Source organism: Mesorhizobium sp. P3_B5, from assembly GCF_056402815.1.
In genome coordinates this window covers 1-114,161 of sequence record NZ_JBFUGR010000006.1, presented here as the reverse complement: position 1 = coordinate 114,161, position 114,161 = coordinate 1, and the positions used below count along the sequence as shown (strand labels likewise).

General features: G+C 62.0%; 100 protein-coding genes, 1 tRNA gene, 3 pseudogenes and 1 riboswitch (1 of these 105 running past the window's edge). Of the genes and pseudogenes, 57 read left to right on the top strand and 47 right to left on the bottom strand.

Features of this window, described 5'->3' with window-relative positions; translation table 11 throughout:
- The 3 genes from AC1DVW_RS17110 to AC1DVW_RS17100 all read right to left on the bottom strand — a co-directional run.
- Window positions 1-35, bottom strand: the 5' portion of a protein-coding gene (locus AC1DVW_RS17110; RefSeq protein WP_477324537.1) for a hypothetical protein. 247 nt of this gene lie to the left of the window's left edge; 35 of the gene's 282 nt are visible here — the first part of the coding sequence; its start codon is at window positions 33-35; its stop codon lies beyond the left edge, outside the window.
- Between the two features lie 265 nt (window positions 36-300).
- Window positions 301-2,601, bottom strand: a complete 2,301-nt coding sequence (locus AC1DVW_RS17105; RefSeq protein WP_477324535.1) for an AGE family epimerase/isomerase — start codon at window positions 2,599-2,601, stop codon at window positions 301-303.
- Between the two features lie 13 nt (window positions 2,602-2,614).
- Window positions 2,615-4,129 (bottom strand): phosphomannomutase/phosphoglucomutase, encoded by a 1,515-nt coding sequence (locus tag AC1DVW_RS17100; protein ID WP_477324969.1) that lies wholly within the window; start codon window positions 4,127-4,129, stop codon window positions 2,615-2,617.
- 225 nt (window positions 4,130-4,354) lie between these two features.
- Here AC1DVW_RS17100 and AC1DVW_RS17095 point away from each other — a divergent pair, with 225 nt between their 5' ends.
- The 3 genes from AC1DVW_RS17095 (at window position 4,355) to AC1DVW_RS17085 (ending at window position 7,678) form a co-directional block, all read left to right on the top strand.
- The gene (locus AC1DVW_RS17095; protein WP_477324533.1) at window positions 4,355-4,690 is read left to right on the top strand and encodes a hypothetical protein; all 336 of its coding nucleotides are present in this window, start codon (window positions 4,355-4,357) and stop codon (window positions 4,688-4,690) included.
- 175 nt (window positions 4,691-4,865) lie between these two features.
- Complete coding sequence (locus AC1DVW_RS17090; RefSeq protein WP_477324531.1) at window positions 4,866-6,704, top strand: GumC family protein; 1,839 nt, start codon at window positions 4,866-4,868, stop codon at window positions 6,702-6,704.
- 386 nt (window positions 6,705-7,090) lie between these two features.
- Window positions 7,091-7,678 (top strand): sugar transferase, encoded by a 588-nt coding sequence (locus tag AC1DVW_RS17085; RefSeq protein ID WP_477247509.1) that lies wholly within the window; start codon window positions 7,091-7,093, stop codon window positions 7,676-7,678.
- A gap of 116 nt (window positions 7,679-7,794) precedes the next feature.
- Here AC1DVW_RS17085 and AC1DVW_RS17080 read toward each other — a convergent pair whose 3' ends face one another.
- The 3 genes from AC1DVW_RS17080 to AC1DVW_RS17070 form a co-directional block, all read right to left on the bottom strand.
- Window positions 7,795-8,025: a hypothetical protein gene (locus AC1DVW_RS17080; protein WP_477324529.1), complete on the bottom strand. Its 231-nt coding sequence runs from the start codon at window positions 8,023-8,025 to the stop codon at window positions 7,795-7,797.
- 242 nt (window positions 8,026-8,267) lie between these two features.
- Window positions 8,268-9,560, bottom strand: coding sequence for a polysaccharide biosynthesis/export family protein (locus tag AC1DVW_RS17075; protein ID WP_477247505.1), 1,293 nt, complete (start codon window positions 9,558-9,560; stop codon window positions 8,268-8,270).
- Window positions 9,561-9,588: 28 nt separating this feature from the next.
- Window positions 9,589-10,461, bottom strand: a complete 873-nt coding sequence (locus AC1DVW_RS17070; RefSeq protein ID WP_477324967.1) for a glycosyltransferase family 2 protein — start codon at window positions 10,459-10,461, stop codon at window positions 9,589-9,591.
- A 245-nt stretch (window positions 10,462-10,706) separates the two neighbouring features.
- Here AC1DVW_RS17070 and AC1DVW_RS17065 point away from each other — a divergent pair, with 245 nt between their 5' ends.
- Window positions 10,707-11,939 carry a glycosyltransferase gene (locus AC1DVW_RS17065; RefSeq protein WP_477324527.1) on the top strand — a complete coding sequence of 411 codons (1,233 nt, stop codon included), beginning with the start codon at window positions 10,707-10,709 and terminating at the stop codon, window positions 11,937-11,939.
- Here the strand turns inward: AC1DVW_RS17065 and AC1DVW_RS17060 are convergent.
- Window positions 11,932-13,062 (bottom strand): glycosyltransferase family 4 protein, encoded by a 1,131-nt coding sequence (locus AC1DVW_RS17060; protein WP_477324525.1) that lies wholly within the window; start codon window positions 13,060-13,062, stop codon window positions 11,932-11,934. The two genes, AC1DVW_RS17065 and AC1DVW_RS17060, sit on opposite strands and share 8 nt — an antisense overlap.
- A gap of 196 nt (window positions 13,063-13,258) precedes the next feature.
- Here AC1DVW_RS17060 and AC1DVW_RS17055 point away from each other — a divergent pair, with 196 nt between their 5' ends.
- The 3 genes from AC1DVW_RS17055 to AC1DVW_RS17045 all read left to right on the top strand — a co-directional run bounded on the left by AC1DVW_RS17055 (window position 13,259) and on the right by AC1DVW_RS17045 (window position 16,865).
- Complete coding sequence (locus tag AC1DVW_RS17055; protein ID WP_477324523.1) at window positions 13,259-14,536, top strand: glycosyltransferase family 4 protein; 1,278 nt, start codon at window positions 13,259-13,261, stop codon at window positions 14,534-14,536.
- 39 nt (window positions 14,537-14,575) lie between these two features.
- Window positions 14,576-15,751: a glycosyltransferase gene (locus tag AC1DVW_RS17050; RefSeq protein ID WP_477324521.1), complete on the top strand. Its 1,176-nt coding sequence runs from the start codon at window positions 14,576-14,578 to the stop codon at window positions 15,749-15,751.
- A 145-nt stretch (window positions 15,752-15,896) separates the two neighbouring features.
- A complete protein-coding gene (locus AC1DVW_RS17045; protein WP_477269894.1) occupies window positions 15,897-16,865 on the top strand; it encodes a glycosyltransferase family 2 protein in 969 nt (322 codons plus the stop codon).
- A gap of 91 nt (window positions 16,866-16,956) precedes the next feature.
- Here the strand turns inward: AC1DVW_RS17045 and AC1DVW_RS17040 are convergent, their stop codons facing one another.
- Window positions 16,957-18,420 carry an oligosaccharide flippase family protein gene (locus tag AC1DVW_RS17040; protein WP_477324519.1) on the bottom strand — a complete coding sequence of 488 codons (1,464 nt, stop codon included), beginning with the start codon at window positions 18,418-18,420 and terminating at the stop codon, window positions 16,957-16,959.
- 403 nt (window positions 18,421-18,823) lie between these two features.
- Here AC1DVW_RS17040 and AC1DVW_RS17035 point away from each other — a divergent pair, with 403 nt between their 5' ends.
- The 5 genes from AC1DVW_RS17035 (at window position 18,824) to AC1DVW_RS17015 (ending at window position 26,757) form a co-directional block, all read left to right on the top strand.
- Window positions 18,824-19,882, top strand: a complete 1,059-nt coding sequence (locus AC1DVW_RS17035; protein WP_477324517.1) for an acyltransferase family protein — start codon at window positions 18,824-18,826, stop codon at window positions 19,880-19,882.
- A 168-nt stretch (window positions 19,883-20,050) separates the two neighbouring features.
- Window positions 20,051-21,484 carry a DUF4214 domain-containing protein gene (locus AC1DVW_RS17030; protein ID WP_477324515.1) on the top strand — a complete coding sequence of 478 codons (1,434 nt, stop codon included), beginning with the start codon at window positions 20,051-20,053 and terminating at the stop codon, window positions 21,482-21,484.
- Between the two features lie 27 nt (window positions 21,485-21,511).
- Complete coding sequence (locus tag AC1DVW_RS17025; protein WP_477324513.1) at window positions 21,512-22,858, top strand: glycoside hydrolase family 140 protein; 1,347 nt, start codon at window positions 21,512-21,514, stop codon at window positions 22,856-22,858.
- Entirely contained in the window at window positions 22,855-24,150 is a 1,296-nt protein-coding gene (locus AC1DVW_RS17020) for a polysaccharide pyruvyl transferase family protein (RefSeq protein ID WP_477269885.1), read from the top strand. Before AC1DVW_RS17025 ends, AC1DVW_RS17020 begins: the two co-directional genes overlap by 4 nt.
- Window positions 24,151-24,864: 714 nt before the next feature.
- Entirely contained in the window at window positions 24,865-26,757 is a 1,893-nt protein-coding gene (locus tag AC1DVW_RS17015; protein WP_477269884.1) for an outer membrane protein assembly factor BamB family protein, read from the top strand.
- An 84-nt stretch (window positions 26,758-26,841) separates the two neighbouring features.
- Here AC1DVW_RS17015 and AC1DVW_RS17010 read toward each other — a convergent pair whose 3' ends face one another.
- Window positions 26,842-28,047, bottom strand: a complete 1,206-nt coding sequence (locus AC1DVW_RS17010; protein WP_477324511.1) for an acyltransferase family protein — start codon at window positions 28,045-28,047, stop codon at window positions 26,842-26,844.
- Window positions 28,048-28,495: 448 nt separating this feature from the next.
- Here AC1DVW_RS17010 and AC1DVW_RS17005 point away from each other — a divergent pair, with 448 nt between their 5' ends.
- Entirely contained in the window at window positions 28,496-29,554 is a 1,059-nt protein-coding gene (locus AC1DVW_RS17005; RefSeq protein ID WP_477324509.1) for an NAD-dependent epimerase/dehydratase family protein, read from the top strand.
- Window positions 29,555-29,559: 5 nt separating this feature from the next.
- On the top strand, window positions 29,560-30,879 hold the full coding sequence (locus AC1DVW_RS17000) for a DUF4910 domain-containing protein (protein ID WP_477324507.1): 1,320 nt from the start codon (window positions 29,560-29,562) through the stop codon (window positions 30,877-30,879).
- On the opposite strand, the gene rfbC is transcribed toward AC1DVW_RS17000, so the two are convergent.
- Complete coding sequence (gene rfbC / locus AC1DVW_RS16995; RefSeq protein ID WP_477324506.1) at window positions 30,874-31,425, bottom strand: dTDP-4-dehydrorhamnose 3,5-epimerase; 552 nt, start codon at window positions 31,423-31,425, stop codon at window positions 30,874-30,876. The genes AC1DVW_RS17000 and rfbC overlap by 6 nt on opposite strands.
- A gap of 367 nt (window positions 31,426-31,792) precedes the next feature.
- Between rfbC and AC1DVW_RS16990 the strand changes: the two genes are divergently transcribed.
- From AC1DVW_RS16990 to AC1DVW_RS16975, 4 genes are all read left to right on the top strand, one after another.
- The gene (locus tag AC1DVW_RS16990) at window positions 31,793-33,088 is read left to right on the top strand and encodes a methyltransferase domain-containing protein (RefSeq protein ID WP_477324965.1); all 1,296 of its coding nucleotides are present in this window, start codon (window positions 31,793-31,795) and stop codon (window positions 33,086-33,088) included.
- Window positions 33,085-33,900, top strand: a complete 816-nt coding sequence (locus tag AC1DVW_RS16985; protein ID WP_477247476.1) for a sugar phosphate nucleotidyltransferase — start codon at window positions 33,085-33,087, stop codon at window positions 33,898-33,900. The genes AC1DVW_RS16990 and AC1DVW_RS16985 overlap by 4 nt, the downstream gene beginning before the upstream one ends.
- Entirely contained in the window at window positions 33,897-34,550 is a 654-nt protein-coding gene (locus AC1DVW_RS16980; protein ID WP_477269877.1) for a PIG-L deacetylase family protein, read from the top strand. The genes AC1DVW_RS16985 and AC1DVW_RS16980 overlap by 4 nt, the downstream gene beginning before the upstream one ends.
- Window positions 34,551-34,751: 201 nt before the next feature.
- Complete coding sequence (locus AC1DVW_RS16975) at window positions 34,752-35,030, top strand: hypothetical protein (RefSeq protein ID WP_477247473.1); 279 nt, start codon at window positions 34,752-34,754, stop codon at window positions 35,028-35,030.
- Between the two features lie 196 nt (window positions 35,031-35,226).
- Here the strand turns inward: AC1DVW_RS16975 and AC1DVW_RS16970 are convergent, their stop codons facing one another.
- From AC1DVW_RS16970 to AC1DVW_RS16960, 3 genes are all read right to left on the bottom strand, one after another.
- Window positions 35,227-36,645, bottom strand: a complete 1,419-nt coding sequence (locus AC1DVW_RS16970) for a glutamate-1-semialdehyde 2,1-aminomutase (RefSeq protein ID WP_477324504.1) — start codon at window positions 36,643-36,645, stop codon at window positions 35,227-35,229.
- A gap of 388 nt (window positions 36,646-37,033) precedes the next feature.
- Entirely contained in the window at window positions 37,034-37,792 is a 759-nt protein-coding gene (locus tag AC1DVW_RS16965; RefSeq protein WP_477324502.1) for a LuxR C-terminal-related transcriptional regulator, read from the bottom strand.
- A gap of 744 nt (window positions 37,793-38,536) precedes the next feature.
- Entirely contained in the window at window positions 38,537-38,761 is a 225-nt protein-coding gene (locus AC1DVW_RS16960) for a hypothetical protein (RefSeq protein WP_477247467.1), read from the bottom strand.
- A gap of 448 nt (window positions 38,762-39,209) precedes the next feature.
- On the opposite strand from AC1DVW_RS16960, the gene AC1DVW_RS16955 reads away from it, so the two are divergent.
- Window positions 39,210-40,709, top strand: coding sequence for a hypothetical protein (locus AC1DVW_RS16955; protein WP_477324500.1), 1,500 nt, complete (start codon window positions 39,210-39,212; stop codon window positions 40,707-40,709).
- Window positions 40,710-40,753: 44 nt separating this feature from the next.
- On the opposite strand, the gene radC is transcribed toward AC1DVW_RS16955, so the two are convergent.
- On the bottom strand, window positions 40,754-41,521 hold the full coding sequence (gene radC / locus AC1DVW_RS16950) for a RadC family protein (RefSeq protein WP_477324498.1): 768 nt from the start codon (window positions 41,519-41,521) through the stop codon (window positions 40,754-40,756).
- Between the two features lie 159 nt (window positions 41,522-41,680).
- Window positions 41,681-42,583 carry a LysR family transcriptional regulator gene (locus tag AC1DVW_RS16945; protein WP_477324496.1) on the bottom strand — a complete coding sequence of 301 codons (903 nt, stop codon included), beginning with the start codon at window positions 42,581-42,583 and terminating at the stop codon, window positions 41,681-41,683.
- Window positions 42,584-42,705: 122 nt separating this feature from the next.
- On the opposite strand from AC1DVW_RS16945, the gene AC1DVW_RS16940 reads away from it, so the two are divergent.
- On the top strand, window positions 42,706-43,446 hold the full coding sequence (locus AC1DVW_RS16940; protein WP_477247699.1) for an SDR family oxidoreductase: 741 nt from the start codon (window positions 42,706-42,708) through the stop codon (window positions 43,444-43,446).
- Window positions 43,447-43,507: 61 nt separating this feature from the next.
- A complete protein-coding gene (locus AC1DVW_RS16935; RefSeq protein WP_477324494.1) occupies window positions 43,508-44,425 on the top strand; it encodes an SDR family oxidoreductase in 918 nt (305 codons plus the stop codon).
- A 40-nt stretch (window positions 44,426-44,465) separates the two neighbouring features.
- Here the strand turns inward: AC1DVW_RS16935 and map are convergent, their stop codons facing one another.
- The gene (gene map / locus AC1DVW_RS16930; protein ID WP_477324492.1) at window positions 44,466-45,293 is read right to left on the bottom strand and encodes a type I methionyl aminopeptidase; all 828 of its coding nucleotides are present in this window, start codon (window positions 45,291-45,293) and stop codon (window positions 44,466-44,468) included.
- Window positions 45,294-45,505: 212 nt separating this feature from the next.
- Here map and AC1DVW_RS16925 point away from each other — a divergent pair, with 212 nt between their 5' ends.
- From AC1DVW_RS16925 to AC1DVW_RS16910, 4 genes are all read left to right on the top strand, one after another.
- Window positions 45,506-45,898, top strand: coding sequence for a hypothetical protein (locus tag AC1DVW_RS16925; RefSeq protein ID WP_477324490.1), 393 nt, complete (start codon window positions 45,506-45,508; stop codon window positions 45,896-45,898).
- Window positions 45,899-46,014: 116 nt separating this feature from the next.
- Window positions 46,015-46,251, top strand: coding sequence for a hypothetical protein (locus AC1DVW_RS16920; protein ID WP_477324488.1), 237 nt, complete (start codon window positions 46,015-46,017; stop codon window positions 46,249-46,251).
- 134 nt (window positions 46,252-46,385) lie between these two features.
- Window positions 46,386-46,682, top strand: coding sequence for a DUF982 domain-containing protein (locus tag AC1DVW_RS16915; RefSeq protein ID WP_477269857.1), 297 nt, complete (start codon window positions 46,386-46,388; stop codon window positions 46,680-46,682).
- 177 nt (window positions 46,683-46,859) lie between these two features.
- A complete protein-coding gene (locus AC1DVW_RS16910) occupies window positions 46,860-47,084 on the top strand; it encodes a DUF6074 family protein (RefSeq protein ID WP_477247450.1) in 225 nt (74 codons plus the stop codon).
- Window positions 47,085-47,141: 57 nt separating this feature from the next.
- Here AC1DVW_RS16910 and AC1DVW_RS16905 read toward each other — a convergent pair whose 3' ends face one another.
- The 5 genes from AC1DVW_RS16905 to AC1DVW_RS16885 all read right to left on the bottom strand — a co-directional run bounded on the left by AC1DVW_RS16905 (window position 47,142) and on the right by AC1DVW_RS16885 (window position 54,035).
- A complete protein-coding gene (locus tag AC1DVW_RS16905; protein WP_477324486.1) occupies window positions 47,142-48,596 on the bottom strand; it encodes an efflux transporter outer membrane subunit in 1,455 nt (484 codons plus the stop codon).
- 193 nt (window positions 48,597-48,789) lie between these two features.
- Window positions 48,790-51,909, bottom strand: coding sequence for an efflux RND transporter permease subunit (locus tag AC1DVW_RS16900; protein WP_477324485.1), 3,120 nt, complete (start codon window positions 51,907-51,909; stop codon window positions 48,790-48,792).
- On the bottom strand, window positions 51,906-53,057 hold the full coding sequence (locus AC1DVW_RS16895; protein ID WP_477324483.1) for an efflux RND transporter periplasmic adaptor subunit: 1,152 nt from the start codon (window positions 53,055-53,057) through the stop codon (window positions 51,906-51,908). The genes AC1DVW_RS16900 and AC1DVW_RS16895 overlap by 4 nt, the downstream gene beginning before the upstream one ends.
- Window positions 53,038-53,229 (bottom strand): hypothetical protein, encoded by a 192-nt coding sequence (locus AC1DVW_RS16890; RefSeq protein WP_477324481.1) that lies wholly within the window; start codon window positions 53,227-53,229, stop codon window positions 53,038-53,040. Before AC1DVW_RS16890 ends, AC1DVW_RS16895 begins: the two co-directional genes overlap by 20 nt.
- 125 nt (window positions 53,230-53,354) lie before the next feature.
- The gene (locus AC1DVW_RS16885) at window positions 53,355-54,035 is read right to left on the bottom strand and encodes a hypothetical protein (protein WP_477324479.1); all 681 of its coding nucleotides are present in this window, start codon (window positions 54,033-54,035) and stop codon (window positions 53,355-53,357) included.
- Window positions 54,036-54,245: 210 nt separating this feature from the next.
- Between AC1DVW_RS16885 and AC1DVW_RS16880 the strand changes: the two genes are divergently transcribed.
- From AC1DVW_RS16880 to AC1DVW_RS16865, 4 genes are all read left to right on the top strand, one after another.
- The gene (locus AC1DVW_RS16880) at window positions 54,246-54,971 is read left to right on the top strand and encodes a response regulator (protein ID WP_477324477.1); all 726 of its coding nucleotides are present in this window, start codon (window positions 54,246-54,248) and stop codon (window positions 54,969-54,971) included.
- The gene (locus tag AC1DVW_RS16875; RefSeq protein WP_477324475.1) at window positions 54,968-56,215 is read left to right on the top strand and encodes an ATP-binding protein; all 1,248 of its coding nucleotides are present in this window, start codon (window positions 54,968-54,970) and stop codon (window positions 56,213-56,215) included. Before AC1DVW_RS16880 ends, AC1DVW_RS16875 begins: the two co-directional genes overlap by 4 nt.
- Window positions 56,216-56,300: 85 nt before the next feature.
- Window positions 56,301-56,963: a DUF2161 family putative PD-(D/E)XK-type phosphodiesterase gene (locus AC1DVW_RS16870; protein WP_477324473.1), complete on the top strand. Its 663-nt coding sequence runs from the start codon at window positions 56,301-56,303 to the stop codon at window positions 56,961-56,963.
- Window positions 56,964-57,237: 274 nt separating this feature from the next.
- The gene (locus AC1DVW_RS16865; RefSeq protein WP_477324471.1) at window positions 57,238-57,762 is read left to right on the top strand and encodes an OmpA family protein; all 525 of its coding nucleotides are present in this window, start codon (window positions 57,238-57,240) and stop codon (window positions 57,760-57,762) included.
- 92 nt (window positions 57,763-57,854) lie between these two features.
- Here AC1DVW_RS16865 and AC1DVW_RS16860 read toward each other — a convergent pair whose 3' ends face one another.
- Entirely contained in the window at window positions 57,855-59,297 is a 1,443-nt protein-coding gene (locus AC1DVW_RS16860; RefSeq protein ID WP_477324469.1) for a caspase family protein, read from the bottom strand.
- Between the two features lie 419 nt (window positions 59,298-59,716).
- On the opposite strand from AC1DVW_RS16860, the gene AC1DVW_RS16855 reads away from it, so the two are divergent.
- The gene (locus tag AC1DVW_RS16855) at window positions 59,717-60,793 is read left to right on the top strand and encodes an autotransporter outer membrane beta-barrel domain-containing protein (protein WP_477324467.1); all 1,077 of its coding nucleotides are present in this window, start codon (window positions 59,717-59,719) and stop codon (window positions 60,791-60,793) included.
- A gap of 523 nt (window positions 60,794-61,316) precedes the next feature.
- On the opposite strand, the gene AC1DVW_RS16850 is transcribed toward AC1DVW_RS16855, so the two are convergent.
- The 3 genes from AC1DVW_RS16850 to AC1DVW_RS16840 form a co-directional block, all read right to left on the bottom strand.
- Entirely contained in the window at window positions 61,317-61,787 is a 471-nt protein-coding gene (locus AC1DVW_RS16850; RefSeq protein ID WP_477324465.1) for a nucleoside deaminase, read from the bottom strand.
- Between the two features lie 61 nt (window positions 61,788-61,848).
- Entirely contained in the window at window positions 61,849-62,004 is a 156-nt protein-coding gene (locus tag AC1DVW_RS16845) for a hypothetical protein (RefSeq protein WP_477247426.1), read from the bottom strand.
- A gap of 116 nt (window positions 62,005-62,120) precedes the next feature.
- A complete protein-coding gene (locus AC1DVW_RS16840) occupies window positions 62,121-62,267 on the bottom strand; it encodes a hypothetical protein (protein ID WP_477324463.1) in 147 nt (48 codons plus the stop codon).
- Window positions 62,268-62,510: 243 nt separating this feature from the next.
- On the opposite strand from AC1DVW_RS16840, the gene AC1DVW_RS16835 reads away from it, so the two are divergent.
- Entirely contained in the window at window positions 62,511-62,846 is a 336-nt protein-coding gene (locus AC1DVW_RS16835) for a hypothetical protein (RefSeq protein WP_477324461.1), read from the top strand.
- Between the two features lie 66 nt (window positions 62,847-62,912).
- Here the strand turns inward: AC1DVW_RS16835 and AC1DVW_RS16830 are convergent.
- From AC1DVW_RS16830 to phaC, 3 genes are all read right to left on the bottom strand, one after another.
- Window positions 62,913-62,987, bottom strand: a tRNA-Glu gene (locus AC1DVW_RS16830).
- 397 nt (window positions 62,988-63,384) lie between these two features.
- On the bottom strand, window positions 63,385-64,530 hold the full coding sequence (locus AC1DVW_RS16825) for a YcbK family protein (RefSeq protein ID WP_477324459.1): 1,146 nt from the start codon (window positions 64,528-64,530) through the stop codon (window positions 63,385-63,387).
- Between the two features lie 326 nt (window positions 64,531-64,856).
- On the bottom strand, window positions 64,857-66,692 hold the full coding sequence (phaC, locus tag AC1DVW_RS16820; protein WP_477324457.1) for a class I poly(R)-hydroxyalkanoic acid synthase: 1,836 nt from the start codon (window positions 66,690-66,692) through the stop codon (window positions 64,857-64,859).
- 67 nt (window positions 66,693-66,759) lie between these two features.
- On the opposite strand from phaC, the gene AC1DVW_RS16815 reads away from it, so the two are divergent.
- From AC1DVW_RS16815 to recJ, 7 genes are all read left to right on the top strand, one after another.
- Entirely contained in the window at window positions 66,760-67,203 is a 444-nt protein-coding gene (locus AC1DVW_RS16815; protein ID WP_477324455.1) for a hypothetical protein, read from the top strand.
- A 54-nt stretch (window positions 67,204-67,257) separates the two neighbouring features.
- Window positions 67,258-68,475 (top strand): LL-diaminopimelate aminotransferase, encoded by a 1,218-nt coding sequence (locus tag AC1DVW_RS16810; RefSeq protein ID WP_477324453.1) that lies wholly within the window; start codon window positions 67,258-67,260, stop codon window positions 68,473-68,475.
- A gap of 47 nt (window positions 68,476-68,522) precedes the next feature.
- Window positions 68,523-69,836 (top strand): homoserine dehydrogenase, encoded by a 1,314-nt coding sequence (locus AC1DVW_RS16805; RefSeq protein ID WP_477324451.1) that lies wholly within the window; start codon window positions 68,523-68,525, stop codon window positions 69,834-69,836.
- A 144-nt stretch (window positions 69,837-69,980) separates the two neighbouring features.
- The gene (gene glpX / locus AC1DVW_RS16800; protein ID WP_477324449.1) at window positions 69,981-70,964 is read left to right on the top strand and encodes a class II fructose-bisphosphatase; all 984 of its coding nucleotides are present in this window, start codon (window positions 69,981-69,983) and stop codon (window positions 70,962-70,964) included.
- A 254-nt stretch (window positions 70,965-71,218) separates the two neighbouring features.
- Window positions 71,219-72,499 (top strand): family 8 glycosyl hydrolase, encoded by a 1,281-nt coding sequence (locus AC1DVW_RS16795; protein ID WP_477324447.1) that lies wholly within the window; start codon window positions 71,219-71,221, stop codon window positions 72,497-72,499.
- A 173-nt stretch (window positions 72,500-72,672) separates the two neighbouring features.
- Complete coding sequence (locus AC1DVW_RS16790) at window positions 72,673-72,897, top strand: DUF6434 domain-containing protein (RefSeq protein ID WP_477324445.1); 225 nt, start codon at window positions 72,673-72,675, stop codon at window positions 72,895-72,897.
- A 146-nt stretch (window positions 72,898-73,043) separates the two neighbouring features.
- Window positions 73,044-74,828, top strand: a complete 1,785-nt coding sequence (gene recJ, locus AC1DVW_RS16785) for a single-stranded-DNA-specific exonuclease RecJ (RefSeq protein ID WP_477324443.1) — start codon at window positions 73,044-73,046, stop codon at window positions 74,826-74,828.
- A 19-nt stretch (window positions 74,829-74,847) separates the two neighbouring features.
- Here recJ and AC1DVW_RS16780 read toward each other — a convergent pair whose 3' ends face one another.
- From AC1DVW_RS16780 to folE, 3 genes are all read right to left on the bottom strand, one after another.
- Window positions 74,848-75,819, bottom strand: a complete 972-nt coding sequence (locus AC1DVW_RS16780; RefSeq protein ID WP_477324441.1) for a patatin family protein — start codon at window positions 75,817-75,819, stop codon at window positions 74,848-74,850.
- A gap of 84 nt (window positions 75,820-75,903) precedes the next feature.
- Entirely contained in the window at window positions 75,904-76,362 is a 459-nt protein-coding gene (hisI, locus tag AC1DVW_RS16775; RefSeq protein WP_477324439.1) for a phosphoribosyl-AMP cyclohydrolase, read from the bottom strand.
- Between the two features lie 163 nt (window positions 76,363-76,525).
- On the bottom strand, window positions 76,526-77,152 hold the full coding sequence (gene folE / locus AC1DVW_RS16770) for a GTP cyclohydrolase I FolE (protein WP_455861560.1): 627 nt from the start codon (window positions 77,150-77,152) through the stop codon (window positions 76,526-76,528).
- Between the two features lie 243 nt (window positions 77,153-77,395).
- Here folE and AC1DVW_RS16765 point away from each other — a divergent pair, with 243 nt between their 5' ends.
- Window positions 77,396-77,842 (top strand): iron-sulfur cluster assembly scaffold protein, encoded by a 447-nt coding sequence (locus AC1DVW_RS16765; RefSeq protein ID WP_477324437.1) that lies wholly within the window; start codon window positions 77,396-77,398, stop codon window positions 77,840-77,842.
- On the opposite strand, the gene AC1DVW_RS16760 is transcribed toward AC1DVW_RS16765, so the two are convergent.
- Window positions 77,839-78,747 (bottom strand): LysR substrate-binding domain-containing protein, encoded by a 909-nt coding sequence (locus AC1DVW_RS16760; RefSeq protein WP_477324435.1) that lies wholly within the window; start codon window positions 78,745-78,747, stop codon window positions 77,839-77,841. The genes AC1DVW_RS16765 and AC1DVW_RS16760 overlap by 4 nt on opposite strands.
- Window positions 78,748-78,839: 92 nt before the next feature.
- Here AC1DVW_RS16760 and AC1DVW_RS16755 point away from each other — a divergent pair, with 92 nt between their 5' ends.
- The 5 genes and pseudogenes from AC1DVW_RS16755 (at window position 78,840) to AC1DVW_RS16735 (ending at window position 82,906) form a co-directional block, all read left to right on the top strand.
- Window positions 78,840-79,004 carry a hypothetical protein gene (locus tag AC1DVW_RS16755; protein WP_477247394.1) on the top strand — a complete coding sequence of 55 codons (165 nt, stop codon included), beginning with the start codon at window positions 78,840-78,842 and terminating at the stop codon, window positions 79,002-79,004.
- Between the two features lie 90 nt (window positions 79,005-79,094).
- Window positions 79,095-79,469, top strand: coding sequence for a membrane protein insertion efficiency factor YidD (gene yidD / locus AC1DVW_RS16750; protein ID WP_477324433.1), 375 nt, complete (start codon window positions 79,095-79,097; stop codon window positions 79,467-79,469).
- Window positions 79,470-79,613: 144 nt separating this feature from the next.
- Window positions 79,614-79,748 (top strand): annotated as a pseudogene (locus AC1DVW_RS16745) (class D beta-lactamase); the annotation flags it as partial.
- 156 nt (window positions 79,749-79,904) lie between these two features.
- Entirely contained in the window at window positions 79,905-81,881 is a 1,977-nt protein-coding gene (thrS, locus tag AC1DVW_RS16740) for a threonine--tRNA ligase (protein ID WP_477324431.1), read from the top strand.
- Window positions 81,882-81,965: 84 nt separating this feature from the next.
- A pseudogene (locus AC1DVW_RS16735) lies at window positions 81,966-82,906 on the top strand (lysophospholipid acyltransferase family protein).
- A gap of 84 nt (window positions 82,907-82,990) precedes the next feature.
- Here AC1DVW_RS16735 and AC1DVW_RS16730 read toward each other — a convergent pair.
- Together AC1DVW_RS16730 and AC1DVW_RS16725 are read right to left on the bottom strand one after the other, a co-directional pair.
- Entirely contained in the window at window positions 82,991-83,887 is an 897-nt protein-coding gene (locus AC1DVW_RS16730) for an ankyrin repeat domain-containing protein (RefSeq protein WP_477269809.1), read from the bottom strand.
- 215 nt (window positions 83,888-84,102) lie between these two features.
- On the bottom strand, window positions 84,103-85,068 hold the full coding sequence (locus tag AC1DVW_RS16725; protein ID WP_477324429.1) for a hypothetical protein: 966 nt from the start codon (window positions 85,066-85,068) through the stop codon (window positions 84,103-84,105).
- A 167-nt stretch (window positions 85,069-85,235) separates the two neighbouring features.
- On the opposite strand from AC1DVW_RS16725, the gene AC1DVW_RS16720 reads away from it, so the two are divergent.
- Window positions 85,236-85,820, top strand: a complete 585-nt coding sequence (locus AC1DVW_RS16720; protein ID WP_477324427.1) for a nitroreductase family protein — start codon at window positions 85,236-85,238, stop codon at window positions 85,818-85,820.
- Window positions 85,821-85,928: 108 nt separating this feature from the next.
- The gene (locus AC1DVW_RS16715; RefSeq protein ID WP_477324425.1) at window positions 85,929-87,830 is read left to right on the top strand and encodes a CASTOR/POLLUX-related putative ion channel; all 1,902 of its coding nucleotides are present in this window, start codon (window positions 85,929-85,931) and stop codon (window positions 87,828-87,830) included.
- Here AC1DVW_RS16715 and AC1DVW_RS16710 read toward each other — a convergent pair.
- Both AC1DVW_RS16710 and AC1DVW_RS16705 read right to left on the bottom strand, forming a co-directional pair.
- Window positions 87,827-88,708: an HpcH/HpaI aldolase/citrate lyase family protein gene (locus tag AC1DVW_RS16710; protein ID WP_477324423.1), complete on the bottom strand. Its 882-nt coding sequence runs from the start codon at window positions 88,706-88,708 to the stop codon at window positions 87,827-87,829. The two genes, AC1DVW_RS16715 and AC1DVW_RS16710, sit on opposite strands and share 4 nt — an antisense overlap.
- A 3-nt stretch (window positions 88,709-88,711) precedes the next feature.
- Window positions 88,712-89,203 (bottom strand): annotated as a pseudogene (locus AC1DVW_RS16705) (MaoC family dehydratase); the annotation flags it as partial.
- Window positions 89,204-89,315: 112 nt separating this feature from the next.
- On the opposite strand from AC1DVW_RS16705, the gene AC1DVW_RS16700 reads away from it, so the two are divergent.
- Window positions 89,316-90,437 carry a DUF2336 domain-containing protein gene (locus AC1DVW_RS16700; RefSeq protein WP_477324421.1) on the top strand — a complete coding sequence of 374 codons (1,122 nt, stop codon included), beginning with the start codon at window positions 89,316-89,318 and terminating at the stop codon, window positions 90,435-90,437.
- A 147-nt stretch (window positions 90,438-90,584) separates the two neighbouring features.
- Here AC1DVW_RS16700 and AC1DVW_RS16695 read toward each other — a convergent pair whose 3' ends face one another.
- Both AC1DVW_RS16695 and parE read right to left on the bottom strand, forming a co-directional pair.
- Window positions 90,585-92,645, bottom strand: a complete 2,061-nt coding sequence (locus tag AC1DVW_RS16695) for an FUSC family protein (RefSeq protein WP_477269801.1) — start codon at window positions 92,643-92,645, stop codon at window positions 90,585-90,587.
- Between the two features lie 40 nt (window positions 92,646-92,685).
- On the bottom strand, window positions 92,686-94,740 hold the full coding sequence (gene parE / locus AC1DVW_RS16690) for a DNA topoisomerase IV subunit B (protein WP_477324419.1): 2,055 nt from the start codon (window positions 94,738-94,740) through the stop codon (window positions 92,686-92,688).
- 254 nt (window positions 94,741-94,994) lie between these two features.
- Between parE and cpaB the strand changes: the two genes are divergently transcribed.
- The 9 genes from cpaB to AC1DVW_RS16645 all read left to right on the top strand — a co-directional run bounded on the left by cpaB (window position 94,995) and on the right by AC1DVW_RS16645 (window position 104,213).
- Complete coding sequence (cpaB, locus tag AC1DVW_RS16685) at window positions 94,995-95,900, top strand: Flp pilus assembly protein CpaB (RefSeq protein ID WP_477324417.1); 906 nt, start codon at window positions 94,995-94,997, stop codon at window positions 95,898-95,900.
- A 57-nt stretch (window positions 95,901-95,957) separates the two neighbouring features.
- Window positions 95,958-97,379 carry a type II and III secretion system protein family protein gene (locus tag AC1DVW_RS16680; protein WP_477269795.1) on the top strand — a complete coding sequence of 474 codons (1,422 nt, stop codon included), beginning with the start codon at window positions 95,958-95,960 and terminating at the stop codon, window positions 97,377-97,379.
- A gap of 4 nt (window positions 97,380-97,383) precedes the next feature.
- Window positions 97,384-97,653, top strand: a complete 270-nt coding sequence (locus tag AC1DVW_RS16675) for a hypothetical protein (protein WP_477324415.1) — start codon at window positions 97,384-97,386, stop codon at window positions 97,651-97,653.
- 48 nt (window positions 97,654-97,701) lie between these two features.
- On the top strand, window positions 97,702-98,916 hold the full coding sequence (locus tag AC1DVW_RS16670; protein WP_477324413.1) for a CpaE/TadZ family protein: 1,215 nt from the start codon (window positions 97,702-97,704) through the stop codon (window positions 98,914-98,916).
- The gene (locus AC1DVW_RS16665) at window positions 98,913-100,334 is read left to right on the top strand and encodes a CpaF family protein (protein WP_477324411.1); all 1,422 of its coding nucleotides are present in this window, start codon (window positions 98,913-98,915) and stop codon (window positions 100,332-100,334) included. Before AC1DVW_RS16670 ends, AC1DVW_RS16665 begins: the two co-directional genes overlap by 4 nt.
- Window positions 100,335-100,337: 3 nt before the next feature.
- Window positions 100,338-101,303 carry a type II secretion system F family protein gene (locus tag AC1DVW_RS16660; protein WP_477247365.1) on the top strand — a complete coding sequence of 322 codons (966 nt, stop codon included), beginning with the start codon at window positions 100,338-100,340 and terminating at the stop codon, window positions 101,301-101,303.
- 1 nt (window position 101,304) lies between these two features.
- Entirely contained in the window at window positions 101,305-102,267 is a 963-nt protein-coding gene (locus AC1DVW_RS16655; protein ID WP_477247363.1) for a type II secretion system F family protein, read from the top strand.
- Between the two features lie 133 nt (window positions 102,268-102,400).
- On the top strand, window positions 102,401-102,871 hold the full coding sequence (locus AC1DVW_RS16650) for a tetratricopeptide repeat protein (RefSeq protein ID WP_477269791.1): 471 nt from the start codon (window positions 102,401-102,403) through the stop codon (window positions 102,869-102,871).
- A 169-nt stretch (window positions 102,872-103,040) separates the two neighbouring features.
- Complete coding sequence (locus AC1DVW_RS16645; protein WP_477324409.1) at window positions 103,041-104,213, top strand: GGDEF domain-containing protein; 1,173 nt, start codon at window positions 103,041-103,043, stop codon at window positions 104,211-104,213.
- Window positions 104,214-104,229: 16 nt separating this feature from the next.
- Here AC1DVW_RS16645 and gcvP read toward each other — a convergent pair whose 3' ends face one another.
- From gcvP to gcvT, 3 genes are read right to left on the bottom strand one after another with little or no spacing between them, the layout of a single operon-like run.
- Entirely contained in the window at window positions 104,230-107,040 is a 2,811-nt protein-coding gene (gene gcvP, locus AC1DVW_RS16640; protein WP_477324407.1) for an aminomethyl-transferring glycine dehydrogenase, read from the bottom strand.
- Between the two features lie 19 nt (window positions 107,041-107,059).
- Window positions 107,060-107,428, bottom strand: a complete 369-nt coding sequence (gene gcvH / locus AC1DVW_RS16635; protein WP_477247355.1) for a glycine cleavage system protein GcvH — start codon at window positions 107,426-107,428, stop codon at window positions 107,060-107,062.
- Between the two features lie 5 nt (window positions 107,429-107,433).
- A complete protein-coding gene (gene gcvT / locus AC1DVW_RS16630) occupies window positions 107,434-108,528 on the bottom strand; it encodes a glycine cleavage system aminomethyltransferase GcvT (protein WP_477324405.1) in 1,095 nt (364 codons plus the stop codon).
- Between the two features lie 148 nt (window positions 108,529-108,676).
- A riboswitch (glycine riboswitch) is annotated at window positions 108,677-108,763 on the bottom strand.
- Window positions 108,764-109,020: 257 nt separating this feature from the next.
- Between gcvT and AC1DVW_RS16625 the strand changes: the two genes are divergently transcribed.
- Window positions 109,021-110,022: a hypothetical protein gene (locus tag AC1DVW_RS16625; protein ID WP_477324403.1), complete on the top strand. Its 1,002-nt coding sequence runs from the start codon at window positions 109,021-109,023 to the stop codon at window positions 110,020-110,022.
- Window positions 110,023-110,128: 106 nt separating this feature from the next.
- Here AC1DVW_RS16625 and AC1DVW_RS16620 read toward each other — a convergent pair whose 3' ends face one another.
- The 6 genes from AC1DVW_RS16620 to AC1DVW_RS16595 form a co-directional block, all read right to left on the bottom strand.
- Window positions 110,129-110,920: a molybdopterin-binding protein gene (locus AC1DVW_RS16620; protein WP_477324401.1), complete on the bottom strand. Its 792-nt coding sequence runs from the start codon at window positions 110,918-110,920 to the stop codon at window positions 110,129-110,131.
- 1 nt (window position 110,921) lies between these two features.
- Complete coding sequence (locus AC1DVW_RS16615; RefSeq protein WP_477324399.1) at window positions 110,922-111,803, bottom strand: cytochrome b/b6 domain-containing protein; 882 nt, start codon at window positions 111,801-111,803, stop codon at window positions 110,922-110,924.
- Between the two features lie 109 nt (window positions 111,804-111,912).
- Entirely contained in the window at window positions 111,913-112,593 is a 681-nt protein-coding gene (locus AC1DVW_RS16610; RefSeq protein WP_477269777.1) for a DUF1345 domain-containing protein, read from the bottom strand.
- Between the two features lie 22 nt (window positions 112,594-112,615).
- Window positions 112,616-113,083 (bottom strand): YaiI/YqxD family protein, encoded by a 468-nt coding sequence (locus AC1DVW_RS16605; RefSeq protein WP_477247344.1) that lies wholly within the window; start codon window positions 113,081-113,083, stop codon window positions 112,616-112,618.
- Between the two features lie 64 nt (window positions 113,084-113,147).
- Complete coding sequence (gene gfa, locus AC1DVW_RS16600; RefSeq protein ID WP_477324397.1) at window positions 113,148-113,717, bottom strand: S-(hydroxymethyl)glutathione synthase; 570 nt, start codon at window positions 113,715-113,717, stop codon at window positions 113,148-113,150.
- 68 nt (window positions 113,718-113,785) lie between these two features.
- Window positions 113,786-114,161 (bottom strand): zinc-binding dehydrogenase (locus tag AC1DVW_RS16595; RefSeq protein WP_477324395.1); only part of this gene is annotated, 376 nt, incomplete at its 5' end.

Below are 114,161 nucleotides of genomic sequence, written 5' to 3'. Positions count from 1 at the left end.
CCGCTGGGTCTCGTACGCGATTTTTTTTTTGCCATAGTTGCGTCTCAACCGTTCGGACAAGAAGGTTCACAGGCTCAAAATTACGACGCCTCGACGAGTTGACCAGAGTTCCAGGATTGGGGGCGTTCGATGCTCTCTTTTAGGCATTTCTTATAAGCATACTATCCCGGATTGCGGTCGCGACACAGGGGCAGGGGATACCGAATTCGCCGTAGCTACTACTTCCTTACCCCCTTGGAGCTTCACCGCGGTCACAGCCAGCGCGGGGTTCCGCCGTCGAGAAAAGCAGCCCAGTTCCAGTCAGCCGTAGATCTGCTTCGGAACCGTCTCGCCCTTGTCCAAAGCAGGCAGTGGGAAAGGTTCGACCTGTCCTCCAGTCTTGTCCAGATACTGCATCAACGCCGTCACCAGGTGGTAGAAGATGCTCGCGGGGACCTCCGTCGCCAGTGACCTTCCGCGCTCGTCAATCCTGTCGACCCACAAACCAAGCGGTGCCGGATCGATATGCCATCGGAAGAGGCGGGCGACACGAGCTTCAATCTCGGGTTTCAGATCCGGTCCACCAATGCCGTCCAGGGCGACGGCCGCCTTGATGGCCTCGCATTGCGGCCAGCTGCGGGAGAGCCGGTCGAGGGGCAATCCTTGCCGCGACACGGCCGCATATGCCAGACCGGTGGCCCGGTTCAATCCGCTGGCGACCGCCGACGAATAGAGCTTCCTTGCGTAGGCCGCCAAGTCCTTCTGCCCGCTCGCCCGCGCGAAATCGACGAGGAGCGAGGCCCATTCGAAATGGTGCCCCGGTTCGGTCCACTGTCCCTTGTCCCCCGGCAACGGCAGCCAATCGACATCGAAATGTTCCCCGAGCGTCCAGCTTTCCTGGTCGAAGAAATGGCACCGGAAGAGATCGATGACGCGTGCCGCTCGACGCAGATATGCACGGTCGCCGGTGACGCCATGCCAGGCAAGGAAGGATTCCAGCATATGCATGTGCGGGTTCGAGAACCGCACCCCCTTCCAGCCCGGGGTCTCGAGGAAACCGTTCAGGCTGTCGTCTTCAAGATGGGCGTCGATGAAATGGAATGTCTCTTGTGCAAGCCGCAGGGCTTCCTGATGGCCGCATCGGTGAGCATGGGCAAGCGCCAGGAGCACGCAGGAATGGTCGTAAGCGTCCTCCGCCGGGTCGGCCACGCTGCCGTTTGCATTCAGCGTGCGCACCCATCCGCCGCGGTCGGTCCGGCCGTATTTCGCGATGAAGTCGATGCCGTGGTCGATAAGCTTGTCGGCAGGTCCCTCCCAGCCGCGTTCCTTGGCCACCGCGAAAGCGTAGATCTGGCGAGCCATCGTCCGCATGCGCTTGGGTTTGCCCAACGGCCTTGCATCGAAACCGAGAGCCTCGTGGAAGCCACCGTACACATCGTCGACACCTGCGGTGGACCACAGCGGCAGGGTCTCCTCGAAGAGCCAGTGCTCGACGCGCTTGCGCCATGACCCGCTGACAATGACCCGGTCTTCCGACGCCGTGAACTTCGTCTCGAGGCGTCCGCTCTTCTCCAACTGTTCGACGACTTTCTTCACGTTCTGGCTGTGGCTGACGGGAGCGACGAACACCGCGTCCGGTGTCGCCACCACCGCCACATCCTTCATTCCGATAACGGTCAGCAGCCTGCCCTGGCTTCTGAGGTAGGAGCTGGCGCAATCCATGGCGACGACGTCGCCCATTACGACATTGCCGTCGCGGTCCGTCGGGCTGGCTTCGAGCAGCGATTGCCACGATCCGAGGTCGTTCCAGCGGAAGGAAGCCGTAACCATCGCGATACCGCGTGCATGCTCCATGACTGCGTAGTCGATCGATGTTGAAGGGACAGCCGAGTAGAAGCCCTGGGGCAGGTAAATACCTGAGACGTCGACCCGTGCGGTCTTGTAGGCCCGTTCCGCGCTTTCCCAGATGTCCGGTCGGAGGTCGAGGAATGCTTGCCGCATCGTGTCGGCGCGAAACAGGAAGATGCCGGCATTCCAGTAGAATCGTCCGGAATACACATATTGGCCGGCTGTCTCGGCATCGGGTTTTTCGACAAAACGCGAAACGGCGGCAACTCCACCACCATTCGCCGAAACCTCGATGTAACCGTACCCGGTCTCGGGATGTGTCGGCTTGATGCCGAACACGACAATGCTTCCTGAATCGGCGGCAGGCCTGCCAGCCTCGACGGTTTCCCAGAATTGCGTTTCGGTCGATATCTCATGGTCGGAGGGGACCACCAGCACAAGCGCGTCGCCGCCATGCTCGGAGATCGTCTGCAAGGTGGCAATGGCGACCGCGGCGGCGGTATTGCGGCCGACGGGCTCGAAAATCGGTTTGCCGCCGTGCAGGCCGAGCGGACCGATGTCCGAGACAACGCGGTCGGCGTGTCGTTCGGAAGCGATCAGGTAGATCGGCGTTTCACCTTCCGGCCGCGCCTTGAGGCGTCGGACAGTCTTCGCGAGCATGGAGCCGTCGCCCGAAAGGTCATGGAACTGCTTGGGATTGTCTTCGCGCGAGAGCGGCCACAGCCGTGAGCCGACGCCCCCGCTCATGACAAAACTTACGATCCGGCCCGGCATGGTCCAGTTCCTCTCAGAATGTCTGATTGTAGACTCCGACCTCCGGATTGTGGCGCAGCACGGCATCGAGAGCCTCGAACATCTCGCGACGTCGCTCCGACGAGACAGGGCTTTCCACCACGACGACAATTTCCGGCTTGTTCGACGAGGCCCTGACCAGACCCCAGGTGCCGTCCTGGGCAACGACACGCACTCCATTCACCGTGACGAGATTGGCCAGCGGCTGGCCGGCGAATTCGATCCCATCCCCCTTCATCTTTGTGAATTCCCCGACAACTTTCGCGACCACCCCGTATTTCACCTCGTCGGGGCAGTGGGGCGACATCGTTGGGGTGCCGAAGGTCAGCGGCAGATCGCGGTAAAGGTCGGCGAGTGTCTTGCCCAGGTTACGGTCGAGCATCTCGCAGACGGCGATCGCGGTGAGGAGCCCGTCGTCGTAGCCGCGTCCGATCGGCGGGTTGAAGAAGAAATGCCCCGATTTCTCGAAACCAGCTATGGCATTGAGTTCGGCAACGCGCCTCTTGATGTAGGAGTGTCCGGTCTTCCAGTAATCCGTCCTTGCACCGTTTTGCGCGAGAACGGGATCCGTCATGAAAAGTCCCGTCGACTTGACGTCCACCACGAAGACGGATTTCGGATGCAGCCCGGAAATGTCTCGCGCCAGCATGACGCCGACCTTGTCTGCGAAAATCTCGTTACCCTCGTTGTCGACCACGCCGCAGCGGTCGCCGTCGCCGTCGAAGCCGAGCCCGACATCGGCGCCCGTCTCCAGAACCTTGTCCCGGATCGCGTGCAGCATCTTCATGTCTTCGGGATTGGGGTTGTAGTGCGGAAAGGTGTGGTCGAGTTCTACGTCCAGCGGGATCACTTCGCAGCCGATGCGTTCCAGCACCTGCGGCGCAAAAGCACCAGCGGTGCCGTTGCCGCAGGCCGCCACCACCCTCAGCTTTCGGCCGACGTTCTTTCCGGCTGTCAGGTCTTCGATGTATCTCTCGCGAAATCCGGGGACGAATTCATAGCTTCCCCCGCCGATGAGATCGAAATCGCCGTCCAGCACGAGCGCTTTCAAAGCTGTCATCTGCTCCGGGCCGAATGTCAGAGGCCTTTGCGCCCCCATCTTCACTCCGGTCCAGCCGTTCTCGTTGTGGGAGGCCGTCACCATGGCCACCGACGGAGCGTCGAGTGCGAACTGGGCGAAGTAGGCTGTGGGAGAAAGTGCCAAACCGATGTCCTTGACGCGCGCGCCGGCCGCCATCAGGCCGGAGACCAGTGCCATCTTGATGGCCATGGAATAACTACGGAAGTCGTGGCCAGTGACGATGTCCGGGCCGACGCCCATTCGGCGGATCAAGGTGCCGAGCCCCATGCCGATCGCCTGCACGCCCATCAGGTTGAGTTCGGGTTCTTTCTCCGAGCCTGGATGCCCGAACCACCAGCGCGCGTCGTATTCCCGGAAGCCAGTGGCTTTGATGAGAGCACTGGTTTCGAAGGTGAATGTGTTTGGCGTGGCTTGGCCGACTATGTTCATGGTCGCGGTTTTCCGCTCTGCAATTGAGGGGAACAGTCGTAGCACGCTGCCGGACGCGGGCCCCTTCATGAATTCGAGTAACCCCAACGCCCTGGTTCGTGCCCCCTCATCCAATAGGAGCATGCCTGCCGATGGCCGAAAGGATGTCTCGTCCAGGCATGGCGGGCTTGTATTCTGGGAGGGTGCGCGCCCTGTCGGGCGCTGGCGACAAGGGTGGGCTGCAAGATGCCGCTGACCGCATTCAGGTTCTCGTTCCGCGAGGATGTCGACGAAAGGCGGTTCGGTCGCCTGGCTCGGCTTCTCACGGTCATTCAGGTGGAAATCGAGAGGGAATCCGCGGAACTCCGTCCGTCCGTGGAAAGGATGACGGACTGCGCGGCTTTCTCCTCGGAGGCGATGGAAAATGGCGAGGGCCCCGAACGCATCTCCGCGCGGGTCGATACGCTCGCGCGGAACCTGGCGCTCAACCGGGGACGGCAGGTCTCGCTGGAACAGCAGATGTCATTTGTCGACAGGACGAGAGAAGGGCTGCTGCGCATTGTTCCTTCCCATGGGGCGTAGGGCCCATACGCCAATTGGCGGCATTTACCTTCCGCGGCGCAGGCGTAGTCTTTCGCGGCAGTCTGGGATCGCGGGGCCTCAGCTTTCAATGAAAACATCGGCCGAATGCCATGGACCGCCTGCATGGGGACAGCGTGTGCGCTGGATCTCCCCGCACGCCTGCAGGAGACGTTGAATGAACCGCATGTTCCCCAATCAATGGCCATTGACAACGGATCAGCAGGCTTCCATCGACCAGGAGTTCATCGGCCTCTCCGACATAACCGAATTTCTGCGGCGCTATCTCGGAACCATCATCGCCTGCCTTGCCGCGGCGCTCCTGGTGGCCGGCTTCTACAATTTGACCACCGACCCTACCTTCACCGCCAGCGCGCAGATCCTGATCGAGCCGAAATTGCCACAACATCTGCAGGAGGGCGGCGAAGTAAATCTGTCCTTGGATACCGCCCAAGTGGAAAGCCAGATCGCAGTGATGCAGTCGGAAAAGATCGCTGCGATGGTCCTAGACCAGCTGAAACTCGTCGACGACCCCAAATTCAACCGTCCGCAGGCTCCGATTTTGCTGGAGAGGTTCAGGAGGATAGGAGCAGTTTTGCTTGACGCTTTCGGGCTCCGGAAAAGCGCCTGGTTCACCTCGCTTTGGGAGCGTTTCGGCCTGAGCGCGCCTGAAACGCCTGCGCCGCTGACCGAGTACCAAAAGACCCGGCGCAGCATGCTGATTTTCCGCGAGGGACTCGACATCCGCAGGGTCGGCGTTTCCTACGCGATAGACATATCCTTCACCTCTTTTGATCCCGAGGGCGCAGCCACGATTGCGAACGCCACGGCCGATGCCTTTGTGCGCGAGCAGATAGAAACCAAGGCCGACGCCGCAAAGGAAGGCGGCGCGTGGCTCGAGATGCGCCTTTCGCAGCTCCGTACCCAGATGAACGAGGCCATGGCGAAAGCGCAGGAGTTCCGGTCGCGGCACGACTATAGCGTCGGCGATGAAGCCAATGGGGAAGGTGGGGCGAACTCTGTGCCGACGCTCGAAGAGCTTGAGGTGACTGCCGAAACCTACCAGAAGATGTATGAGAGCTTCCTGCAGGCCTACACCAACTCGGTAAGCCAGCAATCCTACCCGGTTGCCGACGCAAGGGTGATCACGGCTGCGACGGCGCCGCTCAATCCGAGCGCTCCAAGGCCGAAGCTGATGCTGGCCTTCGCGGCGGTTGCCGGGTTCATTCTCGGCGTCGGACTTTCGTTCGCGAGGCATACGTTCGACTGGACCATAAGGTCGCCACGACACATCCGAGATAATCTGGGTATCGAATGCGTCGGAGAACTGCCGCCCACCAGCCGAAGAAGGGAATCCGGCCACGTCGACGAAGTGGTAAGATATCCGCACTCCCGATACAGCCACAGCCTCAGGAACGCGCGAACCGAAATCAGCCTTGCGGAAACCAGCCGCCCGATCAAGCTGCTTGGGTTGACCGCTGTATCCAACGACAGCTCGAAGAGTTCCGTCGCCAGCAATCTTGCCACGCTCTACTCGATGTCCGGCCTGAAGACGCTGGTGATTGACGCCGACGTTCGGCGACCGACCATGACCACGCGGTTGCTTGGCTGGCCGGGCACCCTAAAAACCTTCCAGGATCCTGTTCGGCTCAACATCGTCCGCGCTCCGGGGCGGCCGTTCGACGTGCTTCCAAGTTCGGTCGTGGGCGCCAAGCGCCTGTTGGCACCAGGCAATATGGAGGCGTTCCTCTCGGAGCTTGCCGATTGCGACCTTGCCGCCCACGAGCTTGCCGCCTACGACATCGTCATCGTCGACCTGCCGACACTTGCCTCGGGAGCCGACGAACTGATCGTCGGATCGGTCCTGGATGGCGTCGTGATCGTTGCCGAGTGGGGCAAGACACATGTCGAAACCCTGCGAGAACTTGTCAGGACGCTGCGGGCGGGCAGGACGCCGGTACTTGGCGTCCTCCTGACCAAGGTCCGCGCGATGACCTCCAAGCACCGCAAAGCATGAAACACAGAGCGGGATACTCCTCCTTCGGAAGTCGCAAAAGCGTGTAGGGGGATCATTCCTTGGGATTAGGGGGATAGCCCCGGAGCGTCACGCTACCTCCTTTGCCATTCTTGCCGACAAGCCCCGACCTTGGAACAGTGTCGAGAACAATTCGAAACAGCAAAACAGCATTCGAAACAATGTCAACGAACGCCTTCGAGTCGCACCAGGGAACCCCGATCTGGATTCAGCCACCTCTGCCCGTGGCGGCTGAAGGCCGAACGGCAGTCCTGCACGTTGTTCCCGCGGCCGACCACAACAGTGCCGGGGCAGTGTTGACGGAGATGTCGCCTGGCATCAGGGCAGGAACGACGAACCCACCTCTGGGAGGTCTCCTGAAGCGGATCATGGATCTGGTCATAGCGTCCACGGCACTTGTCATGGCTGCGCCTGTGATGATCGTCGTTGCCCTGCTGATCAGGATGACGGCAGGAGGCCCGGCAGTGTTCTCGCACAGCCGCGTCGGATTCGGCGGAAAGCCGTTCAATTGCTACAAGTTCCGCTCGATGGTTGCCAATTCGGAAGAAGTTCTGAAAGCATATCTCGAAGCCAATCCTGATCTCAGCATGGAGTGGGAGGAGACCCACAAGATCAGGAACGACCCCCGCGTCACGCTCCTTGGGTGGATGCTCCGCAAGTCGAGCCTCGACGAACTCCCCCAGCTCTTCAACATCATCCGCGGCGACATGAGTTGCGTGGGCCCAAGGCCCATCGTGAAGGACGAACTCAACCGCTATGGCGACCACCTGGGGGAATACCTTCGGACAAGGCCGGGACTAACCGGGCTTTGGCAGGTGAGTGGAAGAAGCAGCATGGACTATGCCAGCCGCGTGGCCCTGGACAGCCAGTATGTGCGGAATTGGTCGGTCTGGCTCGACATCGTGATCTTGTTCAGGACTATCTTCGCAGTGATGCGCTTCGACAGGGCTTCCTGAAGTCCCGAAGGGCTAGAGCCTGTTCCATCCCGCTGGAATCGGGATGGGGCTCCATCTTCTTGTTCGAGCATGATCTTTTCCGAAAACCGATTCCCACTTTTCGGGATCATGCCGCTCTAGGTTTCGTCCCGCTTCCGGCGGACGGACAGGGACAGGCCGATGACGTAGGCGCAAGCCAATACGAATACCAGGATCAGCAATTTGGTGGCGGTCACATGGCCCGGCAAGCCAAGGCCATTCCAGGTAAAGCTTCCGACGAGAAGCACAGCAGTCGCCGCTATCAGGGCGGGAACCTTGAACCGCAATCCCATCAGCACGCCTGCTGCCGATACGGCAATTATGCTCATGAGCACCGACATCTCCAGTGGCGCCCGCAGGACTGATGGCTCACTGCGGCAGGAAGGTTCCGTCAGGGGTCCAAGGGGCCTAGTGTGTGTGCTCACTGATATGCGGCCTCAAAGTGCAAGGCAAGTGCTGCCAGGGGTATTGCACAGATGGTCCGCTTGGCGGCTTCCAGCAGCCGCGGTTCCAGCACCCATACCAATGGGACGCAGCGATCTGCCGCCCTTGCTGGACCATGCAAGCTTGATCAATTGGTACCCTGAACCGGAATCGTCGCCGCCTGAATGCCGCCGCTTACGGGTAGGGCAGCCAAGCCCGACTGCGGCGGCGGGATCTCGATCTTCACGGTATCTCCTGGCTCGATCGGCGTCGTTTCCTCAGCCGTGAGTTCTTCCGAGCCGCTGTCCGTCGTCCTCACGATCTTGAAGATCGGCTTGGCCCTTTGGGAGCGCTCCCTGAGGGCAAGAAGTGCAGGGGCGGTGACCTCGGTGTCGTGCAGCAACTGCACCGCAGTGTCGGCTTTGCTGGTAACCTCATTGAGCTGCAGCTGCGTCTCGCGCAAGGCCCCGGCGACTTCACTGGCCTGGTTGTTGCCGAGGTTGAGGATCTCGATGTCGGTCCTGCTAATCTCCTGCCTGACTCGCAAAAGCGAGGTCTCGGCAGCCAGCCTGTCGCTCTGCATCTGTGCCACCGTCCCCTCCAAAGCGAGTTCCCGTGGCGCAACAGCCAGACCTTTCTGGACAAGGGTCGATACACCCGCGAGTTCCTTCTGGATGAGTTCGATTTGCTTGTCGTGGAAGGTCAGCTGCTCCTCGAGCGAAGCTAGTTCCTTTTCCAGGAAATCCCTGAGTTCGTGGAGAGCACGGAGTTGCGTCGTCATCGCGTCCTTTCGGACGGCGAAGATCTTACGCTCCTGCTCCATCGCCTGCGCGACCGTTTCGTTGGAGGCCCTGTCTTTCAGGTCCGCAGGGAACGCGATGTCGTCGCTGCCAGCCAGTTCGGATTCCAACCGCGCTTTGCGCGCGAGCAGACCGACGTTGCTCAGCGCCAACAAGCCCACGTCGCCCTGGCCCGAGATGACTTCACGCTCAAGCCTCGACATGTCTTCCTCGTGTGTCCGCAGGCCGCCGGCGATGCCCAACGCCTGCAGCACCGTCAGGCCGGGCCTGTAGGGAAACTCGCCGGGCTGCGTAACGTAGCCGACTATGTAGAACGGCCTGTACTGGACGACCTCGACGGCGACATCCGGCTGGCGGCCGAGGCCCATGTGCTGCATCAGGCGGTCGCCGATCGCGCGAGCGAGGTCGCCGGGGGCGGTGCCCTGCGCACGTATCTGGCCGACAAATGGAAGAAAGAGCGTGCCGTCGGCGCCGACAACGAAACTGTCGTTGAGCGCCGTCCATTCGAAGATCACATCGCGTGACGCGCGCCATTCGTAAACCTTGAGCCTGACCTTGTCCTGAGGTCCGAGGAGATACTCGGCAGCCACCGTCGGCAAGGAGCACATAGTCGCCGCCGCCAATGAAGCCGCCACCGTCACAAACCATTTCCGCATTGTCTTCACCGCGTCAGATTTTCAGGATGTATTCGGGTTCGATCCGCCCTTTGGCGACATGCAGGATCGCAAGCATGTTGCCCCTGAGCCTGCCTCTTCGGTCGACATACGGCTCCGACCACAGGCTCTTCGCGAGGTTGGCCGCTATATTCCTGAACATCAGGGGCAGCGCGAAAGAGGCCGGAACGGAGCCCTTCCTGATCAGGTAGATCGGGTTGGCAACCTGGGAGTAACCGAGCCGCGTTCCGCTGGTGCGCGCCGACTTGATGCCGAGATGGACGCCCGTGATCGAGGTCACGCAGACCACGCGGCCTCTGGACCTCAGTTGGCTGGTAAAGTCGATGTCTTCCTGCCAGCCGTAGAGGACGAGGCGCTCGTCGAAACGCAAATCGCCCACAAGCGAGGAACGGACGGACATGTTGCAACCGTAAGCTCCGACATGATCGACCACCGACGGTCCAGAATGCGTTTTGTCGTTGGCCTCCCGCAGGGCGGCTTCGGCATCTTGCCAGGTGAGGCCTGCATTCGTTGCCCCGTCCCTGACGACCCTGCCCATCACCACAGCCCATCCGTCATTCCCCACGAAAGCCTGCTCGACCTGCTCCAGGTATTCGGAGGACGGAACGAAATCGTCGTCGAAGAATGTAATGATGTCGAAGCGCCCCAGGGAAGGGACCAGGGCCTTGTTGCGTTGGGCAGCCAGTCCTTTCGGTCCGAAAACGAGTGACACGGGAAAAGGACTGCGTTCCGGCAGTTCGACATGTGTGGCGTCGGGGGCCGACAAAATGACCTCGTCGGGAAGTCTCGTCTGGCCGCCCAAATGCCGGAGCAAGCGCGCGACTTGTCCGCTGCGGCCAAGGGTCGGAATGATCACTGCAAGTCTCATGCTCGATCCAGCTTTGGTTTCCGCCGAAACTAGACCGACCAGGGGGCCGAAACAGCCTGCATAAAAGGAGACGGAATGAGCTTGCCTACCTCCTGGCACCGGCTTTTGGAGTATTCCCATCGCACGATACACAGCCGGAAGTACTAGGCCGGCGCGTGTGCGGAGCAGCCTGTAGCCGATCGGACAACTTGCCGGGACCATGACGTGGAATGGAGACTGCCGGGTCTGCTGGTGCGAGGGGACCCATGCTCCACGAACGTTCTTCCGATCTGACGGTCGCGGCCAAGGTCGATGTGCCCATCGAGGAGTTGCCGGCCGTGCCGGAGCTTCGCGTCGACCGATACGCGAAGATAGCGGTCGTTCACGACTGGTGCCCGAATTTCCGGGGCGGTGAACGGGTTCTGGCGCAAATCTGCAAGCAGTTCCCCAATGCCGAAGTCTTCACGCTTTTCGATTTCCTCCCGGCAGAGGTGAAGGAGCAATATTTCCGCGACGTGGAATTCCATACCTCCGCTGCCAACCGGATTCCGATGGTGCAGAAATTCTATCGGTCCCTCTTCTTCTTCTGCCCTTTCCTGATCGAGCAGTTCGACGTGACAGGCTACGATGCGGTGATCTCGTCTTCGGCCGCATTTTCGCGTGGCGTGATCACCAGGCCGGACCAACCGCATCTTTGCTACGTGCATAGCCCGGTCCGCTACGCCTGGGACGAGCAGTTTTCCTATCTGCAGCAGGGTCACCTTGGCTTTGGCCCCAAGGGAATGCTCTACCGGTATATGCTCCATCGTCTGAGGACGTGGGACACGCGAACCGCGCACGGTCCGGACATGATGCTGGCGAACTCGAATTATGTCCGCTCCCGTATCCAGCACATTTACGGGCGCGAGGCGCGCGTCGTTTTCCCGCCGGTTGCGCTTGCAGAACTGCCCTGTGTCGAGGACAAGCATGACTACTATGTCTCGGCATCTTTCCTTGCGCCCTACAAGCGCACCGACCTCGTCATCCGGGCCTTCAACGAGATGCCGTCGCGGCGGCTGGTCATCGTTGGCGAAGGGCAGCAATCAGCCGCCCTGCGGGCGCTTGCCGGCCCGAATGTCACCTTCTCGGGCTATCTGCCCCGGCAAGACTATGTGAACACCCTGGCACGCGCAAAGGCGATGGTCTTTGCGGGCTGTGAGGATTTTGGTATAGCGCTGGCCGAGGCGCAGGCTTGCGGAACACCACTGATCGCCTTCGGCCGTGGCGGGGCGGTCGACATTGTGCGGCGCCTTGGGTCATCGCCCGAGCCGACAGGGGTGTTGTTCAAGGCTCAAACCGTCGATCACCTCAAGGAGGCAGTCGAGCGGTTCGAAGAGAACAGCCATGTCATCGCGCCCCGCTCCTGCGCCAGGAATGCAGAACGTTTTTCCGAAGACAACTTCGACCGCGCCATCCTGGAATCGCTCGGGGCGGTCCAGGCACTGCACGAGATCACGTGAACTCGCGAGCCCTGACGACCTTCGTTTCCATGTCGACGCCGTCTGCGGCCGCCATCGCCTTGAGATAGCGCAAGGCCGTCGCTCTCCAGCTGTATGCCGAGGCTCTCGCCCGTCCCTTGCCTATCATCTGCAGCCGCAGGGTCTCAGAATTGCGCAACTGCATGAAACGGTCGAACCATGCCTCCGGGTCGTCCGGAGGAGCAAACAGCGCTGCGTTCCCGCAGACTTCAGGCAGGCTGGCCCGGTCGGAAACCACCACCGGGCAGCCGACCGCCATTGCCTCGAGGGCGGGGAGGCCGAAACCCTCCGTGAGCGAGGGGAAAGCCAGGCATAGTGAGTCCCCGAGGAGAGCAGCCAACTCGCCATCGGAAATGCGGCCGAGCCACTGGATGTTTTGGGCTTTTGTGCTGGTTGGTCCTGACTTGAAAACGCGCGAATCCGACATGCCGACAATGGCGATCCTAAGCCCGGCTTCGGCAAGGCGGTCAGCCATGTCCAGGACAAGCCCCACATTCTTGTGGGGTGCGGCACTGCCGATCATGACGATGGTTTCCCGCGAGGCCGCCATTCGTGTCCTGACCGAGTGTTCGGGCGTCCATCGCGTGGCGTGCTCATGGCCGTTCGGGGCTACGAAAGCCCGTTGCGCGGGGATGACGCCGCGGTGGACCAGTTCGCCAAGCGAGTAATCCGAAACCGTCGAAACACGCCACGCCGTCTTGCCGAGACATGGCAGCAACGCTCTGTAGAAGCTCCTGAAGGCACGCGAATAGCTTTGCGGCGCATTCCAGACGTTTGCATCATGGATGCAGACGATATGCTTTCGGGAAAGCAGCGGTCCCGTGTTGCAGAGGCTGAGCAGTCCGCCTCCGTCGAGCGACAACGGGAGTTGCGTCTGCTCCCAGATATGGCCGCTCGTGCGGCCGATCTCGCGGCGCTCGATGATGGCCAGAGGGATCTTATCGGAGCCGGGGGGACAATGCAGTCCGACTTCCAGGCCACGGGCGAGGGGGGCCTGTTCCGCTATCAAGGCGTCGAGCGCGCGGACGACCTCGCGCGCATAGCGCTGGACGCCTGTTGTCGGCTGGGAAAGAAAACGCCCATTGATTGTCCAGCGCCGTGCCATGGCGGCCCCCCTTTGTGGCCGTCAGTGTGGGGCTGCGAAGACGCCTGGTCACCATGGCCATCGGGTCATCCGGTTAACCGGGAATCATCCGGATAGGCGAGGTCGGACTGTGTGCCTACCTCAAACGTCTGAGGACCTTAGTGTCGCACGGGATGCTAGTCTCGCCAGGGCGCCGAAAGGACTGGGGGAGGTGGACATGGGCAAGCTCGAGTTCGGCACGGCGGCGGCGGCGGCGCCAAGACCTGCCGGGCGGTTGAATGGCCACCGCGCCGAGAAACCACTGGCGAGATCGCCTGCCGACGCTGCCCAATCCGCGATCGGGCATCCCGCCTGGGCGTGGTCGGACCGGGATGCGCCAAGACGACGCTGGACGATAAACGGAGACTTCACGACGCTTCGGCCGACCGGCGTTGCCCGCTACGCCCGCGAAGTGACCATGGCCCTCGACGCCCTCCTTTCGGAAGGGCATCCGCTCGGTCGCGACCTGGAGATCGATCTCGTGGTGCCGCGCCCGCTTTCGGAACCTTTCCGCCTCGATGCCATCCCCGTCCGGGTCGTTCCTGAATTCAGCAGGCCGCGACTGCCGCAATTCTGGGTGCAGGCGCAGTTGCCCTGGCACGTGCCGGGAGGATTGCTGAGCTTCTGCAACCTCGCTCCCGTCGTGCTGCGGCGCCAGATCGCATGCATCCACGATATGCACACCAGGCTGATGCCGTCGAGCTACGGGCTCGGTTTCCGCTGGGCGCATCGCCTGATCCTGCCGGCGCTCGGCAGGCGGGCTGCCCGCATCACCACCGTCTCGCAACTCTCGCGCGACCATCTGATAGATTTTGGCATCGCGCCGGACGAAAACATCGTCGTCACCTACAACGGCAGCGACCATGCGAAGAGGTGGGATGCGGCGAGATCGTCGCTGGCCGTCGACCGCGGCAGGCCGTACGTCCTCTGCCTTGGAAGGCGGGATCAGGAATACAAGAACATGGAGCTTCTCGCCAAGCTGGCCCCGCTTCTCGATGAGATGGGTCTCGATCTCTGGATGCCAGGCGATGTCGATGAGACCACGGTCCTGCGCTATGTCCCGGAAATGCCCGGCAACATCGTCCTGCTTGGCCGCATAGGGGACGACGACTTCAAGAAGGCGCTCGAAGGCGCCCTGTGCTTCCTGTTCCCGTCACGCATCGAGGGTTTTGGGCTTCCCGCCGTCGAAGCGATGGCATCCGGTTGCCCGGTGGTGGCCTCGACCTCGCCATGCCTTCCTGAAATCTGTGGGGATTCGGCTCTCTATGCCGATCCCGACGACGTCCAATCGTGGGCCGAGGCTGTCCGCCTGCTGATGCTCGCCCAAGACTTGCGGCAGCGGTTGATCACCAAGGGGCACGCGAGGGCGAGCAGTTATTCCTGGCGGTGGATCGCCTGGAAATACCTCGAACTCATGGTTCAGGTCGACGCCGATTTCGGCGAGTTCCGCGATTGACTGGCTGCCAGCCTGCGGATTGATCTCCAGGAGCGCACGGTGAACGAACAGACCGACCCGCACGACCTACTCGCCACGAGCCGACGGGCATCCGCCAACATGCTTCTTCTCGACAACTCTCTGTCGATCCTAAACAGGACCGGCGCCTACCACATTGCCAAGGATCTCACCCGGGAACTTGTCCCTGACCGGGCCAAGGTCCGTTACTGGCGGCTGGGTTCCTTCGCACCCGAAGGTCTTGCCCGCAAGATAGTCGCCAGGCTGATGATGCTGGAAATCAACTGGCTCCGGGACAGCGAAATCTTCCTGATCGGTGACAAAGTCGATGAGCGCGGCTTCCGGCTCTTCCTGGATCCGCTTTACGTCCTGAGGTCACGCCTGACAGAGAATGATATCGTCCTGTGCCATGATGTCGGTCCGCTGACGCATAGCGACCTCTACTGCGAACGGACTTGCGCCAACTACCACCTTGCTTACGAGAAAATCCGGCGCATCAAGCCTGGGGTCGTCTTCGTCAGCAATTTTTCTGCGAAGCAATTCAACTCTCTTTTTGGTTCCGGTTTCCGGTTCCTGGCAACAATCCCACTGTATTTGCGCACCGAACTGTTTGATGGCCCGGCCGAAACTGTCCCCGGCTTGAGCGGTCGGTATTTTCTTACCGTGGGGGCGTTCGAAACCCGCAAGAACCAGATCGCCGCCCTGAGGGCGTATAGGGACGGCGGATTCCAGCGTGAAGGCATAGAATACGTGTTGTGTGGGTCGCGTGGCGACGCACATGAAGAAATCGCGGAACTTGCTTCAACCATCGCCGGCGTAAGGCTCATGGGCTACGTGCCCGATGCACAGTTGCGCGGGCTCTATACAAACGCAGAGGCATTCGTGCTGCCAAGCCTTCTCGAGGGTTTCGGGATGCCGGCTCTGGAGGCCGCTTACATGGGTTTGCTGCCGATAGTGTCCGCGGACAGTGCGCTTGTAGAGGCGGTGGGAGGCCAATGCTTGGAGGTGCGGCCGAACCATCCCGCCGCGATCGCTGATGCGATGCGGAAGGCGCTTTCGCGAAGCTCTGCGGAGAAAGCCCGGACCAGCGGGTTGCTGCGCAACACGGCGGCGGCAGCAACCAAGGATCGGTTCCTGCAGCAATGGAAGGATCTCCTGGGCATGCACGCGGCTGGAAATACGCTACGCGATCTGCAAGCGGGACATCGAATACCCTAGGCCGAATGTTGTATCTGCCCAACCAATTTGCCGAAATGCGCAACTGGCCCGCCGCTCTATACTCGGCAGCACCGGTGCTGATGCCGTGTTGCGACGAACTCGCGCAGCGGTCAGGTCCCCTGCTGCTGGGGCGTAAGGAGATGAAGTGACCAGCGTCGATGTCGTCATTCCGTGCTACAACTACGCGCATTACCTGCCGCAATGCGTGAACAGCATTGTCGCCCAGGATGTCGACGATCTCAGGGTACTGATCATCGACAATGCCTCCAGCGACAACAGCATCGAAGTTGCGCGTCGGCTGGCCGAAAAGGACAGCAGGATCGAGGTCGTGTGCCACGAGACCAATCTTGGGCCTCACGCGTCTTTCAACGAGGGTATCGATCGGGCGCGAGCTGACTATTTCATGATCCTGTGTGCCGACGACATTCTTGTGCCCGGCGCGCTCCGCAGCGGTATTGAGGTTCTGGAACGCTGCCCGGAAGCGGCCTTCGTCCTCGGGGCCAGTTCGAAACCTTTCGTAGGTGACATACCACCGGAACTGGAGCCGCAGCCTGAGGGTGGGACGCTGTTGAGCGGACGCGACTATATAGGCCAATGCTGTGGTACTGCCGGAGAAAACTCTGGCGCGCATGCGATTCTCGTCCGTACACTCGTCCAGAAATCGGTCGGCCACTACCGCGCCAACCTGACACATATGGATGATCTGGAAATGGTCATGCGGCTTGCCTGCATGGGGGCCGTTGCAAAGCTGCGCGGAGCACTCGTGGCGCAGCGCATGCATGTCACGAACCAGCTGAGTGTACTATGGGATGATAAACTTAGGGACCTCCAGGAGCGCGAGGCGGCATTCAACAGCTTCTTTTGCCAGGAAGGCTGGGACATCGCCGGCGCGAAAGGTTTGCACCGCAGTGCCACGCGGCAGATCGCGGCGACGGCCTTCTGGTCGGCGGCATCGCATTTTTACAGGGGCAAGCTGTCTGCAGGGATCGGATTATTGAGGTACAGCCTCGGCTTGGACCCCACCTTGGCGATATTGCCTCCGGTCCATTACCTGTTCCGCACTCGGGGAGCCCTCAGCCGGATGGCTGCGGTCGTTTCGGGCGGGCCTCGATGAACACGGCGTTTGGCGCGCTTCACCGTTCGCGCTGAAGACCGGCAATCGGCGCTGTGCGTCCGGAATCGCAAATGGATTCGGTGAGGTTCGGTCAGAAGCTGAACCGCAGCGCGGCCGCGTGTCGGAAGATCCGCAGGGCGCCTAGCATTTCGTCCAGCAGCGGATGACGCGTGGCCACCAAGCCACATATCCATCCCGCTGCGGCAAGCGCACCGGCGAGGATGGCCTGGCCAAGTGAAAGCTGAAAGTCGAAGCCATTGGCCATCAGAACGGCGGCCGGGCCGACTATGCTCGCCGCAGCGACGGCAGCGCTCTTGCCCACCGCGGTCGCCAGTTCGCGCCATTTGATCGAAAGCCGTCGGCGCACGAAACTCAGAGTCACAAAAGCCTGGAACGGTATGATGAACATTAGGCTCAATGCGGCGCCATGCAGTCCGGCAGACAGGATAGCCACCGCCATGACTGCGATGGAGACGGGAACGACGATCAGCGTCCTCAGGAACATGTCCTTAATCGAGCCCATAGCGACCATCACCGGGTAGTTCAGTTCGAAGCTGAAGGAAAACAACGACGCGACGGCGATGATCTGCACCAGCAGGGCTGCCTCCCTCCACTGATGGCCGAGCAATATGTCAACAGCCGGATACGCGAGCGCGGCAAGCGCCAGCAGCACTGGCCAATGAAGGCAGGTGATCATTTCGAGCGCGCCCAAGTATGGTCGTTTCAGGTCGGTGCCTTCCCTCAGTGACTGTGAAAAGGCGGGAAGAACGACGGATATGGCCCCGCCGAGGATCAATTTGTCGGGTATCTGGCATACCGTGAGGCCACGGCTGAACAAGGCGGCCGCCCCTGGCGATATCATCCGGCCCAGCAGCAAGGGGGGGAGCGCCTCATATGCTTTCGACAGAAGCACCATCGCTCCGTTGTAGCCGCCAAAAGCGGTCATTCCGCGCCATTGGCTGATCGTCGGCTTGAACATCCACAAGTGTGGCCAAAGCACGAGGGCAAGAAGCGCTGTGACGACGCTGCATGCAAACCATGCCCAGGCAAAGCTCATGTAGCTGAATCCCGCCAGCGCCAGCACGACGGTCGCAATTCCTGCCGTCGCAGCTCCGGAAACGTTGATCAGGGCAACCTTGCCAAAAGCCATGTCGCGCCGCAACAGGGCGATCACCTGGATGGCCACCGTGTCGACAACCACGCAAACGGATACCACCCTTAGATAGGGAACCAACTCTTTTTCGCCGAAAGAGGACGCCAGTGCCGGGGCGGCTGCCACGAGGAGGACCGAGATCCCCAGCGAGACCGTGAGCATCAGACTGAATGCGCCGCGGATGTCTTTGCGGCTCAGGGAAGGATGCTGGATAATGAAGCTGGAACTGGCGAATTCGCGCGCGGACATCGCCATCCCAAGGATCGCCAGGCAGATTACCGAGACCCCGACTTCGCCAGGAGTCAGAATGCGGGAAACGGCGGCCATGGTGGCGAAATTGAAAGCGATTGTAAGGTAGCGTTCGCCTGAGCTCAGAAGAAGTGCGCGTCTGACAGTGTTCATGGCCATCCCGAATGTCGGCGGCGCCAGGACAGCGCTACCGGTCCCGCTAGGAGACTGGCAGAAAGACCACAGATAGCCTGACCGGAGTAGCGGCCAAAAGGGCGTAGGTCCGACGTTTGATTGAACCTGACGAACGCCAGGATGGCTGACCATCAACGCCCCGCGCGACAACCACCTCGGGCGGCAAATTGGAGAACAGGTCTTAGCTGTCCAGATCACGGTCTGCTTGACGACCAGCGGACCTCGTTTCTGGCATGGCTCGCCGGCGTTGCCTGCCCTCGACGCCCGCTCTGTCGCGGCCAACCACCATATCCTTACGACGTAGCAGGCCTCGCCGGAGTGATATGTTGTTTTGCAGCCGCGCCTAAGCCACTGACCTTGTTCTGGCATGCAGGGGGACGTGATGAACAGGCTGGATCGCGAGCTGTATGGGCTACAAATGCTTCGCGCCATTGCTGCCTTTGTTGTCATAGTTCGCCATACCCTCGAAATGTCATACGGATCGGCAGGGCGCTTCACTCCTTCCTGGATAGCCACGTCCGGCGGGGCTGGGGTCGATCTGTTCTTCGTGATCAGCGGCTTCATCATGGTCTATGTGAGCTTTCCACCCGGTCGCTCCCCCGATTCCCCGAAGGATTTCATCGTCAAGCGGGCAACGCGCATATTCCCGTTGTACTGGATATGCAGCGCCGGCATCATCGCAATATCGGCGGTCGGCTTTCTTAGAAATATGAATATCGACCTGTCCGTGATCGCGAATTCGATATTTTTGTTCCCCGGGGACAAGCTCGTCTTCGTTGCTTGGACGCTTTCCTACGAAATATACTTCTACCTCATATTTTCGATATTCCTTACGTTGGGCAAGATGCATTTCACTGCGATCGCAACCATCATCGCGATGGTTCTCGGTGTTGTGTTTGGACTACAAATTCAGAGTCGGGTGTTCGCGGATTTCGTCTCCAGCCCTCTCGTGCTGGAGTTCTGTTTCGGTATCGTTCTGGCATTGTTGTTTTCCGTTGGCGGAAAATGGAGGGTCCGGCCAATTGTCAGCATGCTCGGCTTTCTCGCGATCGCCGTGGCTTCGATCGGCGCGGTGCATCCCGAGGGTCTGTCTGAGGCTTCCCGGGTCATCTTCTGGGGTCTTCCGGCGACCCTGATCGTGGCGGCTTTTCTCAACGTCGGGCGGCCGCAATCCTGGGCAGGACGAGCAGCGGTGCTGCTTGGCGACGCATCCTACGCGCTATATCTCACTCACGTCTTCGTGATGCTGGCATATGGCTGGGTGATCAAGTCGACATTTGTTGGAGGCGTTTCGCAGGTTCCCTTCGTTCCTGCGGTCATATGCGTATGCATCATCATCGGTGTGCTCACCCACATCTTGCTGGAAAAACCAATTCTGGAATTCATCCGCAGGGCCATAAAACGCCAACGGAACCGGCGACCACTCGAGGTTGGCGGTTGACCAAGGTCGTCCAACCGGCGGCTGCCACAACGGCGCAGCCTCAGATTAGGGTTACGTCCGAAAGGGGTAGGGTGGGCAACCCATTCATCCGTATGGGCAAATTGCTACCCGTGATCGCAATCCCGACTATCCGGTCTGAATTTGCAATCGGGCAGGGAGGATCTTGCCATGTCCGTTCGTTTTGTGACCGCCGTGGCCTGCCTGCTGGCGACCGTTGCGCCTGCTTCTGCTGATCTCCTCTGGGGCGTCAACGGACATCCGATAACGGCCTACCCCGGCATTCCGGTCGAAAGGCAGCTCGACTTCCTCAAGGACCTCGGGCTCAATTCCTACCGGGTGAATGTTGCGGGCGAGGATAACGCCGATTCGCTTGCCACCCTGGTCGATGCCGGAAAGGCGAGAGGGATCGAAATTCTACCTGTGATCACCCCGGCGGGGATGGATCTGGACAAGGACAGTCCGCAGGAACTCTATGGCAAGAGCCGGAAATTGGCGATCGCTCTGGGAAAAAGGTTCAAGGACGACATCCGTGTTTGGGAACTCGGCAACGAGATGGAGACCTACGCCATCATCAAGCCCTGCGAGAAACGCGACGACGGTACCCAATATCCCTGTGCATGGGGGCCCGCAGGAGGAACGGGAGCGCTCGATTACTACGGTCCGCGCTGGGTGAAGGTGAGCGCCGTCCTCAGGGGTCTGTCAGAAGGCATGACAGAGGTCGATCCGGGCATCAGGAAGGCGATGGGCACCGCCGGTTGGGGGCACACCGGCGCCTTCGCGCGGATGAAGCAGGACGGGATCGTTTGGGACATCTCGGTCTGGCACATGTACGGTGACGACCCGGAATGGGCCTTCCGCGAGATCGCGGGCTACGGCAAGCCGATCTGGGTCACCGAATTCAACAATCCCTATGGAAGTCAGCGCAGCGAGCGGCAACAGGCCGACGGCATCAAGCAGACGATGACGCGACTGCGCGAGCTAAGCGAGAAGTACAAAGTCGAGGCCGCGCATATCTATGAGTTGCTCGACGAAACTTACTGGGCGCCAAGCTTCGAAGCCAAGATGGGATTGGTAAGGCTTACCGCGGCGTCCGATGGCAAATGGAGAGCCGACGAACCGAAGCCTGCCTACAGGACGGTCCGTGACCTGGTCCGTGGCCCGCAGCCGCCTCCCAAGCCGCTTCGGCAATGCGATCCCCAAACCACGGCTGCCGGCAAGTCGGTCTATGTCAGGCAAGCGAGCTTCGCCTACTGCCTCATCCTCGGCCATGAAGGCGACGCGGCCAGCGTCGAGCGCTGGTCGGCAGCGCTGGAAAGCGGCAACAGCAAGCTTGTCGACATGATCCTGGAAATGATGCGCACGGACGATTTCAAAGCGAAATACGCGACGATCGGACTGACCGATGGCACCTATGTCAATTTTCTTTTCCAGTTGCTCCTTGGCCGCAGCGCCGACGGTTACGGGATGGAGACGTATGTAGCTCAGTTGCGAGATGGATCCATGACGCGAGAGATGATCGCCTACGGCATTGTCACTTCGTCGGAGTTTAGCTCCCGATACACTTCGACCCGTGAAACATCTGCGGTGCCGGCCCCGGGCTAGCAGGAGACCGGCTGGAAGTTGGACATCATGGTAACGCGTCTCGCCTCCATGCTCATCGCCATCATCGCATTCGCGGTCATGTCGACCGCGGGTTCGGCATGCGAGGGCATCGGCAGGACGCAGTTCCCGCTCAGGGTCGAGCCTGGAAAGGCCTATCCGGTCGACCGCGATGGTCGTCCGTTCTTCATGCAAGGCGACTCGGCCTGGTCGCTCATCGCCGATCTGACGGATGAGGAAGCCTCCCTTTATCTCGAGGACCGCAAGGTGCGCGGGTTCAATACGATACTGGTCAACCTTCTCGAGCACCGCTTCTCCCGCAATGCGCCGGCAAACGTCTATGGCGAAAGGCCGTTCGCGGAAGGCGGAGATTTCGTCGCTCCGACCGAGGCCTATTTCGCTCATGCCGACCGCGTCCTGCAGAAAGCATGCGATCTCGGCTTCCTGGTGCTGCTGGTTCCGGCATATCTCGGATATGGCGGCGATGCTGACGGCTGGTATCAGGAAATGGCGGCTGCAGGGCGGGCAAGCCTCGCCGCCTACGGCCATTTTGTCGGCAGCCGTTACCGGCGTTTCGACAACATCATGTGGGTCAATGGCGGCGACTACGATCCTCCGGACAAGGAACTGGTCCGCGCCGTCGCCCAAGGCGTCATGAAAGAGGATCCGGATGCTCTCAGCACGGTCCACGGCGCCCCTGAAACGGCTCCCCTGGAATTCTGGGGGCACGAGCCCTGGCTGAGGTTGAACAACGTCTACACGTACGGCCCCGTCTATGCGGCAGCGATCAGGGAGCATGATGCCGGCAGGGGCATGCCCTTCTTCCTGATGGAGAGCGCCTACGAGTTCGAACATGATGCCGACCAGGTCCAGGTTCGCGTCCAGGCCTACCAGGCAATCCTCTCCGGTGCTTTCGGGCACCTCTACGGCAATAACCCGATCTGGCATTTCGGCGGCCCGGGCCTTTGGTCTGGAGACTTGACCTGGCAAAAGGCCCTCGACAGTCCCGGTGCACGGAGCATGCAGATCCTGCATGAATATTTCTCGTCCATCAGATGGTGGGACCTGGAACCCGACACCTGGGACGATCTGTTGATCGCAGGGCAGGGCAGCTACCACGCCCGCACGCTGGCAGCGCGGACGAGAGATGGCTCGCTCGCGCTTGTCTATCTGACCGCTGGAAGGGGCGTCACCCTCGATCTCGCAAAGCTCGCCGGTCCGCAGGTCTCGGCTCGCTGGGTCGATCCCTCCAGCGGAGGGAGCGAAACAGTGCCCGGATCGCCATTTTCCGCTCAGGCCCGGTACTTCGATGCGCCAAAAGGCAATCACGCCGACTGGCTGCTGGAGCTCCGCTCGCCGCCGGTGCAAAGCCAATGACCGCCACCAATGACGCCGACCGCTTTGACCGCCTCGTGATCGCCGACGCAACCAGGCCGGCGTGTCACTACATGATCGGCCACGGCACCGGCCTGCGCGGGAAGCGTCAAAGAATAGTCCTGTTCGGACTTTTCGGCTGCGGCAATCTCGGCAATGAAGGCTCGCTCGAGGCTATGCTCGGGTTCCTCAAGCGGGAACGGCCGGAGGCGGAACTTTCATGTATCTGCCGGGATCCTGAGATCGTCAAAGCGACGTTCGGGATCGATACCTTGCCGATACGCCGGAACGGTCCGGCAAGCGGGCTGTCCGGAAGACTAAACCGGCTGTTCCTGAAGATTCCGGGAAAGCTAGCTGATTTCGTGCGAGCGTTCAGGCACATTCGCCAGGCGGATGTGATGATTTTTCCGGGCACCGGAATTCTGGATGATTTCGGCGAAAGGCCCGCGGGAATGCCCTATGACATCCTGAAATGGTGCCTGGCTGCCCGGCTTGCCGGCACACGCGTTGCCTTCGTCAGCATTGGAGCAGGCCCAATCAGGAACCGCCTCAGCCGCTTCCTGATGGTTTCGGCGGCCCGGCTTGCCCACTACAGGTCCTATCGGGACCCCCAGTCCAGGCAGTTCATGGAGAGTGCCGGCTTCGATACTCGTAGCGATGCGATCTATCCGGACCTGGCCTTTGGGCTGCCCGCACCAGTTCCTGTTCCCCGGACAGTTTCGAAGGCGGTGAGGGTGGGGGTCGGCGTCATGGCCTATCGCGGCTGGTATGGTTTTGCCGAAGGTGGCCAGTCGATCTTTTCGCGCTACATCGGCAAGCTGGCAATTTTCGTCGTCCACCTGCTGGACAGCGGGCATGACGTCCGGCTTCTTACCGGCGATGACGAAGACAGCATCGCCGTCGATGCCGTCATGGCGGCCGTGAGGAGCCAAAGGCCCGACTCGAGGCTGGCGCATAGACAGGTCCATTCGCTCGGCGACGTGATGGAGCAGATGGCGCACACCGACGTGGTCGTGGCCACGCGCTTCCACAACATCGTCTGTGCACTGAAGATGCGCAGGCCGACCATCTCGCTTGGCTACGCCAGCAAGAACGACGTGCTTATGGATCAAATGGGATTGGGCGCGTACTGCCAGAGTGTCGAAACATTGGATGTCGACAGGCTCATCGCGCAGTTCTCGCAGTTGGCGGCAGACCTTGAAAAGTTTGAAAAGGCGATAGGTGAGCGGCTCGCCGATTTCGGGAGCCAGATAGAAGGGCAGGAACATCGCCTTCTCTCCAGTGTGGTTTGCTGAGGTATGCCGTGCGGCAAGTGGGACAAGTAATCGACGACGACTCTGGGGCAATTCCAGCAACAGCGCGTAGCGGTTTTCCGTCCGGAATTGCGCCAAAACAAAGAGTTAGGGCGGTTTCGGCGCTTCCATGAAACGGTGAAACGCTCAAGGTCCTACAGAGGTTTGGCAATGCGATCGGCTGTTGGCCAACATGCGCAGGAACGCCCGAATTCGGCCTTGACGGGCTTTCCTTGTAACGGAAATTTCAACACCTGGCGGTATCAATCGGCAATGCGAAATAGTATCGCTTTGTGGATTCAACCAGATAGCTGTGCGGCATCGACTCCTGTGGCGAAATCTGCGCGGCCCAACCTCCAGCCAAATCACGACGCAGGTACCGGGCTCGCCCCCGCGCCCTCATCGCCACGGCCTGCGCTGTTCGACATCGGGCTGCTGTTGGGAAGATCCCTCGAATGTGTCTATGGCAGATTCTCGAAGTGGTAAAGTGCTATGAGTGCCGCGACTAAGAGAAGATTATCACTTGTCAGATCTTCGTTCATACTGGTGATAGTAACCGCCATAGCTTTCGGAATTGTACTATACGACAATCTGCGGGAATATTCGGGAGAGGTGAGCAGTACGAAGTTTTGGCATTCCCTGACCTGGCGGGTTGAGCTTTACGGCCGAAAGGCTTTCGGGGGTGTCGCGGATCTGTCTTGGTCCGAGCTCCTGCGCATGACGAACCCCTCGAGCGGGTTCACCCTGACACCAGCGGTGACGGAGGCGCGCTCGCTGGATGCGGCGATCATCAATCCCTTTGTCAGCGCCGAGGACCGGGCCGCCGGCGCCGGAATATTTCGCAGCAAATGCGCGGCCTGCCACGACGGATCGGGCACACACGCTCCGCTTCTCGACCGCTCGCTCAGGCACGGCGACAGCGATTTTGCCATTTACAAGGTCGTGCGGGACGGAGTTCCGAACACCCCCATGACTTCTCACGCGGATCTTTCGTTCGACGACCGCTGGAGAGTTGTCAGCTACATCCGATCGCTCCAGGCCGAGCATGTGGCCAAGAGCAACGACAATGCGCCTCGCCTCGACATCCGCGTGAAGAGCGACGACCTGCTCGCTGCGAATTCGGGCCAATGGTTGACCTACTCGGGATCATTGGATGGTTGGCGCTATTCGCCGCTTACCGAAATCACAAAGGAGAACGTCTCACGGCTTCACTTCCGCTGGATAGGCCAGTTCGATACCAATGACCTGATTTTGGAGGCAACGCCCCTCGTCATCGGCGGAACGCTCTTCACCAGCGAGCCGCCGGCCAGCATCGTTGCCTTCGACGCCAATGCGGGCAAGGTGATCTGGAAGTACGACAGGCCTGTCGCCGATAACCTGCCGATGTGCTGTGGCCGGATAAACCGGGGGCTTGCCGTTCTTGGCCACACGCTCTTCATGGGTACGTTGGACGGCGTTCTGGTCGCCGTCGATGCCAATACCGGGAAGGAAACCTGGGAAACCGAGGTTGCCAAGCCCTCCGAAGGCTTCACGATGACCGGGGCGCCTCTGGTCGTGAACAACGCCGTCGTGGTCGGCGTCGCCGGCGGCGAATACGGCATTCGCGGATTTCTGGCCGCTTATGATCCCGCGAGCGGCAAGCAGTTGTGGAAGTTCTATACCATCCCCGGTCCCGGCGAGCAGGGGCACGAGACGTGGGAGAGCGACGCCTGGAGAACCGGTGGTGGTCCGACATGGGTGACGGGCAGCTATGACCCCACGCTCGATCTGCTTTACTGGGGCGTGGGCAACCCGGCTCCTGACTATGCCGGTGACACACGGCCAGGCGACAACTTGTTCACCGACAGCGTGATCGCGCTGCATGCGAGCACCGGGAAACTCGCCTGGCACTTCCAGTTCATGCCGCATGACGAGCACGATTGGGACTCGAACCAGACGCCGATCCTCGCCAACCTCACCCTCAACGGCGTCAGCCGCAAGGTGATTTGTTGGGCAAACAGGAATGGATTCTACTATGTGCTCGACCGGGCTACGGGCGAGTTCCTGACCGGCGTGAACTTTGTCGAGCAGAATTGGGCAAACGGCCTTGATGCCAAGGGTCGGCCGATCCCTTCCGCGAATGTTTCGACGGCGGGGCGCCTGATAAAACCAGGAGGAGGCGGAACGAACTGGCAAAATCCGGCCTTCGACCAAAGCCTAGGGCTGGTCTTCGTGCCAACGACCGAGGGGGCGTCGGTTTTTTCAAAGACCGATGATGATCATGTCGAGCGAGGCCAGGGAGGACTGTTTGTCGGCAGCGGAGCCCAGTGGGTCGCTCCGCCCTTGCGGGCCGTGCGAGCGCTCGATGCCGCCACCGGTGAGAGGCGCTGGGAGTTCCACTCGCCCTCCGCAAAGGACTCAGGCTATAGTGGCCTGCTCGCGACGGCTGGCGGGTTGGTGTTCGGCGCCTCCGGCGGAGTCTTGTTCGCACTCGATTCAGCGACAGGCCGTGAGCTTTGGCGCGTGCCGCTTGGCGGAGAAACGAGAGCGGCTCCGATCTCGTTTATCGTGGACGGTCGGCAGGTCATCGCGATCGAAGCCGGTCGGGCACTGTTTGTCTTCGGACTATAGGACACCGCCTTGGGCGAGAAGACTGAGGTTGTTGCATTGCGTGGAGCGGGTCGATGACCGACGCGTGATCAGCGGGATCTCGATTCAGACCAAAGTAGTGCCCTTGGCGGACGGCAGCGGATCTGTGCGGAACCGCGGCGGCCCGTGTTGGTGGCGGCGGGTGAAGCGGCTTTCGAAATAGCGGAACGAAAGCTCGGCGGTGGTCAATGTCAGCATGTAAGAGGCGAGAAAGCGAGTGATTTTCCATCCGATGGACCAATTTTCCGGCGGCAGCTGGAAAAATGCCGACATGAGAAGGATGGAGACCGTTATCGCGAGCGGATGGTAGACATAAGCCCCGTAGGAGATTTCTCCGATGCGCTGCAGTAGCCGCGACCTGACAAACCAATCGATCAACGGGTCCCTAGTGGCCGCCAGCGCAACCGACCCGCCGGCGGCCGCCGCCATGGCGGTATAGAGGAAGACCTGGCGATACTGACCCCAGAGGATACCGGATAGAACGTTGCGGAACACGTCCAGGCCTCGATCGCCTGCAGCATAGTTCAGGCCGATATAGACAAAAGCGTAGATCGCAAGCGTGACGCCGCCTGCAACGGCAAGCGGGCGTGCGATTCTGCCGAGAACCCCCCGTTGGTTCGCCAAGGCCAGCAGCGCGCCCGTCGCGAACGAATCGGTATGCAGGAAAGAACCCGAATAGATTGCGTAGGCGCTGGCTTCGCTGTCCCATCCAAGGTGGGCCACCAGGAAAGAAGCCGCCAGGCGCAGCACAGGGGAAGCGAGAAGCGCGACCAGCAAGAGAACTACCACAGTGCGGCGGGACGCCAGGAACCAAAGCAACCCGTAGACGGCATAAAACTGCATCTCGATTGAAATCGTCCACAAATGCCCTACTGGCCACGATGGAAGCTCGCCGCGTCCGAGCACCATGGCGACATTGTTGATGAAGCCCAGCAGCGACCCCACGGCAACAATATCTGTGCCGGCTCCGGTGGCGAGGCAAACCAGCACGCCCAAGCCGACATAGGCATAGTAGACCGGTACGATCCGGAGGGCTCTGCGGCGGAAAAATCTTGCCAGACCCCGTCTTGCAGGCAAATCAGACTGTCGGCCAAGCAACGCAACGGTCACGACGTAACCAGAGATGACGAAAAACAACCAGACCCCGGTCCACCCGAAGGGCAGGAGGCCGTTGTGCTGGGCCACCACGGCGGTCATTGCGAAACATCTCAGCGCGTCGATTGATCCGATGCGGTTGCTACTGTCTTGAAGCGTTGCGGAACGTGAGACCATCCATGTTCCCATGCCGCGACGTCCCTTAGCGGGAAACCGCCCGGCTCAGCGATCGTTTCGGTAGGCCGATCAACTTTGCGATTATCTTTCCACATGCGCGGCGCGATTTCTTTTCAGTCTTTCGGTTAAGAAGGCCACGCGGCTGCTCGCCGGGCAGCCGAAAGAAGTAGGACCGTGGATATCGCCGTGGCAGTTGCAAGCCACATCTGCATCGGATGGACTTCCCTCTCGGATCGGGAAGGGCCGATGATTAGGCTGATAGAAGCTCGCAATACGGCGACCGTCCTCTAATCCTCCGAAAGGATTAGGCGCGCACCACCCGAAAGAGGTAGCCGGCGGCGAAGCTTCGTCCAACGGGGCATCCTGATCGCCCATTAGCGTTCTCCCTCACTGTTTTCAGCCCAAGTAGCCTCTGCGCGATCATATCCGCTCGACAAAAAGGTGTGCGATGAAAGTCATGGTAACCGGCCATCAAGGCTATATCGGCTCGGTAATGGTGCCGATGCTGCTCAGCGCGGGGCACTCGGTGACGGGTTACGACAGCGATCTGTACCGGCGCTGCACCTTTGCTTCGGGCGGGGAGCAGGCTTCCGTTCCGTCCATCCTGAAGGACGTCAGGGATGTGGATGCGCGCGACCTCGAAGGGTTCGATGCCGTCATCCACCTGGCGGCTCTTTCTAACGATCCACTGTCCGATCTGGATCCGGGCATCACCTACGAGATCAACCACAGGGGCACCGTCCGTTTCGCAAAGGCGGCCAAGGAGGCCGGCGTGTCGCGCTTCCTGCTTGCGTCATCGTGCAGCAACTACGGACAGGCGGGCGACGGAATGGTCGACGAAACGGCCGTGCTGAACCCGGTTACGGCCTATGGCTGGTCCAAGGTGCTTTCGGAACGGGATATTTCAGAACTGGCCGACAGCAGCTTCTCTCCCACCTATTTCCGGCCCGCCACGGCCTACGGCCTGTCGCCCCGGCTCCGCTTCGACATCGTGCTGAACAATCTGGTCGCCTGGGCCATCACCAAAGGCGTGATCCTCCTGAAGTCCGACGGGACACCGTGGCGGCCGATCGTCCACATCGAGGACATTTCAAGGGCGTTCATCGCCGGACTGGAAGCGCCGCGCGAGATCATCCACAACGAGGCCTTCAATGTCGGACGGACGGACCACAACTACAGGATCCGCGACATAGCCGAGATTGTCGCCGAAGTCGTGCCGGGCTGCCGGCTTGAATTCGCGGCGGATGCTGGGCCCGACAAGCGGTCCTACCGTGTCAACTTCGACAAGATCGCGCGCGCTCTTCCTGCCTTCAAGCCGCAATGGGATGCGCGCAGGGGCGCCGAGCAACTTTACCAGGCCTATAGCAAGTCGAATGTCACTCTCGACGAATTCGAGGGGCCGCGCTTCCAGCGCATTGGTCACATCCGGTACCTTCTGGCCAACGGACTTCTCGACCAGCGGATGCGGGTCACCGAACCTCGGCGAAGGCTGGCGGCGGCGGGTTAGCCGGAATGGAACATTTGAACCCCGACAGACTGGGCCTGCCGCCGTTTTCCACCGGCGTCGGCCAGGAAATCTATGCCTTGGCGGAACGTCTCTTTCCGATTTGCAGGAGCATCACCGGAGACGGTGTGCGACGAACGCTGGATATGCTGTCGGAGCACGTTGACCTGGAACGGCATGAGGTGCCCACCGGGACGCAACTGTTCGACTGGACTGTCCCACAGGAGTGGAGCATCCGCTCGGCGAGCATTACGGGCCCGGACGGGCAAACGGTCGTGGACTTTGCCGACTCCAATCTGCACGTCGTCAACTACAGCATGCCCGTCAAGGGGACCCTGCCGCTCGACGAATTGAGGCGGCATATTCATACATTGCCCGAACAGCCGGACTTGATCCCCTACCGCACCTCCTACTTCGCCCCGACATGGGGCTTCTGCGTAGCCCACGACCGTGTGGCCAAGATGCCCGAGGGTCTCTACCGGGTGGAGATCGATGCCGAACTCGAGGACGGAAGCCTCACCTACGGCGAATATCTGCACCGCGGGCAGACGGAGCGGGAATTCCTGCTTTCGGCACACATCTGCCATCCGTCGCTGGCCAACGACAACTGTTCAGGCCTGGCCCTGCTGGCGACCCTTGCGCGGAGCCTGAAGGCAAGGAAAACACGATACAGCTACCGCTTCCTGTTCGCTCCGGGCACGATCGGCGCGCTCGCGTGGCTGTCCCGCAACGAAGACCGGACACATCTCATCGACCACGGTCTGGTGCTTTCATGCCTAGGTGATGCAGGACGCCCGGCATACAAGCGCAGCCGCCGCGGCGACGCCTTCATCGACCGCGCCATGGCCCATGTGCTCGGACGTGAAGCCGGGGCAAAGCTGATGGATTTCTCCCCTTACGGCTATGACGAGAGGCAATATTGTTCGCCCGGCTTCAATCTTCCGGTCGGCATGTTCCAGCGGAGCGTGCACGGCACTTTCCCCGAATACCACACGTCTGCCGACAATCTCGACTTCATCAAGCCGGAGCACCTGGAGGATTCCTTCCGCATTCTGACGGATGTGATCGACATCGTCGAAGAGGACTGGACGCCGTTGAACCTCTTTCCCAAGGGCGAACCACAACTCGGCAAGCGCGGCCTCTACGCCGCGCTGGGAGGGCAGAAATCTTCGGGCGCCACCTCGATGTCCCTGCTCTGGGTGTTAAATCTCGCCGACGGGCAGCATTCGCTTCTGGCGATGGCGGAACGCTCGGGCCTGCCATTCAGGGAACTGGCCGCCGCGGCGAAACTCTTGTCGGATCACGGGATACTGGGCGCGGCTTCATAAGGCCCCGGCGGCAGTCCGCTGCTTGAGCAGCGGCCACGTCCTGTCCCTTTCCGACATCGCCGTCGGCATCAAAGGCCAGGCTATCGAAAAGGCAGGGTCGTTGTAGCGGACGCCCGTCGATGCGTGAGGCGTATAGAACTGCGATATGAGGTATGAGACCTCGGCATCATCCGTCAGGGTCTGGAGCCCGTGGGCGAAGCCGGCAGGGATGTAGACCTGTTTCATGTTTTCGGGCGTCAGCTCGAAGGCCAGCCAGTTGTATCGTGTCGGTGAGTTCGGGCGCAGGTCAACGACAACATCGAAAATCGCGCCGCGGACACAGGAGACGACCTTCACCTCGGTGTACGGATCCTCCTGATAGTGCAGCCCCCGGAGGGTTCCCTTTCTGACCGAACGTGCCCGGCTGTGCTGGACAAAGCGTGTCGCCAGCCCGCAATCGGCCATCTCTTTTTCGCAGAAGAGGCGGGTGAAGGAACCGCGGTCGTCAATCACCGGCGTCGGCTCGATCAGCCAGACACCCTTCAGCTCAGTCTCGGTAAACTGCATCGCCCTAACCCCCAATGGCCGGGCAAGGACCGGCAGTCCGATTGTCGGCACGGCGTGCCCGGCTGGAAGAGCTACCTAAGCCTTAGAGGGCCTCTCCGATCGCGGTATGCCGGGCCGGCCGTACTACCCGTTCGGTGGTCCTGACGGCGGCCAATGCGCCCGCCGTTTCGCTATAAGGATTAAGGCTCCCAACGGATTGGCAAATCGAACCCTTGGGCGCTCCGTCCTAACCTGCGACGCAAAAGAAGCACTCACCAAGAGCACTCTCCCAAAAGAGAGCCTTCCTACGGAGGCGCGGCGGGCACAGGTTCATCGTCAGGCCACCGCGCTTCCGTTTTTCAAGCCGCCATCGCGACAGGAGTACGGAATGAACATTGAGGCTGTCGAAATTGTTCGCGACTACAACAAGGTACACCCTGGTGTCGGTTGCAGGCTCTGTGGATCGCGCCTGCGCCACACACTGGTCGACCTGGGCATGTCGCCTCCATGCGAGAGCTTCCTGCGGGCCGACCAGCTTGACCAGATGGAACTCTATTTTCCGCTCAACGTCCTGGTTTGCGAGAGCTGCTACCTGGTGCAGCTCAAGGAGTATGTGAGCCCCGAGACCATCTTCAGCGAATACGCCTATTTCTCTTCCTTTTCGACAAGCTGGGTGGCCCATTCGAAAGCCTATTGCGAGGCGATAACGAAGCGCCTTGGACTTGGCGCCCACAGCTTTGCGGTGGAACTGGCAAGCAATGACGGTTACCTGCTGCAGCACTTCCTGCCACTCGGCGTTCCCGTCCTGGGTGTCGAGCCGGCCGCCAATGTCGCGCGCGCGGCGATCGAGAAGGGCGTGCCCACCCGGGTCGACTTCTTCGGAGTACGGCTGGCACTTCAGATGGTGGCCGAAGGACTGCGCGCGGATCTCATTATTGGCAACAACGTTTTGGCTCAGGTGCCCGACCTGAACGACTTCGTCGCCGGGATAAAAATCTTGCTCCAACCAGAGGGTGTGGTCACCCTCGAATTCCCGCATATCGAACGGCTGATGGCCGAAAACCAGTTCGACACCATCTACCACGAGCATTTTTCATATTTCTCGCTGCTGACGATCGACCTGATGGCGGCCCGCCACGGACTGCGGCTGATCGACGTCGAGGAACTGCCCACCCATGGCGGGTCGCTTCGCGTCTATCTCGCCAACGAGGACAGCAGCTGGGCCACAGATGACCGTGTCGCCGAACTCCTCGACCGCGAAAAGAGGCATGGGTTGACGGAAATGACGACCTACACCTCGTTCGCCTACAAGGCGCAGCGCGCGAAGCGCGATCTCCTCGCGTTCCTGGTCTCGGCCAAGAACGAGGGCAAGACGATTTGCGGTTATGGCGCGCCTGGCAAAGGCAACACGCTGCTCAACTACTGCGCCATCGGCACCGACTTCCTCGACTTCACGGTGGACCGCAATCCCTACAAGCACGGCCGCTTCACGCCGGGCATGCATATCCCGATCAAGCCCATCCACGCGATCGATCAGGCCAAGCCAGACTACATACTGATCCTTCCGTGGAACCTTAAGGACGAGATCATCCAGCAGATGCACCACGTCGCCGCCTGGAACGCGAAATTCGTGGTGCCAATTCCTTTCGTGACCGTGATTGATCCATCGGAGTTACAGAGATGAAAGTCATTCTCTTCTGCGGCGGCCGCGGGACCCGTATCCGCGACTATTCCGAAAGCATACCGAAGCCGATGATTCCGCTCGGCCACCAGCCGATCCTGCGCCACGTCATGCAGTGGTATAGCGACTACGGGCATGACGAGTTCGTCTTGTGCCTGGGCTACAAGGCCAACGTCATCAAGGATTTCTTCCTGAACACCCGGCCGCAGACCTTTTCCGATTGCGTGGTCACGCATGGGGGCGAGAACGTGAAGCTGCTTGGCGACACCGTCAAGGACTGGAGCATCACCCTGCTCGACACAGGCATCTGGCGCAACATCGGAGAACGCCTCTGGGCTGCGCGGGACCACGTCAGGAACGAGAAGATGTTTCTCGCCAATTATTCCGACGGCCTGACCGACGTCGACCTCGATGATGTGATCGCGAAGTTCGAGGCCAGCGGCAAGATCGGCTGCTTCCTCGCCGTGCACGCGCCGCTGACATACCACCTGGCCGACATCGCGGAAGATGGCCGCGTGCGCGAGTTCCGCACGACGGAGACCTCGGAGATCTGGATCAATGGCGGCTACTTCGTATTCCGCCCCGAAATCTTCGACTACATGCGCGACGGCGAGGAACTCGTCCTCGAACCCTTCAAGCGGCTGATCGATGACAATATGCTGATGGCATACAAACACGAGGGGTTCTGGCGTTCGATGGATACGCTGCGTGATTGGCAATCGCTCGAAGACATGGTCGAAAAAGGCGACATGCCCTGGAACATGAGGGTCACCGCCGAAAAAAACAGACGCAACGTGGTACTGGCCGCCTCATGAGAGGGCTTCGCCTCGCACATCCCGGCGAGGAGCTCTCGATCCTCTGTGTTGGCGCGCATTCCGACGACATCGAGATCGGCGCGGGTGGCACGATACTCGGCTTGATCGCATCGGGGGTCAAACTGGACGTCCACTGGTGTGTGCTGAGCGCAGGCGGTCAGCGGTCGGCGGAAGCAAGGGCTTCGGCCGAGGCCTTTCTCGAAGGATCGCGCTCGTCCACAGTCGACGTTGCGGATTTCGAAGACAGCTACTTTCCCGCCCATAGTCGATCGATAAAGCAGTGGCTGATGGATGTGAGATCACGGGTTCATCCCGACGTGGTGTTAACCCACGCCAGGTTCGACGCCCATCAGGACCATCGGGAGGTCAACCAATTGACCTGGAACATCTTCCGCGATCACTTGGTGCTCGAATACGAGATCCCGAAATGGGATGGTGACCTCAGCCAGCCCAATGCCTACGTGCCGCTCACGGCCGCCGTGCTGGAACGCAAGATCGAACTCCTCCATGAGCACTTCGGGACGCAGCGCTCCAAGGACTGGTTCGACCGCGAGACATTCGCCGGGCTTGCGAGGTTGCGTGGGATGGAATGCCGGGCACCCGAGCATTTCGCCGAGGCTTTCACGCTCCGAAAGGCCAAAATTCTTTAGAAGTTCTCACACATTCTCTCGCAAAAAAACTATCGGTGGATCAACGAACAAATCGAGTGAAAGGGCATTGAACTCACGGGGCGATCTGCTAACAAACTCGTCAGTCGCCGTTGGCGAAAAGGCCGAAAAAGATACCTCCAGAAGCAGCCATTCAAGCTGCCGGATTTTTACAATCCATTTTGAAGTTGGGGAAGCATCAACGTGGGCAAAGAAGAGATTGCTCGTGGATTTTCGCTTAGCGAAGCGCGGATCGGAACGGTCGAGGGCGGAGAATCCGGTGTTCTGGTGTGGAAATCCGACCAACTGGTTGCCGTCCTTACCCAGATCGATGAGGAAGCTTATTGCACGAAAGGCAAATGGTTCCTCGAGACCGGATTCGGGTTGCTGAGCGGTCAGCACAAGAACTTCGATACGATCGAGGAAGCCATCAAATGGGTGGGCAGACACACCTTCCCCGAGCCTGTTCCCGTTGTAGATTGACCGGCGGATTCCGCTGCAGCAAGCTGCCCTGTGAAGGTCCCAGCGAGGCCCGTGTCCTGATACCTCGTCTGTCAGACAGACTTACCTATCGATTCCAAAACGAAGTGAAATCCCGTCGCCTTGTGCGGAAACGGCTCCTTCCTTGACTTAGGGAAATGGACTTAGGGAAATGCGAGAAAGCAATGCTTTCGCGGCGTCAAGATGTCACCGCGAGCCGGGTTTCTGATTGCCTCCTGGTCGCATTGCTCGTGGCTTGAGGTTCTGGAGTAGTAATTTCAGCTCGTTCATCGCCATTGTTAAAACGGCGGAAGACGACCTGCGAGGGGCGGCCTACCAAGAAACGGCTCGTTCCCGATTCCAGGGCCCGCGCATACACCGCCAGCGCACCGTCGACGACTTCTATCGTCTTCATGATTGCCGCGTCGTCGTGAGTGTAGCTGACGACGAGCGACGGCATGAGCACTCCACGCCGGATCGTCTCCTGCAGGAACAGCGAGCGGTATGCCTGCGACGGCTTGCCGTTGGGGTCGAGCGTGGCATATGCCAGACAGCAGGGACGGCCGACGACCTTGAAGTGCCCATCCACCCCATGCCGTCTGGCGACCTCGTCGATCCCCTCCCTCAGTTTCGTCCCCTGACGGTGCAGGTGTTCGATCACGGACTCGTTTTGATAAGTCCGCATGGTCGCGATCGCCGCTGCAAGCGCATGGGTCTCAGCGCCGTGCGTGGTAGACAGCAGAAACACCCTTGGGCGGTCCGTATGTTCGAGGCCGCCGAGACGCATGTATTCGCGTTTGCCCGCGAGGGCGGAGACCGAAAACCCGTTACCAAGCGCCTTGCCAAATGTCGACAAGTCCGGATCGATGCCATAGAGCTTCTGCGCCCCGGCCACATGCCACCTGAACCCGGTGATCATCTCGTCGAGAATAAGCAGCGCGCCCCTTTCCTTGCAGAGACGCTGGACTTGATGCAGGAACCCGTCCACCGGATCGTCGCCGCGGGAAGGCTCGAGGATGAGCGCGGCCAGCTTGCCGGGGTGCCTGTCGAACAGATCCTTTACGCTGGCGATGTCGTTGTAACGGAAAGTGACGGTTAGGTTTCGGACCACCTCCGGAATTCCGGCATTCATCGGCGTGGTTCCGATGAACCAGTCGTCTGTCGAAAAGAAAGGATGGTCGGCGCAGCAGGCAACGAGATCGCGACCCGTGTAGGCGCGGGCAAGGCGGACGGCCCCCGAAGTCGCATCCGATCCGTCCTTGCAGAACTTCACCATCTGCGCACCGACGAGCTCCAAGAAAGTCTCGGCGCAGTCGACCTCGATCCTGGCGGGCCGCGTGAAATTGGAGCCGCCGTGGAGGGCCGCCTCCACTGCTCTGAGTACGGTCGGATAGGCGTGCCCCAGCCCTACAGAACGGTTGCCCATGCCGTATTCGATGTACTCGTTCCCGTCGACGTCCCAGACATGGCACCCCAAACCACGCTCGATGAAGCCTGGCGCAAGGACGGGAAACTGGTCCTCGCCTTTCGCGTAGGTGTGACTGCCGCCCGGGATCAGTTCGCGGCCGCGTTCCTGCAGGCGGACGGATTTGTGAAAACGAAGGTTTTGCTCAGACATGCCGACCACTCCATTCCGGCAGCAAGTCTACATTTTCGGCTCGGGATTTCGCGTTCTCCATAAGGTCATCGGTTAGAACTTATGGTGGATACCGAGGCGGGCACTGGCTTTGACACCGCGCGATGGAACGGTTTTCAGGGCTCAGAACGAGATCACCGCGGCGAACCCGAGCGTTTCGAGCACCGCGTCATAATCCAGCGACAGTACACTACCAGGAAGCACGGGCAACGAACCGCATCGGATCGCGGCCGTGTTCGTCGCGGCTCCCGAATGCCATTCACTCCAACGGAGGTCCCACTACCTTCGCAAGATCAACGAATTTGTATCAAAACAATGCAGACGCGGCCCGCCAGGATTTCACCAAGGCGGGCCGTCCTGTCACTCGCGATCACTCTTCAACCAGAGCTCCGTCTGCGAAGAGATCGTTGACCTTGTAGGCGACTTCCGTCCGGTTGGTCGCCTTCAGCTTCTTCATGATGTTTCGGATGTGGACCTTCACTGTGCTTTCGCGCAGATTCAGTTCGTAGGCGATGATCTTGTTCGCCTTGCCGCGCCGGAGCGCCTGGGCGACCTCAGCCTGTCTGAGCGTGAACATGCCCGTCAAAGGCCGCGTGTCGCAACTGCCTGAATCTATCAGGTGTCGCATCGAAAGGACACTGCTCGCCGGAACGAAGATGCCTCCCGCTGCTGCAAGGTTGATCGCCTCGACACACACATCGATCCCGACCGAAGTTGGAATGTAGCCGCGTGCGCCGCATTCGAGAGCCATCAATATCTGTGCAAGATCGTCGGTGTCGGCCAGGATAACCACCGGCACTGACTTGAACTCGGATGAGATATGCTTGATCTCGTCCGCGATGCCATGGTCGGTGACTTTCCTGCCGCCAAGGTTGAAGAGTATGGCGGCAAGAGGAGGGGCCGAACCCTTTTTCACGCGCCATTCTTCGATCGAACCCATGGCGACGACCGCCATGCCAAGTTCATGGTCCTCGAGGGCCGATGCGAGACACTCGCGGTCTAGGGCCCTTCCGTCCAGGATGAGGAGGCATTGCCTGCCTGCCTGTTCGGGGACATTTTCCGTTCCGCCGGACGGAACTCCTGTCTGATTTGTGGAAGTGTAATTGTGCAATCCAACTGTAGAACCCATACTAGTACCCGCCTTTCCCCAACGCGATCTGCCTTGTGGCGGCCAATAGAGCTAGAGCTCAGTCATTCTTTTGGATTGAACTTTGATACCCATTCCACTCGAAAGCTTCAGGCTGGATCACGCCAGCTTGGAGCCTTGAGCAGTTCCCCACTGCAGCCACCTAGAACAGCTTGATCAGTCTATGGGTAATTAATAAGCAGTCTCTAACTTAGGTTAATTTTATAAAAATTTTTAAGTCTTCAAAAAGGCGTAGCCAAGCTGGCTCCCAGGGCGCTGCGATCCCTTGAAGACACAGGATGGGACGCTCGGTCAGCACCGTACCTTGTCGGACAGATCATGCCGTCAGCCAATCAGCCAAGCAGATCACTCCGATTGCGACTGTTCGGCCGGTCCTCATCCGATAGGCGGAAGTGGGACCAGCTCGTATCCTCTGACAACATTAGATATTACCTCCAAAAGCTTCGCTGACCCTCCAAAAGCTTCGTTGACGGTATATGTGCCAGGCTGAACATTGGAATGCCGGCGTCTGCTCAACGCTTACGCGGCCTGTCTGCAGCGAAAACGCGGAGACAGGATAGGGGAGTCACTGCCCGCCCAACGGCTCCCCTATCGCTCCGCGCGGCGAACACGCGGTCAGGCCAGTTTTCAGAGAAGTTTGATTTGGAACGGCAAGCAGGATTCGCCTGCAGGGGCGTCGACAGAAATTAACGGTCTGCCCGATGGCTTTGCGGACGCTGGATGATCTCAGGCGTTTCCTTGAGGCTCAGCCTCGCTTAGCCACTGCACGTCCAGAACCGTTCCGTCCGTCCGGATCACGGCTTCGAAAGCGGCTATCAGCCGTTTGGCGGCTTTGCTGGCAATGTGGGACTCGGGGTACTTTGCCTCCACGGCCCGCGCACGCTCGTAAACTTCCTTAAGTTGCCTGACCTGCCTTGGACCGAATGCGCTATGTACAACCTGAATGGTCATACCGCTTCTCCTCCTCGTGCCGGAACTCCAACAACCCGCCCGTTGCCCAGCGCTCCCACGATTACATCAATAGCACAGGGTTTTGCGATTGGCACCAAAAACAACCTGCAATCCTAGTATAGATTACGCCTATCTCTGGTCGAGGCGTTCTTTAGTAGGCGTTCGCGAATTGAGGTTAGCCGTTTGCAGGAGGCGTGGGCCGGATTTGCGAAAAAGACCGCCATCGCGGACATGCAGCCATTCGGGCTTCAAGCCTCCGCCGAGCGGACGACCTCCCTTTGGTTCCCATCATAGGCAGGAGTATCTGTCGTGTCCTGCAGATGCGGGTGGCAGGCTACGCCCTTTGGCTCTCTTGCCCGGCATATCCATCTGCCGAAAGATGGGCCGTCGGACTGCTTCACGCGTCCGCATAACCCGGGGCCAAACCAAGCGGGAGGCTCGGTCAGCAATGCAGATGTCCTTGCCGGGGCTGCTGGTGGCCGTGGCTATTTTGGTCGTTGCCTACTATTCCAGGGGAATGCTGATCATCGGGCTGGTCGCTTCCCAGGCATTCGGTGCGACGGCCGTCATGACGCTGACCTTTTTAGGTGGGTCGTCTCCGCTGATCTACACCATATTTGCGGCCTTGCTCGTCACGGCCGTTGCTGCGAGACGTCGCATCTGGTTCGATCTCGGAAGCGTGTTCGGAAGCATGCGCCCGGTCTGGATTCTAACAAGCCTGATGGCTTACGCAATCATCGGAGCATGGCTGTTTCCAAGATTCTTCGCAGGACAAACCGCCGTCTTCGTGCAGTCGAAAACCCGGGTTGCGGTCGTCGAAGCGTCTCTGGCCCCGGTTTCAGGCAATACTTCCCAGACGGGCTACTTCATTCTTGGTGGGCTCACCGCCATCGCGCTTTGTGTGTTGCTGCTGCACTCCAACAGGATTGACCAGGTCCGCCGCGGCTTCTTCTTGTGGTGCGGTCTGCACGCGGGCATGGGGCTGGTCGATCTTATCGGCAAGAATGCAGGAGCGGGAGACTTGCTGGCCCCGATTAGAACCGCCAACTACGCACTTATGACACAAGCGGTCGAGGCGGGATTCGTGCGGATCACGGGAGCTTTTTCGGAAGCCTCTTCCTTTGCCGGCGCTTCCCTCGCCTGCCTGGCATTCTGTTACACCTATTGGAGAAAGACCAAATCACGCCTTGCCCAGTGGTTGGCGGGCATCCTGCTCTTCCTGACCATTCTGTCGACTTCATCGACCGCCTACATCGGCCTCACCCTCCTGTGCATTCCAGTCGCCTTCTCGATGTTGGTCTCGGTCCTCAAGGGGCGGGTTGAGCGCGAGGAGATACTGATAACCGCTCTCATGGTGATGGGCGTGGTCGCCATAATGGGCATTAGCCTTTACCACACCGAGGCCTTGGACCCCTTCGTCAGGCTGATTAACAGCACCATCATCGACAAAGCGGATTCTGCCTCAGCACATGAGCGCACCTATTGGAACGTAAAGAGCCTGCAATCCTTCCTCGACACCAGCGGCCTTGGCGTTGGTTTCGGCAGCTCAAGGGCATCGAGCTGGCCGATCGCGGTGCTTTCGCAACTTGGCTTGTTCGGATCGTCGATGATGGCGATCCTGCTCGGCGTCCTGGTCAGCGGAATGGGGCGGATGCGGAAATGGGTGGACCCCGAAACTGATGCGGTCGTGACAAGCGTCAGAAATGCTTCCCTCGCAGGCATAATTGCCAGCTCGGTGTCAGGTGGCAGTGCCGATCCAGGCATCCTCTTTTTCATCGCACTTGCCGTCGTTTCCGCCACGAGGGTTCGCGCCCGGCGCACCATGGCGGCGCTTGGGCGAACCACCGGACATCAGGCAACGGCAGGGGCAGAGACTCATGAGGGCTTCCTCGCTCGTGGTGTAGGAGCCACGTGGACACCTGCGGCAGGATCGATCAACCGGGAATGAGATCCGTTTGACCGCGGTGATGCGCCGGAAGTCGTCACGCTCGCTCAGATCAACAGCAAGCCCTTCATCGAGGCATTGCCCTTCTTGCCGATGATGATGTGGTCATGGACGGCGATGCCGAGCGGCTTGGCGCTGTCGATGATCTGCTTGGTCATTTCGATGTCGGCGCGGGACGGTGTCGGGTCGCCGGAAGGATGGTTGTGCACCAGGATGACGGCGCTGGCCGACAGTTCGAGCGCGCGCTTGATCACTTCACGCGGATAGACCGGCGTGTGATCGACGGTGCCGACCTGCTGCACCTCGTCGGCGATCAGCACGTTCTTCTTGTCGAGGAACAGGATACGGAACTGTTCGCGGTTCTCGAATGCCATTGCCGAGCGGCAATAGGCAAGAAGCTGCGTCCAGTTGGACAGCACCTCGCGGTCGCGGACCTCAGTGCGCGCCATGCGCTGCGCGGCAGCGGCAATCACCTTCAGATCGACGGCCACAGCGGGGCCGATGCCCTTCACCTCCTGCAGCAGCGCCACCGGCGCGCCAAGCACTTCGCCAAAAGTGCCGAAGCGCGCCAAAAGGGCCTTGGCGATCGGCTTGGTGTCTACGCGCGGTATCAGGCGAAACAGCAGCAGTTCGAGAAGCTCGTAGTCGGGCAGGGCATCCGCGCCGCCGGCAACGAAGCGCTCGCGCAAGCGATCGCGATGACCGTGATAGTGCGGCTTCTCATCCGATTTGTCCTTTGGCGCCTTGTCCCTCGCTGGCGGTTCAATCCACCGCTCGGAGAAGAACCCCCGTTCGTCCTCTTCGCTCTTCCCCATCCATCCCCCCGAAAGGCTTTCGCATAAGACTAGAGCGACAGGCCGGCAGCGGTCGAGTGCTTTTCGGCGACGAGCCGGCGGTGAACGACCTGCGCCTGCCATATCGGGGCCAGGCTGAGGCCTCAGAGGATCAGGCAGCTGCCGCGATCCGGCGGTGCTTCAGTCAGCCCGCGCGGTTCGGTTTCGGAACTGTTGGGCCATCCAGTCGATGAACACGCGCAAGCGCGGCGACAGTTGACGCGTCGGCGAATAGAGAACGTGGACCGGCAAGGGCGACGGTGGAAAGCCGGCGAGCACCTCGACCAGCGCGCCGCTGGCCAGTTCCGAGACGACCCGGTAGCGTGGAACCTGGATCAGCCCAAGGCCCATGCAGGCGGAAGCGACATTGGTCTCCGGGCCGGTGACCGTCACCATGGCAGGCAAGGTGACCTGGCGGGGCTTGCCGTCGACGCCAAAGACGAGCGGAATGATTTCGGCTGCATCAGGCGCCATCAGGCCGACCATTTCGTGCCCTGCGAGGTCGTCGGGCGTTTGCGGCGTGCCGAAGCGGCTGAGATAGTCAGGACTGGCGAAGGTGCCCCTTTCCAGGGTGGCCAAGCGCCGCTTGATCAGTGGGCTGTCGACCAGTTCGCCGGCGCGCAGCAGGCAGTCGAAGCCTTCACGGATCATATCCATCGGCTGGTGCATCTCGCTGATATGCAGCCTGATATCCGGGTACATCTCGCGAAAGCGGGGCAGGCCCGGCAGCAGGAAATAGCGCGCCTGGGTGCCATGCATGTCGACGCGGACCAGGCCCGACGGCTTGGCGCCGACAAAGGCGCCTTCGGCGTCTTCCAGGTCGGCGATCAGGCTGACGCAGCGCTGATAGTAGGCTTCGCCGTCCAGCGTCGGGCTGACCTGACGGGTCGTGCGCTGCAGCAGCCGCACGCCCAGCCGCGCCTCCAGACCCTTTACCGCATCGGTGACCGATGACCGGGGCAGACCAAGATCGTCGGCGGCCTTGGTGAAGCTGCGCCGCTCAACGATGCGGATGAAGACGCGCATGGCGTCGAAGCGATCCATTGTTCGAATTCTCGAATGATGATGTCGGATCATGCCCGATTATCCGCAAAACTGGAAGGTGCATCTTGCTGTCAGCCGATCAACGGCATCCAACAAGGAGACAGACTATGACCAACCAGACCATGACCGCCCAGACCGGCAAGATTGCCATCGTTACCGGCGCCTCGGGCGGCATCGGCGGCGCCGTTGCCGAGCGCCTCGCCAAGGACGGCTTCACCGTCGTGGTGAACTACGCCGGCAACGCCGCCTCGGCGGCGGCGATCGTCGCCAAAATCGAAGCCGCCGGGGGCAGGGCAGTGGCGGCCAAGGCCGATATCGCGGACGCGACCGCAGTGGCCCGTATGTTCGACACGGTCGAAACCGCTTTCGGCGGCGTCGACGTGCTGATCAACAATGCCGGCATCATGAACCTCGCCACGATCGCCGACAGCGACGATGCCTTGTTCGACCGCCAGATCGCCGTCAATCTCAAGGGCACCTTCAACACATTGCGCGAAGCGGCGAAGCGTCTGCGCGACGGTGGCCGGATAGTGAATTTCTCCTCCAGCGTCGTCGGCCTGCTGCAGCCGACCTATGGCGTCTATGCCGCTACCAAGGCTGCGGTGGAGGCGATGACCAGCGTGCTCGCCAGGGAACTGCGCGGCCGCAACATCACGGTCAACGCCATCGCGCCAGGGCCGACGGCAACCAAGCTGTTCCTTGATGGCAAGCCGCAGGAGGTTGTCGATCGCCTGGCCAAGCTTGCCCCGCTCGAGCGTCTCGGCCAGCCCGAGGACATCGCCGATGCGGTTGCCTTCCTCGCCGGCCCGGACGGCGCCTGGATCAACGGCCAGACCCTGCGGGCCAATGGCGGGATCATCTGATCCCGTTGGCAACCCGGAACCGCTTCAGCTCCCCGTGAGCTTCAATCAAGGAAACATCATCATGTCCAAATTCGTCATCCTCGTCACCGGCGCGTCCTCAGGTTTCGGCCTGATGACCGCCAAGTCACTGGCCGAAGCCGGCCATACCGTCTACGCCTCGATGCGGGAGACCACCGGGCGCAATGCCCCTCAGGTCGCAGCCGTCGCCGCCTGGGCCGCCGAGCACAAGGCCGATCTGCGCACCGCAGAGCTGGATGTGCAATCGGACGCCTCGGCCCATGCCGGCATCGCCCATATCATCGCCGATGCTGGCCGGCTGGATGTCATCGTCCATAATGCCGGTCATATGGTGTTCGGCCCCGCCGAGGCTTTTACCCCCGACCAGCTCATCCAGCAGTACGACGTCAATGTTCTGGGGGCACAGCGGGTCAACCGCGCAGCACTTCCGCATCTGCGAGGGCAAGGCAAGGGCCTGCTGGTATGGGTCGGCTCGTCCTCGACACGCGGCGGTACGCCGCCGTTCCTGGCGCCCTATTTTGCCGCCAAGGCGGCGATGGATGCGCTGGCCGTGTCCTATTCCACCGAACTCGCGCTCTGGGGCATAGAAACCACCATCATGGTTCCCGGTGCCTTCACCAAGGGCACCAATCACTTCGCGCATTCGGGCAAGCCGTCCGATGCGGCGCGGGCCGCCGACTATGAAACCGGTCCCTATGCAGGTATCGCCGATCGGGCGCTGAAGGGGCTGGCCGGCCTCGAGCCGGCCGACGCCGATCCGTCACAGGTGGCCCGCGAGATTGTTCGCGTCGTGGACACGTCGTTCGGCAAACGGCCGTTTCGCGTCCATGTCGACCCGTCACAGGACGGCGCCGAGATCGTCAACGGCGTTGCCGATCGCATGCGCCGGGAGATGTACCGCAACATCGGCCTCGAAGACCTGCTTCGCCCGGCTGTGGTTGCCTCAGCCCAAGTGGCGTGAGTTGGAGGGTCGTAAACCGGCCTCGACATTCCTTGACCGCTCAGGCCGGCAGGCCGGGGCGGTCGAGGTTTTTGGGCGACAGCGTGAAAATCTCGCAGCCGGTCTCGGTGACGCCGATCGTGTGCTCGTATTGCGCCGACAGCGAGCGGTCGCGCGTCACGGCCGTCCAGCCATCCGATAGCACTTTGACGTGCGGCCGGCCGAGATTGATCATCGGCTCGACGGTGAAGATCATGCCCGGCCGCATCTCGACGCCCTCATTGGCGCTGCCATAGTGCAGGATATTGGGCGCGTCGTGGAACAGCTGGCCGACGCCGTGGCCGCAGAAATCGCGCACCACCGAGCAGCGCTCGCCTTCGGCAAAGGTCTGGATGGCGGCGCCGATGGCACCGGTGCGGGCGCCCGGCCTGATCGCCGCAATGCCGCGCATCAGGCATTCATGGGTCACCTCCAGCAGGCGTTCGGCGGCGCGCTTGATGGTGCCGACCGGATACATGCGCGAGGAATCGCCATGCCAGCCGTCGAGGATATAGGTGACGTCGATGTTGACGATGTCGCCATCCTTCAACGGCTTGTTGTCGGGAATGCCATGGCAGACGACGTGGTTGATTGAAGTGCAGCTGGACTTGGTGTAGCCGCGATAGTTGAGCGTCGCCGGCAGCGCACCATGATCCATGCCGAACTCGAAGACGAAGCGGTCTATGGCTTCGGTGGTGACGCCCGGCTCGACCATCGGCACCAGTTCGTCGAGGCAGCGTGCGGTGAGGTCGCAGGCCTTGCGCATGCCGGCAAAACCGTCTTCGCCATAAAGGCGGATCTGGCCGGTGTTTCTGAGGGGTGCCGTGGCGGCGTCGAGATAAGTGACCATTTTGTCCGTCTGCAGGGTGAGTGGGCCAGAAATATGAGCCCCACGCGAAAATCTCCCCAGATTTGGCACCGGACGACGCAAGGTTCAAGGCCGAACTGCCGGCCATGGGCGTGCGCAGGCGATATTCGACTGCCCGGCGTGCCTGTCCGGCCCCGCGCGAGGCCATTCGGCAGCTTTCCTTTCTTCCATTCATAGGGTAGGGCGGTCTTCTGATGGCATCCAGGCGCGCAAATCCATTCTCGTCGTCGATCAGGGCAGCCTGCTCGGGCCTGATGGCGCTGCTTTTGCTTTCGCTGTTGTGCCTGGGCCAGTCGGAGGCCACAGCATCGGCGACCGCCGTATCGGGCGGCGCCGGTATCAGCGCCGCGCGGCAGGGCGACGTGGCCGCACTGCTGCGTATCACCGGCAAGACGCAGGCGCTTGAAATCCGCACCGCACGGCCGGTTCCAATCAAATTCGTCGGCGGCACTCCAGGCGCGCTTCCTCCGGCAGCCGCTTTCCTCCTGCTCGATCGGCTTCCGACGGTCCAACCAGCTTTTGCCTCCGCGTTCGTGTCCCAGCCGCGGGCCAGCGCCAACCAGCCGCGCGCGCCGCCATCCGCGTAGGCCACCGGCGCTAGCCGCACCTCTCAACCCATTCATAGCTTATCCGCGTCGCATCCTGTGCGGCGGCCATCGGCCGTCCGCCGGCTGCATGGCGCGTCATTTCCGGAAGCACCCAGATGCAACGTATTAAAACTCTCAGAACACTTACCCGTGCGGTCTCGGCCGCCTTGTTCCTCTCGGTGCAGGCGCTCATCTGCATCGGAACGGTCTATTGGGCGATCGCCGAAACGCTCGGGATGGCGGGAACGGCAGCGCTGGTCCTTGCCGTCCTCTTTGCGGTGCCGTCGGTCTACATCCTGACCTTGGCCGTGCGCATGGCCTACGATGCGGAGACCGATCCGGCGAACCAATAGGACCTTGCGCTTCGGCGCAGGCTTCTGTCCGGCAATGACCGCAGTGACGACACATTTTGGAGTGAGAAACCGGCCAAAGCAACTTTCTAGAACGAACGGCGTTGCTGTGGCGACGCCAGTTCGGGAGCGAACGAATGGACAGATTGCAATTCGAGGTGCCGGTGCGCATCGCGCCCGCCCCCGGCCTGCCGGTCGAGGAAATCTACAGTGTCGAACAGGCGCTCGACGTTCTGCACGGCTGGCCGGCGCGCCGGCAAGGCAAGGTCTACGAGGCTGCGTTCAACGCCTGTTTCGGCGCCACGGTCGACGTGGTCAAGACCGAGGACGCCTGCCGGGCGTTCATGGCGTTCTGCCGTGTCAGCGGCTTGCTGGCCAGGGACATGATGATTCCCGGCAAGCGCGGCGGCGAGGCGAGGGGACTGAGGATTTAGGCCGGAGCCAGGGCAATTGGCCGTCCGATGGCGGCACATTGCCCTGCCGCAATGACGCGCAGTCCGCTCGCAAATGACGCCTGGACTGTGCCGTTAAGGTTCCATTTCCAGTTTTACAGCTAGGCCAGTGCCTGTAGTGCAGCGTCTGATTCGTTGCGTCAGTGTGATGGTCCAGAGATGTCGTCAGCAAATGTGCGAGCCTTTCCAATAGACCGTCAGGTCGTCCTGGTGCGCGAAATTGCCGCCAAGCTTGGCAATCTGCATGGCGACACCGCCACATCCTTCTGGAAGGCGACGGCGCGCGAACTCCTCGACCGGGCGATTGCGGCTGGCAACGACGCGGCTTCCGCTGCCAATGAGGTTCGCCGGTTTTTCGCGGCTGTGCAGAAAGAAATGGCTTAGGCCATCGCTAGCCGTTGAGGCGGAGCGGTCGCCCCGCCTGTCTCGGAAGCTCCGATTTCACTGAGCATTTGACACCAGCCGCGGGCCGGTCTTGACGTCGATAATCTCCGGCCTGGTTGTGTCGATTGCGCCATCCCAACCGCCGCCGAGCGCCTTGTTGAGCGCGATGTAGTCGGTGGCGATCGACACGCGGCTTTGCAAGAGATTGTCCTCGGCCGAATAGAGCGACCGCTGTGCGTCAAGCACGTCGAGGAGACTTGTCTCGCCGGACTTGTAGAGCGTGGCTTCGAGGCGCGCGGCGTCGCCGTAGGATTTCGCGGAGGAAGCAAGCCTGCCTTTCCTGATGCGCTCCTGCGACAGGGAAACGCTGGCGTTTTCCACGTCTTCCAGCGCCGTCAGCACCGACGCCTTGTAGGCGATGAAATACTGGTCGCGCTGGGCTTTCGCCACCTCCACAGCAGCCTGCAGTTTGCCGGCATTGAACAGCGGCACGCTGAGCGTCGGCCCAAAGGACCAACCGATGGTGGAATTCTTGCCGAGATCGCCGATCTTGAAGGCCGAGGTATCGATATTGCCGGTCAGGCTGACCGAGGGATAGCGGGCCGCCTCGGCCTGGCCGCTCTTGGCGGTGTACTCGGCATATTGCCGCTCCGCCATGCGCACGTCGGGCCGCGAGAGCAGGATGTCGGCGGGAATGCCGGTGGGAACCGGCAGGCGCGGCGTTGGTATTGGGGCGCCACGCTTCAACCGTTCGCTCAGGGCCGCCGGTGGGCGGCCGGTCAGCACCGAAAGCCGATGGACCGCTTCGGCATAACTCGCCTCCAGCGTCGGGACATCGGCCTCGGTGCTGCTTGCCTGTCCCATGGCTTTGGCGACATCGGCTGCGGTTGCCGAGCCGGCTTCGGCCATGGTGCGGGTCAGTGCGGCGGTCTGGCCTTGTGAAGCGGCCGCGCGGCGGGCGAGTTGAGCCCGCGCCTGATAGCCCCGCGCCTGGATGTAGTTGGACGCGACATCGCCGACCAGGGTCAGCAGCGTCGAGCGCAATTCCTCCTGCGCGGCATCCAGCCCATAGCGGGCGGCCTCGACGCCCCTGCGGTTGGCGCCGAACAGGTCCAGTTCCCAACTGGCGTCGAAACCGGACTGGAACTGGCTGTAGGCATCGCTGGCGGTTCCGCCCGATGTGGCCGCAGCCGTCTTGGTACGCGTAGCCGATCCGGAACTGTCGGCGGACGGGAACAGGTTCGCAGCGCTCTGGCGATAGCTGGCGCGCGCCTCACGGATCCTGGCCCTGGCGGTGGCGACGTCGAGATTGCCGGCAACCGCTTCTTCGACAAGCGCGTTCAATTCGGGGTCGCGCAGCCGCTGCCACCATTTCGACAGTTGCGCCGGCCTGGCGGGTGTGCCGCTCTTTTGGCTGCTCCATGCCGCCGGCATCGGCAGAAGCGGCTTTTGATAGTCCGGGCCGACGACGCAGCCGGCCAGTGCGGTCGCCGTCAGCACGACGACGCTCATTTGCCTCCAGGCCGGCCGTTTTTCCGGCGCCGAGCTTCGGCTCCGGCCCTTGCAGTCCTTACTCGTCATACTCTCATCCTCAACTCGGATTGGCTCCCGACCCGGTATTCGTCGATACGGCACCCCTCGGGGCATTCGTGAGACCGCCGTGGGGCGGCAACGAAGCCATGATTGGGCATGCTGCCTTGATTGATCAGCTTGCAGTCTGGGCGTCCGCTTGCCGGTCGGTGTCGGATCGCTCCACCAGCAGTTTGCCGAGATGGCGGGCGAGGAAGCGCTGGATGTCGTCCATGAAGGTGTAGACCACAGGCACGTAGACGAGGCTGAGCACGGTCGAGGACAGCAGTCCGCCAACCACGGCGATGGCCATCGGCGCGCGGGTCTCGGCATCGGCGCCGATGCCGAGCGCGATCGGCAGCATGCCGGCGCCCATGGCGATCGAGGTCATGACGATCGGGCGCGCGCGCTTGCGGGCTGCGTCGAGCAGCGCCTCGAAGCGGCTCAGGCCGCGCTCCTTTTCGGCCACCAGCGCATACTCGACGAGCAGGATCGAGTTCTTTGCCGCAATGCCCATCAGCATCAAAAGGCCGATCAGCGGTGTCACGCCGAGTGCCTTGCCGGTGATCAGCAGCAAGCCGAGCGCGCCGCCGACCGACAGCGGCAGTGCGACCAGAATGGTCACCGGCTGCACGAAGCTGCGGAACAGCAGAACCAGCGTCAGGTACATCAGCAGGATACCGGCGGCGATGGCCGTGGCAAAGCCGCTGAACAGCTCCTGCATGCGGGCGGCGTCGCCGCGCGCCAGCTCGTGCACGCCAGCCGGCAGCTTCTGCATTGCCGGCAAGGCGCGGATGGCCGTCGTCGCCTCGCCAAGGGTGAGGCCGGAAAGGTCAGCCTCGACGGTGGCGCTACGGCTGCGGTCAACCCTTGTGATGCTGTTCGGACCGGCGTTGAAGCCGATGTCGGCTATGGCGCCAAGCGGCACGGTGCCCTTGCTGCCGGTCAGCGGCAACACGGCCAGTTTCGCCGGGTCGTCGATCGCGCCATCTGGCAGAGTGACGACGATCGACACCTGACGGTCGCCGAGATTGAATTTCGCCAGGCTGGTGTCGGTATCGCCGATGGTGGCGATTTTCACCGTCGCGGCGATCTCGGTCGGGGTGATGCCGAGCTCGGCCCCCTTGGCGCTGTCGGGGCGCACGATCAGCTCCGGCTTGGTGGTGGCGGCGGTCGAGGTCGGGTTGATCAGGCCCGAGACCGATTTCATCTGGTCGATCAGCGCGTCGCTCGCCTTCTCAAGTGCTGTGCCATCGTCGCCGACCAGGGTGATCGACACTTTGGCACCCGAAAAGCCGTCGGCGCCGAACTGGATGCGGGCGCCCGGAATATCGTTGAGCTTCGGTGACGCCTCGGCCTCGAATTCCTGCTGGCTCAGCGTGCGCTCGGTGCGCGGCTTCAAATTGACGGTGACCGTGGCGGTGCGCACCTCGGCTGAGCTGGACGACTGGTTCGGCCCGCCGCCCGACGAGGCCGCGGTGCCGATCGTGGCAAAAACGCTGTCGACTGCCGGCTCGTTTTCGAGCCGCTTGGTGATGGCTTGCACCACGGCCGTCGTCTGCTCGATCGTCGAGCCCGGCTGCAGTTCGACGGAGATCATCGAGCGGCCGCGATCGGCCGCCGCCATGAATTCGGTCGGCAGCTTCGTCGCCAGCGCCATCGAGCCGGCGAAGAAGGCAATGCCGGCGAACAGCGTGATCCAGCGGTGATTGAGCGCCTTGCGCAGCAGCCAGAGATAGGTCGGCACCCAGGCCGGCGTATCGTCCGCGCTGTGGCCGCCGGCGCGTACCAGATAGGCGCCCATCAACGGTGTCAGCATGCGCGCCACCAAAAGCGAGAACAGCACGGAGACGCAGACGGCGACGGCGAACGAGAAGAAGAATTTTCCGGGAATGCCGGCCATGAAGGCGACCGGCAGGAATACGGCGACGATGGTCGCGGTGGTCGCCACCACGGCAAGCCCGATCTCGTCGGCGGCCTCGATCGCCGCCTGATAGGCGCTGCTGCCGGTCTGGCGCATATGGCGCACGATGTTCTCGATCTCGACGATGGCGTCGTCGACGAGGATGCCGACAACCAGCGACAGGGCGAGCAAGGTGATGTTGTTGAGCGAGATGTCGAAGGCCGCCATCACCGCGAAGGTCGGGATCAGCGACAGCGGCATGGCGACCGCCGATACCAGCGTCGCCCTGATGTCGCGCAGGAACAGCCAGACGACGCCGACCGCAAGCAGGGCACCCATCCACAGCGCCTCGAGAGCGGCGTCGTAACTCTCCTGCACGAAGCCGGACGAGGAGGTGACCTCGGTGAATTTCGCAATGGTGGTCTTGGCTCCCATGTCGGCGATGACGACGCGCGCGGCCTTGACGACGTCGATTTCGCTCGAGCCGACCGACCTGTAGACGTTGAAGGCGACGACCTCGCTGCCGTCGAGATAGGCCGCCTGGCGCGGCTTTTCCCAGCTGTCGACCACCGTGCCGAGATCGGAGAGCTTCACGTCGCCGGCGCCGGATAGCGCGATGCGGGTGTCGGCCAGCGCCTCGACGCTCGCGGCACTGGCCAGCGTGCGCACGGACTGTTCCTGGCCGCCGATGGCGGTCCGGCCGCCCGGCTGGTTGACGTTGTTGGAGGCGAGCGTCTGGCTGACGTCGCCGGCGCTGATGCCGAGCGCTGCCAGGCGGTCTCGGTCGAGCTCGACACGGATCACCCTGTCGACGCCGCCGGACCGGGTGATCTTGGAGACGCCGTCGACACCCAGCAGGGCCTTGGCGACGTCGTTGTCGATGTACCAACTCAGTGCGTCGGGCGACATGGTCGGCGCCTCGACCACGTAGGTCAGCACCGAATTGCCGGTGGCGTTGATCTTGGCCACCACCGGCGTCTGGGCCGCGGCCGGCAGGCTGGACTGCACCTCGGATACGGCGTTGCGAACATCGTTGGTGGCCGTCTCCGGATCGGTGCCGAGGGTGAACTCGACCGTGGTGACGGAAGAGCCCTCGCTGATCGAGGTGGAGACGTCGTCCACGCCTTCAAGCGTCGCCACGGCGTTCTCGACCACCCGCGCGACCTGCACCTCCATCTCGCTTGGCGCGGCACCCGGCTGCGCAACCGTCACGGTGACCGTCGGCAGGTCGATGTCGGGCATGTTGTTGCTGCGCAGCTGCATGAAGCCGTAGAGGCCGGCGATCGCCAGCGACAGGAATAGGACGATGGTCGGAACCGGGTTGCGGATCGACCAGGAGGAAATGGCGTTCATTGGGCTGCCTCCGTCGCAGGCGCGGCAGCACCGGCATCCGCGTCGCTGGTGGCGACGCGCACCAGATTGCCGTCGCTGAGGAAGCCGGCGCCGGCGATGACGACATGATCGCCTTCCGATAGGCCGCTTTCGATGGCGACCCGGCCGCTCTGGCGTGCGCCGGTTGAGACGGGGCGCGCATTGGCCTTGCCTGCCGCATCGACGACGAAGACCGCCGGCTTGCCGTCATGCCAGACGAGGGCTGCCTCGGCGACGCTCAGCTGTTGCAATGCGGCGGTGGCTATCGAGACGCGGGCGAACATGCCCGACTTCAGGCCGGAGCCTTTGCCCAGCGAGACATAGACGGTGGCAAGTCGTGTGGTCGAATTGACCGTCTCGGCGATCGAGGAAACGCTGCCGGAGAAGGTGCGGCCGGAAGCGTCGACAACGCTCGCCGTCTGGCCGATCGAGATTGATGCCAGGTCTTTTTCCGGGACGAGAACGCCGACTTCCAGCCTGCCGTCGCGGATGATCTTCATCAGCTCGGTGCCGGCCTGGACGATCGAGCCGGCGACGGCCGGCTTGCTGGAGACGACACCGTCGAACGGTGCCCGGATCGTGGTCCGGTCGAGTTCGGCCTGCAGCCTGTCGGCAGCGGCCTCGGCCTGTTCAACCTCAGCCTGGCCGGTCTTGACGGCCGTCGCCTTTTCTTCCGCCGTCTCGGCGCTGACTGCGTTGCTGGCGAGCAGCTTGTCGGCACGGGCGGCGGACGAGATTGCCGAGTCCAGCGTCGCCTGGGCCTGCGTGACCGCGGCCTTCTGCTCGGCGAGCTGGGCCTTGAGCAGCGATGCATCGAGCCGCGCGACGACGTCGCCCGCCCCCACATGGTCGCCTTCGGCAACCAGAACGTCGGTCAGGCGCAGCCCGCTTTCCTCCGCGCCGATGGTTGCTTCCTGCCAGGCTGCGACCGTGCCGGTGGCACTGACAGAAGATGTGATGGCTTCCGGATGGACCCTCTCGACGGAAACGGTCAGCGTGGCGGCCTGAACAGGCGTCTGCGCAGTTGGTTCTGCCGTGCCGCGGCCATAGGCCTTGAGCATCGCGACAACGCCAGCCGTGACCAGCACGGCTACCAGGAGGAGATGGCTCTTACGCAATTTTCTGGTCATGATTTCTGGTGCTCAAGAGTGCGGAAATCGGAAGCGACAAACGGTAGGCGGAAAAGCTCAGCCGGATCGCGCCCTGCAGCGTATCCGCCGGCAGGGCCAGCGGCGTGGCGCGGGTGGCATGGCCGGCAGGAAAGGACGGCGGCCCCATCGACGCGATCAGCCGCAGCATCATCAAGGCTTCCCACATTGGTGCTTCCGTTGTTCGACGGCAGCCAGGCGAACGGCATGCCGTTCCAGGAGAAAAGAGTTCGGCCGGCCCGAGAACGGGTGGGTCAGCGGGCCGGCCGGCGCAGTCGGTCAGAGTTGCTCACCATTCGGGGGTGGCGGGAGCTGTCTGTCATAGCCAGGCAGACCTCCGGGACCGGCTGCGTCGTCCGGCGGGCTGCCCCATGGACCGGGGGGTGGTCCGTGCGGCCGTTCCGCCGAAGCGAGGATTTCGAGTTGCTCCGGCGTCAGCTTGGCGCGCAGTGCGGCAATCGCCTCCTTCAGTTTGCCGGCAGCGACCGCCCGCTGTGTAACGTCGTCGGCCAACTTCTCCTGAAAGGCGAAGGGATCGCGATCGCCATTGCCGGGGTTTTCGGCGTTGGGGCTGCGCCCTCCGGTGCCACCCGGACCATGATCGGACTTCGGCGGCGCCAGCATCGCCTGCAGTGCGCTGGTGTAGTCGCGCCAGGCGTCGAGCTGCTCGGCCCGCACGCCAACCTTGGTCTCAAGCGCCGAGAGCCGGGCCGCGAGCATGAATTCCGGTGGCGGCCCCATGCGTTGCGCGCCAAAATGCTGTGGGCCAAAGCCTTCCGGCCCGTGACGCATCGGCCGGTGCCGGCCAGGCCAGGGCATCGGATCCTGGTTGGCGCCGTCCTGCTGCGCCATCGCAGGGGGCTCCTCGCCGGGTGCGACGCCAGGGTCGGGCTGCGCGGCAAGCGCTGGATGAATGACTGCCGCGGAGAAGAGGCCGAGGGCAAAAAGTCTGCTTCGCATGACGTAAGTCCTTTCCTGCATGCTTCGGATGGCTGGAGGATAGGAGGCGTTTTTTGCCGCTTTGCTTCGGCGCGTTGCCGAAGGTTTCCACAAAGAGGAGATTTGTTTCCGAATGTTTCTGTTGGCCCGCCGGAAACATTCGGTTGCAATTTTCCATGCCGCTTGTCGTCGGCTCTCCCTATAATTGGCAGCGAACAGGCGGACGGAAGAATGCAGGCACAATCCCATATCCTTGTCGTCGACGACGACCGCGAGATCAGGACGCTTCTCGGGCGCTATCTCGACGGCCAGGGCTTTCGCGTCTCGATGGCGGCGGACCGGCGCGAATGCGAGCAGAAGCTTGGCTCGGGCCAGTTCGACCTGATCGTGCTCGATGTGATGCTGCCCGACGGTTCGGGGCTCGATATCTGCCGCGCCTTGCGTGACCGCAAGCCGCATATTCCGGTGATCCTGCTGACGGCGCTGAAGGAGGATGTCGACCGCATCATCGGGCTGGAGCTTGGCGCCGACGACTATCTCGGCAAGCCTTTCAATCCGCGCGAGCTCGCCGCCCGTATCCGTGCGGTGCTGAGACGCTCGACGCCGGAAGAGGCGGCCCCGCCGCGCGTGCGCGTCTACCACTTCGCCGGCTACCGGCTGGAGCCCGACACCCGCAAGGTGACGGATGCCGAGGGTGAGCTCGTCGATCTCACCGGCGCCGAATTCGATTTGCTGCAGGTCTTCCTTGACCGTCCCGGCCGGCTCTTGTCGCGCGACCAATTGCTTGATCTGACGCAAGGCCGTGAGCGTGATCCGCTTGACCGCTCCGTCGATGTGCTGATGAGCCGGCTGCGCCGCAAGTTCGGCGATCTGGGCGAAGGGCCTCTGTTCAAGACGGTGCGCAATGGCGGCTACCAGCTCACCGCGCGCGTCGAGACGGCGGAGGCCGAGGCATGAATTCGCTGCGTCGGCGCCTGATCATCCTGCTGCTTGTCTCGATCGTCGGCGTCGTCGGCCTCGCCACCATCGCCGCGATCAAATTGCTCGGCGGACCATCCCCCGAACTGACCATGGGGCCGGTCGCGCGCCAGATTCAGCTCATGGTGCAACTCGTCCCGGGCCATGTGGCAGGCGCGGCCGACGCCCCGATCAATCTCAGCGATCATCCTGCAGACGGTGTCGAGGACCGGCGGCACAGCCATGTACTCAACCATATCATGCACGAGATGGGCCTTGATCTTTCAGCCGTCGTCAGCCGTGCTGCCGACAAGCCCGGCATGGTTGCGTCCGTCGCTCTGCCCGACAATCGCTGGATGATCGTCGACGTCCCCGATTTCGGCCCGCCGAGAGACGTCTGGTTCGTGCTCGCGGGCTGGATCACGCTGATCGTGCTCGGCGCCACCGCCGTGTCGGTCTATTTCACTGCGGTGCTCATCAGGCCGCTCGAAATGATCGAAGCCGCGGTCAGCAAGATCGGGTCGGACGGCGTCCTGGCGGCGCTGCCGGAAGATGGGTCGGCGGAAGTCAAGGCGACGGCGCGTGCCCTGAACCAGCTTTCTGCCAGGCTGAAGACGGCCATGGAAAGCCGTATGCGGCTGGTCGCCGCCGCCGGGCACGATCTCCGGACGCCGATGACGCGCATGCGGCTGCGCGCCGAATTCCTCGACGAGGATCGCGAAAAATGGCTTCACGATCTCGACGAACTCGACCGCATCGCCGACAGCGCCATCCGGCTGGTGCGCGAGGAGGTCGACCAGGATGCAGTCGAACCGATAGCCCTGGAAGGGCTGGTGCGCGATCTCGAAATCGAAATGACGTCACTCGGGCATGCGATATCGATCGGCCATCTGGACGAGGTCTCGGTGCGGGCTGGCGCGCTTGGCCTGCGCCGCGCCTTGCGCAACCTGATCGTCAACGCCGCCACGCACGGCAAGGGTTGCAGCCTGTCGCTGTCGGCCACGAACGGTCAGGCCGTCCTCACCATTGACGACCGTGGTCCCGGCATTCCGCCGGAGTTGCTGAACAAGGCGTTCGAGCCGTTCTTTCGCGTCGATCCGGGTCGCCGGCAGTCGGTTCCCGGCGCCGGCCTGGGGCTGGCTATCGCCAGAGAAATCATCGAGCGCTATGGCGGAACCATCACATTGCAAAACCGCCCCGGCGGCGGGCTTTCGCAGAAGGTGGTTTTCGACGCCGCGTCGTGACTGATCGCCAAGCACCGGTGTCGCCAGCCGGCGGGCCTTTCGGCAATGCTGTGCCAGCCCGGTCCGAATCGGCTATGCCTGCGGCATGCAGGAGACATCTCTTTACATCCCGGTGAAGCGGTTTCTCGAGAGCCTTGAATTCACCGTCAAAGGCGAAGTCGGCGGCTGCGATATCGTCGGATTGCGCGACGGCGAACCGCCGGTGCTTGTCATCTGCGAACTCAAACTGCAGTTCAACCTCGAACTGGTTCTGCAAGGCGTCGATCGCGCGGCAGCCTGCGACGAGGTCTGGCTGGCGGCGCGCATGTCCGGCAAGGGCCGTGAGCACGATCGCCGCTTTCGCGCTTTGTGCCGGCGGCTCGGCTTCGGGCTTCTGGCCGTCAGCAACACCGGCCATGTCGAATTGTTGCTCAGCCCGGCCGCTCTGCTGCCACGGCGCGACCCCAGGCGTCGCTCGCGGCTGATGAATGAGCATCAGCGGCGGCGTGGCGATCCTGTGGTCGGCGGTGGATCGCGAGCACCGATCATGACCGCCTACCGCCAGGATGCGCTGGCCTGCGCCGCCGCGATGGCGGACGGCCCAAAACGCCCGCGCGACCTGAAGACGATTTCGCCTCGCGCCGCCAGCATCCTGCTCGACAATGTCTATGGATGGTTCGCCAGGGCCGAGCGCGGGGTCTATGCGCTCACCGAAGGCGGCCAGGCCGCCTTGCTGCGCTGGCCGCAGGCGGTAAATGACCAGGGATGATGCCAGGGATGATGATTGACTGGCTGTGGCTTTGAGCTTCGACGGCAACAAGCAAGTTTTTGCCTGGATGTGAGCTCCATCACATATCCCGGGCAGCGGATGCGAAATAGTGGTCTTTCTGCGATGATCGACTTGGGAGCCGGATTCATCCATCTGGACTGGCTGAACCTGGGGTTCTCGGCTCATTGCAACTGGCGTTTAGTTGACCGCCACGCGCTCCGGACTTAATGGTACACCCTGATCGTGATGTCGGTTTCCAAAACTGGAGGCGACTATGCGGGTAAGCATTTCGATCTTCGCTCTGGCAACTGTACTGGTGTCTTCGAATTCGTTTGCGGGCCAGGTCCAATCGTCAGAGGATATCATCAAGTTTTTCGCCAATGCATCCGATCTGGGTCCATTGCGTGGAATATGTTTGGGCACTGAAGATGAGTGCAAGAGCAAGGCCGATACGTCGATGCCAACCGGACTCGACATGTCGATCAATTTCAACCTCAATTCTTCTGAACTAATGCCGGAGGCGCAAGCCAAACTCGGCGAATTTGCCAAGGCGTTGAAAGACAATCGCCTGAAGGCACAAACCTTCGTCGTTGAGGGCCACACCGACGCCTCGGGCTCGCCGACCTACAATCAAGCACTTTCGGAGCGGCGGGCGCAATCGGTGACGGCATTCCTCTTGTCGAGTGGAATTGAACCCTCGCGAGTAAGAGCGATTGGCCTCGGCGCTACCCATCCACGGGTCCCCGATCCCTATGACCCGGTCAACCGACGGGTCGAGATGCGGATAAACCCGCAATAGTTTTGCAACCGACAGGGCTGCATCTTATCGAAAGCCCCCGTCGCGCTACGTCATGTCGGCCGTTGGATATCGCCAGCGATTGTGGGCTGGTGCTAAAACACACCGCCAATCCCAACTCCGCCACTGATGTCGGGAGGAGGAGCTGCGGGGCGCGAAGATTGCAATTTCGGGGGCCGGGCAGTTCTCCGGCTCGCCGCGTCTTTGCGCGCCGGAGCCGCATCTAACGAAACCCTCGCCGGCTTGGTCCTCTGCACGACGACGGGATCCTTGCAGACTCGGCCGGAGTGCAAAAACAGGTCGCTCAGGAGTTCGACGCTCGGTTCGGCCGTCGACGCTGTTCGCCTCGTACTCTTGTAGTAGTTGGTGAGAGCGCGGATGGAGCCCTTGCCCCAACTTCCGTCGACCGTCGTCCGATAGCAGCCCAGGCGGCGCAATTCCGTCTGTATGCTGCGTGCGAGATCAGTCGCTTTTTCGGGATCCGTTTCGCCGGTCGACGTACCGACGATCAGTGCTTCAAGGCCGGAGACGACGCTCTGCCGGGCCCCCTCAAGGCTGGCCACCTGCGTGCCGCTCGGCTTGGCTGAGACGCCCGCTGGCGGCGACATCTCGACCGATCGCAATGTCTGCCCCACGATAAGCACCGCTGTCTGCAGGTCGTTGGAAGCAAGCTCGACCTGCAGCTTTTCCTTGGCGACGGGATCCGACAGAATGCGCGACAGGCTGGCGCTCAGCTGAGCCGGATCGAGCTCTTGCTGTTCCGTGAAATAAAACTGCTCGCGAAGGTTCGACTGATCCCATGGGACCTGATGACCAAGAGTGAGTGCTTCGGTCTCATTGCGGACGCGGATCATCATGTCGGAAATGCTGAGCCCAGGGATCTCGACGTTCTTCAGCAGAGCCGTGGTGAAGGGGCTGTTGGCCCCCGATCCGTCGACCGTGGTGTTGCCGGGCTGGGTCGCAAAGGCAATAAACGTATTTTCGCCCACCTCGACCTGCGCGAGGCCATCCATAACGCTGGCGCCTTTGCCCATAGGGTTGTTTCGGCAGGCGTCAAGAAAAACGAAGGTCTGCCGTTCCCGGCTGGCAAACCTTGAGATCACATCGTTGAGCCTGACTGCGCGCGCAGTCAGTTCCCCCAGGTTCTTGGCATCGGGTGTATCGATCGGCAGCAGGTAGTTCTCACCTTGAAGCTGCACGCCGTGGCCGGCATAGAAGATCAGCACCGCACTGGCGGCGGCAAGCTTGCCGTCGGCTTCCTGAAAAAGCCTGGCAAACCCGTCAGACGAAAGATCGGTTCCGATCAGCACATCGAACTTCAGCCTTTTCAGGCTTTCGGAAAGTCTTCTGGCGTCGTTTACAGCATTGGTCAGACGTTGAAGATGAGCGCTCTGGTACTCGGAATTACCGATGATGATGGCGAGCCGCTTGCCTGGCTGCAGCGACTGTTCTCCCTCGACCGCCGCTTGAACGCAGATCGGTCCGAAAAACCAAACCAGCAGAACTGCCGCGATGCGCAGGTAGTGACTATAGGTCATGTCACGAGCCCGTTTCAGCGTGCGACAATCTTCCAGCCGCCGAAGTGTCCACCCGCCTGACGCCATCCCTCGCGCGCGCCGAAATTCGTATCTCCAAAGACAAGGGCAATTTTACACGAGAAACCATATCGAAGGAAGGGTGAGGGGCACGAGCCGATTTCGATCTCGCCGTGCGCATCTTCCCAGCGACGCCGTCGAGCGCAGCCATGTTGTCGTTCCACGGCCATCCCGGCACGCCGGCAGCTATCGATGCGCACGAAACCATATCCCCACAGGACATAAGATGTTATGCTCCTTGCTAGCAACGGCAATTGTTGCTCTCACATCTGCAGCAGTCAGTGACCTACTTCATAGTTCATTCGCAATCCGCATGCCCTGATATTCAAGTCTGATGTCGCAAGTAGGCAGGGAATGGGACAATGAAAAGCAGGAATTGTCATTTGCGCCTGTGCGCAAGCGCGTTCTCGATTGGCGCTGCATTGGTCTTCAGGCCTTCGATAGCAAATGCCTGTATCGACGAGGGTGAGGGCGCCTTTCTTCGGACGGACTGTTATGTTGGTCAGACCGCCAACAGCGCGATCGTCGACACCTCCCTGGACGCCCTTCTCAAATTGGCTGACGAAATCATCCAGGCGAACGTAGGTCCCGCAAACGCAGCTCCGCCGGTTCAGTCTTCACCATTCGGCGTTTTCGCTTCGGGCCAGCTTGCCCACACGGAGCATGACGGGTTCACCGTTTCGAACGATTTGGGCGTCTTTGATGGAGCGAGCTTCGACGTCGATGAATTCTCCGCTGCCGTCAGCGTCGATTTCAATGCGGCAAAGCATTTCGGTTTTGACCATGAGTACGGATTGAACCTGGGCCTGTTCGGCGGTTATGCCTCGGGCAACGTCAATGTCGATGTTTTCGGTGTCGGTGACGCGACCAACAATAGCGGCATGTTCGGCGGCTATGGGCTCTATCGTCACGGTACGAGCTATGCTCTCGTGGCCGCCTCGGCATTTTTGGGCAATACCGACGTCAAGCGCAATGACGGCAGCTACAACACTCAAGGCTATGCCATAACAGGCTCGATCGGCCGCATCTTCAACTTGACCGATCGGGTGCGTTTCGACCTGCGTGGTGGTTTGTTGGGCGTTACCTTTACGGGCGACGGATACACGACCGACTTCGGCGTCGAGTATGGAAGGAGCCGCCTGTCGTTTGGCGCTGTCAAGTTCGAACCCGGGATCTTCGCTGACTTTCCGCTCGCCAACGGCATGGTGATCAGCCCATACGCACGAGCCGATATCCAGCAGCGCTTCGGTTATTCGAACACAGCAAGCGTTGATGGTGTGAGGAGTGAGTTCGACGACGCGGACTTCTCCGTGGCGCTATCCTCCGGCTTCAATCTGAAAGTCACGCAAGCGACCACGCTCAGCAGTGAAATCCGCGGCAAGTGGTCAGAAGACAGTTCAACCATCAGTGGCAAACTGGGCCTCAAGATCGCCTTCTGACTTGATAAGAGAACCGTCGCTGGGCGGACTGGTTGCGCTGCGTCGGCATCGAGCCGAACGGCACTTGGCACGGCAGCGACAGCGATCTGGCGCTTGCGGCTGCCGAGCATGGCTAGGGGGTGGCTTTGGGCAGCCTGCCTTTGGCGGCAGCGGCGCTCACATCAGGAAGCCTCGTCCAGCCATTCGACCACATCCTCGATACGGGTCGCGGGTGGTACGCCCTTTCCACGCAGGATCGGCTTCGGGATGTCGATGTGCGGGGAACATGGGCCTGGCTGGGTCAGCAGGCATCCGTTTCACCAGGTCTCGGATGCCGGCTGATGCTACTCACTTGACCTGTTCGATCTCCGAACCCGGTGTCTGGTCAATCGCTGGAGCCGGCGTGCAATCCCGCCCCTTGCAGTCCTGGACGGGGTCCCCGTCTTAGGCAGGCAATTTTACCCCTTGCAACGAACTGCCAGGTGCGGTGGCGTTGCTTGGCCGTTTGATGGCTGTTTGCCTTGGCAGCTCTCAAACCACCGCGTCAGCGCTTCCAGAAATCGCGGTGCGGGGCGAGGAGCTCGTCCTCGATCTCGGGGACGGGGCCAACGACCTCGATCTTTTTCTGGCCGGAGCCGAGCACGGTGCGCGAGGAGAGGCTCATCGTCGGATTCTCCGCGTGATCCCCGGTGAGTTCCAGGAGCTTCGCCTCCTCGAAACCATAGACCAGCCGGCCGATATTCGCCCAGTAGAGCGTGCCGGTGCACATGGCACAGGGTTCGCCGGTCGAGACCAACGTGCAGGTCCACAGGAAATCCGCCGGGTAGGCCGCCGCGGCGCGGCGGGCGAGCTCGGTCTCGGCATGGCGCACCGTGTCGAGATTGCCTTGGCGCATGAGGATACGGTCGTCGGGTCCGACCAGAACGGCGCCGAAGGGATGATGCCCATGCGTCGCCGCCTCGCGCGCGACGGCGTCGGCGGATCGGAGATGGGCGAGCATCTGATCGCGGGTCATGGGAAAATCCTACTCCAGCGATTGAACTGCTCGCATCGGAAATCTTCCCTCATGAGGGAAATCAGGCCGGCTGAAATTTCCCGATAGCGTCTTTGCGCATCCTCAACACCAGCAGGCGCGTCGCTGCGAACGGTGCCATGACGAGAAACGCCATCGTGATGCTGGCGAAGAGCGACAACAGACAGATGTCATTTTGGACGTAGCAAACAGATTCCATGACGTACCCCTTTCCACCATTGTCCTGGTGGCCTCCTCACGCCGTGGGGCAGAGCATGATCCTGCTCTTTTCCAAAAGCAAGCGATTGCTAATATAGTTCTGCCGCCGGCTTGGACTCATTGAGGGGATAGGAAGGAAACGGGTTTCGGCGACCGCAATTCCTGGGCCATTTTTGCTGCCTGGAAGATCGTCATCAAAACCAGGATCGGCTCACCCTCGGTCGGGTTGATCGTCAGCACCACACGGCCGATCTCGTCGCTCATTCCGCAAGTCCAGTCTTTGACTGCGATCACTTTTTTCCCGGCCATATGCCCCCCTTCTCCCTAGGGACAGAGTGCTTCCATTCAACGATTGAGTCCATACGGCAGACGCTGCTGAACCGACGGTGATCATGATCCGGGCCAGCAACCGGCAGTCCACGACCAAGGGTGATTGGCTGCTTTGGCTCATCCGCAGAACCGCTTGCGCACCTAAGCTGCTTGCGTCAGGCTGCCTGGATGAAACAAATGTCCTCACCCTTGGCTCTCGCCCTTTTCGTCTCAGCCTGCGTGCTGGCGCAGACGACACCCTCGTTGGCCAAGGACAAGACGATCACAGGCAAAATTCGCGGGTTCGAATGTGGCGACAACTGCTATCTGACTATCGTCGACAGCAAGAAGACCGAGCAGGTAGGCCTATGCGTCGCGCCACAATGCAAGACCTGGAACGAGCAGGTGGCGATGCCGCGCCGCTACAAGGGAAAGCGCGTGACTGTCACCTTAGGGAAAGCACAGCAATTCGACGACAGCGGCAATGTCATGGGGGAAATGATGTCTTTCAAGAAAATCGAATTTCTTGATTGAGCGCAGTCTATCGCCGAGCGCGACAACGTCGGCGATGTGGCCGTGCGACGGATTCATTGATTTTTCTGGTACGCCCAAGGGGAATCGAACCCCTGTTACCGCCGTGAAAGGGCGGTGTCCTAACCGCTAGACGATGGGCGCGCTCAGACGAAGCGGCTTATAATTGCGTTGTTGGCAACCGGCAACCCATCAGCCCCAACATCCGGCAACTTTTTTCAGAAAGGGGCAAGAACCGCACTTCAGTGAGCCGGGCACGGGCTTCTGGCCTCTCGTAGTCGCACATCTCTGGAGATCAGCTGAACGCCCCCTCGCATTCGTCATTCTGGGGCGGAGCAAGGAGCGAAGCGACGCGGCGCAGACCCCGGAATCCATGCCGTGACTTCGAGGCGTTGCAACGGTGCAGAATTCTGTTCCGTTGCGCTCTCCGGCTGAAGTTCCGGCATGGATCCTGGGTCTGCGCTCCGCTTCGCGTCGCTACGCCCAAGGATGACGAAGTCGGGGAGGCCTCGGCTTATGTCGAGGAAACTAGCCGTCGCTACTAGCTGCGCCGGCGGCAGCGCCAATTCCAGTCGCGCTCGGGGCCGACATCGACGTGGACGGATTCGGTGTGGCAGTAGGTGCCGACGCCGCCGCGGCCGGGCATGGTGCGCAGATAGCTCGCCAGTTCCCACTTCGAGACGCCGGGAACCTGGATGTCGGCTGCGGCGCAATACATGTGCAGCGAATTCTTGGCGCCGTTGGCGCGGCGGTTGCGGGCCGGATCGCGATAGCCTGATGTCACGATCATCTTGCGGCCGTAATGGCCTTCGATGGTCTTCAGCACGCGCACCAGCGATGGCTTCAGGCAAGCGACGTCGACGCTCTCGTTCTGCTTCAGGAGGCCGTTGGGCGCCAGCCGCGCGAGGCCGGCGGCGGATGCCACCTGATAGGCGCCGCCCGAGCCTTCATCCTCGTTCAGGTCGACGTCGCTCTCGTCGTCGAGGCCGGATTTGCGCTTGATCTCGAACAAAGCCGTCTGGCGCACGCCGGGCAAGGCATCGCTACCGGTGATGTGGCCGGTCTCGTCACCGATCGAAGCCAGTTGCACCGGCTTGTCGGCCGAACTGGCGGAGGCCAGCGTGATGATCGGCTTTGCCGGTGCCGCATTGGCTTGAGCAACCACAGCGGGCTGCTCGCCGGAGCGCGTGTTGACCAGCGGCGAGGGCGCGGCCGAGGCAGGCGTGGTGCTGAACAGCGAGGCGAGGAAGCCTTTCTTCGGCGCATTGATCTGCGCCTGTGGCGGCTCGCCAGCGGTTACATAGACAGGGTTGTTCATCGCCGGGGCGGTGTTGGCGTCCGACTTTGGCGCAATGGCGCTGGCATTGGCGGCAGCGATCTTCTGCGCCACCGCGTCGGTCTCTTCGGCGGTCTGCGCCGGCTGCACCAGCGACTGCGGCGTTTGGCCGGCGATGGTGTCGGCACCGGCAGGCACGTTGATGGGGAAGGCCGCTCCAGGCTTGGTCACCGGCACATAGGCGACCTTTTCAGGCAAAGGAGTGTCTCCCTCGCTCATCACGGTCGATGCCGCCTCCGACGAGGCTGACGTCACCTGCACGGACGAATCAGTTGCTATTGCCGGCGCCGCGGTGGAGGCCGCTTTCATATCAGCCGAGGTGGCGTTGTAGGCGGGCATGCCGACAGACATTGTGGGGTCGCCGGCAGAGGTGCAGGAGGCCAGGAGCACGGAGAAAAGCGCTACCGCTATGGTGCGGCCTTCTCTCTTCGCGAGACGCGATCCTGCTGATTTCAAAACAAAATTCCCCCTCGGTGTCCGGCCGGTAGGTTGTTGGCCCGGCGTCTAGGCGCCTCGTCCCAATAACCCATGTTCCCAAACCGGAAACGAGACCTGTGTCAAATCTGCATGCCTTCAACTTAATCGGTGGCTAGAGGCGAATTGAGGCCGCTTGATGGTTGACGCCACCATTTCGCCCTCTTTTACCGGCCCGTCAACTCACCAGACATTACAGTCCGTTACACACGCACCTTGACGTAGGTTCCCGGCGCATCGCCCAAGGTTTTCATATGCTTGCCGGGTTTGCGGGCAGGCACGCGTGTGTCGTCCTGGGTCTCGATCCAATGCTGCCAGTGGGTCCACCAGGAGCCGGGATGCTCCACCGCGTTGGCAAACCACTGGGCAAAATCGCCTACCGGTTTGCCGCCGGTCCAGTACTGGTACTTCTTGGCCGCCGGCGGGTTGACGACACCGGCAATATGGCCTGAGCCGGCCATCACATATTCGACGTCGCCGCCGAAATATTGCGAACCGAGGAACACCGAAAGCGCCGGTGCGATGTGATCTTCCTTCGACGCCAGGTTGTAAACCGGGATGGTTACGTCGGCGAGCGAGACAACACGGCCTGCCAGTTCCATCACGCCGCGCGTCAGATTGTTCTCGAGATAGCAGTTGCGCAGATAGAAGGAATGGTTGGCCGCTGCCATGCGGGTGGAGTCGGCGTTCCAGTAAAGCAGGTCGAAGGGCAGGGGATCCTTGCCGCGCATGTAATTGTTGATGACATAGGGCCAGATCAGGTCGCCCGAGCGCAGCATGTTGAAGGCGGTCGCCATCTTGGTGCCGTCGAGATAACCCTTTTCGTTCATCGATTTCTCGACAGCCGCCACCTGGTCCTCGTCGACGAACACTTTCAGGTCGCCGGCATGGGTGAAGTCGACCTGCGTGGTGAAGAAGGTCGCCGACTTGATGCGGTTGTCTCCCTCCTGCGCCAGCAGTGCGAGTGCGGCCGCCAAAAGCGTGCCGCCGACACAGTAGCCGATGGCGTTCACGTCCTTCTCGCCGGTGGCCTTTTCGACCATGTCGAGGCCGTATTGCAGGCCCTCGCGAATATAGGCCTCCCAGCCTTTGGCGCCGTGGCGCTCGTCGGGATTGATCCAGGAAATGACGAAGACGGTGTGGCCCTGCTCGATTGCCCAGCGGATGAAGGATTTCTGCGGGTTGAGATCGAGGATGTAGTATTTGTTGATCCACGGCGGGCAGATCAGCAGCGGACGCTTGAGCACGGTTTCGGTCGTCGGATCATACTGGATGATCTCGGCGACATCGCTGCGGCCGACCACCTTGCCGGGCGACGTCGCGACGTTCTTGCCGATCTCGAAGGGCGAGTAGTCGGCCTGCCGCAGCTTGAGGTCACCCTTGCCGGCGGCGATGTCCTCGGCCAGCATCTTCATGCCGCGCACCAGGTTTTCGCCGTTCGAGGCGACCGTTTCGCGAAACAGCTCCGGATTGGTCAGGATGAAGTTCGACGGCGAGATGGCGTTGGACACCTGCTTGACGTAGAAGCTGGCCTTGTGGCGGGTGTGCTCGTCGAGGCCTTCTGCGTGCTCGACCAGTTCGGCCGCCCAGCGCGAGGTGACGAGATAGGCCTGCTTGAGGAAATCGAAGAAAGCGTTGCGGCCCCATTCCGGGTCCTGGAAGCGCTTGTCGCCGCGTTCGGGCTTGACCGCATCGTCCGGCGCTTCGGCATTCGGGCTGACGCGCTGGATTGCGTTTCCCCAGACGGTCATGTAGCCGCCGAAAAGCCGCGTCTGCGCTTCCAGCGCGCGCTGCGGATCGGCAAGCCAGTATTCGCTGAGCTTGGAGAAGGTTTTGACCATGTCGACGACGGGCTCGGCGACGTGGTCGCGCACCTCACCTTTTTCGCGCGGCTCGGCCCAGGCGGAGGCCGCTTTTCCCGCCTGTTCGATCATGCGCGCCATGTTCAGGGCGAAGCGTTCCGGGTCCTTCACCAGATATTGCTCGACGGTCGAGGGTCCGCCATCTTCCGCTTTGCCCGAATCGGGTGTTTTGGACATGGTTCGCGGGGTTCCTCCCGGGGCGTTTTCTTGACATATTAACATGGGACATCTGACCGGGTCCAACATGCTCTACCCCGGCTGCCAGGAAAACAATATGACGATTAATATTGGCGAGACTGTTTTTTCGCGGACCGGTTGTTTTTGCCGCATCGCTGCCGCGATGATGCTGGTGACCACAGGTGGAGCCTTGCTGGTCGCCGGTGGCTGCGCCAGCAGCGACACAGGCAGCGCGACAACGGTCGCCGGCGTTGACGGCCCGAAGGACACCGGCTCCTATCCGAATTTGAACATCCCGCCGCAGGTGGCGGCGCAGCAACTCACCCCTGAAGAGCGCAACGCCAAGCTCGCCCAACTGAAGGCCAGCCAGCAGGCGCAATTGGGCAAGGGCGGCAAGGTCCAGGGCACGAGCCCGGCGGCGCTGAACTCGCTGGCGAAGAATCACGGCGACGAAACGCTGAAGCAGATCGAAGCCAAATGCGACCCCGCCCTCGACCCTACCTGCAAATAGGGTTATATCGCGCGCCGAAACCACCTTTCGCCCCGTTAATCGTCTGGAACTGACATGGAAGAATTTCACAAGGTCCGCCGGCTTCCGCCCTACGTCTTCGAGCAGGTCAACCGGCTGAAGGCCAGCGCCCGCTCGCGCGGCGCCGACATCATCGACCTTGGCATGGGCAATCCGGACCTGCCGACGCCAAAAGCCATCGTCGACAAATTGTGCGAGGTGATTCGCGATCCACGCACGCACCGCTATTCGTCGTCGCGCGGCATTCCGGGGCTGCGTCGCGCCCAGGCCAATTACTATGCCCGCCGCTTCGGCGTGAAGCTCAATCCCGACACGCAAGTTGTGGCGACGCTGGGTTCGAAGGAAGGCTTTGCCAACATGGCGCAGGCGATCACCGCGCCGGGCGACGTGATCCTGTGCCCCAACCCGACCTATCCGATCCACGCCTTCGGCTTCATCATGTCGGGGGGCGTCATCCGCTCGCTGCAGGTCGAACCGGATGACGGCTTCATCCCGGCGCTGGAACGCGGCGTTCGCCATTCGATCCCCAAGCCTTTGGCGCTGATCCTCAACTATCCGTCGAACCCGACGGCGCTGGTCGCCTCGCTCGATTTCTACAAGGACGTTGTCGCCTTCGCCAAGAAGAACGACATCATCATCCTGTCGGACCTTGCCTATTCGGAAATCTACTTCGACGGCAATCCGCCGCCCTCGGTGCTGCAGGTGCCGGGCGCGATCGATGTCGCGGTCGAGTTCACCTCGATGTCGAAGACTTTTTCCATGCCCGGCTGGCGTATGGGCTTTGCCGTCGGCAATGAGCGGCTGATCTCGGCGCTGACGCGGGTCAAATCCTATCTCGACTATGGCGCCTTCACGCCGATCCAGGTGGCGGCTGCGCACGCGCTCAATGGCGATGGCGCCGATATCGCCGAGGTGCGCGACATCTATCACAAGCGCCGCGACGTGATGGTCGATGCTTTCGGCCGCGCCGGCTGGACCATTCCAGCGCCGGCGGCGTCGATGTTTGCCTGGGCGCCGATCCCGGAGCCGTTCAAGCATCTCGGCTCACTGGAATTCTCCAAGCTGCTCATCGAGCACGCCGACGTGGCGGTAGCGCCAGGCGTCGGTTTTGGCGAGCATGGCGACGACCATGTGCGCATCGCTCTGGTCGAGAACGAGCACCGGATCCGGCAGGCGGCGCGCAACATCAAGCGCTTCCTGGCGTCCAGCGCCAAGCAGCCCAACAATGTGGTGCCGCTCGCCGCGCATCGTTGAGTTGGCTGATATCACATCGACAGAATTCTTGAGGGGCGTCGCCGGACATGGCTGAAGCGTTGCGTGTTGGAATTGCCGGTCTCGGCACCGTTGGCGCCTCGGTGGCGCGCGTGCTGCGCGACAAGGCGGCGGAGTTGACGCGCCAGTGCGGACGCGACGTCATTGTAACCGCCGTTTCGGCCCGCGATCCCAAGCGCGACCGTGGCGTCGATCTCAGCACGGCCAAGTGGTTCGACGATCCGGTGAAGATGGCGCAGACCGCCGACATCGACGTCTTCGTCGAACTGATCGGCGGCGACGAGGGGCCGGCGCGATCGGCGGTCAAGGCAGCGCTCGAAGCCGGCCGCCACGTCGTCACCGCCAACAAGGCGCTGCTTGCCAAGCATGGCGTGGCACTGGCCGAGATCGCCGAAAAGAAAGGCGTGCTGCTCAACTACGAAGCGGCGGTTGCCGGCGGCATCCCGGTTATCAAGACGATGCGCGAGGCGATGGCCGGCAATTCGGTCACCCGCGTGTTCGGCATCCTCAACGGCACCTGCAACTACATCCTGACCCGCATGGAGGCTGAAGGCATCTCGTTCGACGCCTGCCTGAAGGACGCACAGCGGCTGGGCTATGCGGAAGCCGATCCGACCTTCGACATCGAGGGCCACGACACCGCGCACAAGCTGTCGATCCTGACCAGCCTGGCCTTCGGCACCAGGATCGCCGCCAATGACATCTACATGGAAGGCATCTCCAACATCAGCCAGGCCGATATTCGAGCGGCTGCCGATCTCGGCTACCGGATCAAGTTGTTGGGCGTCGCCCAGCGCACCGAAAGCGGCATCGAACAGCGCGTGCACCCGACCATGGTGCCGACAGCGTCTGTCATTGCGCAGGTGCATGGCGTCACCAATGCTGTCGCCATCGAAACCGACATTCTGGGCGAACTGCTGCTCTCGGGTCCCGGCGCTGGCGGCAACGCCACCGCGTCGGCGGTGGTCGGCGACATCGCCGACATTGCCAAGAGCCGTCCGGGCTTTCAGCACGGTCCGGTGTTCGGCCTGCCGGCCAAGGAATTGCGCCCATACAAAAAGGCGCAGATGCGCAGCCATGCCGGAGGCTATTTCATCCGGCTGACCGTGCATGACCGCATCGGCGTTTTTGCCGCGATCGCCAAGCGCATGGCCGACAACGACATTTCGCTGGAATCGATCGTTCAGCACGCCGTCAACGGCGAGACGGATGCGCAAAAGACGGTGATCCTGGTCACCCATGAGACCACGGAAGCTGCGGTGCGCAAGGCTGTCGACGGCATCACCAAGGACGGTCATTTGACCGACAAGCCGCAGGTCATCCGCATCGAGCGGGCCGGGTAAAACCAGTCATCTCTCCCTTTTAATCGATTGATATTGCAGCGCTTTCAAAAAACGCCTTGCGCAAGTCTTGCTGTTGTCATGGAGCTTTGACACAAGAAGCGCGCCTCTGGCGGGAGGCGGTGTGCCAACCAGGATCTTCCCCCGATGAATGTGGCCCAGAACATTGTCGCCGGTCTTGACCGGATCCTCACCATGGAACTGGTGCGGGTCACCGAACGCGCCGCGGTCGCGGCCGCCAGATTGCGTGGACGCGGCGACGAAAAGGCCGCCGACCAGGCCGCCGTCGATGCCATGCGCCAGGAGCTCAACCGGCTCGCCATCAAGGGCACGGTGGTAATCGGCGAGGGCGAGCGCGACGAAGCGCCGATGCTCTATATCGGCGAAGAGGTCGGCAGCGGCATCGGTCCGGCTGTCGATATCGCGCTCGATCCGCTCGAGGGCACGACGATCTGCGCCAAGAACCTGCCCAATGCGCTGGCCGTCATCGCCATTGCCGAGAAGGGCAGCCTGCTGTTTGCGCCCGACGTCTATATGGAAAAGATCGCCATCGGTCCGGGCTATGCCGATGGCGTCATCGACATCGACGCCTCGCCGACTGAGAACATCGCCAACCTGGCCAAAGCCAAGGGCGTTGCGGTCTCTGAGATCACCGCCTGCATCCTCGACCGGCCGCGCCACGGCAGGCTGATCGAAGCGGTGCGGGCGACGGGTGCAGCGATCCGGCTGATCGGCGACGGCGATGTCGCCGGCGTCATCCACACCACCGATCCCGAGGAGACCGGCATCGATATCTATCTCGGCACTGGCGGCGCACCGGAAGGCGTGCTGGCGGCAGCAGCCTTGCGCTGCACCGGCGGCCAGATGCAGGGCCGCCTGATCCTCGACACGCCGGAGAAGCTGGCGCGCGCGGCAAAGATGGGCATCACCGATCCGAAGCGGGTCTACCGGGCCCAAGACATGGCGCGCGGCGACGTGCTGTTTGCGGCGACCGGGGTCACCGACGGCAATCTGCTCAACGGCGTCAGGTTCGGCCGCGATACCATCACCACCCACACCATCGTGCTGCGCTCGTCATCGCGCACCGTGCGCGAGATCAAGGCGCGGCACCAGGATCTGGAAAAGTTTTAGGTCTGTTACTGGCTTGGGTGATTGTGGATCAAAGCCTTTCGAACGCTCATCTTTCTCGCTGGAGCGGGATGAAACTCAGGTTGGGCATAGCCGGCCTCGTTGAAGCGATTTCGGCATTCGGTTGAGTGACGGTGCCGAGGATTTGAACGGACCGCGCCGGGTCCGACCCGACCCGGCAGCCTGGATCGAGATGACACAAGTCTGACTGCGGCCAGACCGCAGGTCACCAGCACCCCACGGCAGAGGAGCAGTCCATGGTCGCGGCGATGTCAACCAGTCCAATGTGGGTCTCAAGAGCAAAAATGGCAGCCAGAAGCATCTCGCAATGCCTTGCGTTGGCCCTGACCTTGATGGCGCCCGTTCCAGCCCTGTCGGCTCCGTACACGGAAGGCGTGATTTTCCCCACTGCGGCGGACCGCGAGCAAGCTCTGCTGGAATTCTACGCGGAGTGGAAGAGCCTTTATGTGGTGCAGGCCTGTGGGGAAGGTCGGTACTTCGTCAAGGTTGATGCTGACGGCAAAGCTGTTGGGGGTGGCGCGGAGGCGGCAACGATAACCGTCTCGGAGGCTCATGGTTACGGCATGCTGCTGACGGTGATGATGGCCAAAACGGACCCGGAAGCCCAGGTCATTTTCGACGGCATGCTGCGATATTTTCATGATCATCCCGCGGCGTCTGATCCCGGCCTGATGGCCTGGAACCAGGTGACTGGTTGTTCCAATGCCACAACGGTGCAGGGGGAGAACTCCGCCACCGATGGCGATCTCGATATCGGCTATTCACTGCTGTTGGCCGACAAGGCATGGGGTAGTGCTGGTGCATTCAACTATCGAGCCGAGGCGCTTAAGGTTCTCGCTGCCATTCTCGACAAGGAAGTTTCCGGTGACGTCTTGTTGATCGGCGATTGGGCAAAGACCGGTGACGGCGGCGCCTATTCGGCAACGACCCGTGCATCCGATTTCATGGTGTCCCATTTCAAGGCATTTGCTGACGCCACCAATGATCCGCGCTGGCTGGCCATCCGCGACCGCGTCTATGCCACGATCAGCCGTGTTGGCTCCCAACACAGTTCTCACACTGGGTTGATGCCTGATTTCATAGTGGGCATGCCTAATGATCCGGCGCCGGCACCATCACAGTTTCTGGAGGGGGAGAATGACGGCGACTACTCCTGGAACTCGGGCCGGTATCCATGGCGCATCGCATTGGACTACCTGCTCTATGGCGAACCCAGGGCCAAGATGGCTCTGGCACCGCTCACAGGCTGGGCCCAGTCGATTGCTCGGGGCGACCCGCGTGCTTTCGCCGACACCTACCGACTTGATGGCACCACCTATCCAAGGCATGGCACCAATTCCATGGCCTACGTACCGATGCTCGGCGTCGCTGCCATGCTCGATCCGGCCAGCCAGTCCTGGCTCGACGCTGTTTGGGCCGATGCGGCGTCCACAAGACTTGCTGATGAGGATTATTTTGGGAATACCCTCAAGCTGCTAGGCATGGTCGCGATGACCGGACACTGGGCGACGCCCTAGGCCACGCTCACTGCCGCGCGGGAAGTAACCGCATTTCAGAGGAAACTTAGGTCGATGCGCGGCACATCGGGATCCAGAGCGCCCGTGGGGTGTCGAGTGGGGTGCTTGCGGACCGGCATCACAGTTGTTAGCCCTGTGGTTGCATCCGATGTTGCGGTCGCAAGGATTTGACGATGAAACCGTTCGACTGGCATGCGGCTCCGATTTCGCGCGCGACCGCCATCACAAAGTCCTATCGCAACACCCAGAACGTGCGGCGCTTTTTCATCAAGGAGTGCGGCGGTGCGTTCAAATTCGATCGACCTTTCATGGCCTGGCTTAGGGATGGCGCGGAAAAGACGATGGGCGACGCAGCCGACGAATGGTTGCGGCGCGAAGCTGAAAAGCGGAAAGCGTAGTTTTTCTTGAAATCTTCCGGGAAGGCGCATCACCGCGAACCGCTTGGCTTTGCCTGCCTCAGGATGCATGTCGTTGTCCGCAAAACCGCTGCACGCTTTTGGGCGACATGCACTATCGTGCGGCCACACACGGGCTGGCAGATCGCATGACCGGCGAAAAACGCCTCTTCCTCAATGTGAGGCAGTCGGCGACAGGTGTTTCCTGGGAACACCGGTTGACCGAACGGCAGGACATGGCAGCACTGGCCATCGCGCAAGGCCATGGCGTGCCCGACATCGTCGCGCGCGTGCTTGCCGGGCGCGGGGTGACCGCTGCCGAGACGGAGCGCTTCCTCGATCCGACGATCCGCGATCTCTTGCCGGATCCGGCCTCGCTGACCGATATGGACAAGGCCGCCGCCCGTATCGCCCAGGCAATTGTTACCAGGGAAAAGGTGGCGATCTTCGGCGACTACGATGTCGACGGCGCGGCCTCGTCGGCGCTGCTGAAGCGGTTTCTCAACCATTTCTCGGTGCCGTCGGAAATCTACATTCCGGACCGGATTTTCGAAGGCTACGGTCCCAATCCGGAAGCCATGCGCGAGCTCGTCTCGCGCGGCGCAACGCTGATCGTCACCGTCGACTGCGGCACCAACAGCGCCGTTTCCATCGATGCGGCAAAAGTGGCCGGCGCCGATGTCGTGGTGCTCGACCATCACCAGGTCGGCCGCCCGCTGCCGGAAGCGGTCGCCGTCGTCAATCCCAATCGCCAGGACGACCTTTCAGGCCAGGGCCATCTTTGCGCCGCCGGCGTCGTCTTCCTCACTCTGGTGCAGACGGCCAAGGTTCTGCGCAGCCGCTTGCCGGATGCAGCGCCGCCGGACCTGCTTTCGCTGCTCGATCTGGCGGCGCTGGCCACCGTTTGCGACGTGGTGCCGCTGACCGGGGTCAACCGCGCCTTCGTGGTCAAGGGGCTGCAGATGGCGCGCCAGCAGAAGAACGAAGGTCTGGCGGCACTGGCGCGGGTGTCGCGCATCGGCGAGCCGATCAGCACGTTTCATCTCGCCTATCTGATCGGGCCGCGCATCAACGCCGGCGGGCGCATCGGCGACGCCGCACTCGGCAGCCGGTTGCTGGCCACCGACGATCCGGTCGAGGCCCGCACCATTGCCGAGACGCTCGACCGACTCAATCAGGAGCGCCAGCAGATGGAGCTGGAGATGCTGGCCCAGGCGCGCGCCGAGGCCGATGCCGAGCTTGCCGGCGGCAATGGCCCGGCCATAGTCGTCACCGCCAGCACCACCTGGCACCCGGGCATCGTCGGCCTGCTTGCCTCGCGGCTCAAGGACCATGCCCGCCGGCCTGCCTTCGCCATCGCCTTCAACCCCAATGGCATCGGCACCGGATCAGGGCGTTCGGTGTCCGGCTTTGACCTAGGCCGATTGGTGCGCGAGGCGGCCGATGCGGGGCTGATCGTCAAAGGCGGCGGCCATGCCATGGCGGCCGGCATCACCGTCGAGCGGGCGAAGCTCGGAGAGTTGCGAGCCTTCTTCGAGGAGCGCGCGGCGGCCGATGTGTTCCGGCTGCAGGGCGAGGAAAGCCTGGCGATCGACGGCGCGCTCGCCGCCGAAGGCGCAACGCTCGGCCTGCTCGATGCGCTGGAAAAGGCAGGTCCGTTCGGCGCCGGCCACGTCGCGCCGGTGTTCGCGCTGCCGCGTCATCGGCTGGCCGACGCGCGGCCGGTCGGCACCAATCACATCCGCGTCGAGCTGCAATCGGAAAGCGGCGGCCGCATCCAGGCGATCGCCTTTCGCGCCGTCGAGACGGCACTCGGCGAATTCCTGTTCAAGAACAGGGGCAAGACGGTTCACGTCGCCGGGTCGCTGTCGGGCAATTACTGGAACGGCAACCGCACGGTGCAGTTTCGCATCACCGACGCGGCAACTGCCTGAGTATCGCCCCCGCGATTGGTCAGGCCAGAACTGTCTGCAACCGGGTCAGTTCGCCGACCTGCGCCATAGTTGCCTGATAGCCGATGCTGATCGCTTCTTCGGCGCGGTGGAATTCAGTAAGGCCGATATGGCTGAGCTTCGGCTGCAGCGACATATCAGGGGGATCGCCAGCCAGGCGCGCGCGCGAAATGCGGTCCTGGATGATGTTGAAGGCTTCGACCATGACGCCGGTGATGCCGAGCCGTGCTTCACGCGACTGACGCTCGGCGTCGGCCTGGCCGGGTCTTGGCGCATCCCTTTCGATAACCAGTTCGCCGGCGCTGTGCTTGATGACAGCGGCGCGACCGAACAGATCGTAGTGAAGGTTGACGGCGACAACGAGCGGCTGTTCGTGAGCGCGACAGACCGAGACCGGCACCGGATTGACCAGCGCGCCGTCGACCAGCACGCGACCGTTGCAGGTCACCGGCTCGAACACGCCGGGCAGCGCATAGGAAGCGCGCATGGCAGTGATCAGCGAGCCGTTGGACAGCCAGATCTCATGGCCGGTGCGGATTTCGGAGGCAACGCAGACGAACGGTTTTGACAGGTCTTCGAAGCGAATGCCGGCCACATGTTCGCGCAGCCGCGCGTCGAGCTTCATGCCGCCGAACAGGCCGTTGCCGCGCAAATTGAGATCGAGAAGGCCAAAGATGCGGCGCTTGGTCAGGCTCCTGGCGAATTCTTCCAGCTCGTCGAGCTTCCCGGCGAGGTAGCAGCCGCCGACCAGCGCGCCGATCGAGGTGCCGGCGATCATCGACACTTCGATGCCGGCTTCGTCGAGCGCGCGCAGCACGCCGATATGGGCCCAGCCGCGGGCGCAGCCGCCGCCCAGGGCCAGCGAAATCCCGGTTTTCTTCGCAGGTTTTGCCTCGGACGCGCCGCCTGACGAAGAGAGGCCGTTGGCTTCCCGAACGTCTGGTCTGTTGCGCAATGACGCCCACTCGAGCATCACAATCTCCCTTGTCCCAGGTCCTTTGTAGTGGAAGGACGTTTTAGAATAGTGAACATGGGTGATCCCAGACTGTCGAATGGTTCACAAAGGCTTCCGATACGTCTTTTCCGCATCGAACAGCGGTTTGCTGCCGTCGTCGGCAAGCGTCCCCTTGCCGTCGATCAGCCCCACCGTCCGATAGAAGCATGAACGACGGCCGGTATGACAGGTTGCGTCGTGGCCCAACACTTTAACGCGAAGCCATAGGGCGTCCTGGTCGCAATCGGTGCGCATCTCGACAACTTTTTGGAAATTGCCCGAGGTTTCGCCCTTCTTCCACAGCACGTTTCGCGAGCGCGACCAGTAGTGGGCAATGCCTGTTTCCACCGTCAGCGCCAACGCTTCCGCATTCATGTGCGCCACCATCAGCAGCATGCCGTCCTCGGCATCGGTGACGACCACGGTGACGAGACCGGCGGCATCGAAGCGCGGCGAAAGGACGACGCCTTCCTCCAGCGCTTTCTTGTCTGCCGGAGCTTCGGGAAATTGCAGTGCCGACATTACCGGTCCTTGTACGATCCAAAGATATTCAGGGGGAGGCCAGGCCCGCAAAATGGCTGCATCCTGCGGTCCGGTGCTCACGTACTCAAATACGCTCAGTACCGGACCACGGAAACCACCATTTTCGACTAAGCCTACGCCTTTGGCAGGTGTCGGCAGACGGTCAGCCGCGCACCATGGTGACGAAGCGGACCTGCTCCTCGGGCGTGTCCTTGAAGACGCCGGTGAAGGTCGAGGTCAGCGTGGTGGAACCCTGCTTGCGGATCCCGCGCATGGCCATGCACATATGCTCAGCCTCGATCATGACGGCGACGCCGCGCGGATTGAGCACGTCCTGGATGACGCCGGCGATCTGCGCCGTCATCGCTTCCTGGGTCTGCAGGCGATGGGCAAAGATGTCGACGACGCGCGCGATCTTAGACAGGCCGACCACCTTGCCGTCGGGCAGGTAGCCGACATGCGCCTTGCCGATGATCGGCACCATGTGGTGCTCGCAGTGGGAGTGGAACTTGATGTCCTTGACGATCACCAGATCGTCATAGCCGGCGACTTCCTCGAAGGTGCGGCCGAGCTCCTCGGCGGGGCACATGTCGTAGCCGTTGAACATTTCGAGGAATGCCTTGGTGACGCGCTTCGGCGTGTCGATCAGGCCCTCGCGCTCCGGATTGTCGCCGGTCCAGCGCAGCAGCACGCGCACGGCTGCCTCGACCTCGGCCTCGCTCGGCCTGTCGGTGACCGGCTTCTCCAGATAGTCGGAGGGGGGCATAATCTTCTTGATGACGGCATCCATTAAAGGCGTCTCCCGTAGTTCCTCTCTCAGGAGGAACGAGTTGAACGGACCACGACCTTTCGGGTGTTGGAAACCCGCCCGGTTTCCAGCCCGCAAGCGGCGTGAACTGAATTGAGCAAAGACAAGGGCTTGTGATTGTCTTGTCGATGCCCGGCTGCCACCATTATATATGGTCGTGCCGAGCGAATGAAAGCCACGTCAGCGGCAATCGCTGTTCGCTGGGCGGCGACGGATTGGAAAATTATGATTGACGACGTCTACAATGCGAAAATTCTGGGTTTTGCCGGAAACATCGCGCGCATCGGACGGCTCGATCATCCGGACGCGACGGCAAAGGCGCATTCCAAACTGTGCGGCTCGACCGTGACGATCGATCTGAAGATGGATGATGGCGTCGTCACCGATTTCGCCCATGATGTGAAGGCCTGTGCGCTTGGCCAGGCGTCATCCTCGATCATGGCGCAACATGTCGTTGGCGCCAGTGCCGACGAATTGCGCGCTGTGCGCGAGACGATGCTGAAGATGCTGAAGGAAAATGGCGCACCGCCGGAAGGCCGCTTCGCCGACCTGAAATATCTGGAGCCGGTGCGCGACTACAAGGCGCGCCATGCCTCGACCATGCTGACCTTCGACGCCGTGGTCGACGCGATCGGCCAGATCGAGAAGAAGCGTGCTGAAGAGGCTGCTTAGGATTCGCTTGTCTCCGGGCCGGCCTTCAGTTCTTCGACAAGCCAATCTGAAAAGACTTTTGCTGCCCAGCTGAGATGCTGGAAGTCAGGCGCAACCAGCCAGTACGCGCCAAATGGCACTTCCATCTTGAAAGGACGCACGAGGAGACCGGCCCGGAGGTCTGCGCCGTTCAATATGCGATCGCCCAAGGCGACGCCATGCCCGAGCTTCGCCGCCTGCATGGCAAGCGCCGCATCGGTAAACAACGGCCCTCTCTGCTGTGCGAGATCTGGCAGGTTCATCGCCTGAAACCATCTCGCCCAGCCATCGCGGTTGTAGTCATGCAGCAGGGTATAGTGCCGCAGGTCGGCCGGCGATGTCAGCGGAGCGCCCGATGCCAGCAATCCTGATGACAAGACCGGCGTCACCCGCACGTCAACGAGATGTCTCGCTTGCGTGCGTGGCCAGGAGCGGGCACTGGCTCCGTAGCGAATTGCGATCTCTGCTTCGTTGCCGCGAAACTCTACCAGTCGAGAATCTGCATCGACCGAAATGTCGATCTGAGGATAGTTTTCCCGGAACGAATTGAGACGCTGTATCAGGAACTCGCCTGCAAAGGATGGCTCGACACTGACCCGCAACGGGCTCTGTGCAGGCTTGCTGACAATCTGCGATAGTCGACGGTCGATATCGTCGAAGCTTGTGGTCAACTGACTGAGCAGGGTTTGCCCTGTTTCGGTCAATTCAACTTTGCGATGAAGCCGCTCGAACAGCGGCTTGCCGATCAGGGCCTCCAGCTCCCTGATTTGACGACTGATTGCCGCTTGCGAAACGAAAAGCTCTTCCGCAGCGCGGCTGAAACTCAGCTGCCGCCCGGCGGCTTCGAAGCTTCTCAACGCTGTCAGCGGAAGGCGGCCGCGCTTCACTCGCATAATCTCAAGTTATCCAAGCTCGAAATTATACTCGTTTGAAGGCGAAGGCCAGTGGCGGTCTAATCGGCGTCAAAGGAGACACGACCATGATCCAGTTCCTGGAAATTTTTGGCGATGTCATGCGGATCGCAACGTTTCAGTGGTATGGCGAGAGGCCGCAGCACGCCACGCGCCGCGAGGAAAGACCGGCCAGCCCGGCTCGCTGGTCGCCTTCGGAGGACCGGTATCCTTTTCGCCGCTCAAGACCCTGAGACGGCCAACAAAGCGGTGAGTGGAAAGGGATTGCGTTCTGCGGCCGAAGTCCACATCTATCCACGGAGAAACGCGATGCGGAGACTGCGGTGCGCGACCAAGATCGGCATGCGCATGAGACCAGGCCACTGCACCGTGGGCGCAACTGGCCTGGCCCCTGGCGCAAGACTCCCGGCCGCATCCTCGGCACGTCGTTTGTCCGGCTTTACCAGCTGACGCTGTCGGGTTTTGTCGGCAATTCCTGCCGGCATCTGCCGACCTGTTCGGAATATGCGCATGAGGCAATTGCCCGCCACGGGCTGTGGGCCGGCGGCTGGATGGGGCTTTTCCGCGTGCTGCGCTGCGGGCCGTTCGGCACGCACGGCATCGACCGCGTCCCCGAGGCGCTGGCCGATCACTATCACTGGTTCACGCCGTGGCGGTACTGGCAGATCGGAAAGAAGCGCGGCGAGGCGCGAGGCTGATCTGCAGGTCAAGGCTGCGCCAGCCTGCCGATTTACGATCTGGTAGGGTTAACGCCAGCCTGCACGAAGACTGCGCATTTGAGACAAAATCGAGACAAGAGACGTCGCTAAGCCCTCCTGACACCCCTCAGGAGCAATTGCCACATGCGTCAGGTCGACCGTCTTCCCTTCATTTTCGCCGTGGTCCTGTTCCTGCTGGCGTGGCTGCTGGGGTTTCCAATGCGCGCCCAATCCGCCCCGCTCAGGGATGTCGAATGCACGCTGATCCTGGATGCGGCGTTCCTGAAAGACCTGCCGCAACTCATCAAATGAATAGCTAAGGGTCAAGAGCTGGCTTTACGGCGGCAGAATCTGCCCCTAAAAGGCTGCCGCTGCCGGATGCATTCGGCATTTTAACCACCCGCGCTCGTTTGCGGGACTGGATAGGAGATATCTATGCTGAATTCCGTTTCCCTGACATTTCCCGATGGCTCCGTGCGCGACTACGACGCGGCGATGACCGGTGCTGGCCTCGCCGAATCGATCTCGAAGTCGCTGGCCAAGAAGGCCGTCGCCTACAGTATCGATGGCGGGGTGCGCGATCTCTCGGACCCGCTTGGCAAGTCCGGCAAGGTCGAGATCGTCACCCGCGAGGACCCGCGCGCGCTGGAGCTGATCCGCCATGACGCAGCACACGTGCTGGCCGAGGCCGTGCAGGAGTTATGGCCGGGAACGCAGGTGACCATCGGGCCGGTGATCGAGAACGGCTTCTACTACGACTTCGCCCGCAACGAGCCGTTCACGCCCGACGATTTTCCGGTGATCGAGAAGAAGATGCGCGAGATCATCGCGCGCAACAAGCCGTTCACCAAGCAGGTCTGGTCGCGCGAGCAGGCGAAAAAAGTGTTTGCCGACAAGGGTGAGCGCTACAAGCTGGAACTGATCGACGCCATTCCCGAGGACCAGGACCTCAAGATTTACGCGCAGGGCGACTGGTTCGATCTCTGCCGCGGCCCCCACATGGCCTCGACCGGGCAGATCGGTAACGCCTTCAAGCTGATGAAGGTGGCCGGCGCCTATTGGCGTGGCGATTCCAACAACCCGATGCTGACGCGCATCTACGGCACCGCCTGGGCCGACCAGGCGCAGCTCGATGCCTACCAGACGATGTTGGAGGAGGCCGAGAAGCGCGACCATCGCAAGCTCGGCCGCGAGATGGACCTGTTCCATTTCCAGGAAGAGGGGCCTGGCGTCGTCTTCTGGCACGCCAAGGGCTGGAAGATGTTCCAGAACTTGGTCAACTACATGCGTCGCCGCCTCGACGAGCAAGGCTATCAGGAGGTCAACGCGCCGCAGGTGCTCGACAAGAGCCTGTGGGAGACGTCAGGCCACTGGGGCTGGTATCGCGACGCCATGTTCAAGGTAACGGTTGCCGGCGACGATACCGACGACGACCGGGTCTTTGCACTGAAGCCGATGAACTGCCCCGGCCACGTGCAGATATTCAAGCATGGGTTGAAATCCTACCGCGATCTGCCCGTAAAGCTTGCGGAATTTGGTAATGTCCATCGCTATGAACCTTCGGGCGCGCTGCATGGGCTGATGCGCGTGCGCGGCTTCACGCAGGACGATGCGCATATCTTCTGCACCGAGGAGCAGCTGGCGTCGGAATGCCTGCGCATCAACGATCTGATCCTGTCGACCTATGCCGATTTCGGTTTCGATGAGATCAGCGTCAAGCTGTCGACACGGCCGGACAAGCGCGTCGGCACCGACGAGGCGTGGGACCATGCCGAGGCGATCATGGGCAGTGTGCTGGAGACGATCCGTTCGCGGTCGGGCAATCGCATCAAGACCTCGATCAATCCGGGCGAGGGCGCCTTCTACGGGCCGAAATTCGAATATGTGCTGAAGGACGCCATCGGCCGCGAATGGCAGTGCGGCACCACGCAGGTCGACTTCAACCTGCCGGAACGCTTTGGCGCCTTCTACATCGGCTCGGATTCGGAGAAGAAGCAGCCGGTGATGGTGCATCGCGCCATCTGCGGCTCGATGGAGCGCTTTCTCGGCATCCTGATCGAGAACTATTCCGGCCATTTCCCGTTGTGGTTCGCGCCGCTGCAGGTGGTGGTGGCGACGATCACCTCCGACGCCGACGACTATGCGTTGAAGGTCGTCGCGCAATTGAAGGCGGCCGGGCTGCTGGCCGAAGCCGATCTGCGCAACGAGAAGATCAATTATAAGGTGCGTGAGCACTCATTGGCCAAGGTTACGGTCATCCTCGTCTGCGGCAAGCGCGAGGCGGAGGAGCAGACGGTCAACATCCGTCGCCTCGGATCGCGCGACCAGGAATCGCTGGGCCTCGGCCAGGCGGTGGCGATGCTTACCGAAGAGGCGCTGACGCCGGATCGCAGGCGCAAGCGCGCGGCATAAGTCTTTGATTTTCGGCGAAATGGCGGTGGAGCGATCCACCGCCATTTTCATATGCCTGTCACGCCAACCTTGTAACGAGCCATGATGCTCAAGCTGAAATTGCGCGAAAACCATTTCCCGAGCTGTCCTATGCCAATCCGCGCCAGCCGGCGCTGACGCGCTGGGTCATTCATTCGATCGAAGGCCTGTCGGGCCGCGATCGCTTCGCGGCGCTCTACGATTTCTGGCGCCGCCAGGTGGTTCCGACCGGCGAGGCCGTGTTCAGCCGGATGCTGGAGTTGATCGACGTCCGGATACGCACCGCCGATCAATGGCCGCCGGCAAACCTGCCCGACACGCCGCTGGTGATCGTCGCCAACCATCCGTTCGGCATCGGCGACGGCATTGCCGTACTGTCGCTGGCCGAGCAACTGGGGCGGCCGTTCCGGGTGATGATCCACAAGGATCTGCTCAAGATCCGCGAAATGGAGCCCTATTCGCTGCCGATCGACTTTTCCGAGACCAAGGACGCGCTGAAGAACAACATGGCGGTGCGCCATGAGGCGGTGCGGCTGCTGAAGGAGGGGGTCACCATCGTGGTGTTTCCGGCCGGCGGGGTCGCCACGGCACCAAAGGGGTTTGGCCGGGCGCGCGACCTGCCGTGGAAGATGTTTCCGGCCCGCCTCGTCCAGGACGCCAAGGCGTCGGCCATCCCGATGCATTTTTTTTCCGGGCAGAACGGCAGGCTGTTCCACCTGGTGAGCGGCCCGATGAACCTGGCCGAGCGCGACGGAAGGGTGGCGAAATTCGTCGGCAAGGCCTCGCTGACGCTGCGCATTTCGCTCCTCATCCATGAGTTCGCGCGGCTGTCCGGCAAGCCGATCGACGTGCGCATCGGCGATGTGCTGTGCTGGAGCGAACTGGAGCCGTTGCGCGACCGCAAGACGTTGCTCGACCGTCTGCATCGCGGCGTCTTCGATCTGGCACCGGCTGTGGCGCAGAGCCGCGTCCACTTCCTGCCCCGACGCCTGCGCAAGGCAGCTTGAGAAGCGCTAACTAGGGCGTGTACTCGTAAACGACGATCAGTCGATCAACGTTTCGACCAATCTCGCCCCTTTGCTCAATAGCTGCTAGGGCAGCGGGAGCGGTTTGTCGCTGAGTGTACGCAAGTAGGCGATCAGGTTGACCCGTTCGGTCTCGTCCGGGACGCCAGGCACCTCCATGTAAACGCCCGGCGTGGTTAGCATGGGCTCAAGCAGATATTTGTTCAGGTCCTCGTATGTCCATACACCCTCCAAGCCCAGCAAGGTGTCGGAGTAACGCATATTTGGCATGGATGCCTTGTCGCGGCCGACGACGCCCCACAAGTTCGGTCCCGTTTTGATCCCTCCCTGTGGCTCGGCATTGTGGCAACCGTGGCACACATGTGTGAAGTAGGTTCGGCCTTTCTCGACATCGGCAGAAGCCAGCTTCATCAAGATAGGGGCTGGCGTTGGCATGACGACGCCGTGCGACAAGAGATAGTCGGCAACTTCGCGTTGCCTCGTGAATTTTGCCATGTGGAGCGGTGTCTTGCCGTCCTTTGTCTTCGCATTCACGTCGGCGCCGGCCTTGACCAGTGCCTTCACGCAATCGAGGCAACCGGATCTGACTGCGATGTGGAGGGCGGCCTCGCGGCCGCGCTGCGCATTAGGATTTGCGCCGCCGTCCAGCAGCAGCTTGATCAATTCGATGTTGCTTTTTGCCAAGGCCGGCATGAGGGCAGGACCCAAAGCCGGCGTCGTGGCGGCATTGACGTCGGCACCGCGTTCGATGAGCAGTTTTGCCGCCGCAAGATGCCCGCCTCTGACCGCAAGATAGAGTGGTGTCCCTTGCCTGTCGCTCTCATTAACGCCGGCACCGGCGTCGAGCGCAGCCGTAATCGCCGCGACATCTCCCTTCACGGCGGCGTCGTGAATTGCGGCGGCATGCGATACAAACGGGAAGTGTACAAGCAGCAGTGAAATGAAGAGCAAGGGCATGCGCATTTGGCATCTCCCAAGGGCAAGCCGCGGTACGCGCCACGGTTTTGAGATAGTAAAACGTACCACGAATGCCTGATCGGAGCCACTCCAGCCGGTGCCCAACAACCATTGATCCGGGTCGAGAGACTTGTTGCGCCGGACGTCCGTTTTTAGGCCGCTAACTTCCTTGCTTTCGTCAAGCTCGCGGCCATCCGGCTTCGCGTTTGTGAGTCCACTACCTAGTCGGCACCTTCCTCGGGATCGATCGCAGAGGCGTCGGTCGCCAGAACCTCGATTTCCTGGTTCTGCCCGGCCACGACCGTGAAATCCTTCTGGTAGATGCGGTCGCGATTCTTGGCGATGATGGTGTAGTCGCCCTCGGCCAGTACCATCGAGGCGAAGGCACCGACGGTTTCCTGGATCGGATCGCCGGATTCGTTGAGCAAAGACCACGATGTGTCGGCGATCGCTTCGCCACCGGTCTCTCGTACCAGCTTCATCGTCATCTCGGCCGCATGATGCTCGACGGTCGCTTCGGTCAGCTTGCCGGCCTCGACGCGGATGTCGGAGCGGATCACCGCATTCACCGAGCCATAGTTCGAGACGACGTGGTAGGTACCGGCATTGAGCCGCACGACGCTGTTCGGCTCGACATCGGGGATGATCAGCGCGTGGTCGCCATTGGCTTCGGTGCGACCTTCATAGATGGAGAAGCGCAGTTTTTTCGGCGGTATACGCACCCCGCCCGACAGCACGGCGTCGAGCTTGAGGCCGCCGGCATCGAGCACCAGGCTCTCGCGCTTGGCTTCCTTGCCGACGGTGATGCGCTTGGTGGCGCCGGCCCGGCCGTACGAGGCGTGGACGAGATAGCTGCCGGGCTCGAGCTGGAACACGGCGGTGCCGCCATGGGCGGAGGCAACCATCGGCAGCTTGCCGTCGCTGGCAGATTCAGGCTTGAAGACACGCCAGACGATGCCGCGCGTGATGTCGGCGCCCTTGTCGGTCAGTTGCGCCGACAGCGTGATCGCGCCGCTGCCGGCCGAAGCCAGCGGCGTTTCGCTTTTCGGGGTTGCATAGCTCGAAATGCCGGGAAGTTTCAGGTCGCTAACACCGTCGGCGTTCTGCGCGACGGCGAGCGAGGCCGGCACCAGGAACAGTGCGGCGCCGAGCCAAATCAGGAAAAGACGCAATGTCCCCTCAAACATGCCTTGCGTTGAAGCCCAAGGCGGTGGCAATTTCAAGGCTTAAGAGTCTGATCCGCTTCTGCTAGAGGCTCTTTCGTCCGGCGCTACCCACGCCAATGCCCGAGCCGCCCGATGTTCCAATGGCGTGCTTCAGCCCAAAATTGAGTGTTTTTAGGAGACTAGCGCCCATGGCGTCGCCGATCATCGACTTTCTGCTGACCCGCACTTCCGCGCCGATCCCGGATCTGAAGGAGCCGGCGCCCAGTGACGCGGATATCGCAACGATGATCGCCGCTGCCACGCGCGTGCCCGATCACGGCCGGCTCGAGCCCTGGCGCTTCGTCCTCTATCGGGGCGAGGCGCGCATCGAGATCGGCAAGAAGCTTGCCGCCCTTGCCGAACAGCGCGAAGGACCGCTGCCCGAGAACCGCCGCAACCAGGAACTGGCGCGCTTTTCACGCGCGCCGCTGGTGATCGGCGTGGTGTCGGTGCCGAAAGAGAACCCGAAAATCCCGCAATGGGAAATGTTCCTGTCGGGCGGCATGGCGGCGATGAACCTGATGATATCGGCCAATGCGCTGGGCTACGGCACCAACATGATCAGCAACTGGTATTCCGACGTGGCCGAGGGCAGGGCGATCCTGGGGCTGGCGCCACATGAGCGCGTCGTCGGCTTCGTTCATATCGGCTCCTATCAGGGGCCGGCGCCGGAGCGTCCACGACCCGATCCGGCAAAGCTCTATGCCGATTACGCAGGGCCTTGGGCGGGCTGACACGCGAAAGCGATTCCTCTTTATTTGAACACAGGCTAAGAGAGCGGCTTCGGCGATGCGTTGAGGTAGGCGCATCGACCTTGGGGAAAAGTGCGGGGCACCGACGACATGAAGAAACGAGACTCGCTGGGAACCCGGCTGCGCTACGGGTTCGACAAGAGCATGGCCGCCGGTCCGATCGCGCTGATCGGCTGGCTTGCTGTCCTTTCCCTGCTGATCATCATCGCCGCCGCGGCTTTCCTCGCCGTGACCCGCATCGCGCCGGAAGGCGGCGAGCCGCTGAACTTTGTCGAAGCGTTCTGGGAATCGCTGATGCGCACGCTCGATTCCGGTACGATGGGCGGCGACACCGGCTGGGCCTTCCGTCTGGTCATGCTGTTGGTCACGCTTGCCGGCATCTTCGTTGTGTCGGCTCTCATCGGCGTGCTTAGCGCCGGCGTCGACAGCAAGCTCGATGAATTGCGCAAGGGCCGTTCGCGGGTGCTGGAAACCGATCACACCATCATCCTCAATTGGTCGCCGTCGATCTTCGACGTCATCTCCGAACTCGTCATTGCCAATGCCAGCCGCCGGCGTCCGCGCATCGTCGTCATGGCCAATATGGACAAGGTCGAGATGGAGGACGAGATTGCGGCCAAGGTTGGCAAACTGGGCAATACGCGCATCATCTGCCGTAGCGGCGACCCGACCGATCTCTACGACCTGGCCATCGTCAATCCGCAGAGCTCGCGGTCGATCATCGTGCTGTCACCGAACGGCGATGATCCGGATTCGCAGGTCATCAAGACGGTGCTGGCGCTGGTCAACGATCCGGATCGGCGCACCGTCCCCTACAACATCGCCGCCGAGATCCGCGATGGCAAGAACGCCGAGGTTGCCCGCGTCGTCGGCGGAGCCGAGGTGCAGCTCGTTCTGGCCGACCAGCTGATCTCGCGCATCGTCGTGCATTCCAGCCGGCAGTCGGGTCTCAGCGGCGTCTATTCGGAGCTGCTCGATTTCGACGGCTGTGAAATCTACACGACCGAGCAGCCGGACCTTGTCGGCAAAACTTTTGGCGAAGCGGTGATGGCGTATGAGCACTGCGCACTGATCGGGCTTTGCGACCAAAAGGGGCGCGTCAACCTCAACCCGCCGTCGGACCTGGTGATCGGCAAGGACATGCGCGCCATCATCATCGCCGAGGACGATGCCGCGATAAAACTGGGAAGCGCCAGGATCGAGACCAACACGGCGGCGATCCTTGGCCCGCGGCCCATCGAGGCGAAGCCGGAGCGCACGCTGATCCTCGGCTGGAACCGGCGCGGTCCGATCATCACCTATGAACTGTCGCGCTATGTTGCGCCTGGCTCGATCCTGACGATCGCCGCCGATGCGCCCGGCATCGAGCAGGAAGTTGCCGGACTGCCCGTCGTCGGCGACAATCTGGCGGTTTCCTGCCGCATCACCGACACGTCGAGCAGCACAGCCCTGGCAAGCCTGGACGTGCCCTCCTACGACCATGTGCTGGTGCTCGGCTACAGCGAAACCATGGCAGCGCAGCCGGCCGATACGCGCACGCTGGTGACGCTGCTGCATCTGCGCAAGATCGCAGACGATGCCGGCCAGCATATCAGCATCGTCAGCGAGATGATCGACGTGCGCAACCGGGAGCTTGCCGCGGTGACCAAGGCCGATGATTTCGTCGTCAGCAACAGGCTGGTCAGCCTGATGCTGGCGCAGGCGTCGGAGAACCAGTACCTCGCCGCGATCTTCGATGACCTGCTCGACGAGAAGGGCTCCGAAATCTACATGCGCCCCGTTGCCGACTATGTCGCCATCGACCAGCCTTTGACCTTCTGGGCGATTGCCGAATCGGCGCGCTTGCGCGGCGAGATCGCCATAGGCTACCGGCGAATCCGCGCCGGCGAGGTCGACCAGCGGGCGCTGGGCGGCGTCACCGTCAACCCGCTGAAGTCGGAAGCGTTGGCCTATGTGCCGGAGGACCGGATCATCGTGCTGGCGCGAGACTAAGCGAAAACCCCGGCTGCTCTGGCTCGTGCCAGAAGCCGTTCGGCCAGCCGCAGATGCGGACGGTCGACCATCTTGCCGTCGATGCCGACCACGCCGGGGTTTCCCGCCGCTTCGAACGCCGCGACGATCGCCAGCGAGTGTTGCACCGCTTCGGCTGAGGGCGTGAAGGCGGCGTTGATGACAGGCACTTGCGCCGGGTGGATCGCCATCTTGCCGGTGAAGCCGTCGCGTTCGGCTTCAGTGCATTCCGCCTCGAAGGCGACCATGTCGCGAAAGTTCGGAAAGACGGTGTCGATCGCCGCCACCTCGGCAGCACCGGCGGCTAGGACGGTCATGGTGCGAGCAAGCCGAAAGACGTCGGTGTAGCGGCCGCGTTCGTCACGCGCCGTGCGGGCGCCGAGCGCCGCCGACAGATCTTCCGCGCCCCAGGTGACGCCGACAAGCCGCGCGCTGACCTGGGCGTAGCTCGCGGCCGCCAGCACGCCGGCAGCGGTCTCGGTGATGATCGGCAGGATCCTTATCGCGCCGTCCGGTAGGCCGTTTTCGGCTTCATACACCCGGAGCTTTGCCGAGAGATGCTGTACATCCTGGCCGCCGTTCGACTTCGGCAGCATGATGCCGTCGGGTTTGGCCGCTAGCAGTGCGGCGAGATCGTCGTCGGTCAACCCGGTCGAGAGATCATTGACCCTGACATAGATCGCGGACTTCGTGCGTAGCCGTTGCTCGGCGATGACCCTTGCCGCGATGTCTCGCGCCAGGGACTTGTTTTGTGGCGCCACCGAATCCTCAAGGTCGACGATGACCACGTCGGCGCCGGCGGCAAAACCCTTTTCCAGCTTCCTTTCGGAATCGCCGGGAACAAAGAGCAGCGAGCGCATGGACTAGATTGCCTTCTTCATCATCATCGCCTGCCTGGTGCATTTGGCGACGAGCACATCGTTCTGATTGTAGGCGCGATGCTCGAACTCGACGATGCCGCGGTCCGGCTTCGACTTCGATTCGCGCACCGAGATCACCGTGGTCTCGACGCGAATGGTGTCGCCGTGGAAGACCGGGTGCGGAAACACCGTCTCCTTCATGCCGAGATTGGCGACGGTGGTGCCGACGGTGATGTCGTTGACCGAAATGCCGATCATCAGGCCCAGTGTGAACAGCGAATTGACCAAGGGCTTGCCCCATTCGCTCTTGGCGGCGAAGTCGAAATCGATGTGCAGCGGCTGCGGGTTCAGCGTCATCACCGAAAACAGCATGTTGTCGCTTTCGGTGACGGTCTTGCGCAGCGTGTGCTGGAAGACATGGCCGACGACGAACTCCTCGAGATAAAGCCCGGCCATGATCGATCTCCTCCGCTTCGGCTTGCTTGATAGGCGTTGGCTGCCAGTCCATCAAGCCGGTTAAGAAACATGGTGAACGCTTCGTAAACCATTTCTGCCTACGGTCTACACGGGCCAGAACGGACTCGGGCGTAGGGGCGTAGCGGACGGTATGGTAGTTTCGCATTTCCTGAAATGGATCTACACGGCGAGGGTTTCCGAGCGCGCTGCCGCGGCAAGCGCGCTGGCCCGCGCCTATATCAACGCCGACCTGCCGTTCGAGGACCGCTGTGCCGCCGAAGCGGCGCTGACGCTGCTGCTCGACGACGCGTCGTCAAAAGTTCGGCAGGCAATCGCCGAAGCGCTGTCGATGAGCCATCACGCTCCGCTGCAGATCATCAGCGCGCTGGCCTCCGACCAGCCGGAAGTGGCCGCTCTGGTGCTGGCGCGTTCGCCGCTGCTTACCGATGCCGACCTGATCGATCGCGTTGCCAGCGGCCAGAAGGCGACGCAGAAGCTGATTGCCGACCGGCCGGTCGTTTCGATGTCGGTTTCCGCGGCCATTGCCGAGATCGGCGAGCCGGAAGCCTGCGCCACCCTTCTCACCAACAGCGGCGCCGACATTGCCTCGCTCAGCTTTCGCCGCATGGCAGAACGGCATGGCCACGTGCCTGCGGTTCGCGAAGCGATGATCGCCGATGCGCGCCTGCCGGCCGACTGCCGGCATATGCTGCTGGTCAAACTCGGCGAAACGCTGAAAAGTTCGCCGCTGGTGATGGCGCTGATGGGGGCGGCCAGAGCCGAACGCGTCACGCGCGACGCTTGCATCAAGGCTTCGGTTACGCTGATCGAAGGCACCAAGGCGGCCGAACACGCTGCGCTCATCGAGCATCTGCGCCTGCGCGGCGATCTCACCGCAAGCTTCATCATCCGCACCATCGCGCATGGCAAGGTCGATTTCTTCGGCTCGGCGTTGGTCGCGCTCAGCCAGCAATCCGAACAACGGGTGAGGGCTCTGCTCGCCGGCGGTCACGATGTGGCGCTGCAGGCGCTGTTCCGTAGCGCCGGCCTTGCCGGCGCCACCCACGCCGTCATCGTGCGCGCGCTAAAAATCTGGCGTGAGGTTGCCAATGGCAAACGCGTCGCCGGCGTGCAGGAAGTCAGCTGGCTGATGCTGAAGGAATTGGGCGGACAATCGGCGGAGGGCGATCTCGCCGGGCTGGTCAAGTCGATCCATCTCGACGCGCTGCGGGAAAACGCGCGGGGACATGCGCTGGCGATCGCCGCCGCTTAGGGTGTGCTGATATTCAGGTGAGGCCGGCCTGCAAATGGCAGCTTCCTGCGCTTCCGGTGCTCACGTACCCAAAAGTACACTCCGCTCCGGTTCTCGGTATCAGCCATTTTCGGCTCGGCCTGACCTGAATCTCAACACACCCTAGACCTAGTCCTTAGCGAAGAACTCCGGAAAGTCCTCGATCGCGGCGGCAATGATGCGCAGCGAGGCTGCGATCTGCAGCATCTCGGCGGTGTCGCTGCGCTCGGTGAGGCCGGCTGCATATTGCCTGGCCACAGCGACGGTCGCCGTTTGCGGTTCGCCCGGGCGCCGGAAAAGCAGTTCGCGCGCCAGTCCGCGCAGGAAATTGGTGATCGAAAGCGCGGTCTCGGGTGGGGTGGAGGGATTCTGCTGCGCGCTGCGCAGGCGCAGGATTTCAAGCCCGACGGTGACGGCGGCTATGCTGCCGTCAAGAATGGCGTCGCCCTTCTTGCCGGCGCGCGGCGTCAGAGGCATCAACTGGTTGACCCGGTCGTAGGCGAGGCTTTCGAAGGCCGAGCGTCTCGGCACGCGTTCATGCAGGCAAAGCCGCGCCAGATCTTCGCGCATGGCCCGCACGATGCGGTTGATGGTGACCCAGGGGTCGGCGGGCAGCACGACGAGGAAGACGCCGATCGCCAAAAGGATGCCGACCAGGATCGACGCAGAGCCAGCGAAGAACGGCCATGGATCATAGGTCATCGCCTGATGCGGGCTCAGGAACGCCAGGAAATTGATGGCGAAGGCGGTGGCGACGCCGACGTAGCGCGGATTAGCCATTGCGAGTGCCGCCGGCACCAGGATCGGCACCACAAGGAGCGCGAACCAGCCGAAGCCGGGCAGAGCGGGAAGGGCGACCTGACCGACGAGAAAGGCGAAGGGCAGGGCCAGCAACGTTCCCTTGAAAAAGCCCCAGGCCGACTGCACCGGATCGGGGCGCGCGGCAAACAGGCTGGAGACGACGGCGACAAGGATGACCGTGCCTGCCGCTTCGGACCATTTCGTCGTCAGCCAGAAGGCGGCGACCAGCAGCGTGGCAAGTGCTGCGCGCACGGCGTTGCGCCAGGCCGCATGGTAGTCGCGATGTACCACCAGAGCCGGCTGCTTGCGGTCGCGCGCCGGGCGGGAGGCGGGAGCGCGTAGCGCATCCAGGCCGCGCAGCACCTGCTTCAGGGCTTCAGCGAAATCGGCGGCAATGGTGAGACGGGTGACCGTGCCCAGCCTGTCGCCGTCTTGCACGGATGACATGTCCGGCGTTTGCCGGGCCTTGGCGGCGATCGTATCGAGCCGCGCCACCCAGGGCGCGGTGTCGTCCAAAGCGCCCGGTTTGGCTGCCAGTTCGCCGACCAGGGTCTGCAGGTCGGTGCGCACCGGAATGAGGGCGGCGTTTTTCGGCGCGGCGTGGGCATGCAGCGCGCGCGCCGCCGACAGCGCCGACAGAAGCTGGCCGATGGTGCGCCTGACCGGATGGGCGCGGGTGGCGAAGCTCGGCGCTTCCAGTCGTGCATAGGTGCGCATCTCGCCGAGCGTCTGGGCATCGGCGATCAGCTTTCGGTGCAGGCCGGCAAGCATTGCCGTATCGCCGCCGGAGAAGGCGCCGCCGGCATAGACGGCAAGGTCGAGGATGCTGCGCTTCAGCCTGGCGATGATGGCGTTGGCCGCCAGTTTCGGCAGGATCAGCCGGCTGGTCAGGCCGGCGCAGGCGATGCCGAGCACGATTTCGGCGCAGCGCGCCACGGCAAGATCGACGACGAAATGCGGCTGCCCGAAGGCCGGCAGGCCGATGATCATCGCGGTATAGCCGGCAAGCGCTGCGCCATAGGCTTCAGGATTGCGCAGCAGCGACGAGACCAGCGTGCAGAGGCCGATCCAGACCGCCAGCGCGGTGACCAGCAGCCAGGGACCGGTGCCGAAGACGGTGGTGATGCCGATCGCCGCCAGACCGCCGGCCAGCGTGCCGAGCAGCCGGTAAAAGCCTTTTGCCAGCACCATGCCAGCGACCGGCTGGGCGACGATGAACACCGTCATCATCGCCCATTGCGGGTGGTCGAGTTTTAGCGCGTAGGCTGCGAGAAGCGCGATCAGGCCGGCCGAAACGGTGCGCAGGGCAAAAATCCAGTCCGAGCGCGTCGGCTGCGTCAGCGCGGCGAAACTCGTGCCGATATGCTCGTTCAGCCGCGCCCAGGTCACATGCTCGTCTCCTAGAACGGCAAACTAGAACGGTGAACTCTTAGATATCCAGCACTTCCGTTGCGGCGAATTCGGCGCGTTCCTGGATGAAGCGGAAGCGGGCTTCCGGCTTGGTGCCCATCAGCTCATCGACCCTGTCCTTGGTGGCTGAATCGATTTCGTTCACATCGACCCTGAGCAATGTGCGTTTCCTGGGGTCCATTGTGGTTTCCTTGAGCTGCGCGGCCATCATTTCGCCCAGGCCCTTGAAGCGGCCGATTTCGACCTTGGCGCGGCCGGTGAACTCGGTGCGCAGGAGCTCGTCCTTGTGGGCGTCGTCACGGGCGTAGGCAACCTTGCCGCCCTGCCGGATCGAATAGAGCGGCGGCACTGCCAGAAAGAGATGGCCGCCACGCACCAGGCTCGGCATCTCCTGGTAGAAGAAGGTGATCAAAAGCGAGGCGATGTGGGCGCCGTCGACGTCGGCGTCCGTCATGATGATGACCCTGTCGTAGCGCAAATCCTCGTCGCGGTACTTTGACCGCGTGCCACAGCCAAGCGCCTGGATCAGGTCCGAGATCTGCTGGTTGGCGGCCAGCTTGTCATTGCCGGCACTGGCGACGTTGAGGATTTTTCCGCGCAGCGGCAACACCGCCTGGCTGGCACGGTCGCGCGCCTGCTTGGCCGAGCCGCCGGCCGAGTCACCTTCGACGATGAACAGTTCGGCGCCGGCGGCGGCGTTCTGCGTGCAGTCGGCGAGCTTGCCGGGCAGCCTGAGCTTGCGCACCGCGCTCTTGCGCGACACTTCTTTTTCCTGGCGCCGGCGCACCCGTTCGTCGGCGCGCGCGATCACCCATTCGAGCAGCTTCGAGGCTTCCTGCGGATTGTCGGCCAGCCAATGGTCGAACGGGTCGCGGATCGCGGTCTCGACAATGCGGATCGCCTCGATCGTCGCCAGCCTGTCCTTGGTCTGGCCAACGAATTCCGGTTCGCGGATGAACACCGACAGCATGCCCGCCGCCGAGATCATGACGTCTTCCGAGGTAACGATCGAGGCGCGTTTGTTGCCGACCAGTTCGGCATAGGCGCGAAGCCCGCGCGTCAAGACGTTGCGGAAGCCGGCCTCGTGCGTGCCGCCTTCGCCGGTCGGGATGGTGTTGCAGTAGGAATTGATGAACCCGTCGCCACCGAACCAGGTCACCGCCCATTCAAGCGAACCGTGGCCGCCCTGCTTCTCGCTCTTGCCGGCAAAGATTTCACGGGTGACCTGAAAGTCGTCGCCAAGCGACGCCTTCAGATAGTCCTTCAGGCCGCCTGGAAAATGGAACTCGGCTTTCGACGGCGTCGTGTCCTTGTCCTTGATCAGCGAGGGATCGCAGGTCCAGCGGATCTCGACGCCGCCGAACAGATAGGCTTTTGAGCGCGTCATGCGGTAGAGCCGCGCCGGCTCGAACGCCGCACCCTTGCCAAAGATCTGCTCGTCGGGATGGAAACGGATCTTTGTGCCGCGCCGGTTGTGGACCTCACCGAGCTGTTCCAGCCCGGTCACCGGAACACCGCGCGAAAAGCGCTGGCGATAGAGCTGGCGGCCACGGGCAACCTCGACCTCGAGATGATCCGACAGCGCGTTGACGACGGAAACGCCGACGCCGTGCAGGCCACCCGACGTCTCATAGACCTTGCTATCGAACTTGCCGCCCGAATGCAGCGTCGTCATGATGACTTCGAGCGCCGGCTTCTTGAATTTCGGGTGCGGATCGACCGGAATGCCGCGGCCATTGTCGGTGACGGCCAGGTAGCCGTCGGCGGTAAGCTCGACGTCGATGAAGGTCGCATGGCCGGCGACCGCCTCGTCCATCGAGTTGTCGATGACCTCGGCGAACAGATGGTGCATCGCCTTGTCGTCGGTGCCGCCAATATACATGCCGGGCCGGCGCCGCACCGGCTCCAGTCCTTCCAGCACCTCGATGTCGGCGGCACTGTAGCCCTCGCTGCCGTCGCGGGTTGCTGCCGGACGCTTTGCCGCCTGCACAATCGGATCAGCCGCGCGTTGCGCGGCGCGAACCGGTTGCGGCTGCTTGTCCAGGCTACCGAAAAGATCGTTGTTGTCGTCCATGCTGGCCATAGATTCCGATGCTGCGAATCACCTTCGATACTGCCACGCTTTTTGCGGGCGAACGAGGGTTCCTGTTCCGTTCGGGGGATTGGAACGTCTTAGCCTAAAACCATTCGATAACCAAGCCGGCGGAAATAGGTCGAATTGAGCCGGCCACAATTCCTGTTTCTTTAACTATGCGGCCTAGCGTCGGCTGCAACAAACAAAAGACCAAGGGTTTCAGGGGTATCGGTGTGAGGGGCAAGGCCATAACCATGATCGGCATCGCCGCCGTTTTCGGGGCGATCTCGATTTTTGCCGCAGATTTCTGGGTCAAGAGCCAGGCCAAGGCCGATCTCGGAGAGAAAACGGCGTCAATCTCGGTACCGGAAGCACCCAAGATCGAGTTCAAGACCATCGTGGTGGCGAACGCGCCGCTGCGCTACGGCATGCAACTCGACCGGGCACAGCTCAGCGAAATCCCGTGGTCGCAGGATTCCGTCCCGCAAGGGGCTTTCACCACCATCGATGCCTTGCTTGCCGACGGCAACCGCGTGGTGCTGTCGCCGATCGAGATCAACGAACCGGTGCTGCTCTCCAAACTGTCGGGGCCGAACGGCCGCGCGACGCTTTCCAACATGCTGTCGCCGGGAATGCGGGCGGTAACCATCCGCACTGACGAGATTGCCGGTGTCGGCGGCTTCGTGACGCCGGGCGACCGTGTCGACGTCGTGCTGACGCGCGATGCGGGCGAAATCCAGGAAGTTGCCAAGAACGCGCAAGGCGCGTCGGGTTCGACCGTCACGTCCGAAATCGTCGTGTCCGACGCCAAGGTGCTGAGCGTCGGGCAGGGCGCCGACGAGCGCCAGACCGCGCCGCAGATCGCCAATTCGGTGACCATCGAGGTGACGACCGAGGGCGCGCAGAAGGTTGCGCTTGCCCGCACGGTCGGCACCTTGTCCTTCTCGCTTCGCTCTTCCAGCGAAGGCGGTGACGGCAAGAACGGCGTCACCACCATCTCATCCTTCGGCGGCTCCGTCGCATCCAGCGTCAAGGCCTCGGCCGGCTCGCTGTTCGATGCCCTGACCAAGGAGCCGGAGAAGCCGAAGTTCAAGACGATCATCGTGACGCGCGGCACGCAGGCCGAGGAATACCAGGTTCCTACGCGGGACCAGAAATAAGCAGCCAGTGGGGACTGGGCGAGGGACGGGACAATGTTGGCGCCAAATGCATATCGGATGACAAAACGGCTGCGCCTTGTGCGGGCGCTGGCGATGGCGGCTTGCCTGGCCGCGGCGGGAACGCTGGGCCTCAGTGCGCCGGCCAGAGCGGACAATGACATCGTCTACGTCTCGTCGACCAAGAACGCGTCGATCAAGGTGGCCAAGGGCAAGCCGAAGACGATCGTGACCAGTGCCGCCTTCTACCAGATCGTCATCGGCGATCCGGAGATCGCCAACGTCAATCCGCTGACCGACAAGTCCTTTTATGTGCTCGGCAACAATCTCGGCACCACCGGTGTCGCGCTGTTCAATGAAAACAAGCAGCTGGTTGGTACTGTCGACATCGAGGTGACCCTTGATACCGACCAGTTGGCAAGCACCATTCGTGCCAGCGTTCCGGACGCCAACATCAAGGTTGGTTCCGCCAATGGCCGCGTCGTGCTGTCGGGCGAGGCGGACGATGCGGTCGCCGCCGAGAAGGCGAACCAGATCGCCACGCGCTTTTCCGGCAAAGAGGATGTGATCAACTCGGTCAACATCTCGTCGTCGCAGCAGGTTCAGCTCAATGTCCGCTTTGTCGAAATCAACCGCCAGGCCGGCCAGGAACTCGGTGCAAAGTACAGCGCCAATTTTGCCTACGGCATCGGCGGGCGCGACGTCACGCTGGCTCCCGGGGAGATCGCGCCGGCAGGGTCGGGCGAGATCATCGGCCGGCTGTTGTCGAATGGCGTTTCGATCGACATCGCCATCAAGGCATTGGAAGACCACGGGCTCGCCCGGCGGCTGGCCGAACCGAACCTGATCGCCCGTTCGGGCCAAACGGCAAGCTTCCTCGCCGGCGGCGAGTTCCCGATCCCGGTCTCCGAGGACAATGGCAAGATCTCCGTCAGCTACAAGAAGTATGGCGTCAGCCTGGATTTCACGCCGACCGTGCTCAAGGACGGGCTGGTCAGCCTGGACATCGCGCCGGAAGTGTCCTCGATCGACGCGTCGGCTTCCTACAACATCGGCAACATCTCGGTGCCGGGCTTCATCGTGCGCCGCGCCAAGACTTCGGTCGACCTGAAGAACGGACAGAGCTTCATGATTGCCGGCCTGCTGCAGTCGCAGAACGATATCACGACCTCGCGCATTCCCGGCCTTGGCAAACTGCCGGTGCTTGGGTCGCTGTTTTCCTCCAAGGCCTATCAGCGGCGCGAGACCGACCTGGTGATCATCGTCACGCCCTATCTGGTCAAGCCGGTCGACCCGTCGAAAAAGCTCGCAGAGCCGACCGACGGCACGCAGCCGGCCAGCAATGCCGACTACTTTCTCAACAACACCGAGGAAGTGAAGGCGTCCGACGCCAACCGTGCGTTGGCAATGGCCGGCGGCAGCACGGCACAGCCGACCGCAGTCACCACGGTCGGGCATTTCCTCGACCTGCCGAAGGATTGAAGCCATGCGCCTGCTTCCAGGACTATGCATCACCCTGTTGCTCGCCGGCATTTCCAGCGGCTGCACCAGTGACGACTATGTGCGCAGCGAAGGGCCGACGATAGGCGCCGGCAACGCGCAGGCCGCCAATACGGTCATGCAGATGGTCGATCCGTGGAAATACGGGGTCCAGAACACGAAGCTTCTGGTTCCGGCCCAACGCAGCTCCGCGGCAGCCGGGGCCGCCGGTCAGGCGGGCGGCACCCAGGCTGCACAGGCGACCACAACCGATTGATCTGGCGCTTGAATTTTATTGGCGAATGACCTGACAGGCTGAAAAACAATGGCAAGCGGCATCAAGACCAAGAATATCCTGCTCGTATCCGGTGACAGGGCTTTCCTGCAGGACACGCGCACGGCGTTCGCCGCCTCGGAGGTCATCCAGCTTTCGACGGTCGAGAAAAATGTCACCGAACTTCGTGGCGAGGTCCAGGAGACCGATTTCGGCGCCCTCATCGTCGACATGGATGCGGCAAAGCTCGAAGAGATCGAGTCGCTGCAGCGCATCATGCGCCGTCTGGAAGGCCGCGTTCCGGTCGTTGTCGTCACCCAGGAATTCAACGCCGCCGCGGTGCGCATCCTGGTCCAGCTCAAGGTAGCCGATTTCCTGGTCAAGCCGATCACCACCGCCGATCTGGTGCGCTCCGTCATCCGCGCGCTGCAAGGGCCGGGCCGCGAGGAAAACACCGAGTCGCAGATCTACACCTTCATGCCGGCTGCCGGCGGTGTCGGCACCACGACGCTGGCGCTGCAGACCGCCTTTCAGCTGCACCATTCGGTGACGCGCGGCGCGTCGACCTGCGTGGTCGATCTCAATTTCCAGCAAGGCGCCTGCGCCGAATATCTCGACCTCGAACCGCGCTTCGACATCACCGAAATCGAGAACCAGCCCGAGCGCCTCGACCGGCAGCTGCTCGACGTGATGCTGTCCAAGCATGCGAGCGGGCTCTGCGTGCTGGCGGCGCCGACGCGGCCGTCAGAAATGCGCTCCTTCAAGACCGATGTCGTGGTCCGCATGCTCGATCTCGTCTCGGCCTATTTCGACAATGTCGTCATCGACATGCCGCGCACCTGGTTTCCGTGGACGGAGACGGTGCTGCTCGGCTCCAACAAGCTCTACATCGTCGCCGAAATGACGGTGCCCTGCCTGCGCCACACGCAGCGCCTCATCCAGGCCGTCTACGAGACGGCCGGCAAGGAAGTGAAGCCGAACGTCATCGTCAACCGTTTCGAACAGAAGATGTTCGACAACGGCATCAAGCATGCGGATGTGCAGGAAATCCTCGGCGAGCATTTCGTCGGCGGCATCTCCAACAACTATCGGCTGGTGCGCGAAGCCGTCGATCGCGGCGTCCCGCTGCACGAGATCGACCCGAACGCCAATGTCGTCAACGATCTCAAGAAAATCATCCTGCCGGAAGAAGCGGTCGCGACGCCTGAGAAATCGCGCTCGCTGTTCAGTATCGGCAAGGGATTGCTGAAAAGGAAGGCCGGATGACCAGCCGCTTTTCGACACTGCAGAATCGCGACACGCGCCCGCAAAGGCCGGCTGATGTCGCGCCGGTCGCGCACCACGCCGTTGTCATTCCGACGACCCGCAAGGCCTTGCCGGCCAAGCCCGAGGCCACGCCGGCCAAGGGCGGCAACAAGGTGGGTGACGCGCGCGTTCGTATCCATCGGATGCTGCTCGAGGAAATCAACCTGGTCGCGCTGGAACGGCTGCCCAAGGACGAGATGCGCCGCCAGGTTCATGAATTCGTCTCCGAAAAGGCGCGCCAGGAGCGGATGGCGATCAACACCGTCGAGCTTGACGCGCTGGTTGACGACATCGTCGACGAGATGGTCGGCCTCGGCCCGCTGGAGCCGCTGCTGAAGGATCCTGAGATCAACGATATTCTGATCAACGGCCACCAGAACTGCTTTGTCGAAAAACGCGGCAAGCTGCAGCAGGTCCACATCCCCTTCAAGGATGAGGCGCATCTGCTTCGAATCATAAACAAAATCGTTGCTGCTGTAGGCCGGCGCGTCGATGAATCGCAGCCGATGGTCGATGCGCGCATGCTGGACGGCTCGCGCTTCAACGCCGCCATTCGGCCGGTCGGCGTCGACGGGCCGCTGGTGTCGATCCGCAAGTTTTCCAAGAACAAGCTCGGCCTGCACAAGCTGGTCGAGTTCGGCGCCATCACCCAGAACATGGCCGAAGTGCTGGCCGCGGCCGTGCATGCCCGCAAGACGACCATCATCTCCGGCGGCACCGGCACCGGCAAGACGACGATGCTGAATGCGCTGTCGGCCTTCATTCCGGAAGACGAACGGTTGATCACCATCGAGGATGCGGCGGAGCTGCAGCTGCAGCAGCCGCATGTCGCGCGCATGGAAACGCGCCCAGCCAACATCGAAGGCCATGGCGAGTTGAGGCAGCGCGACCTGGTCAAGAACGCGCTGCGCATGCGTCCGGACCGCGTCATCCTCGGCGAGTGCCGCGGCGAGGAAGCCTTCGACATGCTGCAGGCGATGAACACCGGCCATGAAGGCTCGATGGCGACCATCCACGCCAACACGCCGCGCGATTGCATTTCGCGCCTGGAACAGATGCTCGGAATGACCGGCATGCCGATGACGGTGCAGTCGATCCGCAGCCAGATCGCCAGCGCAATCGACCTCATCGTGCAGCTGACCCGCCTGTCCGACGGCAAGCGCAAGGTGACCAGCGTCGCCGAGGTGACCGGCATGGAAGGCGACGTCATCCAGATGCAGGAGATCTTCCGCTTCGTGCGCACCGGCATGGAGGCAGACGGCAAGATCCTCGGATACTACGAGGCGACCGGCATCCGTCCACGCTTCCTCGAAGATCTGCGCGCCATGGGCATCGAATTCCCGGGAAAATATTTCGAACCAGGCCGGCCGCAGGAGTAGGCGGTGTTCCAGAATTTCAGCGCCATCTATGTTGTCTACGCGGCGGCAGCACTCACCGGCATCATGATCGCCGAGGGCTGCTATCTGCTCTATGCCGGGCGCAGCGACAAGCGCACCGCCATCAACCGGCGCATGAAGCTGCAGGAAAACAAGATCAGCCAGGAACAGGTGCTGATCCAGCTGCGCAAGGAGCGGGGCCTCGAAGCCGGCACGTCGCTGTTTTCACCCGACCGCTTCCGCGCGCTGCGCACGCAGTCGGGTATGACCATGCCGTTGCCGAAATTCCTGATGATCACGTCGGGCGTGGCGTTGGCGATGACGTTTGCCGCACTCTGGTACGGCCTGCCGCTGCTGCTCGGGCTTCTGTTGCTGGTCGTCCTGGTGCCGCTGCTGCCGGTGATGGCAATGCGTTCCATGCGCGGCAAACGGCTGAAGCGGTTCGGCTTACAGTTGCCGGAAGCGCTTGAGCTGATCACGCGCGGCCTCAAGGCCGGCCATCCGGTGCCGGTGGCCATCGCCATGGTGTCGCGCGAAATGCCCGATCCGATCGGCACCGAGTTCGGCGTCATCGCCGACGAGGTGACGTATGGCTCGGATCTGGTTTCGGCGTTGAATTCGCTGTTCGACCGGGTCGGCCATGAGGATCTGCCACTGTTCATCACCGCCGTGTCGATCCAGACCAGTTCGGGCGGCAATCTGCGTGAAATCCTCGACGGGCTGTCGACGACGATCCGCGAACGCGGCAAGCTGCGGCGAAAGGTGCGCGCCATTTCGTCAGAAGGCCGCATGTCGGCCTACATCCTGACCGCCGTGCCGGCGCTGCTGTTTACCGGCATCATGGTGTTGATGCCGCAATTCTATCGCGATGTTTGGGATATACCGAAGACCTGGTACCTGCTTGGCGGTTCGATCTCCTGGCTGATGCTGGGCAACGTCATCATGTTCAAAATGTCGAACTTCAGGTTCTGACATGGAACAAATCATCCAGTTCCTCGCTTCGCTGGCGCCGACCTCGCTGATGCCCGTGGCGGTGATGCTGCTGGCGTTGGGCGGCGGCGCGGTGGCGTGGCCGCTGGTCGTGGCGAAAGGCGACCGCAACGACCTCAAGCGCCGGCTCAAGGTCGAGGACAACAAGGTGGTTGAGCGGGCCGAACCGACACCGAAGAAGAATTCCAACGCGGTGCGCGAAAAGGCGGTGAAGCGGGCGCAGGACTTCTATGCCAAGAGCGATCCGGAAAATGTCGCCCGGCTGCGCATGAAACTCATCCAGGCCGGCTACATGGAACCGCGCGCGGTCGGCATGTTCTTCCTGGTCCGTTTCGCTGCCTTTGTCGGCGGCGCGATCGGTGCGTTTCTGGTCAATCAATGGATGGCCAGCGCCGATGCGACCGCGACCAGCCGCTGGACCTTCATCATCTTGTCGGGAGCGGCCGGCTATTTCCTGCCCGGCCTGGTGCTGAGCCAGAAGGTGCGGGAAAAGATGCGCGAATACCGCAACGGCTTTCCCGACTTCATGGATTTGATGATCGTCTGTTCCGATGCCGGGATGAGCATGGAAGCCGGGATCGAACGCGTCTCGAAGGAACTCGCCAAGACCTATCCGGCGCTCAGCCAGAACCTGCAGCTGGTATCGCTGGAGCTCAGGGCAGGGCGCAGCCTCGACGACGCGCTGAAAGCGCTCGCCGACCGCCTCAGCCTGGACGAGGTGCGTTCGTTCGCGACGCTGCTGCAGCAGTCGAAGGAACTCGGCACCAGCCTGTCAGGAGCGCTGCGCGTCTTCTCCGACGAAATGCGCCACAAGCGCATGTCGTTGGCCGAGGAGAAGGCGCACGCTTTGCCGGCCAAAATGTCGGTGCCGGTGGTGGTCTGCATCCTGCCGGTGGTGCTGATGATTGCCGTCATTCCGGTTATCGTCAAAATGACGGCGCATTGACGGGGCGGCCTGGTTAACAGGATCTTTGCGCGAAACTAAATTTTAGGCGCATTTCAGCACCGAAGGTTAATCGCCCTGTTGTAGTCTGCTTCCTGAAGAACGACCCGGCAAATCGGGCGATTGAGGCAGGGGCATGCGTTACAGATCTCTCACGGCAATGGCCGCGATTGCGGCCGTCTTGATGGTCACGGGTTGCACGTCGAGTGGCGTCGATACGACCAAGACCACCGCCATCCCACCACAGGCAAAGGACGTCAGTTCGTCCGACCTGACGGAGGGCAAGGTGCAATTTCGCGAGGCGAATTACGGTCTTGCCGAAAAGCATTTCCGCAAGGCGGTGGAACTGAAGGCCGACAATGCCGAGGCCTGGATGGGGCTTGCCGCTTCCTACGACGAACTCGGCCGCTTCGACTTTGCCGACCGCGCCTACGATCAGCTTTTGAAGGTTGCCGGGCGCAAGCCGCAGATCATCAACAATATGGGCTATTCACAATTGTTGCGCGGCAACCGCAAGAAGGCCAAGGCGCTGCTTCTGGAGGCCAGGGCCGGCATGACCGACCCAACGGTGGTCAATGCCAATCTGGCGCTGCTGAACAAGGGCTGAAACGTCGCTCGTCGTGCGCGGCTTCTCCCGCAAGACGAGACAGCGACGCTTTGTAAACCTTGTCGGAAGGTAGCGTCGGACGGCCGACCGAAATTACGCATTTGCAGCCTGTAGCTGCCCTAGAATGCAGCGCACCCGACTATCTTCCCCAAGAGGCTGCTGCTCACACATGTTGGATTTCAGTTCGCTCCTGCTTGCAGCTGCGCTGTCTGGCATATGCCTCAGCGTCACCATGTTTGCGATCTGGCTGACTGCGCCGCGCGGGCGCTTTGTGCTGAGCGTGGCGTGCGGCATTCTCGTGCTGGTCGCGCATGTGATCTTGTTCTGGCAATACACCAGGGATCCGAGCCCGTGGCTTTGCCAGATCGTCTTGGCGTTGCTCAGCCTGGGTTTTCTGACCATCTGCCTGGCGGCCATGCAATATCTCGGCGTGCATGAGTACAGACGTGCTGTTATGCCGACGTTGCTTGCGATGGCGGTGTGCGCGGGCGTGACTTATCTGGGCCTCGACGGTGTCGGCTTCGTCGTCACCTACGCTGCTGTAACGGTGCTGCTTGTGGTGATCGGGGCGATGTTCTGGATCAAGGGCGGCGGTCAGGAGCGCCGAATTCTGCTGGTCGTTTCGTTCCTGAGTGGCGTCTGCGGGCTGTCGTTCGGACTTTGCGGCGCGATGCTTGTCGTCAAGGGGCAGTGGGTACTCGGCGTTGCGCCGGACAATTGGGCCGAACGCTTGAACTCAGTCGTCGCGGTTGCCTGCATGACCGGGCTCGGCGCCTTGACGCTCTCGCTGCATCATTTGCAGGCGCAGATCGAATTGAAGGCCGAGACCATGACCGATCCATTGACCGGGCTGATGAACCGGCGGGCGCTGACCGCATTCTACGGCGAGCGCGTCTTCGGTCCGTTCATGTCCGTCGTCATGTTCGATCTCGATCACTTCAAGAAGACCAATGATGTCTTCGGCCATCCGGTCGGCGATCAGGTTTTGTGCCGCTTCGCCGCAGTGATCCGGAAATATGGCAAGACCGGCGTCGATGCCTTTCGGCTGGGCGGCGAAGAATTCGTGCTGGTGATGTCGCGGGTGACGGAAGAGAAGGCCTACGACCTTGCCAGCAAGATTAGCGTCAGCTTCGGCACGGAAGTGGTGGCCACCTCGCTCGGTCCGTTGCGCAGCACGGTCAGCGGCGGCATCGGCTTTGGCGAGGCAGGCGGCGCCAGTCTCGACGTCGTGCTGGCCGATGCCGACACTGCACTTTATGCGGCCAAGCGCGCCGGGCGAAATCGCGTCGTCGTCCAGAACAAAGCCAGCAAGGCCGACGAGCCGGCCCTGCGCTCTGCCTGATTGCCGCCCGAGAGGGTTACTCGGCGGCGCCCAGATACTCCGACAGCGGCGGGCAGGAGCAGACGAGGTTGCGGTCGCCGGCGACATTGTCGATGCGCGACACCGGCGGCCAGTATTTTGCCGCGCTGTCGGCGTCACCGGCAGGGTAGGCCGCTTCCAGCCGCGAATAGGGATGGCTCCAGGTGCCGGCAAGCGTTTCCGCGGCGGTGTGCGGCGCATTGACCAGTGGGTTGTCGGCCAGTGGCCACTCGCCCTTCGCCACCTTGGCTGCCTCGCCGGCAATGGCAATCATCGCCTCGCAAAAACGGTCCAGTTCGCGCTTGGGCTCCGACTCGGTCGGTTCGACCATCAGCGTGCCGGCGACCGGGAACGACATGGTCGGTGCGTGGAAGCCGTAATCGATCAGGCGCTTGGCGATGTCGTCGACGCTGATGCCGGCGCTGTCCTTGAGCACGCGGGTGTCGAGGATGCATTCATGCGCGATGCGATCGTGCCTGCCTTTGTAGAGGAGCGGGAAGTGCGGCGCGAGCCGCGTCGCCACGTAGTTGGCAGAGATGATGGCGGTCTCGGTCGCCTGCTTGAGGCCGGAGGCGCCCATCATGCGAATGTACATCCAGGTGATCGGCAGGATCGAGGCGCTGCCGAACGGTGCGGCCGACACGGCGTGGCCTGAGCCTTCGGTGACGTGACCCGGCAGATAGGGCTGCAGATGCGCCTTGACGCCGATCGGACCGACGCCAGGACCACCGCCGCCATGCGGAATGCAGAAGGTCTTGTGCAGGTTCATGTGGCAGACATCGGCGCCGATGTCGCCGGGGCGCGCCAGCGCGACCAGGGCGTTGAGGTTGGCGCCATCGAAATAGACCTGGCCGCCATGCTCGTGGATGAGAGCGCAGAGGTGGCGCGCGCCTTCCTCGTAGACGCCATGCGTCGAGGGATAGGTGAACATCAGCGCTGCGAGGTTCTTGGAATGCTCGTTGGCCTTGGCCCGCATATCGTCCATGTCGATGTTGCCGTCTTCCAGGCAGCGCACAACGACAACGCTCATGCCCGCCATCGCCGCGCTCGCCGGATTGGTGCCATGCGCGGAGGAGGGGATCAGGCAGACGGTGCGATGGCCTTCACCGCGCGAGCGGTGATAGCCGCGAATGGCAAGCAGGCCGGCATATTCGCCCTGGCTGCCGGCATTGGGCTGCAGCGTCACCGCATCGAAGCCGGTGATCTCCGACAGCCAGCCTTCCAGTTCGCCGATCATGGCGCGATAACCGGCCGAATGGCTGGCCGGCGCGAAGGGGTGCAGATTGGCGACGCTTGGCCAGCTCACCGGCATCATCTCAGCGGCGGCGTTGAGCTTCATGGTGCAGGAGCCCAGCGGGATCATGGCGCGGTCGAGCGCCAGGTCCTTGTCGGCGAGACGGCGCAGGAAGCGCATCATCTCGGTTTCCGAGTGATTGTCGTGGAAGACCGGCTGGGTGAGAAACTCCTTGCCGCGAGGTTTTCCGGGCACGGTGCTGGCGGCAGCGTCGCCGGCCGTGGCGCCGAACAGGGCTGCGATCGCGGCGAGGTCGGCCTCCGTCGAGGTCTCGTCGAAGGCGATGCTGATGCGGTCGGCATCGACGACACGCAGCAGCCGGCCGCCCTTTTCAGCGGCAGCAGCGATCGAAGCTGCCTTGCCCTTCACCTCGGCGGTCACCGTGTCGAAGCGGCTAGAGCCGAGCACGGAGACACCGGATGCCTTCAGGCCTGCTGCAAGGCGGCTGGCGAGCGCATGGATGCGGCCGGCAATCGCTTGCAGTCCGGCGGGGCCGTGCCAGATCGCATAGGCCGTCGCCATGTTGGCAAGCAGCGCCTGCGCGGTGCAGATGTTGGAGGTCGCCTTGTCGCGGCGGATGTGCTGCTCGCGCGTCTGCAGCGCCAGCCGATAGCCGGGACGGCCCTTGCTGTCGGTGGACTGGCCAACGAGGCGGCCCGGCATCAGCCGGGTCAATTTGTCGGAGACGGCGCAATAGGCGGCGTGCGGGCCGCCAAAGCCCATCGGCACGCCAAAGCGCTGCATCGGGCCGACAGCGATATCGGCGCCCAGCTTTGCCGGCGCGTCGGTCAGCGTCAGGCCGAGCGGATCGGCAATGAAGACGACGACGGTGCCTGTTGCACGGGCCTTTTCGATCGCCGCCTTGTGGTCACCATAGACGCCAAAAGTGTCCGGCCAGGAGACGAGCAGGGCGGCGGTGTTGTCGTCGATCGTCTCGCCGTCGATCTCGATGCCGAGCGGCTCGGCGCGGGTGCGCACCACGTCCAGCGTCTGCGGATGCGGCGTGCCGGCCAGTGCCACCTTGGTGCGCTTGTCGCGATGATGGCGCAGCGCAATGCCGACAGCTTCGGCAACGGCCGTTGCTTCGTCGAGCAGCGAGGCCGATGCCACCGGCAGGCCGGTCAGCTCTGTGACCAGGGTCTGGAAGTTGAACAACATTTCCAACCGGCCCTGGCTGATTTCGGCCTGATAGGGCGTGTAGGCCGTATACCAGGCCGGATTCTCGAACAAATTGCGCTGGATGACCGGCGGCACATGCACGCCGTGATAGCCGGCGCCGATGAAGCTCTTCAGCACCGTGTTCCTTGCCATGGTCGCCGACAGTTCTGCCAGCGCTTCGGCTTCGCTGGCCGGTGCGGGCAGGGTCAGCGGTACGTCGAGGCGGATCGATCTCGGCACGGCCTGGCTGATCAGCGTCTCGACTGAGGGAACGCCGATCACCGCAAGCATGGCTCTGACATCGTTGACATCAGGACCGATATGGCGGGCCGAAAAGGGAGTGAGTGCTGCGCTCATGTTTCTTATGATCCTGATATCAGCCGATATGGGCCTGGTAGGCGGCCTCATCCATGAGGCCCTCGAGCTGGCTTTCATTGGCGAGCTTCATCTTCCACAGCCAGCCGTCGCCGGTCGCCGCTGAATTGACCAGCGATGGGTCGGACGAGAGCGTGCCGTTGGCCTCGGTGATCTCGCCGTCGACCGGCGCATAGACGTCGGACGCCGCCTTGACGGATTCGACCACCACCGCGGTGTCGCCCTTGGCCAGTTTTTTGCCCAGCTCCGGCAATTCGACGAAAACGAGATCGCCGAGCTGCTCCTGCGCATAGTCGGTGATGCCGACGGTGGCGATGCCACCCTCGACACGGAGCCATTCGTGATCTTCGGTGAAATAGGTTTTTGCCATCGGGATTATCCTTTGCGGTAGCGATGAGGAGTGAAGGGCAAGGGGTTGATATCGATCGGGATTTTCGTCCCGCGAACGTCGGCGAACAGTTTCGTGCCCGGCTTGGCCAGAGCTGTCGGGACGTAGCCCATGGCGACGGGATGGCCAACTGACGGGCCGAATCCGCCGGAGGTGACATGGCCGGCGGCATTGCCGTCGGCATCGAACAGGGCACAGCCGGCACGCACAGGCTGGCGGCCTTCAGGCTTCAAGCCCACGCGTTTCCACCACGGGCCTTGTGCGGTCTTGCGTAAGACATCAGCGCCAATGAAGGATCCAGTGGCACGGATATCCTTGGGGATTGCCCACATCAGGGCCGCACTGGCCGGGTCGGTCTCCGGCGTGATGTCCTGGCCGTGCAGGCAGAGCCCGGCTTCAAGCCGAAGCGAATCGCGGGCGGCAAGGCCGATCCACAGCACGCGTTCGTCCTCGAGCAGCTTGGCAGCCAGGATCCGCGCGTCCGCTTCCGGCAGGCCGATCTCGAACCCATCTTCGCCGGTATAGCCGGAGCGGCTCATGAACCAGTTTTTCTTCGGCTCGATGCCATGCATGAACAGCAGCGAGCCGGTCTCGATGCCCGCGCGGGACAAGGCAGCCCAGGCTTCCGGACCCTGTATCGCCAGGAAGACACGGTCGAGCGCGTCGACCTTGACCTCGAAATCCTTGGCAAGCGCGCGCAGGTGCTTTTCGTCGGCTTCGGCGTTGCCGGCATTGGCGACCACCATGAAGCGCTCGTCGCCGAGCCTGGTGACGATCAAATCGTCCAGAATGCCGCCGGCTTCATTGAGGAAAAAGGACAGTTTGGACTGCGAGATTTCGAGCGCGCCGGCATCCAGAGGGCAGGCGCGGTTGAGCAGGGCGACAGCGCCCGGGCCACTGATCTCGAACAGCTTCATGTGAGAGATGTCGAACAGGCCGGCATGCTCGCGTGTGTGAAGATGCTCCTTCATCACGCCGGCCGGATAGGTCAGTGGCATCGACCAGCCGGCGAAGGCGCCAAAGCGCGCACCGGCGGCGGTGTGAATATCCTCAAGGGGAAGGTGTTTTGGGTCGCCCGTCATGTCATCTCCAGAGTCGCACGCAATCGGCCGCTGATGGCGACCAGTCCGTGCCCCTCTGTCTGAAGCCTGAGAGACTCGCGCCCCGTAACTCTGTCGGCAGCGCTTACACCTTCGGCGCGGGGGCAAGCCCCGACTTTCCAGAGTGTCTTTCCCGTCTACGGTTCTTTTGCCTGAGAGATTTCGGGCGATTTCCCCTTCGGCGGCAGCTTTCGCTGCTCTCTCCCGCAAACAGGTAGGACTCGCAAAAGTCCTCGACTCGCCATCCATAGCCCGTGAACGACACCTTGTCACCTGCCAGCGACATCTAAAGCGCACCGCGCTTCGGATCTTTGTTTTGATGCATGTCGTTCTCCTAAAACCGGTTGGCAACATGCATCGGCCRACAAGGCTTCGCTAACCACGCCGTTTGCCGGTTTTTCAAGACACTGCTGGTACAAGGATGGAGATGATGCTTGGCGACCGGCAGCAGCCGGCAGCGGACGGGGACCGAAAATGGGCGAACTCATCATGACCGCACCGGTGGCGGGGCTGACCTCGAAAGGCCGCATCACGGCTGAGGACGTGGTCATGCTGCGCCGCGAGGTGTTCAGCGACGGCGTGGTGACACGCGGCGAAGCCGAAGCGCTGTTCGCGCTCGATGCGACGGCCAAGGACAAATGCGAGGAATGGCCGGTGTTCTTTGTCGAGGCCATTGGCGACTATATCGTCCATCAGGAAAAGCCGGCGGGCTATATTTCCGGGGATAATGCCGACTGGCTGGTCCGGGCGATCTCCCGCGACGGCATGGTCGACAGCCGGACAGAGCTCGAACTGCTGGTGCATGTGCTGGAGCAAGCGAAATCCTCGCCGAGCCGGCTTTCCGCCTATGCGTTGCAACAGGTTTCCGATGCGGTGATCGACGGCAAGGGACCGCTGATGCTTGGCGGCAGCCTGATTCCGGGGCTGATTGCCGAGACCGAGGTCGAATTGCTGCGCCGCATCCTTTACGCCCATGGCGGCGACGGCAACATCGCCATCACCCGCGCCGAGGCCGAGGTGCTATTCAAGATCAACGAGCAGACCGCGGCGGCCAGCAACGATCCGTCCTGGAACGACCTGTTCGTCAAGGCGATCGCCAATTTCGTCATGTGTTCGGCCGGCTACGAAGCGCCGACGCGCGAGGTGGCGCTGCGCCGTGGCGCCTTTTTCGAGCAGGCCGATCCGGAGATCGGCGGCTTCTTCGGCCGCATGGTGTCAGGCGGGCTCGCCGGCATCATGGAAGCCTACCGGTCGCCTGATAATATCGAGGCCGAGTGGGAATCGAAGAACAGGGCGACAGAGGCGCTTGCCCGCCGTGCCGAAACGATCGACGCCAGAGAGGCGAAATGGCTGGCCGAGCGCATTGGCAGCGATCGGCCATTGTACGACAACGAGCGCGCGCTGCTGACGCTGATCAAGCACGCTTCGCCGGAGATCCACTCGGCGCTGAAACCGCTACTCGACAAGGTCGCCTAGGGTCCATCGATATTCAGGTGATGCCGGCCTGCAGATGGCGGCTTCCTGCGCTTCCGGTGCTCACGTACTTTATGCACGCTCCGCTCCGGTATACGGATGCATTTTATCAAATCCCACCGTACCAGTCGTAGCCATTGTCTTCCCAATAGCCGCCGCGGCCGCCGCCGACATTGGCGAAACCGTCGACCAGTTCGATTTTGTAGAGGTATTTCGGCATCTTGTAGCCGAGCTGGCGTTCGACACGCACACGCAGTGGCGCGCCGTTCTCGACCGGCAGCGGCTTGCCGTTCAACCCATAGGCAAGGATCGTCTGCGGATGGCGGGCATCGATCAGGTCGATCGTGCCGTAATATTTGACGTCACCGGACAGGCTGCGGTCGATCGTGTCGAGGCAATGGAACATGACGTAGCGCGCCTGCGGCTTGACCACCGCCTGGTCGAGCACCAGCGACAGCGGCGTGCCGGTCCATTTGGCGATGCAGCTCCAGCCTTCGACGCAGTCGTGACGAGTGATCTGCGTGCGGCTCGGCATGTTCTGAAGCTGCTCGCGGCTGAGCGACAGCGGCTTTTCGACCAGGCCCGTCACCTCCAGGCGCCAATCGGCGAAATTGTTGGCGAGCAGGCCCTTGTAGACATCGTCGTCCGGCGCGGTGACGCCGTTCGGCCGCTGCGGCTGGCGGATGTCGGCCTCGGTGAATTCCGGCGCCAGCGCATCGCGGTCGGCGAGCAACCGTTGCGCGCGATAGGTCAACCCGTTGGCGTTTTCGAGGAAAGTGCGCAGGCCGTCGCCCATGCCGAGTTGGCTGTCGAAGGCATCGCAGCCCGACAGCATGATGCCGGACACGCCAAGGCTGGCCGAGGTCAGGAACTTTCTGCGGCTGATCTGGAACTTTGCCATGTCAGGCGCTCCTCTCGGCGGGTTTGTCGTCATGCGAGGGAGGATCGGTGCGGTACCAGCCGGTGATGATGGAGCGCAATTCGTTGATCGGCCCGGCGGCGAGGATCATCAGGATGTGGATGACGAAGAAGCCGATGAGCAGCAGCATCACCGTGAAATGGATGGTGCGTGCCGTCTGCCGGCCGCCCAGCACTTCGTTGAGGAACGGCAGCACCGAATTCATGCTCGGCGACATGGCCAGGCCGGTGATGATCATCAGAGGCAAAAGCACGAACAGCACGCCGCCATAGGCTATTTTCTGCAGCGTGTTGTAGTCGCGTGTGTGGTGGAATTTCAGCTTGGCGTGGTCGACGATGTCTTGCGGCAACCGTTTGAGATCGTCGAGGCGCGGCGCGAGATCGCGGCGCAGATGGCCGTTGAGCGCGCTGGCGACCAGCCAGACGATGAGTGTCGTGGTCAGGATCCAGGCGAAGAAGAAATGCACCACGCGGGCGGTGCCGAGGTCATAGTAGGACGGGATCGTCGCCCAGGACGGAAAGCCGCGCGCAGTCTCCTGGCCAGCCGGTCCCGACCAGCCGAGCACGCCTGTGGTGTCGAAGCGGTGCCCGAAGATTTCGGTGTAGCCGCGCGTGCCTGTTGTGGTGTTTTCGGCGCCGATGGCGAAGACGGTGTTGTTGTATTCGAAACCCGACTGCTTGCCGATATAGAGCTGCGGGCGGGCGTTGAAGATCTGCAGGCCGGAAAGCAGCATGAAGAACAGCGAGATCGCCCACAGCCAGTGCGTCAGCCGCGTCCAGCGCGACTGCCGGTAGATCAGCGTTTCATCCCTGGGCGGGGCGGCGTCTGCTTCGGTAGCGGATTGGCTCCTGGCAACCGTTTCCATCTTTTTTCTCTGCCTCCCGGCCGCGCGATTTCGGCGCGGCCTCTGCGATCAACGTTCTCCTCCCAATACGTCGCCAGCCATAGCGATGTTTCACCTGATCACGGATTTATTACGAACTGCCGAGACTGACCGCGAGATTGACCACGGCAGCGACGATGACCGTGTTGAAGAAGAACGACAGGATCGAGTGGACAAGCACGACGCGGCGCATATGCGAGGTGGTTATAGCAGTGTCGGCGGTCTGCGCGGTCATGCCGATGACCGTGGCGAAGTAGAGGAAATCCCAGCCCTCCGGCCGTTTGCTGCCGGGAAACTCGAGGCCGCCGACTGGGATCTTCTTCTTGGTTTCGGAATCGATCGCGTCGCCGTCCATCCAGTAGACATGCGCATAGTGAAGTGCGGCCATGGCATGGATGGTGAACCAGCCGAGCGGGATCGACAGCATGGCGAAGCCGAGCTCGGTGGGGTCGCGGTCTTTGTGGTTGATCAGCAGGAACAGCAAGACGACGGCAATGGCGACAACGCCAAGGGTGATGGCAAAGATGCCCAGCACGGGCAGGTCGATCTCACGTGCGTTCTTGCTGAGATAGCGGCCGGAAAGCAGCGGCATCTTGGCGATGACGAGCGCGATGAAGACGGCGAAGAACACATTGGCGCCGATCGAAATCGAATAGGCAAGTGGTACCCCCGAGATCAGCGCGATAACCAGCGCCGGGATGCCGACGCAGGCCGACACCAGGAATTGCTTGTGCCGGTGCAGCGGGTTGGTGATGGGGATGTCTGTCGCCATGGCGCGGCCTCGAGTGCCGTTTCTATCCCGGTGTGGCGGATTTCAGCGCCCGCCGCAAGATACGGTCGAGTTCGCCGAGAAAGCGCGAACGGTCCTGCGGCGCGAAGCTGGCATTGTAGCCCTTGCTTTCGCCGGTCTCGCGCAGATGCTGCTTCAAGTCGCGCATCGCCACCGCCATGCCGATCGTCTCCGGCGTGAACGGGCGTCCTGTAGGGCCAAGCACATGGGCGCCCAGCGCCACCGTGCGGGCGGCAAGCGGGATGTCGGCTGTCACCACGATATCGTTGGGTTTCGCATTCTCGACGATCCAGTCGTCGGCGGCGTCGGCTCCCTTGGACACCACGACGTTTCGGATCATCGGATCGCGCGACGGGCGCAGGCCGCCATTGGAGACGTAGGTGACGACGACGCCATGACGCTCGGCGACCTTTTCGACCTCGGCCTTGACCGGGCAGGCGTCTGCATCGACGAGAATTGATGGTGCGGGCATCTTGCTTCCAATGAATATGGGGCCGGATCGTTCTCCGGCCCCATGAACGCTTCTTTTCAGATCTTCAAGCCGGCAAGGCGCCGGACTTCTTCGCGGTCCATGTCGCGATGTAGTCCATCAGGCCGGGATTGAGGCAGTCATAGGGCTCGATGCCGATTGACTTCAACTGCGCACGAATGCCGTCCATGCGCTTCGGGTCGACACCGGATTCGATGATCGAGGAGACGAAAGCGGTGAAGCCAGGCGGTGACCAGCCGTCTTCCTGGAAGCGCTCGGGGTGGATGAAGGTGAGGCCCTTGAACGGATGGTCGCGCTCGACCGGTCCGTGCATGTGGACGCCGCAGCCGATGCAGGCGTGGCGAAGGATCAGCGCGCCGGGATCGACCACTTTGAGCTTGTCGGCATTTTCGGTGACGGTGACGTCGCCGGTGCCGGCGACGGCCACGACCGAGAACACCGCGCCTGCCGGCTTCCAGCATTTGGTGCAGCCGCAGGCATGGTTGTGGGCGATCTGGCCCTTGACCTTCACCTTCACCGGCTTGCTGGTGCAGGCACAGACCAGCGTGCCGCCGGCAAAGCTGGCGCTCTCCTTGGGCAGTCCATTGTCGAGTTTCGGATGCAATTTCTCAGGCATTTTCTTCCTCCCTTGTTGAACCCGTGCAACTTCAGTCGCTGGCCCTTCGGTCGGCGGCTCTTTTCTCCTCAGTAAACCACCACGCTTCGGATCGACTTGCCCTCATGCATGAGATCAAAGCCCTTGTTGATGTCCTCGAGCTTCAGCGTGTGGGTGATCATCGGGTCGATCTCGATCTTGCCGTCCATGTACCAATCGACGATTTTTGGCACGTCGGTGCGGCCGCGCGCGCCGCCAAAGGCGGTGCCCATCCAGGTGCGGCCGGTGACCAACTGGAATGGCCGTGTCGAGATTTCCTGGCCGGCTCCGGCAACGCCGATGACGACCGACTTGCCCCAGCCGCGGTGTGAGGATTCGAGCGCCTGGCGCATCACCTTGGTGTTGCCGGTGCAGTCGAAGGTGTAGTCGGCGCCGCCGATCTGGTCGGCGCCACGCTTGGTCATG

Bases quoted from the DNA above. Each gene is read 5' to 3' on its own strand.
- AC1DVW_RS17015 (WP_477269884.1), top strand. From the start codon at position 24,865: ATGACGAACCCCTCGAGCGGGTTCACCCTGACACCAGCGGTGACGGAG.
- parE (WP_477324419.1), bottom strand. From the start codon at position 94,740: ATGGACGACAACAACGATCTTTTCGGTAGCCTGGACAAGCAGCCGCAA.
- AC1DVW_RS16990 (WP_477324965.1), top strand. From the start codon at position 31,793: ATGAACATTGAGGCTGTCGAAATTGTTCGCGACTACAACAAGGTACAC.
- AC1DVW_RS17095 (WP_477324533.1), top strand. From the start codon at position 4,355: ATGCCGCTGACCGCATTCAGGTTCTCGTTCCGCGAGGATGTCGACGAA.
- AC1DVW_RS16625 (WP_477324403.1), top strand. From the start codon at position 109,021: ATGGGCGAACTCATCATGACCGCACCGGTGGCGGGGCTGACCTCGAAA.
- AC1DVW_RS16835 (WP_477324461.1), top strand. From the start codon at position 62,511: ATGTCCTCACCCTTGGCTCTCGCCCTTTTCGTCTCAGCCTGCGTGCTG.
- AC1DVW_RS16765 (WP_477324437.1), top strand. From the start codon at position 77,396: ATGATTGACGACGTCTACAATGCGAAAATTCTGGGTTTTGCCGGAAAC.
- AC1DVW_RS16845 (WP_477247426.1), bottom strand. From the start codon at position 62,004: ATGGAATCTGTTTGCTACGTCCAAAATGACATCTGTCTGTTGTCGCTC.
- recJ (WP_477324443.1), top strand. From the start codon at position 73,044: ATGACCGGCGAAAAACGCCTCTTCCTCAATGTGAGGCAGTCGGCGACA.
- gcvP (WP_477324407.1), bottom strand. From the start codon at position 107,040: ATGAGCGCAGCACTCACTCCCTTTTCGGCCCGCCATATCGGTCCTGAT.
- AC1DVW_RS16925 (WP_477324490.1), top strand. From the start codon at position 45,506: ATGGCATCCAGGCGCGCAAATCCATTCTCGTCGTCGATCAGGGCAGCC.
- AC1DVW_RS17030 (WP_477324515.1), top strand. From the start codon at position 20,051: ATGTCCGTTCGTTTTGTGACCGCCGTGGCCTGCCTGCTGGCGACCGTT.
- gcvT (WP_477324405.1), bottom strand. From the start codon at position 108,528: ATGACGGGCGACCCAAAACACCTTCCCCTTGAGGATATTCACACCGCC.
- AC1DVW_RS17080 (WP_477324529.1), bottom strand. From the start codon at position 8,025: ATGAGCATAATTGCCGTATCGGCAGCAGGCGTGCTGATGGGATTGCGG.
- AC1DVW_RS16890 (WP_477324481.1), bottom strand. From the start codon at position 53,229: ATGATGCTGCGGCTGATCGCGTCGATGGGGCCGCCGTCCTTTCCTGCC.
- AC1DVW_RS16645 (WP_477324409.1), top strand. From the start codon at position 103,041: ATGTTGGATTTCAGTTCGCTCCTGCTTGCAGCTGCGCTGTCTGGCATA.
- AC1DVW_RS17070 (WP_477324967.1), bottom strand. From the start codon at position 10,461: ATGAGACTTGCAGTGATCATTCCGACCCTTGGCCGCAGCGGACAAGTC.
- AC1DVW_RS16970 (WP_477324504.1), bottom strand. From the start codon at position 36,645: ATGTCTGAGCAAAACCTTCGTTTTCACAAATCCGTCCGCCTGCAGGAA.
- AC1DVW_RS17060 (WP_477324525.1), bottom strand. From the start codon at position 13,062: ATGGCACGGCGCTGGACAATCAATGGGCGTTTTCTTTCCCAGCCGACA.
- AC1DVW_RS16720 (WP_477324427.1), top strand. From the start codon at position 85,236: ATGGCGTCGCCGATCATCGACTTTCTGCTGACCCGCACTTCCGCGCCG.
- AC1DVW_RS16980 (WP_477269877.1), top strand. From the start codon at position 33,897: ATGAGAGGGCTTCGCCTCGCACATCCCGGCGAGGAGCTCTCGATCCTC.
- AC1DVW_RS16790 (WP_477324445.1), top strand. From the start codon at position 72,673: ATGAAACCGTTCGACTGGCATGCGGCTCCGATTTCGCGCGCGACCGCC.
- AC1DVW_RS16935 (WP_477324494.1), top strand. From the start codon at position 43,508: ATGTCCAAATTCGTCATCCTCGTCACCGGCGCGTCCTCAGGTTTCGGC.
- AC1DVW_RS16880 (WP_477324477.1), top strand. From the start codon at position 54,246: ATGCAGGCACAATCCCATATCCTTGTCGTCGACGACGACCGCGAGATC.
- AC1DVW_RS16965 (WP_477324502.1), bottom strand. From the start codon at position 37,792: ATGGGTTCTACAGTTGGATTGCACAATTACACTTCCACAAATCAGACA.
- AC1DVW_RS16700 (WP_477324421.1), top strand. From the start codon at position 89,316: ATGGTAGTTTCGCATTTCCTGAAATGGATCTACACGGCGAGGGTTTCC.
- AC1DVW_RS16755 (WP_477247394.1), top strand. From the start codon at position 78,840: ATGATCCAGTTCCTGGAAATTTTTGGCGATGTCATGCGGATCGCAACG.
- radC (WP_477324498.1), bottom strand. From the start codon at position 41,521: ATGGGGAAGAGCGAAGAGGACGAACGGGGGTTCTTCTCCGAGCGGTGG.
- AC1DVW_RS16915 (WP_477269857.1), top strand. From the start codon at position 46,386: ATGGACAGATTGCAATTCGAGGTGCCGGTGCGCATCGCGCCCGCCCCC.
- AC1DVW_RS16905 (WP_477324486.1), bottom strand. From the start codon at position 48,596: ATGAGCGTCGTCGTGCTGACGGCGACCGCACTGGCCGGCTGCGTCGTC.
- AC1DVW_RS16680 (WP_477269795.1), top strand. From the start codon at position 95,958: ATGACAAAACGGCTGCGCCTTGTGCGGGCGCTGGCGATGGCGGCTTGC.
- AC1DVW_RS17005 (WP_477324509.1), top strand. From the start codon at position 28,496: ATGAAAGTCATGGTAACCGGCCATCAAGGCTATATCGGCTCGGTAATG.
- AC1DVW_RS16780 (WP_477324441.1), bottom strand. From the start codon at position 75,819: ATGCTCGAGTGGGCGTCATTGCGCAACAGACCAGACGTTCGGGAAGCC.
- AC1DVW_RS16850 (WP_477324465.1), bottom strand. From the start codon at position 61,787: ATGACCCGCGATCAGATGCTCGCCCATCTCCGATCCGCCGACGCCGTC.
- AC1DVW_RS16675 (WP_477324415.1), top strand. From the start codon at position 97,384: ATGCGCCTGCTTCCAGGACTATGCATCACCCTGTTGCTCGCCGGCATT.
- AC1DVW_RS17090 (WP_477324531.1), top strand. From the start codon at position 4,866: ATGAACCGCATGTTCCCCAATCAATGGCCATTGACAACGGATCAGCAG.
- AC1DVW_RS17055 (WP_477324523.1), top strand. From the start codon at position 13,259: ATGGGCAAGCTCGAGTTCGGCACGGCGGCGGCGGCGGCGCCAAGACCT.
- AC1DVW_RS17065 (WP_477324527.1), top strand. From the start codon at position 10,707: ATGCTCCACGAACGTTCTTCCGATCTGACGGTCGCGGCCAAGGTCGAT.
- AC1DVW_RS17085 (WP_477247509.1), top strand. From the start codon at position 7,091: ATGGATCTGGTCATAGCGTCCACGGCACTTGTCATGGCTGCGCCTGTG.
- AC1DVW_RS16945 (WP_477324496.1), bottom strand. From the start codon at position 42,583: ATGGATCGCTTCGACGCCATGCGCGTCTTCATCCGCATCGTTGAGCGG.
- cpaB (WP_477324417.1), top strand. From the start codon at position 94,995: ATGATCGGCATCGCCGCCGTTTTCGGGGCGATCTCGATTTTTGCCGCA.
- folE (WP_455861560.1), bottom strand. From the start codon at position 77,152: ATGGATGCCGTCATCAAGAAGATTATGCCCCCCTCCGACTATCTGGAG.
- AC1DVW_RS16895 (WP_477324483.1), bottom strand. From the start codon at position 53,057: ATGACCAGAAAATTGCGTAAGAGCCATCTCCTCCTGGTAGCCGTGCTG.
- thrS (WP_477324431.1), top strand. From the start codon at position 79,905: ATGCTGAATTCCGTTTCCCTGACATTTCCCGATGGCTCCGTGCGCGAC.
- AC1DVW_RS16795 (WP_477324447.1), top strand. From the start codon at position 71,219: ATGGTCGCGGCGATGTCAACCAGTCCAATGTGGGTCTCAAGAGCAAAA.
- AC1DVW_RS17010 (WP_477324511.1), bottom strand. From the start codon at position 28,047: ATGGTCTCACGTTCCGCAACGCTTCAAGACAGTAGCAACCGCATCGGA.
- AC1DVW_RS16875 (WP_477324475.1), top strand. From the start codon at position 54,968: ATGAATTCGCTGCGTCGGCGCCTGATCATCCTGCTGCTTGTCTCGATC.
- AC1DVW_RS16855 (WP_477324467.1), top strand. From the start codon at position 59,717: ATGAAAAGCAGGAATTGTCATTTGCGCCTGTGCGCAAGCGCGTTCTCG.
- AC1DVW_RS17100 (WP_477324969.1), bottom strand. From the start codon at position 4,129: ATGAACATAGTCGGCCAAGCCACGCCAAACACATTCACCTTCGAAACC.
- AC1DVW_RS16940 (WP_477247699.1), top strand. From the start codon at position 42,706: ATGACCGCCCAGACCGGCAAGATTGCCATCGTTACCGGCGCCTCGGGC.
- AC1DVW_RS16870 (WP_477324473.1), top strand. From the start codon at position 56,301: ATGCAGGAGACATCTCTTTACATCCCGGTGAAGCGGTTTCTCGAGAGC.
- AC1DVW_RS16810 (WP_477324453.1), top strand. From the start codon at position 67,258: ATGGAAGAATTTCACAAGGTCCGCCGGCTTCCGCCCTACGTCTTCGAG.
- AC1DVW_RS16920 (WP_477324488.1), top strand. From the start codon at position 46,015: ATGCAACGTATTAAAACTCTCAGAACACTTACCCGTGCGGTCTCGGCC.
- AC1DVW_RS17000 (WP_477324507.1), top strand. From the start codon at position 29,560: ATGGAACATTTGAACCCCGACAGACTGGGCCTGCCGCCGTTTTCCACC.
- AC1DVW_RS16710 (WP_477324423.1), bottom strand. From the start codon at position 88,708: ATGCGCTCGCTGCTCTTTGTTCCCGGCGATTCCGAAAGGAAGCTGGAA.
- AC1DVW_RS16670 (WP_477324413.1), top strand. From the start codon at position 97,702: ATGGCAAGCGGCATCAAGACCAAGAATATCCTGCTCGTATCCGGTGAC.
- AC1DVW_RS16955 (WP_477324500.1), top strand. From the start codon at position 39,210: ATGCAGATGTCCTTGCCGGGGCTGCTGGTGGCCGTGGCTATTTTGGTC.
- AC1DVW_RS16805 (WP_477324451.1), top strand. From the start codon at position 68,523: ATGGCTGAAGCGTTGCGTGTTGGAATTGCCGGTCTCGGCACCGTTGGC.
- AC1DVW_RS16825 (WP_477324459.1), bottom strand. From the start codon at position 64,530: ATGTCTGTCGGCATGCCCGCCTACAACGCCACCTCGGCTGATATGAAA.
- AC1DVW_RS16730 (WP_477269809.1), bottom strand. From the start codon at position 83,887: ATGCGCATGCCCTTGCTCTTCATTTCACTGCTGCTTGTACACTTCCCG.
- AC1DVW_RS16860 (WP_477324469.1), bottom strand. From the start codon at position 59,297: ATGACCTATAGTCACTACCTGCGCATCGCGGCAGTTCTGCTGGTTTGG.
- AC1DVW_RS16985 (WP_477247476.1), top strand. From the start codon at position 33,085: ATGAAAGTCATTCTCTTCTGCGGCGGCCGCGGGACCCGTATCCGCGAC.
- AC1DVW_RS16620 (WP_477324401.1), bottom strand. From the start codon at position 110,920: ATGGCAAAGTTCCAGATCAGCCGCAGAAAGTTCCTGACCTCGGCCAGC.
- glpX (WP_477324449.1), top strand. From the start codon at position 69,981: ATGAATGTGGCCCAGAACATTGTCGCCGGTCTTGACCGGATCCTCACC.
- AC1DVW_RS16885 (WP_477324479.1), bottom strand. From the start codon at position 54,035: ATGCGAAGCAGACTTTTTGCCCTCGGCCTCTTCTCCGCGGCAGTCATT.
- map (WP_477324492.1), bottom strand. From the start codon at position 45,293: ATGGTCACTTATCTCGACGCCGCCACGGCACCCCTCAGAAACACCGGC.
- AC1DVW_RS16615 (WP_477324399.1), bottom strand. From the start codon at position 111,803: ATGGAAACGGTTGCCAGGAGCCAATCCGCTACCGAAGCAGACGCCGCC.
- AC1DVW_RS17105 (WP_477324535.1), bottom strand. From the start codon at position 2,601: ATGCCGGGCCGGATCGTAAGTTTTGTCATGAGCGGGGGCGTCGGCTCA.
- gcvH (WP_477247355.1), bottom strand. From the start codon at position 107,428: ATGGCAAAAACCTATTTCACCGAAGATCACGAATGGCTCCGTGTCGAG.
- AC1DVW_RS16650 (WP_477269791.1), top strand. From the start codon at position 102,401: ATGCGTTACAGATCTCTCACGGCAATGGCCGCGATTGCGGCCGTCTTG.
- AC1DVW_RS17035 (WP_477324517.1), top strand. From the start codon at position 18,824: ATGAACAGGCTGGATCGCGAGCTGTATGGGCTACAAATGCTTCGCGCC.
- phaC (WP_477324457.1), bottom strand. From the start codon at position 66,692: ATGTCCAAAACACCCGATTCGGGCAAAGCGGAAGATGGCGGACCCTCG.
- AC1DVW_RS16725 (WP_477324429.1), bottom strand. From the start codon at position 85,068: ATGTTTGAGGGGACATTGCGTCTTTTCCTGATTTGGCTCGGCGCCGCA.
- AC1DVW_RS16960 (WP_477247467.1), bottom strand. From the start codon at position 38,761: ATGACCATTCAGGTTGTACATAGCGCATTCGGTCCAAGGCAGGTCAGG.
- AC1DVW_RS16605 (WP_477247344.1), bottom strand. From the start codon at position 113,083: ATGCCCGCACCATCAATTCTCGTCGATGCAGACGCCTGCCCGGTCAAG.
- hisI (WP_477324439.1), bottom strand. From the start codon at position 76,362: ATGTCGGCACTGCAATTTCCCGAAGCTCCGGCAGACAAGAAAGCGCTG.
- AC1DVW_RS16815 (WP_477324455.1), top strand. From the start codon at position 66,760: ATGCTCTACCCCGGCTGCCAGGAAAACAATATGACGATTAATATTGGC.
- AC1DVW_RS16665 (WP_477324411.1), top strand. From the start codon at position 98,913: ATGACCAGCCGCTTTTCGACACTGCAGAATCGCGACACGCGCCCGCAA.
- AC1DVW_RS16840 (WP_477324463.1), bottom strand. From the start codon at position 62,267: ATGAGCGACGAGATCGGCCGTGTGGTGCTGACGATCAACCCGACCGAG.
- rfbC (WP_477324506.1), bottom strand. From the start codon at position 31,425: ATGCAGTTTACCGAGACTGAGCTGAAGGGTGTCTGGCTGATCGAGCCG.
- AC1DVW_RS17025 (WP_477324513.1), top strand. From the start codon at position 21,512: ATGGTAACGCGTCTCGCCTCCATGCTCATCGCCATCATCGCATTCGCG.
- AC1DVW_RS16900 (WP_477324485.1), bottom strand. From the start codon at position 51,909: ATGAACGCCATTTCCTCCTGGTCGATCCGCAACCCGGTTCCGACCATC.
- gfa (WP_477324397.1), bottom strand. From the start codon at position 113,717: ATGCCTGAGAAATTGCATCCGAAACTCGACAATGGACTGCCCAAGGAG.
- AC1DVW_RS16610 (WP_477269777.1), bottom strand. From the start codon at position 112,593: ATGGCGACAGACATCCCCATCACCAACCCGCTGCACCGGCACAAGCAA.
- AC1DVW_RS17020 (WP_477269885.1), top strand. From the start codon at position 22,855: ATGACCGCCACCAATGACGCCGACCGCTTTGACCGCCTCGTGATCGCC.
- AC1DVW_RS16910 (WP_477247450.1), top strand. From the start codon at position 46,860: ATGTCGTCAGCAAATGTGCGAGCCTTTCCAATAGACCGTCAGGTCGTC.
- AC1DVW_RS16655 (WP_477247363.1), top strand. From the start codon at position 101,305: ATGGAACAAATCATCCAGTTCCTCGCTTCGCTGGCGCCGACCTCGCTG.
- AC1DVW_RS17040 (WP_477324519.1), bottom strand. From the start codon at position 18,420: ATGAACACTGTCAGACGCGCACTTCTTCTGAGCTCAGGCGAACGCTAC.
- AC1DVW_RS16715 (WP_477324425.1), top strand. From the start codon at position 85,929: ATGAAGAAACGAGACTCGCTGGGAACCCGGCTGCGCTACGGGTTCGAC.
- AC1DVW_RS16865 (WP_477324471.1), top strand. From the start codon at position 57,238: ATGCGGGTAAGCATTTCGATCTTCGCTCTGGCAACTGTACTGGTGTCT.